The following is a 115343-nucleotide window of genomic DNA, read 5'->3' on the forward strand; positions in this document are numbered from 1 at the left end:
GGCGAATAGGGCGGGAGGCCAATCTACAGCACAGGCTCTGGTTAAAAACCAGTCCTCAGGAGCGGACGGCCTTCCCGGTGAAGCGTGTAATCTTACTTAACCTCCTCAACAACATTTTCATTAAAATCGATCATACAAGGAGCGGCGTATGACAACCGCGCACGCCTTGGAACAACATCTACTGGAACAGATCGTCACCCGCGACAACCTTACCCGTGCATGGAAGCGCGTGAAGGCGAACAAGGGTGCGGCCGGTGCAGACGCGATCACCGTGAAGGATTTTCCGACATGGGCCCGTGAGCATTGGCCGAACATCAAAGCCCAGTTATTGGCCGGTGACTATCAACCGACCGCGGTCCGCCGCGTATGGATACCCAAGCCCAACGGCGACAAACGCCCGTTGGGCATTCCATGCATTGCGGATCGTGTCATCCAACAAGCCATCGCGCAAGTGCTAACACCGATCTACGAGCCGCTGTTCAGCGACCACAGTTACGGTTTTCGACCCGGTCGAAACGCGCATCAAGCCGTCAGGCAAGTGCGCGAAGACATCCGCTCAGGGAATCGCATCGTGGTCGACATTGACCTGGCGGCATTCTTCGACAGCGTCAACCATGACGTGCTGATGCGGTTGCTTGCAAAGCGCGTACGGGATAAACGTGTGTTGAAGCTGATCGGACGGTACTTGCGTGCAGGCATCGTTATCGAAGGTGTGAAACATCCCACGCCACTCGGAGTCCCCCAGGGCGGACCACTTTCACCGTTGCTCGCCAACATTATGCTGCACGAACTGGACGTTTACCTGCAACAGCAGAACCGTTCGTTCGCACGCTACGCCGATGACTTTGTCATCTGCGTCAGAAGCGTGTCGGCAGCGCGGCGCGTGAAAGCCAACGTCACGCGGTTCCTCGAGAAGCGTCTAAAGTTGCGCATCAACGATGACAAGAGCCGAATCGTACCGAGCAAGCAGTTGGAGTTTCTCGGGTTTTGTTTCCGGGGAACAAAGATTGCGTGGTGCGATAAGGCGCTTCTGCGTTTCAAGCATCGTGTTCGCCAACTCACCGGACGTTCGTGGGGCGTAAGCCTAAATTATCGCCACCGCGAACTTCGGCAATACATCACGGGTTGGATGAACTATTTTTCGCTATCGGAATACTACCGGCCGATCCCAGAACTCGATGAATGGTTACGGCGGCGCATGCGGATCAGCCATCTGGTGAGTCTTGGTGTCAGCCTGAAGGAAGCGATCAAAACTGGCGTCAGCTCGAAAGGGCCCTACGCCATGTCGCGCACACCGATCACGCAAATGGCGATGAACAATGAGTGGTTAAAAGCACAGGGCTTGGTGTCGATCAAAGACCAGTGGGTACGTTTTCATTATCCTATTTCAACCGCCTAGTGCGGACCCGCATGCTAGGTGGTGTGGGGAGCGCCGGAGAAATACCGGCGCTTACCCGATTAGACCTCACAGGTCCTCCACCTCAACGCGACCGAACTTACCCGTGAGCGCCTCAACGAACAAGCCCAGAAACGCAAAGTATTCGCCAGCGCGCTCAGAGCGGACTCCCTCAGCGACTAACTCGCAGTCGAACGTGAACGGTGGTTGATCAGGCAAGTGGGAGAAGACGAAGAAATCGCCGCGGTCCTCCAGGACGGCGACGGTCGAAAGCTCGCGGAGGAAGGCGCGCACCTCGTCGGCGGACTGGTGTTTGAAGCGGAAGGACTGATGCAACCCCATGTTTTCGTGAGGTCTAACTTAAAGTAGACATCCTAAAAGACGTATTGCAATACGTCAACGCGCATCCTAAACTGTATTCTTGGATTAATCGCATATTTGAAATCAATCAATTACTCTTTTTTAGTACATCCTAATGCCAAAAATAAATACTTCTTCCCCGGCGCCGCGCTTGTTGGATCAGGTGACCGCCAAAATCCGTCTAAAACACTACAGTATTCGTACTGAGCAGGCGTATGTAGATTGGATTAGACGATACATTAAATTTCATGGGGTACGCCACCCTTCTGAGATGGGGGCGCAGGAAGTGGAGCGGTTTCTGACGCATTTGGCGGTGGAGGGCAAGGTGGCGGCTTCGACACAGAATCAGGCGAAGTCGGCGATATTGTTTTTGTACCGTGAGGTGCTGGGGCAAGAGTTGCCGTGGCTGGATAATGTAGAACAGGCTAAGGCGCCGAAGCGTTTGCCGGTGGTGTTGACGCGGGAGGAAGTGCATGGCGTGTTGTCGCGGCTGTCGGGCCATTATTGGCTGATGGGCAGTCTGCTTTACGGCGCGGGTTTGCGCTTGATGGAATGTGTGCGTTTGCGGGTGAAGGATGTTGATTTCGGCCAGCGGCAGATTCTGATTCGTGATGGCAAGGGTTTCAAGGATCGGGTGACGATGTTGCCGGAGGCGTTGAAGGTGCCGTTGCGTCAGCATCTTGAACAAGTGAAAGCGCAGCACGCGCAGGATTTGGCCAAGGGCGGTGGTGGCATCTATTTGCCATACGCGCTGGAAAAGAAGTATCCGAACGCGGCGCGGGAATGGGCCTGGCAGTATATGTTTCCAGCGAGCGATGTTTCAGAAGATCCGCGTAGCGGTATTGTGCGGCGTCATCACATCAATGAACAAAATTTGCAGCGAGCGATGAAGCAGGCGGTGCGCGACGCAGGTTTGAGTAAGCCAGCGACCCCGCATACCTTGCGGCATTCATTTGCGACGCATTTGCTGCAAGGCGGTTATGATATTCGCACCGTTCAAGAGTTGTTGGGTCACGCAGATGTTTCAACGACGATGATTTATACCCATGTGCTGAATCGCGGTGGCAAGGGAGTGTTGAGCCCGTTGGACGGATTGTGATCAGGGCGTTGCCATGTCGTTAGTGATCGATACCATCGCTGCCATTGCAACGCCGCCCGGCCGTGGCGGGGTCGGCATCGTGCGAGTCTCTGGCCCGCGCGCAAAAGTGATTGCGGAAGAAATGCTCGGCACTTGCCCGCCGCCACGAGAAGCGAAATTATTACCCTTTAAAGATGCCGATGACAGCGCCATTGATTACGGCATTGCACTCTATTTTAAAGCGCCCCACTCCTACACCGGCGAAGATGTGTTGGAATTGCAAGGCCACGGCGGGCCGGTGGTGATGGATTTGTTATTGCAGCGCACGCTGGTGCTGGGTGCGCGTCTGGCGCGGCCTGGCGAATTTTCAGAGCGCGCGTTTCTGAATGACAAGCTTGATCTGGCGCAGGCGGAAGCAATTGCCGATTTGATCGATGCGAGTTCAACGCAAGCGGCGCGTTCTGCGCTGCGTTCGTTGGAAGGTGAATTTTCGGCGCGAATTCATTCGCTGGTGGAGCAGCTGACGGAGGCGCGGATTTACGTTGAGGCGGCGATTGATTTCCCCGAAGAAGAAATCGATTTTCTGCAAGACAGTGATCTCTCGCAACGCATTGATGGCATCGTTAACGAAATGAATGCCGTGACGGCCGCGGCGCGACAGGGAAGTTTATTGCGCGAAGGCATGCATGTGGTGATTGCCGGGCAACCGAATGCGGGCAAGTCGTCATTGCTCAATTGCCTGGCTGGGCGTGAGGCGGCGATTGTGACTGATATTCCCGGGACGACGCGTGATGTGTTGCGCCAGGAAATTGTGATCGACGGTTTGCCGTTACACATTATCGACACCGCAGGCTTGCGTGAATCCGAAGATGTGGTCGAGAAAATCGGTATCGCCCGCGCCTGGGACGAAATCAATCGCGCCGATCGCGTGTTGTTGGTGGTGGATGCGCGCCAGGGCGTAACGTCTGCCGACCGCGACATCCTCGCCCGCTTGCCGGAGCGGTTGCCGCTGACGGTGATTTATAACAAGGTGGATCTTGCGGGTACAGCGCCGAGTGAACGGCGCGGTGAGCTTGGCACTGAAATTTTGCTTTCAGCGTTAAGCGGTGCCGGCATTGAATTATTGCGCCAGCATTTAAAAGAAAGCATCGGCTATCAGGCCAGTGAAGGCAGCTTCATCGCCCGCCGCCGCCATCTGGATGCTTTGCAGCGGGCGCATACACATATCGAAACCGCCCGTACCCAACTACAACAGCGTGCCGGTGAACTGCTGGCCGAAGAATTACGCCAGGCGCAGCAGGCGTTGAGCGAGATTACGGGGGAATTTAGTTCCGACGACCTCTTGGGGCGAATTTTTAGCAGTTTTTGTATTGGGAAGTGATAGTTTGCGGCCATTAGCAGCTTATTGGCAGAAATTAGCGTCAAATTCGACGAAATTCGCTAGCGATAAGTTTTAATCAATATTTATCAATTTTAAAGAAGTTGATAAATGGCGCTCAAGTCTTGCAAATTGTAAATTCAATTGCCAATTTGCAAGGCAAGGAAAAAACAGAAAATTGATCATAGTGATGTAGGGGCGGGTTTAAAACCCGCCCCTACCGGAAAATCATCATTTGTGCTTCATTGTGTCTTTACATCCTTGAGATAGATCGTCTTCATGGTCTTTCATGCACTTGAGCATGCGCCCCTCGCCCGGATCTACATCCTTGCATAATTTGGCGGCGTCATCTTTACAGGCCTCTTTTGCTTTTTCCATGTGTTCGTGCATTTTCTTGCCCTTTTCTTTGCACGCAGGCGATAAATCGGCCTCATGTTCTTTCATGCATTTCATCATGCGGCCGTCACCGGGTTTGATATCGGCGCAGAGTTTTTTGGCATCTGCCTGGCAGGGCTTGTCTTCCTCGGCAAAGGTCATTTGTGACGTGCCAAAACCCAGCAATGCGATTGCCGATAAAAGGGCTAGTTTGTGCTTGAGCATTTGTAGTTTTCCTAGTTGGTTGTGGGCAAAAGAGGTCGGTGTTCACGCCTAAGCTTGCCAGTATTGGGATGTTGTTGGCTAGGGGCCGCAAATTTCCTCGCATTTCATTATAATGCGCCTATGAAATTCACAACGTTGGCCATTCAATCACCAAAACGCCGCGCAGGGCTGGTGCTGGTGCTGACCCTGCTTGCCGGTTGTGGCATCCTGCCTCCGTCGGAAGAGATGAGTCTGGATGAGCCGATGCCAGATGCGATGATCTCGGCCCCCTCTTCGATCTTGGTGCCGGAGCCAGTTATTTTGGCAATGGGGATGCTCGATGTACCGTATCGCAGGGGTGGTAATACACCAAAGGGCTTTGACTGCAGCGGCTTGGTGTATTACGTCTATCGTCAATTGGGTGTGCAGGTGGGGCGTAGCGCGCAGGAACAATTCCGACAGGCGCAGCCGGTGACGGCGGATAATTTAAGACCGGGTGACCTGGTGTTTTATCGTTTGCGAACGAAGGCGGTGTCGCATGTTGGGATTTATGCCGGTGAAGGGCGCTTCATTCACGCGCCATCACATGGTAAGCGTGTAAGTTATGCGTTGATGGCGGAGCCGTATTGGCAAAAGCGTTTTGCCGGCGCGGGCCGCTACTCTTCAGCGGTGGCGTTTAATCACATGCTGCGACAGTGGCAGCCACTGTAAATTCCAATGAAAGTTAAATGACCACCGGCAAAGCCGGTGGCTTATTGGGTGAGCGCCTCAAAGGCGCGTTAACACCGTGAGCCATCTAACGATGGCCCGCAACATAACGCTTTATCCCCTCCTCATGGTCATGAGGAGGGGTGCCCGCAGGGCGGGGCGGGGTGGTGTGCGTGACGAACCACACACCCGTGAACTTTTCACCCACCACCCCGTCGCTACGCGCCACCCCTCCTCCTAAAAAGGAGGAGGGGATAAACCAATACGTCGACCGCCGCACCGGTCAAACTTTTATGAGCCCTCCGGCAAAGCCGAGGTTTACCTTTAGTTAATTAATCCGTAAGGGTGATTTCATGAATCACCCCGGTTTATTCATCCTCTTCTTCAAGATCATCCTCGGCATATTTGCGCATTGCTGCCAGTTCCGCAGGATTTAAATGTTTGCGTTGGCAGGCGGCGAGCTGCTCCGGATCGCGAATAATGCTGCCGACCTTGTGAATCCAGGCTTCGAGCTGGGCATCGCGATAGCTGTAGTCATTGAACGTGAAATTCAGCCAGCCATAACCATCGCGGGCGGCAAAAATTTCGGGGGCCATGTCGATGGGAAACACCTTTCGCACATGGTTTTCCATGGCTTCGGTGGCCAACGGGCGCTGCGGTTTGTCGCTCATGCTGAGTTCCTTGAACTTTAAAGACAGTAATCGTTATAGTTAGCGGACTCTAATATCTAATAATTAGGCCTGCTCTCGTCTTTATGTCAATGAAAATCGGCATTATCAGTGATACCCATGGGCTGATCCGGCCGGAGGCGAAGCAGGCATTGGCCGGCTGCGCCGCGATTTTGCATGCCGGCGATATTGGTGAAGAGTCGGTGCTGGCGGAGCTTGAGGCCATCGCGCCCATGCATGCCGTGCGCGGCAACATCGATAGCGGCGCATGGGCGCGAAAATACCCGGCCACAGACCTGATCACCCTGGAAGGCCATCACTTCTATTTAATTCACGATCTGGAAGAGCTGGATCTGGATCCTGTGGCGGCCGGCGTGGACGTGGTGATTAGCGGCCACTCCCATCGCCCGAAAATCGAGCTGCGCGCCGGCGTGTTGTATTGCAACCCGGGGAGTGCCGGACCGAGACGATGTTCATTACCGATCGGCGTGGCGCATATCTATCTGGCCGGGGGCAAGATGCGCGCTGAGTATATTGAGCTGGACGTTAGCTGAAGCGATATTTCAAGCGCGCTTGAGAACCGTTTCGCCATTCTCGTTCGGCTTGCCTTCGGTCTGGGTGTGGCGTTTTTCCAGGCGGCGCAAAAATTCGCCGAGAATAATCTGGTAAAGCTGATCTTTGATAATAAGATCTTCTACCCCGCCATCGATATTCGGGTTATCGTTAACTTCAATAACATAAACGCCCTTGTCGTTTTGCTTGATATCGACGCCATAGAGGCCATCGCCAATCAGGCTCGTGGCCTTAAGTGCAGTTTTAATTACGTCTTTCGGCACGTCTTCAACAGCGATAGTTTTGTATTGGCCTTCATAACGCTTGCCGCTCTCGGAATAACGCACGATTTGCCAATGCTTGCGCGACATAAAATATTTGCAGGCGAAAATGATTTTCTTGTTGAGCACGCCGATGCGCCAGTCAAATTCCGTGTACAGAAATTCCTGAGCTAAAATCAATTCCGATTCTTTAAACAGCCTCTGTGCAATCTGGTGGAATTGTTCTGAGTTCTCGACCTTGAACACACCTTGGGAAAAAGAACCGTCGGGCATTTTCAATACTAGCGGATAACCCAGCATTTGCTCTGCGGCGGGGATATCGTTTTTACCGACGATGGCGGTTTTGGGCGCAGGGATGCGGTTTGCCTCCAGCAATTCCGCAAGATAAACCTTATTGGTGCAACGGAGGATGGACTGCGGATCGTCGATGACGACCATGCCTTCATTCTCGGCCTTTTTCGCGAAGCGATAGGTGTAGTGATTGATGCGCGTGGTGTCGCGAATAAACAAGGCATCATATTCGGCCAGTCGTGCATAATCCTTTTTCTCGATCAGATCGATGTCGATGCCCATGGTGCGGCCAACACGAACCAGCGCGTTAAGCGCACGCTTGTTGGAGGGTGGCTGCGGGTCTTCAGGGTTGACGAGAATCGCCATGTCGAAACGATATTGCTTTGGATTTTTCGGTCCGCGCCAGCGGCGCTTAAGGTAGCCGTTGATCGCGTCAATAAACTGCGGCCATTCTGTTTCGCTGAGTTTGTCGATGGAATCCGGTTTAATTTCGGAGATGAGCCACTTCTTCTGGTGGCTGAATGTGATGCGCAAAATCGGGTACGGAAACATTTCAAAGATCTGGCGCGTCAATTCACTCAAGGCCGGATAATGACAAACGCCAAAAAAAACCGTGATCTCGAATTCCTTGATCGTGACGTGAGCGGTAATTTTTTTAAATCCCTTTTGCACGGCTTCATCAAGATAAGGCGCCGCCAGGCTGTACATGGCCTTGCTGCTCAGATCGAGCATGGTTTTGACCGAGGGGATCACCTTGTGGTTACGCGCCTCGGCAAGCAGTGAGCTGTAATAAGCGACCGATAAATATTTGTAGCTGCGGCACAGGTTGATGACCTGCACGTTCTTGAGCTTGAAGTATTCTTCATTGGTGAGGTAATCGTCGGCATCGACGACGGGGCACGGCGCATCCGGGAAAGACCATTTCTTTTTATTTTCAACGACAATTAACTGCGATGTCATGGTCTGGATTCAGCCTCATTTCCGGTTGCGGGCCTTGCTCTTTTTCCGTGCATAAATGATCACGGCGGCGCGCTGGCCACTTTTGCCATAGCGTACCATACGTTCGAAGTCTTTGATGGGAATTGGCATGTTGATGCAATCGATCACGGCCTTGCCCTCGGGCTGATCGACGAAGGGGTCATGGACGTAAATAAAGCGGTCGTCGATGCCGGTGACCACTACCCAATGCGGGGACTTTTCGCCGCAGAAGCGATAGGAGCTGATCAGGATCAGCGGAATCCCCCCAGCGTTAAATTTTTTGCGCAGATCGGCCAATGCCAGCGGGTGGTACTGGATCGGCAGCCGATGATGATGCGCTTCCTGGATAAAATCTTCGTTGACCAGGCGGATGACTTCTTTCTTTTCCTCGCTGCGTACCGAGTCGACGAGCAGGAATTCGGCCTCATTGACGTAGATTTCGGCATCGAAACCGCGATGATACGCAGCCAGGGCCAGCCCAAACGGGCCGCAGCCGCCGAGGCCGGAGGTCATGAAAATGGTGGTCGATTCGCGCCAGACGCGCAATTCGAGCTGGCGGTTGATCTCCATTTTCGGGTCGAGGGTCACCATGGCCATTAATAACGCCGCCGGACCGCAGGTGAAGTAGAGCGTCTGCTGATAATAAGGTACGCGGGTGACGGCGGGCTGCACGCCCGCAGCCAGCGTTTTTTCAAAGCGCAGGGCATCGGCGTGGTCTTCGTAATAATCCTGATAGGTGCCGATCTGGCGGTAACCCAGCTTGCGGAACAGTGACAGCGAGCTGGTATTGTCGACGCGGACTTCCAGCCGCAAGTAGGCGCAATCGTTATCCAGCGCCACCTTCTCGGCGGCGGCAACCAGCACCTTGCCCAGTCCGCGCCGCGCATGTTCGAACAAGACGGCGATCGAGTACAGTCGCGCTAAAGACGTACCGCCATGGAACAGCACCATGACGTAAGCGATCAGCTTGCCATTTTCTTCCGCCACCAGCGTTGCTGCGTGACCCTTGGTCAGCATGTAACGAAAACTGCGGCGTGACATGCGGTCCGTGGTAAAGCAACGATCTTCAATCTCGACCAGCGCCGAAATGTCGTCAAGTGTCGCGGGGCGGATCATTGAGGCTCCGAAAGGGCGATAGAAACGAGTAACTTAGCATATTAAGTGCCGGATACAGCCGGTCGGGAAACAAAAAATCATTCACCACAGAGGCACAGAAGGCACAGAGGTTTTGAAGGGGGCTTGAATGGTTGGCGCTTTCGCTGTGTACTCCGTGTCTCTGTGGTAAATAATCGAAAAAATCTTGCTGCTGCCTCACGCTACAGCGCACAATAATCAAATGATTACGTCCACCCCCAATCTCAAAACCATGCTCCAGCAGCTGATTGCCACGCCGTCGATGAGCAGCGTGAGTCCCGAGTTCGATACCAGTAACCGCGCCGTCATCGACCTGCTCGCCGGGTGGCTGGAAGATGCCGGATTCGCAGTCGAAGTCACGCCCCTGCCCCGCCAGCCACACAAGGCCAATCTCCTTGCCCGCTATGGCCGGGTGGATGAGCGCAGTCAGGGCCTGATGTTCGCCGGCCACACCGATACCGTGCCCTACGATGCTCATAGCTGGCATCACGATCCGTTCGTGCTCACCGAGGCCAACAACCGGCTTTATGGTTTGGGCGCGGCGGATATGAAGAGTTTTTTTGCGCTGGCGATTGAGGCGGCGCGCCGCTTTCGGCCGGAGCAACTTAAACAACCGCTGTTTATACTCGCCACTGCCGACGAAGAAAGCTCGATGGACGGCGCGCAATTGCTGGTCGAGCGCGGTTGTCCGCATGTGCGTTATGCCGTCATCGGCGAGCCCACCGGCCTGCGCCCCGTCAACGCCCACAAAGGCATCATGATGGAAGCGATCCGCCTCACCGGTCGCAGCGGTCATTCCAGCAATCCCGCGCTTGGCGTCAACGCCATCGAGGCAATGCATAAAGTCATGGCTGATCTCATGCAGTGGCGCGGTGAACTGCAAGCCAAACACCGCGATCCGCGTTTTGCCGTGCCGGTGCCCACGCTCAATCTCGGCTACATCCATGGCGGCGATAATCCGAACCGGATTTGCGAACAGGCGGAATTGCATTTCGATCTGCGGCCGATTCCGGGCATGGATCTCGACGACTTGCGCAAAGTGATTCAAGGCCGCATGCACACCTTGTTCAAAAATAGCGCGGTGCGCTGGGAAATGTTTTCACTGTGCCAAGGCACGCAACCGATGCACACCAGCGAACAATCGCCCATCGTCACCGCCGCCGAACATCACTGTCATCACAAAGCCGAAGCCGTCGCCTTCTGCACCGAAGGCCCCTACCTCACCCAAGTTGGCATCGACACTATCATCCTCGGTCCCGGCGATATCGCGCAGGCGCATCAGCCGGATGAGTTTCTGGCGCTGGATAAAATCGAACCGGCGGTGGAGTTGTTGGCAAGATTGGTTAGGAAGTTTTGTTTGTGAAAAAATCGAAAATCCAACGCAAAGGCGCGGAGAAGAACAAACAATTAGGAAAGATTCCCTTTTTTTCTCCGGAATCACTCCACGGTGTTACCGTCTTATAATTATGCTTATTGCCTAGAGGAGAGCAACTGGGCCATAATCAATCTCATGAATTCAATGTCAAAATTGGCCTTTAATATAGATGAACCGTTTGAGCATCTTCCACATGCTCCGATCGTGGAAGCTGTCATTGACATCCGGTCTCGAGCGGCAGTGGTACTGGAAGAAACCGCTTTAAGAACCCAGCTGGAAACCAAACTTGGCGGCTACCAGTTTCTTGATTCGATTCAGAACATTCAACACCAAGTAAATTTTCAAAACGGTGCGCCAGTTAATCAGGAGATTCAGCTAGCGTAGCCTGGGTTTCGCTCTCGCTCAACCCAGGCTACATGCTACATTTATTTAAATCATGGAGCCGGGGCAAAGCTCAGCAAGGTCGCCCGCAATTCGCGTTGAAGCGTTTCGTTAATAGTATCCGTTAAACGTTGGCGGGCGCGCTCTTCAGTAGTCGAAGAAACTTTAAACGGCCAGCGTTGCACGCCCAGGCTTTTACCGTTTTTATCCAATAAATTCACTTCTACGGTGCCGCGTTGCCAGTTCCAGCCGCTTTCGCGCAGCGGTGGATCGAGTTTGGCGGCGGCGGTTAAACGATAGTCCGCTTTATCCGCATCGCTGACGGTAAAACCGGCGGCGGCAGTGGCCCCGCCCAAGATTTTTGGTAATTCAACAATGCTGTTGTCGGTTGTGCTGGTGGCGATAGTGACTTTGCTGAGCAACGCATCGCGGGTACGCACCAATTCTGCAAGCGATAAACGTGGTGGTATACCTTGACCGCTCGGATCGGCAACGCGCAACGAGGCTTGCACTGCAATACGATTCTGTTGAGCCTCTATCGCTTGTTGCACGCGGGCCGCTTTATAAAGCGGCTGCGACTCAACATTTGCCTGCTCCAGATGGTGGTTGGCAGAGTCATCGAGCGCCGCGATCTCTTGCTCGAACTGGCGTCGCGCTTTGTCGCGTTGCAATACGGCCAGCGCATGCTCTTGATTGCGTGCCGCATCGTGCCACAGTTCGGCGATCTCTACGCCCTGCAAGCTGCGCGAAGTATGCGCCAGCAGGCTGCGCGAAACCTGTTGCTCTAAAGATTGTGTGATGAGATCGCCTTGCGTAGTTTGTTCAAAGTGTTGGCTTTGCTGCGCCTGCTCCTGAATGGCGACCTCGAATTGTTTGGCGAGGTCAGCGCGGGCGCGATCCTGGGCATCGGTGACGGCGGGTGCGGTGCCGCGGCCAGTCAGATAACGATCGTTGGGGTACTTCACGCTAACACCGTTAATCCAATCGGGAGCCGTGTCACGATCCGGCATGCCACTACATGCAGTAAGCGTTGCGCCCATAACAATCACAGCAAATAAACGATGGTTCATTGCGATGCCCTCCGTATCAAGGATCGCGAAGCTGGCCAGTGCCAGGAGACAAAACGCTTTTTACCGGCAGCGATCTCGATATCATGCCATGTATGTTCGCCGCTAGTACCTTCCAGAGTTACGGTTAAGTCCTGTTTGCCGGGCGCGAGACGCATGCGGCCAATCAGAATTTGTTGCGGCAGCGTATACCAGGCGCGGGTGTCGGCCTGTTCGCTGACAAATCCGGCAATGTTCGCCACCATGCCGACGAGAGCGTTGTTCTTGCCCAGTTCATCCACGGTTTTACTTTTGACAGCAACGCGGGCGATGGTGCGAGCGATGATTTTCGGCATTTCAGCATCAAGTGCTGCCTTGGCATGACGGTCGAGCTGATCACTTAATTCCGTGTTAGCCGTTGTTGTGCCAACCGCAAGCTGTGCACCATGGGCGGCAGGTTCGCGCTCTTCATAAAAAGGGATCGCAATGCGATATAACTTGCCGCTCATCGGATCTTGCACGTTAAGCGAGGTTTCGTGTTTGCGCGGTACTAGACCATTAAAAATGATTAAGATCAGCTCGCCTTGTTCTTTAACCTGTTTCTGTGTTGGCCACTCAGTCAACGAGAATTCTTCTTGCAGCTTTTTATTCTCATCCGTAAGTTTCAAGTATTGGGTGAGGCGTAACAAATCCAGTTGCAGCGCCAACGGTACGGTAAATCCATTGGCCTTATACGCCTCATAAGATTTGCGATAGGATATCAACGCATCGTCATATTCATTCCGCGCTTCAAAAACCAAGCCAGCGAGATAACGGGCAAACGGAACTTCTTTATCGGGCATCTTATCCTTGAGCAAGACATCCAGTTGCAGGGCTTCAACGCGGGCGTCATCCAGCTTACCCAGCTCAAGATAGTTAAGGATCTTGACGCAATGCAGCATTACCAGTTCGAACGGCGGCGGTGAATAACTGCGCATGATGTCATTGATCGACGAAGCGGCGGCTTGTTCGCGGAGGCTGATGGCGTCCAGTTGCTCAGCAATCCCTTTCGCCTCTTCCAGCGTTGTGTTACTGCTTTCGAATTGGCCCTGCATGCGTAATAACATGCCCTTATCCAATAGTTGCAAACCGCGATTGCGATCACTGACCTGCCGCTGTTCCAATACCGATAACGCCTGTTCCGGTTGTTGCGCCAGCAATAATTTCTCCACCGGGTCTTCGGTGAAGCGCACAGCAGCGCACCCGCTCAGCAACAAGCTGGCGGCGACGCCCAGCGCAATCGCACGAACTACAGCCACAAACTACCAGCGGAACTTGGGCTTCGTTACAAATTTCTTGATCTTCTTCTGACCAACCCACACCTTGCGGTTATCAGCCATGCTGATGAGTGTCAGATCAATCTGGTAATAACGGACTTGCTCGCGGCCTTCGGTGTCGAGGATGGTGTTGATCGTACCCTTGAGCATGAAATCGGCGCCGATCTCTTGACCCATGGCTTTGCGCGTAACATCGCTGGCATGTAGTTCCTGATCCTTGCGTTCTTCACGTACTTCTCCGCGTTCGGTCTTGGAGGCGACAAATTCAACTTTTCCTGAATTAATAAGTTCACGCTCCATGTCGCCGACAAAGGTATTAACGTTAATATGTTCGTGGCTCAGATTGCTCACCTCACCGACGATGACGGCGGGCTGCTTATGCTTCGCACCCGTGTATTCGCCGAGCCAGGCACGCGATAACACATCGCGAATCATTTCTTCAGAGACCAGGCGCGAATCGGTATCGTTCCATTCGCCGCTCAGATCTTTGGCTTCTGACACGTCCATGCGCTCGACGCTGGTGGAACAGCCGGTCAATATGCCGCCAATGATTAATGCGCTGCTGATAGTGATTACGGAAAAAACCTTATTCATTTCTTGTCTCCTGCCAAGCGGTCAAAAATAGTGTCACCTTCACGCGTCAAATGGTCGCGCAGCCCCTGGTTCATTTCCTGTACCTTCTCCAACGTGTCTTTTACCTGTTTCATATCCAGTTCGGCGATGGAATACACAATATTGGTTTTTTTGTCGCGCCAGCGGCCGATGACCTTGGCGCCAGTAAGATTAACGCGACTCAGATTTGCGATATCACGCGAAACGGATTGCTGGGTGATGGTTGCGCCGCCGCTGGTGGCCGCTGTCGTATAGTCCTTGGACGCGACATCAAGGTACGAACTTAAAATCCGTGCCAGCTCGGCACGTGCGCGGTCATCCGCGGTCGAGAGTTGCAAAGCATCATCGCCCATGGCTGGCGCCTGACCGACGCCATGAAACAGTCGTCCGCCCTTGTCATTAAGCATTTGGGTGCCTTCATTGACCCAGTCCGGCGCGCCTTTGATATGCAAATCACTTTCGACTTTGGTTTTGCCAGCGCAGCCGGCCAAAGCCAGTACCACTACCGTCATCGCCAAAACAGTTTTGCTCAGGAACTTTGTCATGATCGTATCCTCATCCGGATGTTAAATGGTAGGGACGATTCATGAATCGCCCCTACGATGCATCGTTGTGTTATCAATAACTATACAATAATTTCAGGAAGGTTGTGGTCTATGCTATTCAAATATAATGAGCCCTTATTCTAAGGATAGACCGTGAAACTCCATCAGCTCAGTGTTGCTGAAGCGATTACCACGCTGCACAGTGATGCCAATGGTTTGGCGAGCACCACGGCCGCTGCCCGGCTGACGGAATTTGGCGCGAACACCATCCAGCATGCCCCGACGGCGTCGCCTGTGTTGCGTCTTCTGCGTTCCTTCACCCACTTTTTTGCCTTGGTATTATGGCTGGCGGTGCTGCTGGCGTTTGTCGCGGATGGGTTACAGCCAGGTCAAGGCATGGGGCTGCTGGGCTATGCCATCCTGGGGGTGATTCTTATCAATGGCTTGTTTTCCTTCTGGCAGGAATATCGCGCCGATCAGGCGATCTCGGCGCTGGAAAAATTGTTGCCCAAACACGTCAAGGTTTTCCGTGATGGCGCAATGACGGAAATGGCAGTCGCCGAGCTGGTGCCGGGGGATGTGGTGGCCTTGGAGGAAGGCGATGAAATTCCTGCCGATTGCCGGGTCATTGAATGTTTTGGTTTGCGCAGCAATGAGGCGACGGTGACCGGCGAGTCTGCCGCGAAAAACAAACAAGCTACGTCCAGCAACGAAGAAGACCTGATGCAAAGCCCCAATATCTTGTTGGCAGGGACGACCGTGTTATCGGGTCAGGCCAAGGCCATTGTGTTTGCCACTGGCATGCATACGGAGTTCGGCAAGATTGCGCATCTGACTCAAGGTGTACGACAGCGGCCTTCACCCTTGCAGCGAGAAATTATCCGCGTCAGTCGCTGGGTGGCGGGTCTGGCGCTGGCGTTGGGTGTGCTGTTTTTCATCATCGGTGAGGCGATCGGCTTGTCCTTCTGGGCCAATTTCATGTTTGCCATCGGCATCATCGTCGCCAATGTGCCGGAAGGATTATTACCAACAGTGACATTGGCGCTGGCGATGGCCACCCAGCGCATGGCCAAACGTAACGCATTGATTCGTCATTTGCCATCGGTGGAAACCCTTGGCTCAACGTCGGTGATTTGTACCGATAAAACGGGAACGCTGACTCAAAACCGGATGACGGTAAGACAAGTATATGTCGGTAATGAATTTATCGACGTTGCGCAAACGGCATCACGGCCATTGCAGGCCTATCAGCATTTGTTTGAGGTGGCGAATTACTGCAATGAACTTAAATTGACGCGTAATCACGGCGAGATTCAGCCATGGGGCGACCCGATGGAAATTGCGCTGATGCAGTTTGGGAAAAGCATGCTCGGAGACCAAGCGTCGCCAGCACGTGTCGATGAAATTCCCTTTGATACAGATCGCAAGCGGCAAACAACAGTACATCAAAGTGCAGAGGGGTTGATTGTTTACGTAAAGGGCGCGCCAGAAACCGTGTTGCCGCGCTGTAATCAAATACAACAAGATAGCGATATAACACCAATAGCGACGGATTCACAGCAACAACTTACCGAAGCACAGGAACAGATGGCGGGGAAAGGCTTGCGCGTGCTGGCCTGCGCCTATCGCCGTATTCAACCAGGCTATGCGCGAGAAACGCTAGAGCAGGAGTTGATATTGGTCGGTCTCATCGGGCTTGAAGATCCGCCACGGCCCGAGGTGCCGGCGGCCCTGGAAAAATGCCGCCAGGCCGGGATCAGAACAATTATGGTTACCGGCGATCATCCGCATACCGCATTAGCCATTGCCCGTGAAATCGGATTAGTGCGTACGGTAACGCCAGTGGTGATCACCGGCGCGCAACTGCGCCGCTTTTCGCCCACGGAACTGCAATTGGCGCTGGATGCTGAAGAGATAATATTTGCCCGTGTCGGGGCCGATCAGAAATTGCGTATCGTCACGGCGCTACAAGCAAAAAAAGAGGTCGTGGCCGTGACCGGCGATGGTGTCAATGATGCGCCGGCACTGAAAAAAGCGGATATCGGCATTGCGATGGGCGTTTCCGGTACCGATGTTGCTAAGGAAGCGGCGGACATGATTTTGCTTGATGACAATTTTGCCAGCATCGTCAGTGCCATCGAAGAAGGCCGCGCTGTATTCGATAACATTCGCAAGTTTCTCACCTATATTCTGACCTCTAACGTTCCTGAGATTATTCCCTATCTTGCCTTCGTCTTATTCAAGATCCCGTTGCCGCTGACAATCATTCAGATTCTGGCGGTCGATCTTGGTACTGATATGTTGCCCGCGTTGGCGCTGGGTGCAGAACCACCACATCCTAGTGTGATGCAAAGACCGCCACGCCCCAGGCAAGAACCTTTGTTGCGCTGGTCATTATTATCACGTGCTTACCTGTTTCTCGGAATCATGGAAGCGATTGCGGCGATGAGTGCCTTTTTTTATGTATTGAATCAAGGGGGCTGGAATTATGGGGATTCACTCGCAACCACGACACCCTTGTATTTGCAGGCAACCGCCGCCTGTCTCGGCGCCATTATTGTGATGCAAGTCGCCAATGTCTTTTTGTGCCGTGATGAGCGCGAAAGTTTCATGCGTTTTGGGTTATTTAGCAATCATCTGATTGTGGCCGGGATCGCGGTGGAGATCGGCCTTTTGCTGTTTATTATGTACACCCCTTGGGGCAACCAATTGTTTGGCACGGCGCCACTATCGATGGATGTGTGGTGGTTTATTGCGCCATTTGCCTTCGGTATGTTGGTTCTGGAAGAGTCGCGCAAGGCTTGGGCGCGACGCTCCCGTTGACATCATATTATTTAGAACCGCTTTTTCACGCCACCATGGCCGAGGTCAGCTTGGCTGACACAGAGTTGTAACTACAAGTTGGCTTGGTGTGTTAGGGGTGGCTAGATGGGCCATCGGGTGCATACGTCGGCAGTTGTGATGGAATCATATGTTTAATCGTTGGCGCCTGGATCAAAATTGAAAATACTACGACGGCATAGGTAGCCGCCACTATTAGATCACGGTACGGACCGGTGGGAAGTGATAATGCTAATGCGATTGATACTGCCCCGCGCAGGCCGGCCCAAGTCAGAATTTTTACTTCATAGGCCGTGTAGCCACGTTTGGATCCGACGAGAAGGGTCGGCAGCGACACGCTTGTGAATCGTGCCAGTAACACGATCGGAATCGCCACCAATCCAGCCAGTAAATGATCGTGAGTGAAGGTGAGGGCGAGCACCTCCATGCCAATCAAGACAAACAGAACCGCGCCCAGAATTTCGTCGATCAATTCCCAAAATGCCTCCAGGCGTTCCCGCGATACCGGCGACATTGCCCGCTGGCGGCCATGATTGCCGATCACAAGACCGGCCGTTGCAATGGCAATCGGCGCCGAAACATGTAACGCATCCGCCAGGGCGTAACCGCCCATCACCAGCGCCAGAGTGATCAGCACATCGATCTGATAATTATCGTTGGACTTGAGCATTACATAGCCCAACCACCCTGCGGCCCAGCCGAAGATCAAGCCGCCTATGGCTTCGAGCGCGAATAACTTCAGCAGTTCATGCGGACTGGCGTCAGTGCGTCCGGTGGCCAGACCGAGCAAGGCAAGAAATACTACCAGCGCCACACCATCATTAAACAGACTTTCACCAGCTATTCGGGTCTCCAGACGCTTGGAGATTCGCATGCTGCGCAACACTGACAGCACTACGACCGCATCGGTGGGCGAAATGAGGGCGCCAAACAGCAGGCAATAGATCAGGGGCAAATCGATATTGAGTAACTGCATTGCGCTCCATAGCAACAGGCCCACAATCAAGGTTGAGCTCAGAATGCCAATGGTCGCCAATTGCGATATGCCCCATTTTTCTTTGACCAAATCTTTAGAGCTGATATTGAGCGCCCCAGCAAAAAGCATGAAGCTAAGTAGTCCATGGAGGACTGTGCGGTTGAAATCAATGTGCTGAAGCAGGGTACGAGCCTGTTCCTCATAATCCAGTCCCAGGCCATCCAGCGCCACTATCCCTAATGACATCAACAAGGCGATCAACATTACCCCGACTGCATTCGGCAAGCCGATATAACGGTGGTTAAGGAAGCTAAACACGGCTGCCAGCGTGATCAGCAGGGCTAGGATATTGAAGGTGGTCATGCATGAAAACTCAGGTTAAGGGGGCGAGCGTACTCGTGATTAGTAGACCGTACATCCGTTGCCTGAGTTCATTAGCAAATCACGCCCTATTCCCTTAAATATCCTCATATTTGGCTAGGACATTAATCTGAAGTAAAATAGCCGGTTCTTTCGGCAGCTTAAGTCAGGCCCATGTTCCATCCAGATCAATTTGATGTGATTGTCATCGGCGGTGGCCATGCCGGCACCGAAGCCGCATTGGCGTCCGCGCGCATGGGCGCCAAGACCCTGCTGCTGACCCATAACATCGAAACCCTGGGCCAGATGAGCTGTAACCCGGCCATCGGCGGCATCGGCAAAGGCCACCTGGTCAAGGAAGTGGATGCCCTCGGTGGCCTGATGGCCCGCGCTACCGATCAGGCAGGCATACAATTCCGGATCCTCAATGCCAGCAAAGGCCCGGCAGTGCGTGCGACCCGCGCCCAGGCTGATCGCGCTCTATATAAAGCTGCCGTGCGGGCAGTGCTGGAAAATCAGCCGAATCTAACCCTGTTCCAGCAGGCGGTGGACGATCTGATCGTCGAAGGCGAGCGTGTCAGCGGCGTGGTGACGAAGATGGGCCTCAAATTCCGTGCTCGCACGGTAGTGCTGACCGTCGGCACCTTCCTCGGTGGCCGCATTCATATTGGCTTGCAGAATTACGAAGGCGGCCGTGCCGGAGATCCGCCCTCCAACGCCCTCGCCGCCCGTTTGCGCGAATTGCCGTTCCGCGTTGGCCGTTTAAAAACCGGCACCCCGCCGCGCATCGATGGCCGCAGCCTGGATTACAGCCAAATGGCCGAACAGCCGGGCGACAAGCCGGCACCGGTATTTTCCTTCCTCGGCAACGCCAGCGAGCATCCGCGCCAGGTATCATGCTGGATGACGTATACCAACAGCCGCACGCATGACATCATTCGCAGCGGCCTGGATCGCTCGCCGATGTATACCGGCGTGATCGAAGGCGTCGGGCCGCGCTATTGCCCATCGATTGAAGACAAGATCATGCGTTTCGCCGACAAGGACGCGCATCAGATTTTTGTCGAGCCGGAAGGTTTGAGCACGCACGAGATTTATCCCAACGGCATCTCCACCAGCTTGCCTTATGACGTGCAATTCGCGCTGGTGCGCTCGATGAAAGGGTTTGAAAACGCACATATCACGCGTCCCGGTTATGCGATTGAATACGACTACTTCGATCCGCGCGATATTAAGCCTTCGCTCGAAACCAAATATATTCACGGCCTGTTTTTTGCAGGTCAGATCAACGGCACTACCGGTTATGAAGAAGCGGCGGCGCAAGGTTTAATCGCCGGCATGAACGCCGCGCTGCAAATACAGGAACGGGAAGCCTGGTGTCCGCGCCGTGACGAGGCCTACATCGGTGTGCTGATCGATGACCTCAACACTCGCGGCACGCAAGAACCGTATCGCATGTTCACCAGCCGTGCCGAATATCGTTTGTTGCTGCGCGAAGACAATGCCGATCTGCGGCTCACCGCGAAAGGTCGCGAACTTGGTTTGGTCGATGACGTACGCTGGGCGGCGTTCGAAACCAAGCGTGAAGCGATTGAGCAAGAACAACAGCGTTTGCGCGATACCTGGTTGCGACCGGGGCAGATTACCGAAGAAGAATCGACGCGCGTCTTCAATGGCCCGCTGGCACGCGAATATCGTCTCGCCGAATTGTTGCGCCGGCCCGAGGTCAGCTATGCCAGCTTGATGAGCTTGCTGTCTGCCGCCGGTCCGGGCGTGGCCGATGCCACCGTCGCCGAACAGGTCGAGATCCAGGCCAAATATGCGGGCTACATCGATCGTCAGCATGAAGAGATTGAGCGCCAACGCCGTCACGAAGAGACCGCGCTGCCCACCGATCTGGATTACCAGGCTGTGTCTGGACTTTCCAATGAGGTTCGTCAAAAACTGGCAAAGCAGCGGCCCGTCACTGTCGGTCAGGCGGCGCGTATCCCCGGCATCACCCCGGCCGCCATTTCGCTGTTGCTGGTGCATTTGAAAAAACGCGGTGTAACGCAGGCGCGATCAGCCTACAACGGATAAACCTTCCTTTTTCACCACAGAGGCACAGAGTGCACAGAGTATTTGAATTTTCAAGAAGTTATGACCAGGAATCGATTTCTCTGCATGATGAAAATCAGTCCTGGAATAACGCCATGAATCTTCTCTGTGTGCTCCGTGTCTCTGTGGTGCAGCACTGGATTTCAGAATAAATCCATGGATCGTCAACAACTTAAAGAAGGCATCAAGCGTCTCAACCTCGATCTAAGCGAGGCCCGGCAGGAGACTCTGCTCGCCTATCTGGCGCTAATGGCCAAGTGGAATCAGGTCTATAATCTCACCTCGCGCCGCGATGAGAGCGACTGGGTACCGCGGCATCTGCTCGACAGTCTGGCGGCGTTGCCTTACATTAATGGATCGCGCATTGTGGATGTGGGCAGCGGTGCCGGTGTGCCGGGGATCGTACTGGCGGTAGCCAGCCCCGATCGGCAGTTCACCTTGCTCGACAGCAATGCCAAGAAGGCGCGTTTTATGACCCAGGTCGCGATCGAGCTCAAACTCGACAACGTCACCGTGATTAGCGGCCGGGCCGAGGCATTCATGCCGCAAACCGGGTTTGATAGCGTGATTTCGCGCGCCTTCGCCGCCGTGGGCGATTTTCTGCGTGTGGCAGGCCACTTGGTGGCGCCAATGGGCAAGCTGCTGGCAATGAAGGGCGTATATCCCGCCGAAGAACTGACCCAGCTGCCCGCCGGATTTGAACTCGAGACGACGGAGCGCCTCGACGTGCCGTTCCTGGAGGGGGAGCGCCATCTGCTGATTTTTCAGCGGGTGAACAACTAATAAATGTAGGGTGGGTTCGCTGCGATTTTGCGGCGTAATCTGCCAAGTATAATGTAGGGTGGGTTAGCCCGTAGAGCGTAACCCGCCAAGCCGTCGCCAGAGGTGACACAATCAAAATGCAGAGCTCATAGACTTGACCCAAATTATTTTTAATTTCTTTGCGTCTCCGCGCCTTTGCGTTTTTGCGTTGCAAGATTAAATGTGAGTAACAGCCTATGGCCAAAATCATCGCAATCACCAATCAAAAAGGCGGCGTCGGCAAGACCACCACCAGCATCAATCTCGCCGCCTCGCTGGCCGCCACCAAGCGCCGCGTATTATTGATCGATCTCGATCCGCAAGGCAACGCCACCATGGGCAGCGGCGTGAATAAAGCCGCGGTTGAATTGACGAGTTGTGAAGTCTTGTTGGGCGAATGTTCAGCCGCACAAGCCAGCGTGCCCGCAGGCAACGCCGGATACATGGTGATCCCCGGTAATGCCGACGTCACTGCGGCCGAAGTGCGTTTGAAAGATCTGCCCGAAGCTCCACAACGGCTGCGTCAGGCGCTGGCCGAAGTGACTGCGAATTACGATTACATCCTGATTGATTGTCCGCCGTCGCTGAATATGTTGACGGTGAATGCCCTGGTCGCTGCGAATTCAGTGTTGATCCCAATGCAATGCGAATATTACGCGCTCGAAGGGTTGAGTTCCTTGCTTGAAACTGTCGAGCAGATCCGCGACAACTTCAATCCTGGATTGCACATCGAAGGTCTGTTGCGCACCATGTTCGATAATCGCAATAACCTGACGACCGATGTTTCGAATCAACTGAGCGAGCATTTCGGCGATAAAGTCTATCGCACCGTGATTCCTCGCAATGTACGCCTGGCGGAAGCGCCAAGTCATGGTCTGCCGGTGATGCAATATGACAAGGCAAGCACCGGTGCCGTCGCATACTTGGCATTGGCCGGTGAAATTTTGCGTAAGGAACAGGCGGCCGCATCCGCGCCAATGCGTATCGCCGAGCCGGCCTAATTTAGAAACTAAACAAATCACCACAGAGGCACAGAGTGCACAGAGAAAATCATAAATGAGACCCATAATTTGGGATCGGTACGACTATTCGCGCCAATTGCCCAAAGCTTTGCGTTCCGTGCCTCTGTGGTAAATAGATAAATTAAATTTTGGAATTAAAAACATGGTCGTAAAAAAACGTGGATTGGGCCGGGGATTGAATGAATTGCTGGCAGCGGCACGCCCCGCCGCCGCAACGGCTGAAGTTGTAACAACGGTATTGCCAGCAACAGCGCCCGTTGCCGAGCGTGAGTTACACACCTTGCCCGTCGATTTAATGCAGCGCGGCAAATATCAGCCGCGCGTCGACATGCACCCCGAAAGCCTGGAAGAACTCGCCAGCTCCATCCGCGCCCAAGGACTGGTGCAACCGATCGTCGTGCGCCCGATCGGTGGTGGCCGCTATGAAATCATCGCCGGCGAGCGCCGTTGGCGCGCGTCACAAATGGCCGGTTTGCAAGAAATTCCGGTGGTTGTGCGTGATGTGCCGGACCAAGCCGCGATGGCGATGGCCCTGATCGAAAACATTCAACGCGAAGATCTCAACCCCATCGAAGAAGCGCGCGCCCTGCAACGCTTGATCCTCGAATTCAGTCTCACGCATCAGGAAACCGCTGACGCGGTTGGCCGTTCACGCGCCGCAGTGAGTAATCTGCTGCGTTTGCTGGAACTGCACGACGAAGTCAGAACCATGCTTGAGCACGGCGACATTGAAATGGGTCACGCCCGCGCCCTGCTCGCGTTGACTGGCGAAGACCAGCGCGCGGCCGCACGCAAAGTTGTCGCGCAAGGGTTATCGGTGCGCGAAACCGAACGCCTGGTCAAGCAACTGCAGGCCGAAACGGCCGTTGTCGCCAAAGCCGCAAAAGTCAGCGTCGATCCCGATATTCAACGTCTCGAACAATTCCTGTCGGAAAGTTTGGCTACGCAAGTGCAAATCAAGCACGGTCCCAAAGGCAAAGGCCAGTTAGTGATTAGTTACACCTCTCTGGATGAGTTGGATGGTGTGCTGGTGCGGTTGGGAAAGCCCGAGTTTTAAATTTTTCTGAATATAGGCCACAGCAAAAATAGTGATGCGGGCTATCTATTTATTGGGCATGCTGACACTGTTTGTTGTTCGTCAACATGGTTGTGCTACGCTGAAATATGTTCGTAGTCCTGAGCTGCTAATTACCAGTAGTACGAAATCGCGAGCTGTGACTCTCGTGCGATTTTCTCTTCAAAATTGAGCCGCACATCCCAGTTACGCGCAGTTCCAAAACGATTTTCCCATCTTGCCAGGCGGTAATTGGATCGAGAACCATTTAGGTAGGCTTGCTGGCCAAGAGAGATGTGGGATTTCCATCCAGGGATTGGTGAAGCAATCATCCCGATATGAGCGGCGATGCCAAAAGTATCGGAGTCCTGACGTTTTGTTCGTGCATTGGCTTCTAACATCACAAACGTAACCATGTGGTTCATTAGGGTGGCGCTTTTTCCAATGCCACCCGTAATATTGGACACAAGGCAGTTCTCGCAAGAAAGATCTCGATTTTCTAGGCCAGCTTTTACTTTCCAAGCAATCCCTCCATCACCAGGAAGCGAAGTCCGGGAAGGGTTTAGTGTTTCTATGTTGATGATATCCAGGCTGCGTACGCTTAAACTTTGGTCAGAATATATTAGCCGAAGGTCAAGCATGCTCAACTGTGAATTCGGGTAACGGCCGGCATCGAGATTGAGCATGTCATAATACGCAGGACGCCATCGTAGTTCGAACCCCGAGCCTAGTTGGTTGTTGTGATAAAATCCAGCACGAGTCATGCCGGGTCTTGGGTCAATGTGAGGAGGTTTGATGTCGGATTCGGGGTCAATTGTTACAGAGGTTTGTGGCGGTAATCCGGATCGCTCAAGTAATAAAGTATGCTTCGCTGCTTTGAATGAGGGATCGCTCTTGTTTGTGACTAAACGGAACTCGTAGTAGTCAATCAAGGTGTCGATGATTCTAACTTTGTCATCGTTAGAATTTTGTTGATAGCTCGGTGTAGTGAAGTTTAAGTTGTTGGCAACTAGAAATCTTACTTGAGTCTGAGACGATTCGGAAAGTTCAAAATACCGGTCAGAATAAAGGTTCTGACGCGATGGGATGCGGTGCACGTTGCTGACTAAGGGAGTTCCATTTCTCTCAATGGAAGCGAGTTTATCGAATATTACGGCGGGGACCTCCCATGGCCTATCATAGGGAACTAGTGGCGGCTCGATGACGAGATTAAGCAGTTCAGCCATTCGATAGGCGCAGTTTTCCTTTAAAAAATAATATGTAAATTTATTGCCGAGCAGCTCCCAGGCATGGGCAACGATTGCATCAACTTCGGCAGGAGATAATGAAAGCTCATATTCCCATAAGTCACGCATTTCGTTTTCAACATATATGTGATTGAGGCGATAAAAACGTTCATGTGAAAAACTGCCGTCATATCCGCCAAATACCCCTTTGAAAGCATATGCCAGACCATTCTCATGTTCGGGAACGGTAGCGCCGTAGTTCACGCTTTCATCAAGGAGGTTGGTAGGTGCGATATTATTGTCAGTATTAAATTTTAAAAGAATGTGACCATAGAAAGAGGCCGGGTTGCTTAGGTAGCCGCTAGCAAAGACCAGACTTAAAGAATTTATGTTGCTGTGCAGTGCCCAATCTTCAAATTGATGACACGTTACCGAAGGTGGGTCAGCTGAGCTCCAGTCAAGCGACCGGCGTAACCACTGGTAGCGCGCGACAAACCGACATTGAGCATGTTTGTCAGGTTCGTCACCTGGAGAGGCAAAGAATGCCGCAATTGTTGCTTTTATTTCAGCGCTGGGATTTATCGTTCCTTCGGGGGATAAAAAGAAATCAGAAGATATGATTTCGCTGCGAACAGAATCGTGGCCTGATCCGGGATATTTATAGTGCAATAATTTTCGCCAATAGGGGTGTTCAGCCAGTTTTTTATCCTCAGCTTGCAGGATAAGTGTCGCAACCTGAGGAGCGAACCCCGATTCTTCCGAAGCCAAAGAAAGTGGAGTTACAAAGAATAATAAAGAAAAGCTTATTAGAGCTAGGCAGTAACGTTGCGGCAGATAAAACATTGCGTGACCCTACGAAAAAACAAGAGCCTGTTGATGACATCAACAGGCTCTTGAACATACTAGGTTTCGCGAATTAGAGGGCTTTACAGGCTTGGGTATATTCGCCTGAAACTTTGTTGCTGACCAGATTGTAATAGGCTTCTGCCTTATCTAAAGTGGTTTGCGAAGCGTATGACGGTTCGCGCATAGATGTGCTGAAATCTGTGCGGATGGAGTTGGCAATGGCAGGTTGTGCGGTTTTGTCACAGTCCATCATGCTAAGCATGGCGCGTATGTGCTTGCCATAACCTTTGGCAGTGTCTTCTTCAAGGCTGGCGTAGTTTTCATACACAAAACGAGCAGCCACAACTTGTTTGCCGCTACACTAATTGGGGGTTGATGCCCCTGAGGTTACGGCGGTAGTGCCCAGGTCCCAGATTACGTTCGAAGTTACGGCGGCCCATTTGGTCTCAGTAAAAATCATTGCGCCAATGCCACAATCCAGCCACGGGTTTTTCATCTGACTTGGGGGGATGACGCCGCCCTCAGCGTGGCCAGCTACTGGTAGGCTCAACATCAATACCGAAATGGCAAACAATTTTTTTAAAGCTTTCATGCAAGTGACTCCCTCAGTAAATAAAAGTTAGTTTTTATATATAAATTGACAGTGCGACGGCATGTTAATTCACGCAAGTTTACTAAGTCAATCATTGCTTGAGCGGAGTTTGAGATTCAGATATCAAGAAGCCTCGATAGCAGACTGAGAAGGCAGATCACGTTTGCGTGATTTTAATTGACCACCCCGCCCTATTTTTTTATACTGCGCCGCGCTAAGTGAGGGTTGCAGTGGCCGTTGGTCGCGGGCTATACTCACGCGCCTTCTTCGTGCGGGCCTCGGAATGGAAAAGAAACAGGGTGCCGGTTTGCTCCTGATCGGAGTCGGAACCCACATGACGGCGATGGTCGTCACCGGGTTCGCGCTGGGATACGGGGTCGACACGTATTTTGAAACCAAGCCTTTGTTTATGTTGATATTCGGGGCGCTGGGTTTTGTCGGCGGGACACTGAAGGCGCACAAAATGTTAGTCAGGTTTTAAATTGGACGTCGCCATCGCACAAGTGCAGGCCAATGCCCGCAAGGTATTGATTCTGCAAGTGAGTATCGCCGCCATTGTGGCCTTGGTGTTTGCCGTGATGACGGGTGGCTGGCAGGCGTTGTCCGCCTTGATCGGCGGTGGAATTGGTGCAGGTTCATCGTTGTTGTTGCGGCGCGGTGTATTGCGCGCTACCGAGATCGCCAAGAGCGATCCCAGGAAGAGCATGTTGACGCTTTATCTTGGTGCGGTGCAGCGGTTTTTCCTGGTACTGGGTTTGTTTGTGGTGGCACTGACCCTGTTTAAGTTCGATGCGCTGGCAACAGTGGTTGGATTTGGGTGTGCGCAACTGGCTTATGCGGTGGTGATGCGGACGAGTAGTCATCCGCAGCAACGCGCGAAATAAAAGAACGTTTTAAGGGAGATTAGCCTTGAGTGCAGCAGAGAATTCAGGTGGCGGTGGCTCGGTTGAGTACATCCAGCACCATTTGACCAATCTGTGTGCCGGTAACTGCGATCCGGTCACCCATCAGTCTGCTGGTTTTTGGTCTTACAATCTAGATAGCTTATTCTTCAGCTTCATGCTGGCGGCGCTGATCATTGTGGTGTCGATGCGCATCGGTCGTAACCTGGTCGCCGGTACTCCAGGCCGCTTCCAGAATTTCATCGAATCGATAGTTGAGTTTGTTGCTGGTCAGGTGCGCGATACCTTTCCCGGTCACAATCCCCTGATTGCGCCGTTGGCGCTGACCATCTTCGTCTGGGTCTGGCTGATGAACTTCATGGACTTGATCCCCGTAGATTTGCTGCCGATGGTGGCAAGCTGGTTCGGCTTCCATTATTTGAAAGTTGTGCCGACCACCGATCTCAACACCACGATGGCGATGTCGCTGACGGTGTTCGCGCTGATCATTTTCTATAACCTCAAGGTCAAGGGCCCGGTGGGCTACTTGAAAATGTTCCTGTTCCACCCCTTCGGCAAGTTCTTTGTACCGGTGAACGTGGTCATGACCTTGATCGAGGAGCTGGCCAAGCCGTTGTCGCTGGCACTGCGACTCTTCGGTAACTTGTTCGCAGGCGAGCTGGTGTTCCTGTTGATCGCATTGATCGGTGGTTCCATGGCTGCGGGCGGCATTCTGGCCGCGCTGCCCTGGATCTCGTTACAAGCATTGCTGGATCTGGGCTGGTTGATATTCCACTTGCTGGTCATCACCCTCCAGGCCTTCATCTTCATGGTGTTGACCATCGTCTATCTGGGCATGGCACACACCAGTGTGGATGATCATTAATCCAGCAATAGAGTTTGCGATAGTAATAACGGTTTTTTGGTTTTGATTTTAGTTTTTTTGTTTAAAGGAGAGTTGCAATGACACCTGAAATGATCGCGATGATTTACGCCTACACCGCCGTTGGCGTTGGTGTAATTCTGGCCGCTGCCGGTCTGGGCTCAGCCATTGGCTGGGGATTGATCTGCGCCAAGACTTTGGAAGGCATCGCTCGCCAACCAGAAATGCGTCCTGCCCTGATGACCAACATGTTCATCTTCGCGGGCTTGATGGAGTCTTTCCCGTTCATCATCCTGGCCTTCGCTATGTGGTTCCTGTTCGCTAACCCATTTGTTGGCGCCCTGGAAGCTGCTCTGAAGACCGTGGGTGCTTAAGCCCCATCAACTGACTGACTAAAGCCGAGAGGACCAAGTCGTGAATATTACTGCGTCCCTGTTCGGACAGATCATCGCCTTCGTGCTGTTGATCTGGTTCGTGAACAAGTTCCTGTGGGGGCCCGTGAATGGCTTGCTCAGCGATCGCCAAAAGCGCATCGCTGATGGCCTGGCTGCCGCAGAAAAAGGCAAGCATGAGCTGGAATTGGCCGAGAAGCGCGCACATGAAGCGCTGAACGAAGCCAAGGCCCGTGCCAGCGAAATCCTGGCTCAAGCTGAAAAGCGTGCCAGCGAAATTGTGGAAGAGTCTAAAGGTAAGGCTAAAGAAGAAGGTGACCGGATCAAGACCGCCGCTGTTGCTGAAATCGAACAAGAAGCCAATCGCGCCAAGGAACAAATCCGGGCGCAAGTGGGTTCGATTGCAGTGATCGCCGCTAGCAAGATTTTGAGTCGCGAAGTCGATGCCAAGGCTCATGAACAACTGATCAAAGATCTGGCCGCCCAAATCTAAGCTTATATGGCAGAGAAAACCACAATTGCACGTCCCTATGCGCAAGCGATGTTCGACATCGCACGCGCAAAAGGCATATTGAGTAAAGTCGATCAGGCGTTGCAGCTCGCTGCAATCGGTGTGACTGACCCGTCGGTTGCCGCGTTGGTGGGTAATCCTAAGGTATCCAAGTCGAAGCTCGCGGAATTGATCACGAGCATCGGCGGTGCGGATGCCGGCGGCGAATTCAGTAACTTCATTCACTTGCTGGCCGAAAATAGCCGTCTGGCGGTGTTGCCTGAAATCGCGCAGCTGTTTGCTCAATATCGCGCCGAGCAGGAAAGCACGATCGAAGCCGAGGTTGTATCGGCAAGCGCGCTCAACGATTCGCAGAAGCAGGCGATCATCGCCAGCCTCAAAAAGCGACTCGGCCGTGAGGTGACGTTGCAGTGTTCCACCGACGCAAGTCTGATCGGTGGCGCCGTGATACGGGCAGGAGATTTAGTTATTGACGGGTCGATCACGACGCAGCTGAATAAGCTGGCGCTCGCGGTTGCCCGCTAACGTTTTTTAGAGGATACGCCAATGCAATTGAACGCTGCTGAGATTAGCGAACTGATTAAAAAGCGCATCGAAAGCTTCGAAGTCAAGACCGAAGCGCGCACCGAAGGTACCGTGGTAAGTCTTAGCGACGGTATCGCCCGCATTCACGGTCTGGCCGACGTCATGTCCGGTGAAATGCTGGAGTTCCCAGGCAACACGTTCGGGATGGCGCTCAATCTTGAGCGTGACTCCGTCGGTGCGGTAATTCTGGGTTCATACCAGCACATCTCCGAAGGCGCCAAGGTCAAGTGCACCGGCCGCATTCTTGAAGTGCCGGTTGGCGAAGCCCTGCTCGGCCGCGTTGTTGATTCGCTGGGTACCCCGATCGATGGCAAAGGCCCGATCGACACCAAAAAATCCGCTCCAATTGAGCAGATTGCGCCTGGCGTATTGTGGCGTAAATCGGTTGACCAGCCGTTGCAAACCGGCCTCAAGGCCATCGATGCCATGGTGCCTGTCGGTCGCGGTCAGCGTGAATTGATCATCGGTGACCGTCAGACGGGTAAAACCGCTGTCGCCATCGACGCTATCATTAATCAAAAAGGTACGGGCATTAAGTGTATCTACGTTGCTATCGGCCAGAAGGCATCTTCTGTCGCCAACGTAGTACGCAAGCTGGAAGAGCACGATGCGCTGGCGCACACCATCATTGTCGCTGCGACCGCCTCTGATCCTGCGGCTATGCAGTTCATTGCGCCTTACGCCGGTTGTGCCATGGGTGAGTATTTCCGTGACAAGGGCGAAGACGCGTTGATCGTCTATGATGACTTGACCAAGCAAGCTTGGGCTTATCGCCAAGTATCCTTGTTGCTGCGTCGTCCGCCAGGTCGTGAAGCGTATCCGGGTGACGTTTTCTACCTGCACTCGCGTCTGCTGGAGCGTGCGGCACGTGTTAACGCCGATTACGTTGAGCGTCACACCAATGGCGCTGTGAAAGGCAAAACCGGTTCCTTGACCGCGCTGCCGATCATCGAAACCCAGGCCGGTGACGTATCTGCCTTCGTTCCGACCAACGTCATCTCGATCACCGATGGTCAGATCTTCCTCGAGTCCGATCTGTTCAACTCGGGCATCCGTCCTGCGATCAACGCCGGTCTGTCGGTATCGCGCGTCGGTGGCGCGGCTCAGACCAAGATCATCAAGAAACTCGGTGGCGGTGTTCGTCTCGACTTGGCCCAGTATCGTGAATTGGCGGCATTTGCCCAGTTCGCGTCTGACCTGGACGAAGCGACCCGCAAGCAGATCGAGCGCGGCCAACGCGTTACCGAACTGATGAAGCAGAAGCAATATTCACCGCTGTCGGTTGCCGAAATGGCCTTCTCATTGTTTGCTGCCAATCAGGGTTTCCTGGATGACGTCGAAGTGAAGAAAGTCGTTAACTTCGAAGCTGCGATGCACTCGTACCTGCGTTCGAACAACGCTGACCTGTTGGCGCTGATCAACGAGAAGGGCGACTTCAACGACGATATCGCCGCCAAGATGACAGACGCTCTGAAGAAATTCAAAGCAACCAGCACCTGGTAATCGGGGACCTTAGGCATGGCAGTCGGTAAAGAGATTCGCGTCAAGATCAAGAGTATCAAGAATACTCAGAAGATCACCCGCGCCATGGAAATGGTCGCGGCGAGCAAGATGCGTAAGGCTCAGGAGCGGATGCGATCATCGCGTCCTTATGCGCAAAAGATTCGCAACGTGATTAATCACCTGGCGTATGCTCATCCTGAGTATCACCATCCTTACTTGCAAAAGAAGGATACGATCAAGCGTGTCGGACTGATCATTGTGTCTACGGATCGCGGTCTGTGCGGTGGCCTGAACACAAATTCGTTCAAGACCGCTGTCGTGGAGATGCGTAAGTGGCGTGATCAAGGTGTTGAGGTGGATCTTTGTCTGCTGGGGAAAAAGGCCAATGCCTTCTTCAAGCGTGTCAGCAAGAACATCCGCGCCCAGGCCACCGATTTTGGCGACGCGCCGACGGTAAGCCAGATCATCGGCAGCATCAAGGTCATGCTTGATGCGTTTGATTCTGGTGAAATCGATCGTATCGATCTGGTGTACAACGAGTTCGTCAACACCATGACTCAGCAGCCGACGGCGGTACAGTTGTTGCCGATCCAGGCCGCCAAGCCGGAAAAGGAACTTGAGCACCACTGGGACTATTTGTACGAGCCTGAGGCCAAGGAAGTGTTGACTGAGCTGTTGGTGCGCTTTATTGAGTCACAGGTGTATCAAGGTCTGGTTGAGAACGTGGCCTGTGAGCAGGCGGCGCGCATGGTGGCGATGAAGGCAGCAACCGACAACGCCGGCGACCTGATCCACGAATTGCAGTTGGTGTACAACAAGGCGCGTCAGGCAGCTATTACGCAGGAAATTTCGGAAATCGTCAGCGGCGCGGCGGCGGTGTAAAAAACCAGCTCGGCGTATTGACCCCAGGTTTAACAGTAAAAGAGGAACTGAATCATGAGTTCAGGAAAAGTTATCCAAATCATCGGTGCCGTTGTCGACGTGGAGTTTCCGCGCACAGCAATGCCAAAAATCTATGACGCTCTGAAAATCGACAGCGCGGGCTTGACCCTGGAAGTGCAGCAACAGTTGGGTGATGGCGTGGTGCGTACCATCGCCATGGGCTCCACCGACGGTTTGCAGCGCGGTGCTGCCGCCAATAACACAGGCGCAGCGATTATGGTGCCAGTGGGCAAAGGTACTCTCGGCCGTATCATGGATGTGTTGGGTAAACCGATCGATGAGGCCGGTCCGGTCCAGGCTGAGAAATTGATGCCAATCCATCGCAAACCGCCTATCTATGCCGATCAGGCCGCTTCGGTTGAGATTCTCGAAACCGGTATCAAAGTTATCGACTTGATCATGCCGATCGCCAAAGGTGGTAAGGTCGGTCTGTTCGGGGGCGCCGGTGTAGGTAAGACCGTTACCCTGATGGAATTGATTCGTAACATCGCCGTTGAGCACAGTGGTTACTCTGTATTCGCAGGTGTCGGTGAGCGTACTCGTGAAGGTAACGACTTCTATCACGAAATGAGTGAAGGTGGCGTTCTGGATAAAGTTGCGCTGGTTTACGGCCAGATGAACGAGCCACCAGGCAACCGTCTGCGCGTCGCATTGACCGGTCTGACCATGGCCGAGCACTTCCGTGACGAAGGTCGCGACGTTCTGATGTTCATCGACAACATCTACCGTTACACCTTGGCCGGTACCGAAGTGTCCGCGTTGTTGGGACGTATGCCGTCGGCGGTAGGGTATCAGCCGACACTGGCTGAAGAAATGGGCGTGCTGCAAGAGCGCATCACTTCCACCAAGACCGGTTCTATCACTTCCTTCCAGGCCGTTTACGTGCCTGCGGATGACTTGACTGACCCGTCACCAGCCACCACCTTCGCGCACTTGGACGCTACCTTGGTATTGTCGCGTCAGATCGCCGAGCTGGGTATCTATCCTGCTGTTGATCCGCTCGACTCCACCTCGCGTCTGCTTGATCCGCTGGTTATCGGTGACGAGCATTACAACACGGCGCGCGGTGTGCAGGGTACGCTGCAACGCTACAAGGAACTGAAGGACATCATCGCGATTCTGGGTATGGACGAACTGTCTGAAGAGGACAAGCTGACCGTATCCCGCGCGCGTAAGATCCAGCGCTTCCTGTCACAGCCATTCTTCGTTGCTGAAGTATTCACCGGTGCGCCTGGTAAATACGTCTCCCTGAAAGATACCATTCGTGCTTTCAAGGGCATTGTTGACGGTGAGTATGACCACATGCCTGAACAGGCTTTCTACATGGTCGGCACCATTGACGAAGCCGTGGAAAAAGCCAAGAAGATCGCTGGCAAGTAATTAGCCGTAGGAGATCGTTATGGCAATGACTGTACATGTCGACATCGTTAGCGCCGAGGCCGAGATTTTTTCCGGCCCGGCCGAGATGGTATTTGCCTCGGGCGTGATGGGCGAGCTGGGCATTTTGCCTCGCCATGCCCCGTTGCTGACCAAGCTCAAACCGGGCGAAGTGCGTGTCGTGCGGCCGGAAGGCGAAGAAGAGTTTTACTACGTCTCCGGCGGTATGCTCGAAATTCAGCCCCACGGCATCACCGTGCTGGCCGATACCGCTGTCCGTGCCAAGGATCTTGACGAGGCCTCGGCAATGGAAGCCAAGCAACGTGCCGAACAGGCGCTGCGCGATCAGCAAGGCGAAATGGAATTGGCCCAAGCCGAGCAGGAATTGGCCCAGGCCATGGCCCAGTTGCAGGCAATCCAGAAGCTGCGCAAAAAAGCTGGCCGTTAATTAAGTTGTAAAATTAAGATGTTACAAGGGGAAAGGTCGAGAGGCCTTTCCCCTTTTTAGTTTCGGCCGTTATAAGTAATTGGACAAACATATAAGAGTTTTAGCGTATGACGCATAAATACGAAGCCGAAAATTCGTTGATGTTGCCAAAGGAAGTGGCCTTGGTTCGTAATGATTGGCAGGTAGTACTGGGACGTGAAGAGGACTTTGGGGAACGCTTTTATCGTCACCTGTTTGAGTATGATCCGAACCTGGAAGCATTGTTTCACCGCAGTTTGGAGATGCAGGCCCATAAAGCGGTGAATATGTTCACTACCGCCATTGAAAGCTTGGACTCTCCCTCCCATTTGTTTCCCCCGTTATATGCCGCAGGTCGTCGCCATGACCAGAATTATGGGGTGACCTGGGAATCCTATGCCGTGATGCAGCGAGCCTTCATCGAGACGATGAAAGAAATACAGGTGTCAGATTGGAATGAAGCGCACGAAATGGCCTGGAATCGCGCTTTTATGCTAATCGCCGATGTGATGGCCGGCGCGATGCCGGATTTGGATTGACGCAGCATGTCGAATCGATAAAGATAGCGGCCTTGCCATCGACGGTAGAATCGAGCGTAATTCCTCACAATCCTATAAAATACCTCACCTATGTTAAGTGTCGTCATACTTGCCGCTGGTCAAGGTACCCGCATGCGTTCGGCGTTACCGAAGGTGCTGCATGTGGTCGGTGACCGTCCCCTCCTGGAACACGTGATCAGCACCGCCCGTGAACTGGGTGCGGGAGAGATCCATGTCGTTTATGGCCATGGCGGTGACGCCGTGCCCAAGGCCCTCGCCCATCTCAATGTGAACTGGGTATTGCAGGAGCAGCAGCTGGGGACCGGCCATGCCGTGGCCCAGGCGATTTCCCACGTTAAAGGCGAGCGGGTGCTGGTGTTGTATGGCGACGTGCCCCTGATCAGCGCCGCAACATTGAAGCGATTAATCGAGGCGGCGGGTAGCGAAGTCGGCCTGCTCACCGTTGAGTTGGACGACCCGACGGGTTACGGCCGCATCATCCGCGATGGCAGCGGCAAGGTGCTGCGCAATGTCGAACAGAAGGATGCCAATGCCAGTGAGCTATGGGTTCGCGAAGTGAATACCGGTTTTCTGACCGCCCCTGCCGCCAAGCTGTCTGACTGGTTGGGTCGCCTGCGTAACGATAATGCCCAAGGCGAATACTACTTGACCGATGTGCTGGCGATGGCCGTCGGGGATGGCGTGGCAGTGAATACCGCTGCTCCGGCCGATGTGCATGAGGTGCTGGGAATTAACAATAAGCGCCAGCTGGCGGAGATCGAACGTCACTATCAACGTATTCAGGCCACAGCCTTGATGGACGCGGGCGTCACCCTGCGCGACCCGGCGCGGCTGGATGTGCGTGGCCAGGTAAGCTGTGGTCGGGACGTTGAAATTGACACCAATGTAATTTTACATGGCAAAGTAAATATAGGGTCAAATACAAAGATTGGCCCTAACTGCCTGATTATTAATAGTGTGATCGGTGATGGCGTGGAAATCCTGGCCAACACCGTGATCGAAGAGGCCGAGATCGGCGCCGGGAGTCGCGTCGGGCCTTTCGCCCGGATACGCCCGGGTACGGTGCTGGCGGGTGACGCGCACATCGGCAATTTTGTCGAAATCAAGAAGTCGACGGTGGGTCTTGGCTCCAAGATTAACCACCTAAGTTATGTCGGCGATGCGACCATTGGCAACCAGGTCAACATCGGCGCCGGGACGATTACCTGCAATTATGATGGCGCCAATAAACACCAGACGATTATTGAGGACGAGGTTTTTGTTGGCTCGGACTCGCAATTGGTTGCGCCGGTGACCATCGGCAAAGGGGCAACGATCGGAGCAGGTGCGACCATTACCAAGAACGTAGCACCGGGTGCGCTGGCGCTCAGCCGCACACCGCAGGCATCAAGGGAAGGCTGGAAACGGCCGACCAAAAAGAAAAGCTGAAGGGCAGTTTTTCGCGACGCGAAATTTAGAGTCCCTTCTCCCAAAGGGAGAAGGTTAGGATGAGGGGATTAATGCTGTAGGGCCGATTCATGAATCGCCCACCTACCTGCACCCTCACCAACCCCAACCCTCTCTCCCTTAGGGAGAGGGGTTGATCACGAATTTAAGGAGTACTACAGCATGTGCGGCATTATCGGAGCAGTGGCAGAACGCGATGTAGTCCCGATCCTGATCGAAGGGCTGCGGCGCCTCGAATATCGCGGTTATGATTCCGCCGGGGCGGTGGTGATAGACGCGGAAAACCGTCTGAGTCGCGCCCGTGCCGTGGGCAAAGTCGCCGAACTGGCGGCCAGCATTCAGAAAAATCCAATCGTCGGTCGTACTGGTATCGCCCATACCCGTTGGGCCACCCACGGCAAGCCGAGTGAGAAAAATGCTCATCCTCATATCTGCCGCAAGACGGTGGCCGTGGTGCATAACGGCATTATCGAAAATCACGAGTTGCTGCGCCATCAGCAATTGCAAAAAGGCCATAGCTTTACCTCAGAAACCGACACCGAAGTTGTAGTCCATCAAATTTATGATTATGTAAGTACAGGCAAAGATTTGCTGGCAGCGGTGCGCGCCACGGTGGATGAGCTGGAAGGTGCTTATGCCTTGGGCGTCATTGTTAACAGTGAGGCGGGGCGAATCGTGGCGACTCGCCGGGGTAGCCCGCTGGTGGTGGGTATCGGCATCGGTGAACACTTCATCGCCTCCGATGTGGCGGCGCTATTGCCGGTGACGCAACGTTTTATCTTCCTCGAGGAAGGCGATATTGCCGATATTCGCCGCGATAGTCTCACTATTTATAACGCTGCCGGTGAAGTCGTCGAGCGTCCGATCAAGGTTAGCGAATTAACGGCTGATGCCGTCGAGCGTGGCCAATACCGCCATTACATGCTCAAAGAAATTTTTGAACAACCACGCGCCGTGGCGGAAACGCTGGAAGGCCGCTTGGCGGGCGATAGAATTCTGGAAGCAGCCTTTGGCCCGAACGCCGCCGAAATTTTCGATAAGGTACAGGGCGTCCATATTATCGCCTGCGGCACCAGTTACCACGCCGGGATGGTGGCGCGTTACTGGCTGGAATCGCTGGCGGGGATTCCATGCAGCGTCGAAGTCGCGAGCGAATTCCGTTATCGCCATCCTGTTGCGCGGCGTAATTCGTTAGTGGTTGCAATCTCGCAGTCAGGTGAAACGGCGGATACGTTGGCCGCATTGAATGAAGCCAAGAAGCTGGATTACGGCTGGTCACTGGCGATTTGCAATGTGCCGGAAAGCTCCATTGTCCGCGCTGCCGATCTGGTGCTGATGACCCGCGCAGGCCCGGAAATCGGCGTTGCCTCCACCAAGGCATTTACTACACAACTTGTTGCCTTGATGCTGCTGGTGATCGTGCTTGGGCGTCGCCACGGTATGTCGGCGCAGACTGAAATCAGTCTCGTGTCGCAATTGCGCAGCTTGCCGTCGAAGATTGAAAAGGTTCTGGAAATGAACGAACCGATTCAACATCTTGCTGAATTCTTCGCCAACAAGAATCACGCGCTATTCCTCGGCCGCGGCACGCAATATCCGGTGGCGATGGAAGGCGCGCTTAAATTAAAAGAAATTTCCTATATCCACGCCGAAGCCTATCCCGCCGGTGAATTGAAACATGGCCCGCTGGCGCTGATCGATGCCGAAATGCCGGTGATCGCCGTTGCGCCGAATAATGAGTTACTGGAAAAACTCAAATCCAATCTGCAAGAAGTTCGCGCTCGTGGCGGTGAATTGATCGTGTTTGCCGATGAAGCATCGGGCGTTAAACCCGAAGACAATGTTCGCGTCATGTCGGTAGTCAGTACCGAAGACCCGATCGCACCGATTGTTTACACTGTGCCGCTGCAATTGCTGGCGTATCACGTCGCGGTGCTTAAAGGAACGGATGTTGATCAGCCGCGTAATTTGGCGAAGTCTGTCACTGTGGAATGAGTGATTACGCTGATAAAAATGATGTGTAGTGATAAAAAAGTTTGTAATTAAGATATAAAGTTTGTAATTAGTTTTATAAAGTTTGTAATTTTGCCCTCATCGACTATCCTTCAATAATAATGCGTGGGGGGTGTCGATGGGACGTCGTAGCCTTAGCAGCATGGATGATTATTCGCGCGCCCTAAAGGATGGGCGAGGAATTGGTGTCGGTACTGATTACTTGCCGTGGCTCCGGGTTAATGACGTTTCATCCCACGGAAAATCAACAAAAATTCAAGGAATTAAGGTAGAACGGACGCATCAACTTCTATCTGGAATTGAACTGAATTTTTTCTTGTACGCTGAGTTCAATCCGCGGGTCATCGACATCAGGGAACAGTTCCCTCTTTTTCCGCTTGATTTGGTGGTGCGCGTGGCCGCCGAGGCTGGCATTCAATACCCCATCAACGCAAATTCAAAAACCCCCTCTGTCCTGTCGACCGATTTCCTGCTCACCTTAAAAGACGAAGACCATATCTCCTACCTGGCAGTTGCCGTAAAGCCCGAAGAGGCGCTCCAGGAGGAAAAAGTTCTGGAGCGTCTCGAGATCGAGCGGGTGTGGTGGGAAACGTTGGGAATACCTTGGCGGTTAGTTACAGAAAAGCAATTGAACCGGCAGGTTGCCGAGAACATTGATTGGATTTCGGATCCGCTGCGAGGCCGTAAGCGGCTCGCTCTTGGCGATGATATGGAGCAGATATTAGGACGTCTTGTCGCGCAAATGGAAACGGGTATCTACGAGTGGTTGGGTTTGGTAGACCGATTAGCGGTTGGCATTGGACAGGATTCGAAACTGACCTCTTCCCTATTAAGGGCGGCACTTTGGCTTCGGCATGTAACCGTAAACCTCGACACGCCAATACAGAAGCAAGGGCTAATCGAAATCCTGAGCGTATCCAGCGACTGGACGGAGAACGAAAAAAATGGCGCAGTTAATTCGTAACTCGACCTGGGACGTGATTGGCGAATATGGGAAGTTGGCCGTGGGCCAATATCGGGTTCTGGAGATAACTCCGACTTTGGATTTGCTGATTGTGTTTAGACTTGATAACGAACAGCGAATGAAGCGCCCATCCAACGTTAGCCTAATCGAATTCGAAATGGGCATAAAGCACGAGCAGATAATTGAAAAAAACTATCCGATCCCGCGTGCAAAATTACTAGGTGACGCGGAGCTCCCAGATACATGGAAGCATCGTCGTGACGACAAATATGCACTCATAGCTCCACTTGTCGAAGATGATGAATTTTTGCGGTGCTTAGCCAATAGCGGTCGCTCACAGGCTATTAAGCCTCGCGCACTTGAGGTAGGCGTGGATGAAGTGGCAGTGTATCGCGCGCTGTCAGAGTATTGGCGTTACGGACAAACAACGAATGCATTAATACCTAAATACGCGAGTTGTGGCGGGCCAGGGAAGGCCAGAAAATCAGAAAAGCCGTCGCGTGGACGGCCAAGGAAGCAACCAATTTTTGGCTTCAATGTGCGCATAGATCGAGCGGTTACAGAGGAAGATAAAAAACAGATTCGCAGGGCGATTGAAATCTTTTACATAAAACGAAATATCAAAAGCCTCAACAAGGTTTATGTTAAATACCTTGGCAAGTATCACAAATCAGAAGTTGAAAAAGCTGCTCTTGAAAGCCGGCCTCCGAATGTGCCAACAATAACTCAATTTCGCTACTGGCATAAAAAACAGTTCAATGCAGTGGATGATGAGCGTAAGCGCGTTGGGAAAGTATCATGGGATATGAACAGCCGTGCGTTGCTAAGTGGTGTAAGTGAGCATGTCAGCGGGCCGGGTGATTGCTATGAGATAGATGCTACAGTCGCCGATGTCTACGTAGTTTCGAAATACAATCGCAGTTGGGTGCTGGGGCGGCCAGTAATATACGTTATTGTTGACGAAGCGAGCCGTATGGTGGTTGGGGTTTTTGTGGATCTCGTCTATGCAAGCTGGAGTGCGGCTAAACAAGCATTGCTGAATGCCTTCCTTCCCAAAAAAGAGTTTTGCGCTCGCTACGGTATTTTGATCGAGGATGAAGATTGGCCTTGCCATCATCTTCCTCGTGGCCTTTTATGCGATCGAGGTGAAATGATTGGAAACATGCCAGAGCAACATTTGGCGCCTATGGGGATTAAGTTAAATTTCGCGGCACCAAAGCGGGCGGATTGGAAAGCTGTAGTCGAACGGCGGTTCGGGATAGTGAATAAAGAGGCATTGCATGACCTAAATGGTACAACAAGAGGGAGGCCGAAAGGTCGAATGGATCCGGATCCAAAGAAGGAGGCCCTCCATACGCTCGACGAAGTGACAAAAATAATTGTCAAAGATTTTATTGGATTCAATAAGACACGGTTTATTGATGATTTGATAACGCCCGGATTATTAGCAGAAGATATGGAGCCAACTCCACTCAACTTCTGGCGTTATCATGTCTCAAAACACCTGGATTCGTTGTCGATAGTGGATGAAGACCAGGCACGTGCGGAACTCATGCGGGCGGAACGAGCAAGTATAACCGCGAGGGGCATTAGGGTTGGCGATCTTTACTATTCGTGCGCAGAAGCGGAGCGAGAGAATTGGTTCGCACTAACCCGCCTCCACGGGGAATATAGTGTGGACGCCCGTATTGATGACAGCAATTCGAGCCAAATATATATTCGAAGAGACATTCGCAGTCCTCTCGTGCGCTGTACCATTTTGCCTAGGGAAAAGCTATATGCCGATCTGCATCGAGCTGATGTTATTTGGATGGCCGAATGGAAAAGAGATAAGGCAGAAGTAGGCTCAAGCTTGCTCGGGCGCGTTAGGCAGGCCGATGAAGTGGAAAAGCTGCGCGAAGTAGCTTTAGCAGATCGCAAGAACAGTATTGGTTCCCACAGTAAAACACCGAACAATATAACAAATTTACGTGAAACGAGATGTGAGGAGAAAAGATTGGCAGAAGTTGCGACCGCTGTTGAAGTACGGTGCATCTCAGAAGAAAACCGGAGTGAAGCTGATGTGGCTACTATGTCTAAATTGGCGTTAATTGAGCAGATTCTGAGTGAAAATGAACGTTGACGCAGAATTTGTAGAGGCGATATATAGACCAAACCCAATAGAAGCATTTGTGGGTAATCCACTCATCGAGGCATTGCCGCCAATTCGTTCAAATGATGAATGGGTAAAGGCACTGTTTGTGATGCCAGCGTTGAAAAATGAAGTAAGGCGGCTTTCACCGGAACAGCGGCTGGTGGCGCTGGTAGACCTTGAGCGATTTAATTATCCCCTGCCGGAATATATTGAACTTGCCAGGCGCATAGAATCTGCAATTTACAGAGGCTATTCAACGAAGAATCCATGTTTGCCTACGTCGAATCATTTTCTGCACTATCTCGATCCTGACGAAACTATGGTGCAACCACTATCAGGGCGGTTTGAGGCGCGGCCAACCGGACTTACTCTTGTCGGCCCTAGTGGGTCGGGCAAGACCCGCATGTTTGAGAGCATTTTGGCTCAATTTCCACAAATCATTCAACATAAAATCTATCAGGGACGCACCATGCCTATCACGCAAGTGGTATGGCTAAAGGTGGACTGCCCGGAAGATCAAAGTTTAGTCACATTTGCCGGACGTTTTCTTTCGGCGCTTGACAATGCGGTGGGTACGAATCTTTTTGAAGAAGCATTTAATGCACGCAACAATAAAGGGGTCGTCATTGAGAAGGTGATAAGACAGGCGAGGAATTATCGCGTAGGTCTGATTATATTGGATGAATTTTCCAACTTGAAACTCCCGAAGAAAGCGACCTCAGAAAATGTCCCGCTGTTGCTCAAACTGATTCTTAACCTGATGAATGGATCAGGGGTACCCAGCATTTTTTGCGGAAACCCGGAGATGCTCGACGCTATTCAGTTGACATTAAAGACGGCACGACGGGCCGAAAATGGTGGTGTCATTGTGATGGGCCCTATGCTCCATGCGGTTTGGAATGCTCTATCAAAGTGGCTGTGGCCGCTGCAAGTAACTAGTCATGTGACACCATGGAATGAAGATCTGGCCATGGTCCTTTATGAGGCAAGCCGTGGGCTAGTTGAGATAGCAGTACGTGGATTTTTTGAAGCGCAACGACTTGTGATAGGTTCTGGGGATGAGCGTTTGACAAGTGTTGCCATTCAAACTGGCGTTATGAATGCCATTCAATTATCGAACAAGACTCTCGATTGGAGTGTTAAGTAGAATGTCATTAGCAGAAGATGGGCTCCAGTGACAACAGCGAAGGCCGCCGCAGAAAATCCACCGATGAGTGAAGGCGCATCTGATCGAAGAATACATGAAGGTCGGGGCAAACGAGTAGTGAGTGGATTACATGATCCTTTGCGTGTGCAGCATTCTGAGTTCTCCAATATTTTGGAACGACTCCGTTATGCGACAAGCCTAATTCCGGCTAAGACTCAGCTAAATATACTGCGTGACACGGGTGGCGAAACGGGCGTGATGCAGAAACTCATTGAGCGAGGTATTGTTCTCGAAGATGCGATCAATCTGAATCCTAGTGAGATGTCTCGTGACAGGGCTGGATCGACATGGCTACCCCAGTAACGCCAATATGGGGAGAGAGCGTATATTCGGTGCTCACCAGAATTCACGTGCTAGAAGGTAATGCATCACCGCTAGCGACGCTCAAGGCTTGGACAGGTGTTCGTGGATACAAGCCGTTATCTGGGTTGCCAACCCATCTTGAGGTATTGGCAAAAGAACTATCTTTGCCAGAAGGACCAATGCGCCTTATTCGCGCGCACACTCATTTTCCCTTGTATGCGCACTTTCTAAGTGTGGAGCGACAAAAATTGCTAATAGCAGGGATGCTTCATGCTGGTGCGCCCAAGTCCCGTGTTGGTTTGTTGCGTAACTATATGGGGGCGTGTGATCGGCGACGATATTGTCCAACATGCAATGAGTTAGACATTGAACGGCATGGGGTTGCACTATGGCGTAGAGAACATACGCTATCTGGAATCATGGTTTGTCCTGAACATAAATCCCCACTGCTTGAGCTCAGTTCGTCAGGTCGATATGGAGAACGACACCTTGCGCTGCCGGGTTTAGGTGGCCGGGTGTCGATTCCCAACGATGATGGCGTAAAGAACCGGCTTAGCTACATAGCTAGAGAAGTTAAGATATTGATGGAGCGGCCAGTAACGGCTTTGATTAATGGATCAGTGTATCGCCGATTGTTTCGGGAGGTTGGCCTTGTAACAAAGAATGGCAGAGTACGACAAAGACGGCTGGAAAGATTGGTGGCTGAATGGATGCGACCTCTTGAAAATGCCGTTGGATTTGACAGGCTCGTAGCAGGCTTAAAATTGGAGAGAAGCTGGGTAGCGGAATTGGTCGATAGCAATGATGAGCTTCACCATCCGGTCAAACACATTATTCTCTGGGGTACGCTTGGGATCAATTCCAATGATGTTCTGAATACAGCTTCCGCCCTTGGCGAGCAATTGGAGCTAGCACTTGGAGCTTATAAGCCTATAGAGCTTACACGAGATCTTATTGAGGAAATTCTCACAGTGACAAAGTCATTTCGAGGAGCGGCAAAACTGCTTGATGTTGATGTTACGACATTAATGGTTGCAGCGGAGTCGAGCGGAATGAATGTCTCTCGACGTCCCAAAAAAATTACCTGTGAGCTACGTTCGGTTATCGCCGATGAACCACATTCCGTGCCAAGCCGCATACTGGCGAGTCGATATAATGTATCAGTAGGCACCATAAACAGGATACGTCGAGCTTCAGGCTCGCGGAGCAAGCAGATTACGCTGGCAGGCCTTGAATCAATATAGTAACCACAGGAGCGTTATTTTGCGTATCTATCCTGCTGATAGTAATTAAGAAAACAATGGCACCATTGGAACTATTGATGTCATGCCTCGACAAATCAATTTTATAAGGCCCAACGAGCAGAAATGGTCGAAATCCGTAAATGCCTAGTTGCGAGAGACTAGTGTGGCAAGCCTAGAAGAATTCGCCCCACTTCCAGACGAACATATATTTAGCATTGCTGCACGTTATCAACGACGCACTGGTTGCATTGGTGCTCGTCACACATCCGACAAGCTCTTCGGCAATCTAGATGATCATCGAAAAGAGAAGAGTCATATCTGGGATAATTTCTTCTCATGCCTAGGCGTTCACTCGCTAACAGAAAAACTCGATTACATGTATAAGACAACTCTTCTTCCATTGGACTGTCTGTGGCGACATAAAGAATCCGTAGTCAGAGTTAACAAGGATTCGTTGTATCGGAATGATAATCCTTTAGGTAAATTCGGGTATCGATTCTGCACTGATTGTGTATCGTCTGACATCGAGACATATGGTGTTGCATATTGGCATCGTACACACCAAGCCGAAGGAGTTGTCGCCTGTCCAATTCATCGAACGACTCTTAGAGCAAAGTCATGTTGTGCTAACAACAAGCTCGGGGGGGCTACTAAATTCGAATTGCCAAGTGACATGGTTCACAATCCAGGTGATTCGGTTGCGGTTGTCAGTGATGAGACAAGGTCAGAGTTGTCATGGATTATCGAGCGCCACGCAGACTTTTCCTCAGTCCTGCTGAATATTGACAGGCGCCTTGTTGAGCAAGGGTGCTGGAAAGTGATCAAGGACGAGCTAGCTAACCGTCACTATAACTGTCTTGTAGCACTGGAACAAGGCGTATTCTACGAAGCCTGGCAGCCATATGTAGAAGGGCTGAAGCGATTAGGCTCAGGATGCACGCTTGATATCTGCTCTCAACAGCAGGCCCATGGCATATTGGTGGGGAGCCATTCATTCTCAAATGGCGCGACACTGCTAGCATTTCTCTTCGAGAAACCGGAGCGATTTTGTGATGCATTAAGTTCGATGGATCCCCAGTTAGGTCGCCTAAATGAAATAGACCGCTTTACCCTTCAAAAAATATCCTCTTGGATTGAGGCCGGTAAGTCAACGTATGAGATAGCACGCAGAATGTCGATTGAAGCAATTGATGCATGGGCAATCATTCGATTAAATCACTTAGTGCCCAATGAAGTAACACATTGGCTTACTGATTCTAGAGTCGATAATATCGAGGCGCTGATTCTGGACAATTATGAGCTTGAGACGGTGGCGTGCCAATTAAGTATAGGAGATAAAGATCTATCGAGATTGATAATAAAAACAGTTCGATTGCGTAAGGCATATCGTCGGGCAAAAAAGACCGGGTTAATGGCTAGGTATAAAATACGTATCTTGGATATTGCTATCTCAGAGGGGCCTTGTAAATATGAATATATTAGAACGCTAGAACCAGATCTTTGTGAATGGGTTGAGCATCGCGATAAATCTTGGGTTCAGAGTTTTAAATTAACACTCAAATACCTGTATAACATGAGGTATAAAGATTACTTTAAAGCCAAATTCATTGGTAGATGTAAAGCTCTCAGAGAACTCGAGGAGCAGCCAGAACAATTGTGTTAGCCAGGAAACCCAAATGTTCAAACTCACGCCAGTGAGACACCTTAGAAGTGCATTTGGTGTATGCAATAAGAAATAAATGCCATATAAATCATTAACATTTGCAGTGTTTAGGGATATGATCTTGGTAAACGAAAATAGAAAAAAGGAAGCACTCCTTGCCATCTATGGGGAATTTGGAACAAGAGGCCAACTTTCTCATTGACCAGCTGCTCTTGCGGGCGGGGTGATATGCTGACTCCCTTAATTGAACTGGCGTGCCATAAAGATTGCTTGCAGTATGACAAACACTGAAGCCCAAACCCGCAAAGAACTAATAGACAAGCAGCTTCAGTCGGCGGGCTGGGATGTCGGCGACCACACCCAAGTCGTTGCAGAGTTCGATATCAAAGTTGGCCTTCCCGAGGGCATACAAGAGCCGCGTACAAAATATGAAGGTCACCAGTTCAGCGATTATGTGTTGCTAGGAAAAGACGGTAAACCTCTGGCAGTGGTAGAAGCAAAAAAAACCAGCAAAGATGCAGCGCTGGGCCGAGAGCAGGCAAAACAATATTGCTACAACATTCAAAAAGGGCGGGATAGTGAACTCCCATTCTGCTTTTATACAAATGGTCTCGAAACCTATTTCTGGGATCTGGATAACTATCCACCGCGCAAAGTGGTCGGATTTCCAACCCGTGATGATCTCGAGCGCTTCCAATACATTCGCCGCAACCGCAAGCCGCTAACCCAAGAGCTCATCAACACGTCTATTGCAGGTCGTGATTACCAGATCCGCGCTATCCGCGCGGTACTGGAAGGCATTGAACAAAAGAAACGTGACTTCCTACTGGTGATGGCAACAGGCACCGGCAAGACCCGCACCTGCATAGCCATGGTTGATGCGCTGATGCGCGCCGGCCACGCCGAAAAAGTGCTCTTCCTGGTCGACCGCATAGCGCTCAGGGAACAAGCACTGGCAGCGTTCAAAGAGCATCTACCCAATGAGCCACGCTGGCCCAACGTCGGTGAAAAACTCATCGCCAAAGATCGTCGTATCTACGTGTCAACGTATCCCACGATGCTCAACATTATTCGCGATGAGTCACAGCACCTGTCACCGCATTATTTTGATTTCATTGTCATCGACGAGAGCCACCGCTCGATTTACAACACTTACGGCGAAGTCATCAGCTATTTCAAAACCACCACCTTGGGACTGACGGCGACGCCCACCGACATCATCGATCACAACACTTTTAAGCTCTTTCACTGCGAAGACGGCATCCCGACCTTTGCCTACACTTTTGGGGAAGCAGTCAACAATGTGCCGCCATACCTGAGCAGCTTTCAGGTAATGAAGATTCAAACCAAGTTCCAGATGGAAGGCATCAGCAAACGCACCATCTCGCTCGATGATCAGAAGAAGCTGCTGCTGGAAGGTAAGGAAATCGAAGAGATCAACTTCGAAGGTTCGCAGCTGGAAAAACAGGTTATCAACAAAGGGACCAACACCCTCATCGTTAAGGAATTCATGGAAGAGTCCATCAAGGACTCCAATGGCGTGCTGCCCGGCAAAACCATCTTCTTCTGTTCGACCAAGGCCCATGCCCGGCGTATGGAAGAGATTTTCGACGCACTCTATCCGCAATACAAAGGCGAGCTCGCCAAGGTATTGGTCTCGGATGATCCGCGTGTCTATGGCAAAGGTGGCTTGCTCGATCAGTTCACCAACAACGACATGCCCCGCGTCGCCATCAGTGTCGACATGCTTGATACAGGCATCGACGTGCGCGAGATCGTCAATCTCGTTTTTGCCAAACCGGTTTACTCCTACACCAAGTTCTGGCAGATGGTCGGGCGTGGCACTCGCTTACTGGAAACCAATAAACCCAAACCTTGGTGCACTGAAAAAGACGTGTTCCTGATTTTGGACTGCTGGGACAACTTCGAGTACTTTAAGCTCCAACCCAAGGGCAAGGAATTAAAACCACAGCTGCCTCTGCCGGTGCGATTGGTTGGCCTGCGCCTCGATAAAATAGAAAGAGCCATTGATAGCGGTCATCAAGACATTGCTGATCGTGAGATCACCAAACTCCGCAATCAGATTGCCGAACTGCCGCAAAACTCAGTCGTGATCAAAGAAGCTGCAACCGCACTCAATAAACTTAAAGAAGAAAACTTCTGGATTAGCCTTAACCACCAGAAGCTGGAATTCCTGCGCGCCGAGATCAAACCTCTGTTCCGCACCGTATCAGAGGCCGACTTCAAGGCCATGCGATTTGAGCGCGACCTGCTGGAGTATTCATTGGCCAAGCTCAGCGAAGAAAAGGAACGGGCAGACACCCTTAAAGAGGGCATTGTCGAGCAGATCAGCGAACTGCCGCTCAGTATCAATTTTGTTAAAGCCGAAGAACAGCTGATCCGCGCCGTCCAAAGCAACCACTACTGGGCCAACATCACAGAAGACGCCCTGGACGAGATGAATAACAAACTCGGCCCACTGATGAAGTTCCGCGAGCAAGATAGCGGCGGCACCGGCCCGGTTCACCTCGACCTGACCGACATCCTGCATCACAAGGATTGGGTGGAGTTCGGCCCCCAGCACGAAGCCGTCAGCATCAGCCGTTATCGCGAAATGGTTGAAGCCCTGATCGCCGAACTCACTGAGCGCAATCCGATACTGGCGAAAATCAAAAACGGCAAAGAGATTAACGCCGCTGAAGCTAATGAGCTGGCCGAACTGCTGCATGCCGAACACCCGCACATCACTGAAGACCTGTTGCGTCAGGTCTACAAAAACCGTAAGGCCCGCTTCATCCAGTTCATCCGCCACATCCTCGGCATCGAAATATTGAAAAGCTTCCCCGAAACCGTTAGTGAAGCCTTCGATCAGTTCATCCGGCAGCACACCAACCTCAGTAGCCGGCAACTGGCGTTTCTCAATCTATTGAAAAACTTTATTGTTGAACGTGAAAAAGTAGGAAAGAAAGACTTGATCAACGCGCCTTTTACGGTTATACACCCGCAAGGCATACGGGGCGTGTTTAGCCCGAGCGAGATAAACGAAATACTCCAGCTCACCGAAAGTTTGGCTGCGTAAAATGACCGAAAATCATCGCATCGAATACAAGCGCGAACTGACGGACGACCTGGAAAAACAAGTCGTCGCTTTTCTCAATGCACGTGACGGTGGCGTCATTTACCTTGGCATTGACGATGAAGGCAACGCGACGGGGGTAGACGAGTGCGATCAGCTCCAATTGGTAATCAAAGACCGGCTCAAAAACAACATCCAGCCCTCCATCATGGGGTTGTTTGAAATCATCCACGAACAAATGCAGGGTAAGGATGTCATTCGCCTCACCCTGGCAGGCGGATTGGAAAAGCCCTACTACCTGAAAAAATACGGCATGACCGAAAAAGGGTGCTATCTGCGCGTCGGCAGTGCCGCAGAACCCATGCCTCAGGCGATGATTGAAACACTTTTCAGCAAGCGGGTGCGTAACACCATTGGCCGCATGGAATCACCACGTCGCGATCTTAGCTTTGAACAGCTCAACATTTACTATCAGGCCCGCGGCCTCCACCTCAATGACGCATTCATGAAAAGCCTGGAGCTGCTCACGCCCGATGAAAAGCCCAACTATGCTGCCTATTTGCTGGCCGATGAAAACGGCGTCTCTTTACAGATAGCCAAATACGCAGGCACTGACCGGGTCGATCTGATCGAAAACCGCGACTATGGCCGCTGCTCACTGGTCAAGGCGCTCAAAGCGGTGCTGGAACGTATCGAAGTGGAGAACACTGTCTACACCAAAATCGGCTACCCCTTACGGCAGGAGCGGGCGATGATCGACGCCATCGCCATGCGCGAGGCCGTGATCAATGCCGTGGTCCACAACGATTACTCCTATGGCGCCAGCCCCAAAGTGGAGTTTTTCTCCGACCGGGTCGAGATCACCTCCATGGGCGGTCTGCCTTATGGTGTGACCGAAGAGGACTTTTTCAGCGGTTGCTCCATTCCCCGCAACAAAGAGATCATGCGCGTGTTTCGTGACCTGGAGATTGTCGAGCACCTCGGCTCCGGCATACCGCGCATTCTGGAAAAATACGCACGCAACGCCTTTGAGATCCGCAGCAGCTTTGTGCGGGTGATATTCCCCTACAACAAACCCTTTGAAGAAACCGCCCCCGGAACCGAGGCCCAGGCAGGGGTAGAGTCAGGGGTAGAGTCAGGGGTAGAGTCAGGGGTAGAGTCAGGGGTAGAGTCAGAAATGGCTTTGCAGATCATGACATTGCTTATGTCTGCCGCGCTATCCAAAACCGAAATAGCCAACGCCCTTGGTAAACAAAAACCAACCCGCTATCTCAATGATTTGATGAAAAAACTACTGGAAGCGGGCCAAGTGGCCTACACCCTGCCCGGCAAACCCAACAGCCGCCTGCAAAAATACCGGCTGACCGATGCAGGCCATGCCCTGCTGAAAACATTAAAAGACGAGAAATAACCATGCTGCAAAATAACCCCGAACTAAAAGCAAAAATCGACCAGCTCTGGAATAAATTCTGGAGCGGCGGTATCTCCAATCCACTCACCGCCATCGAGCAGATTACCTACCTATTGTTCATGAAGCGGCTCGATGAAATCGACCAAAAAAAACAGGCCGATGCCGAATGGACAGGTGAGTTATATCTTTCCAAATTCGAAGGAACCTGGATGCCGCCGCAATATCGCGGGCAAAAGGATGAGAAAAAATACGCCATTGAAAAATACAAACTTCGCTGGGGTGAATTCAAAAACTATCATGCCGAAGAGATGCTGGCTCATGTACAAACCAATGTCTTTCCTTTCCTGAAAGACCTTAACGGTGGCGAGTCAAAATTCACGCACCACATGAAAAATGCCGTCTTCATCATCCCCAAACCAGCGCTACTGGTAGAGGCAGTGAAGACCATCGACGAAATCTTCGGCATCATGGAGAAAGACTCCCAGGAAACCGGCTGCGCCTTTCAGGATATCCAGGGGGACGTCTATGAATTCCTGCTCTCTGAGATCGCCAGTGCCGGAAAAAATGGCCAATTCCGCACCCCGCGCCATATCATCAAGATGATGACTGAACTGGTGCAACCGCAACTGGGCCAGAACATCATCGACCCAGCCTGTGGTTCCGGCGGATTTTTATTGGGGGCCTATCAATACATCATCACCCAATTAGCCATTAACGCCGGAGCTACCATCAAAATAACGCCCGACGAAGATGGCTTTAGGCGTACCTCCATCGCCGCAGGGAACACTGAAAATGCCCAAAGCATCCTGCAACGCACACTGCATGGCTATGACATCGACAGTACCATGGTACGCCTTGGTCTCATGAACCTGATGATGCACGGCATCAACGATCCGCAGATCGACTACAAAGACACCCTCAGCAAGAGCTTTAACGCCGAAGGCGAATATAACATTGTCATGGCCAACCCGCCCTTCACCGGCAGCATCGACAAGGGCGATATCAACGAACACTTGCAACTGGCCACCACCAAAACCGAACTGCTGTTTGTCGAGAACATCTACCGCCTGCTGAAAAAAGGCGGCACCGGCTGTGTCATCGTGCTGCAAGGCGTGTTGTTCGGTTCCGGCAAGGCCTTCAAGGATCTACGCGAAACCCTGGTGACGCGCTGCGACCTCAAGGCCGTTATCACCATGCCCAGCGGCGTCTTCAAACCCTATGCCGGGGTCAGTACCGCGATTCTCCTCTTCACCAAGGTGTGGGGACCAAAAGAGAATGTCATCAAACCAGCCACCGAACACGTCTGGTTCTACGAAATGGCCGCCGATGGTTATTCGCTGGACGACAAACGCACGAAGCTCGAAGGCCATGGCGACTTGCAGGACATCATCGCCAAATATCACGCACGTAATGCAGAGACAGACACCGACCGTACCCAGAAATATTTCATGGTGCCGCGCACTGACATCGAGGCCGAAGGTTATGACCTGAGCTTAAGTCGTTACAAGGAAGATGTATTTGAAGAGGTGGAGTACGAAGCCCCGGCGGTAATACTGGATAAGTTGCTCAAGGCGGAAGTGGGTAATGCCAGTGACAAGGAGCTGACCAAGGTACAGAGTGGCATTGTGCGCGAGTTGTTGGAGTTACGGGAGATGATTGGATGAGAACCGTTGCTCTCGGTGAAATTTGCAAAATTGTATCGGGCTCAACCCCTAAAAGGAATAAACCAGAATATTGGGGAGGAGAAATCCCATGGGTTACGCCTAAAGAACTTAGCAAGATGGGATCTCCATATTTGGAAGATTCCATGGAAAAAATTACTGAACTTGGCTTCAAGTCATGTTCAACAACAATGTTGCCACCTAGGTCATTGCTGCTTAGCTCTAGAGCTCCTATTGGTTTACTGGCTATAAACAAAAAGAGTGTTTGCACGAATCAAGGTTTCAAAAGCTTGGTGCCATCAGAAGAGGCTCATGTTGAATATCTCTACTACTTCTTGAAAAACAATATTGGGGCATTACAAGCAAAGGGTAACGGCGCAACTTTTAAAGAATTATCAAGGTCTTCTGTAGAAGAGTTCAAAATCCGCCTCCCACCACTTGACGACCAAATCCGCATTGCCCATCTGCTCGGCAAAGTGGAAGGGCTGATCGCCCAGCGCAAACAACACCTGCAACAACTCGACGACCTGCTCAAAAGCGTCTTTCTGGAGATGTTTGGCGATCCGGTGCGGAATGAGAAGGGGTGGGACATTCAACCTTGCCAAAAAGCCGTATTGGATATTTCTTCAGGCACAAGTTACGGCGGTGAAGACAGGGCGTTTGTAGGTTCTGACGAAGTTGGAGTGCTGAAGATAAGTGCAGTAACAAAAGGCACATTTGATCCAGCAGAGTTTAAGGTTGTTAATCCAGCGCAGATAACGAAGACACTTCGCTTTGTTAAGCGTGGCGATTTTCTGTTTAGTCGTGCAAATACGGTCGAGCTTGTTGCTGCATGCTGCGTTGTTCCACAGGACTACGCACGGTTATTTCTGCCCGATAAGTTATGGGTTTTGACTCTCAATGCTGAGTTAGTAAATTCGCAATTCTTCAATCGCTTGCTGAAGAATGAACGCTTTCGAGATGTCGTAAGAAGCCTGGCGAGCGGCGGCCACGATTCGATGCTGAATATTTCGATGAAGAAATTTATGACTCTCGATATTCCATGCCCGCCGATCAATCTCCAAAATCAATTCGCCGCAATCGTTGAAAAGATCGAAGGTATCAAATCCCACTACCAACAAAGCCTCACAGAACTAGAAAACCTCTATGGTGCATTAAGCCAAAAGGCCTTCAAAGGGGAGCTAGATTTGTCGCGTGCCCCTCTGTTAGTGAAGCTGGATGTCGCCGACAACCTAACAATGCAACTGGAAGAGAAGGCGGGCCAGAGACATGTAACTACATCCATTGATGTGGTTGATGAGTACCCCATGTCAAACCCGGCTGCCCGCGAGAGGCTGCTTCGTAGGCTGTTTGATGAGTTTATACAAGACCTGAAAAAAGGTGCCGTCTTGTCGTTAGATTACTTCTGGCAATCAGTGCACTGGAAAGCCGTGGATTTTACGCACGAAGGGGAGCAGCCCTTTGGCTCGGCGGAGTATGAGCTGGTAAAACGCTGGTTGTTTGAATCTATTAAGTCGGGGCAGTTGGAACAGGCTTTTGATGAGGATAACAACAAAATTGCGCTGAAGTTGACAGGCTGATCCTGGTGAAACTGTTGCGGCTAAAGATCACCGATCCTGCTGGTTTCCGCAGCCTGCAGCCGGGTTTCGAGTATCTCTTCCGTACGCCCTGGGAAATCGAAAGCGAGTTGCAGGAGGGGCAGGGCTTTGCGCCTTTTGTTTGTGCTGGACCAAATGGCAGCGGTAAGTCCAATCTGCTCGAAGTTCTGGCGGCAATATTTTTTAGCATTGAAAGCCGTTATTTGGATTTTTTACCAGATCAATTTGCCGAAAACGGTGAGGAAGTCGATGTATTTACATCGACAAATACCAAGCCCGACAGCTTCGAGCTGGAATACTTGATACCTCATGAGACTAATACCAGTCCCGTCGAATTTAAGGACGCTCATGTTGTCATATCAAAAACAGCGGGAAATAGTCCAGAATTGAATTGTTTAAATAAAAGCGAGTTCGGCATTGATGAAAAGGACTCTATTTCTCGACAACAAGCCAAAAAACTATTACCGCAGTATGTTCTTGGTTGCTCTTCGGGGGAAAACGAGATATTGAGCCTGCCTTTTTTCAAGCTGCGTTTTGTCCAGTTCGATGAATATTGGAATGCGCTAAGCAACCAATTGCCTTATCCAGGTAGACCAGAAACTAGGCTTGCCTATCTCGATAGTTCCTTTAGTCAGGCGATTTTGCTCTGCAATCTGCTCTTTCAGGATGCAGAAACGCTAATGCCATTTCGCGAAGACGTTGGCGTGGAGGAACTGAGAGAGTTTCGTATTATTATCAAGCGCAGCATCGATGTTTCCGCTGAGATTGCTGCGAAATTTGAAAGAGGAGGTTTTGCTGAAGAGGGTTATGCGCAGGGTGGATATTATGCCAGTAATCCAGCGCTTACCTTGGACGGCGAGACCGGTCGTCACACCATTAATCTCATGCGCCTGCTTGAGGCCGGTAAAGATTCCGCAGAGAATTTTGATCCAATCGTTACACGTCTAAAACGATGTGCGACTTGCTCCTTCGTGGATGAAACAACCGATACGCTTTATCTCGATTATTACGTCAATGAAGCAACTAAAGAGGCGTTCAAAGAAAATTTCGATTATTCGCCAATAGCATTGTTTCAGGCGTTTCAGGTCTTGCTCTCACTTAATCTCTATTCCGTTAGCGATACATTGAAAAGTAACCTGTACAAATCCGATAGCCTTTATGTTGGGGAAACCGTGCCAATCTTAGCCTCTGATGAGCGCATTATGAGATTTAAGCATTTTCTGTTAAAGAAAAGGGGCGCTGAAGAATCTGTGCTTCTTAAAAGCCTATCTGATGGCGAGCATCAGCTTTTGCACATCCTTGGCCTATGTTTGTTGTTCAGAAATACCAACAGTCTATTTCTGCTCGATGAGCCGGAAACCCACTTCAACCCGGACTGGCGTTCGAACTTTATCACGCGCCTGCGCCAGTGTTTTCGCGAGTCCACAGATACCCATGAAATGCTTGTTACGACCCATGCCCCCTTCTTAATCTCCGACAGTAAACCAGAAAAGGTACTGGTCTTTAAGAAAGACGAGGGGCTCGGAACGGTCAACATCAGCAAACCGGATTACAACACCCTGGGCGCATCGATTAACAAGATCACTATGAATACCTTCGGCAAACGGGAAACTATTGGCGGCTATGCACAGTCGATTCTTGAGGGTCTGCGTAACCGGTTTGAAGGTGGCGAGGACAAGGATCAGCTCATTAATGAGATTAATCAGCAACTGGGCGACTCGGTTGAAAAGGTACTGCTGATCAAGACTATCCTTGATGGCATGGAGGGTGAGGGTAATGCTGTTCCCGTATAAATACGTTCCGCACCAGATGGAGAAGATGCAAGAGTTTATCGACTTTATCTTTTTTGAGGTGTGGTGCAAGGCTCTTTGGGAAGAGTACGATATTTCCCTCTTCAACAGTTGCCCAGAGCTGAAAACCATGATCGAAGGTCTGTACCACACGGAGCCCAAGGGGGCAGATTTTTTCATAAAAGGCATTCAACAGATTTTCGATCAATTCAAAGTTCTGAATTATTTTGACTTGATGCGAATGCAAAGGTGGTACGAGGCAAATAACAATATAGAAGCAGCTTGTAGTCGAAAAGGAAAGGTTAATCCTGTTAGGTATGGCTCTTTAGGAAAAAGCTTCAATGAGCGGTACCAAGGGCTGAGTAAATCGCTTCACGCGTTCTTCAAGGACCTCTATTCACCAAACTTCTTAACGCTGAAAATTATTGAAAATGCGATTGGTAATATCGACGACCATTATCAGCACTTCGTGCAGGTAAACACTGCGGGAAAATGCCCGTTTTGCGGAATCGGTGACGTGAAGGGCGTGCATCACACCAAGCGCGAAGCCTACGACCACTATCTCCCCAAGGCGCTCTACCCGTTTAGCTCAATCAATTTCCGCAACCTTGCTCCGGCCTGCCACGAGTGCAACAGCACCTATAAGCTCAGCAAGGACCCGGTGAATACTGCCGCAGGTCGTCGCAAGGCCTTTTACCCCTACGCTGATCCTGGTTCCAATATCGAAGTGACGATTGAACTCAGCAAGCCGGATGTTGATGATCTCACTCCTGCTGATATTCAGCTTGCCTTCGGTCCGTCGGAGTTAAATGAAGAAATTGAAACATGGAAAGATGTATACGGTATCGAGGAGCGGTATCGAGGAAAGTTGTTGGAAGGAGATGGAAAAGCGTGGCTCACAGAAATTTTGGACGAATGGAAATGGAAGGAAGTGAGCAATGGCAACGAAGGGCGCTCTCCCGCTGAATACCTTCGGGCCCTAAACCGTCACGTAACAAATTCACCATTTACAGGGGCTAATTTTCTCAAAAAGGCATTTCTTGAAGCATGTGAAAGACAAAAATTGTTTGGCTAAGAAATGATTAAATGAGCCGGGCTCGATTTGGTCATTTGCCCATTATGCAAAATCAAAGATCATTGGTGAAGAATGGCGCTCAGACAATCAATTTTTGAGGTGATCAATTAGCCTGCTTAAGAGGCGCGTTGTGGGTAAGCGCCGTTATGAATTAGACTAAGCAAAGATTCAGAGATTTTTCAGGGGTGGGATCAGGAAGACCCGTGCTACAAACCCTGACTCAGGTTTCGCGACCTATCGTCTCAAGGTCTATCCCATTAGGCTGGGGTCCACCCTTTTCAACTTTATAATTGTACAGCTGATGGGGGTGGGTCAGATGAGCAGAGAAAATAGAATCCGTTGCAACAACATTGACTACCGGAAAGGCTTTGTCGAAGTTGAGTCTGGTGTCCACGTGGGTTGCATAACCTTAGAAACATGGAATGTTAAAATGGACCTGGATATTTCGAATCTAGACCTTTCGGATGAAGCCATACCAGAAGATAGCGTTACAGGAAACACAGAAATAGAAATGAGTGTTACTGAAGCCGAACAGCTAATTCAATTACTACAAAACGCAATTGATCTGGTCAGAAAAGGAAACGTATAGCCACGTCCAGTGGATTGCTCTACGAAGTGGGTGCTTCAAATCCAGTGGTTCGGGCTTGATCTGATTGGCTCATATCATTTTATCGAATGGCCGGGTTCGGCCTAGAGCTGTAGTTCATAGTTTGTTAGCTGAACGTCTGCTTTAATGGTAAGTGCTTGTTATAGCATGCTTTGGATTTCCTTTGATTGAATGGAGGATTCGGTGCGCAAACTTCATGCCTTCACTACATAGTGCCTGGAATAAAGGAAGACTAGTTGGGCAAAAGCTACCGCTGATGCAGCTATCTGAGAATATCAGGGATCTAGCGCTCTTCAATCTAGCCATCGATAGCACAAGCTTAGAGGTTGTGACTTAGTGAGGCTAATAGTCAGTGACCTCACACATGGCTCATCAATACTTAAGTGCGCAATGATCATGCAACAGAAAACCAAGCAACCTGTTCAGTTCGAGATTACAGATCAAATCAGGAAGGCCGTATTAGGCTTGATAGCCCTTCAGTATCTGAAATACAATGACACTCTCTTCCAAAGTCGTTTTCATCAATCACCTCATATCTATACCCGACAATCCGCCAGGATGGTCGGGTAATGGGTAAATGATATCGGACTAGACCCTGCGGATTACGGCGCTCACTCTATAAGAAGAACCAAGGTCTCGTTGATCTATCGGCAAACCCACAACTTGAGAGCATCCAGCTACTCCTCGGTCACACCAGATTGGAAAGTACTGTTAGGTATCTTTAGATATCTTGGTATAGAGGTAGATGATACCCTGGAAATATCAGAACGGATGGAAATATAGCCATCCATCCCCCACACCTAGAAGCATTTTACACTTAAAAGTAAGGGAGCAGGACAGCCTGCTCCCTTTTATACTATTCGCCAGTGTAATTGGCAGCGATGTAGTTGCCATCCGGAGTATAGAATAGATATAAAGTTTGCTTGGAGGCGTCACTCACTTTCTCATTCTTGAATATCACCACCCATTCAGGGCCGTCTGCAAAGGTCTTTTGTTCTACCGAAGCGGGTTGAATTCCAGACCAGGACGCATCAATTTTTCCGGCCGTTGCCAGTTGTTCAACTTTTTGCATTGCCTTGCCAGAGGTCACATCCGCAGAAACGGGCCCATGAGAATGGCCGTGATCGTGCCCTGATCCTGCATATATTGGGTTTGCAAAAAACAAGAACAGTGAAACTAGTGTAGAAATTAGATAACGCATAAATCCTCCAGGTCTATTAATTGATGGTGTCATGTTGATTTGTTTGATCATGTGAGTGCCCATTACCATGGGCATGGCCGTCTTCTGATGAGCATGCAGAAAATAGCGTTAAACTTGAACAGGTGAATATTATCAAAACTAACTTGTGCATTATTTACCTCCTATCGTTAATCAATGCTTTCATGTCTTGCCTGGAGTTTTGGAGCTGGTTCGTTAATTACCTTATTTTTATCCACTAGCTGATATTCGCCATTTACTTTTAGCGAAATGGTGATAGGTGTGTGGGTGTTGTTTTTCCAATACCAACCATGTGTACCTGCAAATGTAGAGGTTAAAGAGCCGCTTGACTGGCTTTCCGTACTCTTGTGGAAGCTTTTGAAATAGCCGGTGGTATCGCCTGCGGGTTCACCATGAAAATCATAAAACAGTGGCTCGCCATCTGTTCGCCATGAATAGTTAAACGTCGCACCTTTGGCTAGAAAGAGTTTGTACTCCTTATCACCTCTGGCAGGTATCGTGACAGCGATGGAATCTTTCCACTCTGTAGACTCCATGCTTGCAAGGCCTCCTTGCACGGCAGTAGATTGCGCGGAGGCTTCTTTACTTGCGCCTAGCTCTTTATTGATGGTGTGCTCATAACCATGCATTTGCATGAAAAATAGGTAAATTCCCATGGCTATCAAGGCATAGTTTGCAATCAGGCTGAACGCTTTGAAACCATGGGTTTTACGCCATGCCGCAATCAGCAATAACATCAGGAACAGCGCGCTGATTTGTCCCAGTTCGATGCCTATGTTGAACGAAATAATATTCAGTAACAGTCCGTCTTCGCTTAGCGGCAGTTCCTGCAAACGCGTGGATAAGCCAAAACCATGGATCAGCCCAAGCCCAATGATCATCAGCATCATGTTAGGTGGGTTAATACCAAGATATTTACGAAAGCCGTCAATGTTAGCGAAAGCGATATAACACACACTGAGCGCAATCACTGCATCAATGAGGAAGTAGTTAAGCTGAATCGCGTTAAATGTGGCGAAAATCAGCGTGACACTGTGCCCCAGTGTAAACGCGGTCACGTATTTGGCAATATCCCGAAAGGTGGTTAGGAAGAAGATGATCCCGAAGACAAACGCAAGATGGTCGTAGCCGGAAAGCATGTGTGTAGCGCCTAGCCACAAATACTGCACGTTACCACCGTCGATGATTGCCTGTTTTTCCGCTCCAGACATACCATGAGCAAAGGCAAGATTGGAAAACAATGCAAACAGCACGAGCCCGGTGATTAGAATAAACAGATTTCGTTTGACTAACATGGCTTGATTATTCTGGGGTAATGAGATTGCTTTGCTGCTAATCACAGGCGACCTCCTTTTTCGGCAGCTGTTACCCAGTAAACGCCATGTCCCGTGAGATTGGCTTGCGCCTCACTAAGCTTTGCCAATACAGCATTTACATCAGTATCCTCAAGTAAAATATCTGTCCGTATACGTGGGGCATAGCCAACCACGTTATCGTGTGCAGTTATAAAAGGGTCGCTTTCCACTTCTACACCATGACCTTCGACGTGGCTAAAGGTAAAGCCTGAGACCTGATCAATAGTGCGTAATAAATCAGCCAGTTGTTGCTGAACGTTCGTATGAACAATAAGCGTTAATACTTTCATGCGTATTCCTCTGCAATGAATCGAATCTTTAGGGTTGCCAGTGCACCAGAAATCGGCTGCATTACTGGCTTAAATTTATGTCGCATGGATACGGTCGGCTCGAGTCTAAGTCGAGCGAGCATCAATACATTGATAGAGAAACGCTTAAAGTGGTGGTGCGCGAAGCGGTGGGATTAGATGAAATCGACGGGGAAGGCTAACGTTGCCACGATTTATAGGAAATTTATTTCGATATAGCCCAGGTACGGGCAGGAACAGCACGATGCCTATTAAGGCTGCCATCAGTAGATTGCTAGCTACCTGTTTTAAGCAGTCCGGGCATGCATCAATCACTGTTGTTGTTTCATCATGGTGATCCTGATGGGAGCTGTCTAAAGAAAGGTGAGCCCCACCAATGTGAGAGTGTCCATTGATATTGTCGATTGAGTGATGACCTTGATGCGAGTCATGATCAAAGCTGTGGACATGTAGAGTTACGCCTTGAGCTGACAGCATTAGCAATGAAAGCAATACTGTCCACGCAATCAATATTCTCTTATCTATTTTACGAAAAAAATCCATCGTGGCAGTCTAGCAACTTAAGTGTCCAAGTGTAAATCGGATATTATTTGATCCAATTCGACAATAAGGAAAAATTCTTTATTTTGACAAGCCTTATTCATGTGTACTTATTTGAGATAGGAGCGTAACACTGCCACAACCTGCTCCAGATCCTCATTGCGCTGCTGAGGCGTCACACCCTCAGCGCCTAGATGCTCCCTGAGATGCCCCTCCAGCACTTCAGTCATGAGGCCATTTACCGCACCACGAATCGCCGCAATCTGCTGAAGAATCGCCACACATTCTTTATCTTGTTCCAGGGCCTTTTCTAAGGCCTCTGTCTGCCCTTTGATGCGGCGTAATCGGGTCAGCAGTTGTTTCTTACCTTCAATCGTATGCGACATGGTTTCTCTTTCTAAGAGAGGTATACTGAGGTATAGTATATGCCAATATGAATCAAGTAGACAAATTTCGATGATCCCCCCCAAAACAGACAACGACTGGAATCACTCTCACGTATTTGATGAGGGCAATCCACTGGCGGAAAGAAATACCCGCTGGGCGGTGATTCTGACGGCAATCATGATGGTGGTCGAAATCGCTGGCGGCTGGGTATTTAACTCAATGGCATTATTGGCCGACGGTTGGCACATGAGTTCACACGCTCTGGCACTGGGTCTCTCTGTGGCAGCCTATGTCGCCGCCCGGCGCTTTGCCCATGATGGCCGATTTGCGTTTGGCACCTGGAAAATTGAGGTTCTGGGCAGCTATACCAGCGCAATCCTGCTCATTGGTGTTGCCGGACTGATGCTTTACCAGTCGGTAGAACGACTCATGGCGCCGTCCCCTATCCACTACGATCAAGCGATTTTCGTTGCCATCCTAGGCTTATTGGTCAATCTCGCCTGTGCTTGGCTACTCAATGACGGACATGCGCATCATGATCATGACCTTGATCACGGACACCATCATGACCTGAACCTGCGCGCTGCCTATCTCCACGTACTTGCCGATGCAGCAACCTCCGTCCTGGCTATTTTGGCGTTGATCGGTGGTAAATTATGGGGAGCTAGCTGGCTTGATCCCGCAATGGGCATCGTTGGTGCGGTGTTGGTTACGGTATGGGCTTATGGGCTGTTACACGACGCAGGGCGAGTGCTGCTCGATGCAGAAATGAATGCCCCCGTGGTCAATGAAATTCGTGACGTGATCGACGCCTGCCCCTCCGATGCACATATCTGCGACCTTCATGTGTGGCGTGTCGGCAAGGGTAAATACGCCTGCATCCTATCGCTTATCGTTAATGCCGATTCTAACGATGATGCGGAATATTACCAAAAGCAGTTGGGCATTCACGAGGAGCTTGTTCATATCACTGTGGAAATAAAGAACCAACAAAAACCTGTTGATCTTGAAGCTGAAATTGCACCAGCTTAAACACATAAGTGGCGCAATATAGCTTGGACAAGAGCCCGAAGAGGAATAAGGGAATGTCTGCTATCGCGATTCCTGCCGTTCGCTCCATAGTAGACATTCGCTAACTCCACTTTCAAAGGCAGCAAAGGGTCGTTCTGAGTCATTAAAAATTCAAGCGAATCCGACGTTCTCTGTTATATCAAGCACCATATCTTCCTGTCACCAAATGCGGATACCTGGGGAAGGGTGAATTACGCAAAATTACCTGTGTCATGCGTAATTATGCAAATCGCGCGTAATTATGCGTAATCTGGCGGGGCAACTTATTGGCGTAGGGACTATTTAGGGGCGTGATCTCCACGGTCAACGAAGAGACAATGTATCCTGAGATCGCTTTTATCAAGCCACAAACCGCACCTTATGCCTCGCCAACGCAATCGTTACCGTCGCCCCGACATTAAATTCCAGATAATCGCCTTCAATCCCGTCGCTGAAAATCACACCATTGCCCGTCATCTGTGAGTGAATAATGAGTGGCAGTTCGTTGGTGACCACGCCGAAGATGTGTGAGGTCTGCGTGGGCTTGCTCGGAAACGGTTCCCGTACCGCAAACATGTACCCTTATGGAAGAGGGGTTAGCGGTGACGCCCCCTCGCCCATAAGCCGACGAGGGGTAATGTCAGCGATTTTAGTGTTTCCGATCCATTGGAGGACTTGGATCTTTACCGTAGCTGTCGCTGTCGCGTATCTGGCCATTTTGGCGATGAATGACAACTTCTGCGTGCTCCCGTTTAGCCTGATCACGGGCGCGATCAATAGCTTCGCGCTGCGTATCGTGCTTTGACCCAGCCCGGTCGGCCCCTTCTTTTTTGGTCGCCCATCCGCCGTCTTTATGCGGTACAACATGTATGTCACGTTTCTTGCTCATATCAGACCTCTTTTCATTTAGCAGTTAGCCAAGTCATCCAGATTGTTGCGGGACGTGTTGTCCTTGTCCGTGCGCAGATATTTCCCCCTTGGTCCGTTAACCACGCGGATCGGAGTCTTTGTGCCATCGCTCCATGGGACATGGTACTGATGTGCCCTGGTTTCAATATCCCGGATCGCATCCGCCTTGTCACGGGGAGACCAAAATTCGCCGTGATTACACAGACCGGTAATGTCGCCATCGCGATCCTTCCTGCTTCGGGTTACAGCTCTTATTGCCATGTGAGCACCTCATTTCAGTTGATTAAAAATAAATGTAATGTAAAATACTACGATTCCGTATAGACCATGGGTCTAAAAAACGCCTAGCGCGTATATACGAAGGCGTATTTTATTAATATACTCTAACGTATAGAGGTTGTGCAATGGTAAATGATGATGTTTTTCCGCAAAGACTCGTGGCTGCCCGCAAGAAGCGGGAACTCAGCCAGGATGATCTGGCCCAGAGGTCAGGGCTACAACCCGCTGCGGTATCTCACTTTGAAACGGGAGCACGCAAGCCCTCTTTTGATAATCTGCGTCGGTTGGCAGATGCACTCAACGTAACCGCCGATTACTTACTCGGCCGTACAGACGATCCCGAAGGGTTTGCCGAAGCGGACGTGGCTTTTCGGCACGGCTTTGAAAAGCTATCTTCAGACCAGAGGGAGATAGCTCTGGACTTTATTCAGGTGTTGGCCAAGAGAAACAAGAAAGAATAGGAGCCACCTGAGATGGATCCCTTTGCCACGAGAGAAGCTGAGCGGCTCCTGAAGGAGTGGGGAGTTACATCTCTTCCGGTCAATCCGGTTGCCATTGCTGTGCAGCATGACATTGTTTGTCAGGCCATGCCATCGCAGAATGGCGGGGTGTCGGGAATGTTGATAAAAAACAAGCGGGCGTTTGGTATTCTTTACGCCACCCATATAGAAAACGAGGGCTTCCAGCGTTTCAGTGTCGCGCACGAGCTGGGGCATTATTTTTTACCCGGCCATCCCGAAGCGGTGTTCGCAGGCGGCGTTATCCACGAATCACGGGCTGGATTTGTCTCTGACGATACATATGAAAGTGAGGCTGATCATTTTGCCAGCGGCTTGCTTATGCCGAATTTTTTGTTCGATCCCGTATTAGATCGTGCCGGGGAAGGGATGGAAGTGGTTAAAACGCTGAAGCAGCTCTGTGGTACGTCTCTGGTGGCCACGGCTATCCGTTATGCTCAGAGAACGCCGGCGCCCGCCGCGATTGTAGTGAGCATAGGTGATAAGGTGGATTACTGCTTCATGTCGGATGATCTGAAGGAATATCCGGGACTGGCCTGGCTCAAAAAAGGGATGGGCGTTCCGCGCGGCACAAAAACGCACACTTTCAACAGAGATGTGGATAATGTGCGTCTTGCCAGAGAAGATGCAGATTCCATCAGCTTGGCGACATGGTTTGGTAGTAGAATAAAAGGTGAGCTGTATGAAGAAGTCATCGGTCTTGGCAGATATGGCAAGACATTGACTGTACTTTCCGCATCCGATCTGCCTGATCTTGAGGAGATCGAAGAGGATGAAGAACTTGAGGATTCATGGGCGATTCGCTTCAGATAATGCCGATTTTTTGAATGTGGTAAATAAGTTAATTCCATTGATGCTGGTAATGCGGACAAGCTATTGTTTAATGCGTATGGAGACGTGGAAGCCGCACAAAATAACTTCATTCATATGATAAGGATCTCTAATTACAAACTTTATATCTTAATTACAAACTTTTTTATCAATGTACAAATGAAATATCGCTATTCTCTCTGATACAAGCGGCGACTAATTTCCTGAGCTGTATTATGCCTGTAAGCGCGCCACCAGTTGACGCAACTCCTTTGCCTGCTGGTTGAGATGGCCGCTTATTTCGGCGGTGGACTGAGCATTATCCCTGCTGTTGCTGGCACCTGAGCTGATGGCAGTGATACTTCGATTGATTTCTTCGGCTACCGCGGTTTGCTCCTCGGTGGCTGTGGCAATCTGGGTGTTTATATCGGTGATGGAAGCGATGGCATTGTCGATGGCATCCAGCGCTTCGTTGGACTTATGTGACTGATTGATTGTGCTGTCACTCTCGTTCTTTGCACGTTCCATTTCCTTGGCGGCTGCATTGGTGCCGGATTGCAGGCGTTCGATCAGGCCGCGTATTTCCTGGGTTGCTTTTTGTGTGCGCATGGCCAGAGTTCTGACTTCATCGGCGACGACGGCAAAACCCCTGCCCTGTTCGCCGGCGCGTGCAGCCTCAATGGCGGCATTTAGGGCAAGCAGGTTGGTCTGTTCGGCGATTTCCTGAATCAACTGTACGACGGCATTGATATTGCGACTTTCATTTTCCAGAGCTTTGATAGTTTCTGCGACGCGCCCAACTTCAGCAACAAAGCGCACCATGGATTCCATGTTGTTCTGGATCAGTCGTTTACTCGTCCCTACTTCCTGGCGGGTTTCGCTGGCTGAGCGCGCGCCGTGATTGGCATTCCGAGCGACCTCTTGAAAGCTGGCTACCATTTCATTCATGGCGGTGGCGAGTTGCTCAAGCTCGGCCTGTAGAGTTTGTGCGCCTTGATTTGCATTTTCTGAATTGGCGGCAACGTTCTGAGCGGAAGATACAATTGTATTTGATACATCGGCGACACGCCCCATCGAAGATCTGATTTGTGCCCTGAGTATCTGCAAGGCAACCCGAAGTTGACCGATCTCATCATTCCTGCCGGTATACATGAACTGGGTAAGCGGATTGTCGATAATAGATTTGGTTTCGGCAACGAAGGTGCTTAACGGACTGAGACACCACTTCACCATCCCATAAGCAAGTGCCGAGACGATGGCTGCGGTAATGAATGTCGATGTCCAGCTAATGACATCAAAAAATTTTGCTGACCACAGCATGGCGACAAACAAAAACATAAAACCAGTATAAACACGGCTCACTAGGCCGAAACTAGAACTCCACGAGGTAAACGCTTTGCCAGAATTGATCGCTTTATACATAGTATCGGCACGTTCAACCAAGTCACGGTTTGGTTTGACGCGTACCGACTCATAACCGATGACATCTTTGCCCTCGATGATGGGGCTGACGTAGGCATCGACCCAATAGAAATCGCCATTTTTACAGCGATTTTTGACAATCCCCATCCATGCTTTGCCGGACTTAAGTGAGTTCCATAAATCGGCAAAAGCAGCGGGGGGTACGTCAGGATGCCGCACCATGTTGTGATTTTTGCCGATGATTTCATCAAGGCTAAAGCCGGCCACATCACAAAAATCTTTGTTTGCGCTGGTGAGGGCGCCCTTCTTGTCGGTAGTGGAAACGATCTGGATGCTGGCATCGTAACTGCGTTCATTATTGGTAACAGGTAGATTAGACTTCACAAATACCTCGTATCGCTGAATGTAATAGTTATAATTAAATGCTAAAGCGCAATCATGTATCGGTAATGGTGCATATAACTTTACCCTGATAAGTCTATTTAAAAGGGAGGCTTTCTATATGATTTCTAAAATAATTTTGAGCGCACTTATGACTACGCTTGGTTTTAAGTGTAAATTCATATTAGAATTTATAACGTTAATTTCGCCGGTGTTTCATGCGCATAATTCACGGAACTGAAATAAAGAACCATATCGAAACACTCGGCAGATTCCGCATCGAAATTTTCAGGGAGTACCCATATCTCTATGAAGGAAGTCTGGAATATGAACGAAAGTATTTGAGCCGTTATTCCAGAAATCCAAACAGTATTCTGGTTATGATTCCTGATGAGAAAGGGTTGGTCGGTGCTTGCACTGGCGTGCCCTTGCTGGAGGAGAGCCAGGAATTCAAGGCGCTATTTGCCGGGGAATCGCTTCACGAAATCTACTACATCGGTGAAGTGATGGTGCGGGCAAATGCTCGTGGCAAGGGCATCGGCACAAAACTGCTGGCAACGGCTTTGTCGGCGATTGATCCTGAAAAGTATAAAACGATATGCCTCGCCGCAGTGGATCGCGGCAACAATCATCCTTCGTGCCCTAAGCAATATGCCGCGCCCGATTCATTGTGGCGTAAATTCGGCTTTGAGAAACATGAACATCTTGTGGTGACGTTTACGTGGAAGGATGTCGGCGACGTGGTGGAAACCGAGAAGCCGATGCAGGTATGGGTTAAAAAATTTTGAAATGGGAATACTTTTAACTCGGTCAGCGAGTAAATGCCTTGCCATGCTGGCAATAAAACCAGCGCTTAACAACTTCGACGGCTATCAGATAACACACTACCATGGCAATAAGGAAGGCAAAAAACTCGAGTGGTAGCGGTACAAAACCAAACCAATGGCCGAGCGGTAAATAGGGGAGTATGATTGCGCACGCGATAACAGCGAGCGATGCGAGAATCAGGAGTCGGCTGGGTTGGCTCTGCAATGGGTTGTGGCGGGTACGGATGATGAAGATCACCAGCACCTGTGAGGCGATGGATTCGATAAACCATCCGGTACGAAATAGTGCTTCGCCTGCGCTGAATACGCTGAGCATAATGTAGAACGTTAGGAAGTCGAATACGGAACTCACTGGGCCGATGGTGAGCATGAAGTTGCGGATGAAATTCATGTTCCATTGCCGCGGCGTGGCAAGATAGTCGTCATCGACCTTATCCATGGGAATCGCCACTTCCGAGAGATCATACATAAGATTATTGAGCAGAATTTGCACTGGCAACATGGGCAGGAATGGTAGTAGCACGGTAGCGCCGGCCATGCTGAACATGTTACCGAAACTGGAGCTGGTGCCCATCATGATGTATTTCATGATGTTGCCGAAAGTGCGGCGGCCTTCGCGTACGCCGTCGTGCAATACCTGGAGATCGGATTTGAGCATGATCATGTCGGCGGCGTCTTTGGCCACATCCACTGCGCTGTCAACTGAGATGCCGATGTCGGCGGATTTCAGTGCCGGCGCGTCATTGATGCCGTCGCCGAGGTAGCCCACGACATGGCGGCGCGCCTGTAATGCCTGAATGATCCGATTTTTCTGCGCCGGGTTGACACGGCAGAAGAGATTCACATTATCCAATTTTGCCCACAGTGCCTCATCGTTTAGCAGCTGTAGGTCGTTTCCGGTAAGTACGCCCGTGATCTCTACACCTAGCTGAGTGCAAATATGGCGCGTGACCAGTTCATTGTCACCGGTAACGATCTTGACTGCGATGCCGCTGGCCGTCAGTGCTTGTAATGCTGGCCCGGCGCTGGCTTTGGGTGGATCGAGAAAGGCGGCGAAGCCAGCAAACACCAGTTCAGTTTCGTCATCTACCACGGCATGCGGATGGTCAGCCGCTACCTTGCGCCACGCAATCCCAAGCACGCGAAAGCCTTCGCGGGCGAGGTCGTCGTTGAGGGTTTGTACGCGGGTGAGCGCGTCGCCATCAAGCGGGCGTAGATCTTCGGCGGAGTCGCCTTCGTAGTGTGTCGACAACCGCAGAATATCTTCTGGTGCTCCTTTGACCACTAACAGTCGTTGCCCATCACTCTCTACAAGCACAGAGATCCTGCGCCGCTCAAAATCGAATTGAACTTCATCGATCTTATGCCACGCACTGATATCGATTTCCTGATGCGCGAGAATGGCATCATCCAGCGGACTGCGCAGGCCCGATTCGAAAAAACTGTTCAGATAGGCGAGCTGCAGCACACGCTCACTTTCAACACCGGAAGGATTGACATGGCGTTCGAGACGGATGCGCGCCTCTGTCAGCGTGCCGGTCTTGTCGGTACACAACACGTCCATGCTGCCCAGATCTTGAATGGAGGACAGGCGTTTGACGATGACCTGCTGTCGTGACATGCGTATCGCGCCTCGCGACAGCGTGACCGAGACCACCATCGGCAAAAGTTCTGGCGTCAGCCCGACGGCGAGTGCGACAGCGAACAAGAAAGTCTCCAGCCAGGGGCGATGAAACAGCGAGTTGACCAGTAGCACGAACAACACCAGCAAGATAGTCAAACGCATAATGAGCAAGCCGAATTGCCGAGTGCCGCGTTCAAATGAGGTCGGTGTACCGTTGGTAGTGAGACTGTCGGCAATTTCCCCCAGGGCGGTGGCCGGGCCCGTTCGGCAAACCAGTACTCGCGCATTGCCACTGATGACCGAGGTGCCCATGAATACGGCGTGAGTGGCTGAACTCATATCACTCGCCGGTACAACGCCAGTGCGCTTTTCCACAGGATAAGGTTCGCCAGTCAACAACGCTTGATTGATGAAAAAATCTTTGGCCTCCAGCACTACGCAGTCGGCAGGCACTAGATCGCCGGCGACCAGCGCCACGACATCTCCTGGCACAATTTTGGCAACGGGAGTTTCTTGAGGTTTTCCGTCGCGCAACACGCTTGCATGCACGGCGACGGATGCCTTTAAACCTTCAGCCGCCTTGCCCGCGCGGTGCTCCTGGATAAAATCGAGCGTTACACTCATCAACACCATAAAGGTGATGATAAAAAAGCTGGTTTGGTCGCCAGTCACCGCCGAAACGGCGCTGGCGGCCAACAGTAACAATACCAGCGGATTGCGAAAGCGTGATAGAAACTGAAGAATCAGCGCTCGCTCATGATGCAGACTGGGTGTGTTGGGGCCATATTGCGCAAAGCGCATATCAGCCTGCGCTGTCGTTAGGCCCGCGGGGGAAGCGTCAAGCGAGCGATATAATTCGCTGATTGATGCTTGCCAAAATGCAGAGGTTGAAGTGGGTTGTGTCATGTGGGCAATCGAATATTTAGGAATTACGTTACCCTTTTGTTAAATCACTCTCCAAAGTCTAGCCCCATCATTTCACGATCTATAGAACTATCTTAATCGCAAATGCAATGAGTATCGAGCGAATACTAAATATACGAATAAAACTTGATTAACCCCCTGCAGCCATCTAGATATTGTTATCCCCGCTCCGTGAATGACGAAAAGGAAATCCACTATGAGACTCATGCAAACTTTCTACTGGGATTGCCCTCAGGCTGAGAATAAAGCTAGCGAGTGGTGGCAGTATGTGCAAACCAAGATCGCTGATCTGGCTCAGATTGGCATTACAGGGCTGTGGTTGCCGCCGTCGGCTAAATCAAGCCATATCGATAGCATGGGATATGCGCCTTATGACTATTATGATCACGGCGAGTTTGATCAAAAGGGGGGTGTCAAAACCTGGTTCGGCTCCAAAGATGAACTTCGCGCACTTATTCAAGCAGCGCACGACGAGGGAATGTCGGTGATTGCCGATGCAGTGCTTAATCACTGTGATGTTGGTGATGCAAAAGAGCTGAATCCGATCACTGGCAAGGAGATGAAGACAAAATTTTCTCCCAAGTCGGGAAAGTTTGCGCGTGACTTTAGTAATTTTCATCCCTGCGAGTATTCGTCACGCGACGCGGGTTCTTTTTATGGTGATCTGGAAGGATATGATCTGCCGGATCTTTGTCACGATAATCCTTATACCTATCTTGGTGTGATGGAGTACATCCGCTTCCTGCACGATAGACAAACCGGAATTGGTTATGATGGCTTTCGTTATGATGCTGTTAAATATTACGATTCCTGGATTGTGCAGAGTATTCAGGAATGGCAAAAATGTTTCGGTGTGGTTGAGTATTGGGATGGTGACAAAGGTGCGGTGAAAGCGTATCTCGATTATGTCAACTGGTCTTGTTCTGCTTTTGATTTTCCACTGTTTTATGCGTTGCGTGAAATGTGCAACAACCAATCTTATGACATGCGCGGCCTATGGGGCAGTGGTCTGATATTCGATGTGCCGCTGAATGCCGTTACCTTTTGTGATAACCATGATACTGATCGCAGTCAGCCGATAGTTAGCGATAAATTACTCGCCTACGCCTTTATCCTGACGCATGAGGGTGTGCCCTGTATTTTCTGGAAAGATTACTACAACTATGGATTGGCATTGCCCGGCAGCGCTAACGGCATCGATAAGCTTAGCCAGATTCATCGTGACTATGCGGGTGGTGGCACAACGCTGCTTTATTGTGATGATCATCTCTATATCGCACAGCGGCACGGTTATCAGGGGCAGAAAGGGCTGATTGTGGTGATCAATACCGATGCAAATGCATGGCGCGGAACCTGGGTGCAGACACAGTGGTCCAATAATCAACTCGATTGTGCCGCGTGGTGGGGCCATGATCAGAGTAAACCCCTTGATCAGCGCGCAGATGGTGGTGGCTGGACGCAGTTATATGCGGCACCAAGGGGTTATGCGATCTATGTGCCTGCATGATTAAAATCATGCTTATGAAGTAGAAGTAGCGGTAGTCTAAAATAAAAATGACACCCTCATTGTAAGAGGTGACGTATGCAATGGAAGCGCTGGGTGTGTTTTTTGCTAATCGCCGGTCTGCTAGGGGCTTGCGCCAGTAATGTCCCGAATGAAATCCGGCAGGCGCCAACAGGTAGTCCGTCGGAGTCGGCCGTGCGTGAGCAATTGCAGCAATACGTGGGCAGCCGGGTGCGATGGGGTGGCACGATTGTCGGTGTTGAAAATCGTGCTAATGAGAGTTGGATCGAAATCGTTTCTCGTCCTCTGCAATCCAATGGCCGGCCTGATGAAGAGCTAGCAGGCAGTGGGCGTTTTCTCGCGCGATATGCCGGTTTTCTGGACCCCGTTGTTCTTGCCGCAGGCCAAGCGGTCACTGTTACAGGTATTGTTGAAGGTGATGAAGAACGAGCGATTGGTGAATATCGCTATAAATTTCCAATCGTGAAGATTGAGGCCTATTATCTGTGGCCACCTGAACCCTTGCCTGTATACCCGCCGCCCTATTGGTATGACCCCTATTGGCGTGATCCCTGGTGGTACGACCCGTGGTGGCCCTACCCCCATCAACGTCATCCGTTAAGATGAGAGGATTGTCATGTCGGCGTTGTTATCGAGACTGATTTCCAGGTGGGCTGCAATAGCATTGCTCATCATTTTGACTGGTTGTGCTGCCGGGCCAAAGTTTGAAACGCAGGGCGTTGATCCGGCGATTACTCCACAATATGCTGCTGCTCATATCGATACCGTTCGTGATCATAATGTGATCTGGGGCGGAATTATCCTGAGCTGCATCAATCTTAAGGATCGCACTGAAATCGAAGTGTTGAGTTATCCGCTAGATTCAGCGCAGCGCCCCGATGTTAATGCCCAGGCGAACGGGCGCTTCCTCATCATCAAGGAGGAATATCTAGAAGCGGCAGACTATGCTCCGGGAAGAATCATCAGTGTCAGCGGTGCTTTACAAAATACGCGTGTTGGCCAAGTCGGCGAAATATCGTACACGTACCCTGTGATTCAGCCGCAAGCCATTTATCTATGGCGACGAGACGGCTTGCCAGCGTCAAGTGTTCATTTTGGGATTGGGGTGAGTATCAGCCGATAACGCGGCTGAATGGAATTGTAAAGCTCCCCGGATTAGTTGCACGCCTATTTGAAGCCGTATACCTTAACCCATTTTTCCGTCAGTAACCGGACCTCGGAGGGCATTCTTTCTGGCGAAATCGGTGATCGAGAAGCCAATGGATCGGCATTTTTGTGTTGATAGTAACAGTCGTTTTGCCGAAGCGTGAGCGGGAGCCTGTGGCCAGGTGTATAACTAAAAGCTTAACTCTAGCGCTTTGCAAAGAAAACACATGTAAGGTGTGGCCTGTTCGAAATGTTCGGTCACAGTGGAGTTGAAATTATCAGACGTGACACTCTTTCCGCCGATTTTAGCGATGGCGATGAAATCCTTGCGTTTCAGATCTTCGATCAGGGGGTGATCTTTGGCATAGCCGCGCGGCGGGTTGGCAAGAACCTCGCCGTCGAGAGTAAAATATTTTCTGAAGGTTTTGTCATCGCGCGCCGTCAGCCAGGCGTTGCTCTTTGCGATGATGGAGCCTCTGATCTTGCCGAGAGCAGCAGCATCCGGCCGCCAGACACCCACGCCGATGAAACAGCCGCCAGGCTCAATATGAACATAGTAGCCGGGAGCGTGAACATCTTTGCCCACTTCATGACGAAACTGAATGCCGATGTTGGTTTTGTAAGGGCGTTTGTCTTTGCCAAAACGAGTATCACGATGAATCCGCATCAACGAGCCCCCCACTTTTCTGGGTAGCGCCAGAAAGCAGGGGGAGATCATCGCCAGTTCAGTGGCCAGATCGGTAATGAACGCCAGTGCAGGTGTACGAACCGCTGCCTCATACGCTTGCTTGTTTTGTTCGAACCACTCGCGGTTGTTGTTGGCCGCCAGGGCGGAAAGAAAAGCGAACGTTTCATGTGTGAAGTAACGGCTTGTCATTGTAACTACATTGTCTCAAGCGAGGTATAAGTGATCAGCGACAACACTGCTCCTTGCGGGTCCTGAATTACCATAAAACGGCCCAGCCCCGGAATCTCCATCGGTGGAGCACAGATCTTGCCGCCCAGTTTTTCCACTCGTGGGATCAGCGCATCCACATTATCTACCGTGACATAGGCGCCCCAGGCCGGCGGCATGCCCTTGGCCTGGGTCGGGATGGCCATGATGCCGCCGACTTGTGTTTCGCCAGCCTTGGCAATGGTGTAATCCATGCCGTTCGACTTGATGTCTTCGAGGGTCCAGCCCAACAGTTCACCATAAAACGCCTTGGCGCGTGTCACGTCCGTGGTCAACAGTTCGTTCCAGCTGAATGCACCGTGTTGTTTCATTGCTTCTTTACTCATCGTGGTCTCCTTCTGCGATATTGTTAGGACAAACATAGGACTCGTAAGGGATTCCTGGCAGCGTTATGTCAGGAAGGTTTGTGTGGACGGCGATTTTGGCGAGTCCATGCTCAAAACATGGAACGATTGATTTTTGAAGCGCCCTTAAAGTTATAGCACGATTGGCTGATCTGGCAATTCATTTACGTTGCCGCCGCCCGTTGGGAAGTGGCGGCTCAGTAATTCGCTAATTGCGCGGATGCCATGGAGTACGCCCGCTTCAAAATGTTGTTGGCGGAATTCCCGTTCCATTTGTTGGCAGATCGTTTCCCAGGCTGCATTGCCAACGCGGTGATGGATACCGCGGTCGGCGATAATTTCCACGTCACGGTCGGCGAGCAGTAAATAGATCAGCACGCCGCTGTTGTGCTCGGTATCCCAGATCCGCAATTGTGAGAAAAGTTCGATGGCACGGTCACGGGCGGTGATGCCGCGAAGTAGCTCGGAAAGGCTCAAATCCGCTTCCACCACAAAACGGATCTCGCCAAAGTGATGCGTTTCGCTGTCACGGATAGCCTTTTCTATGTTGCGCATAACTGCCCGTGGAAACGCGCGGCGGTACCACCAGGCAGGCGTTAACAAGTGTTTAAATATCCGGCTTACCATCGTCCTGATGCCCCGCCACCACCAAAGCCGCCACCGCCGCCACGGAATGTTCCACCGCCAAAACCACCGCCGCCGCCATTGATGCCGCCGTAACGTGAGCCTCGTCCACCGCCGCCGAAAAGCGTAATGATGAAGGCGAAGATGGCGGCGAGCAGCGTAAACGTCATTGAGCCAAACAACCACCACACCGCAATGCCGATTACGGTACTGACCACTGAGGCGCCGAGCAGTTGGCCGAAAATCGCGCGCAGGAATCCACCCAGCGCAATCACGGCGAAGAACAATAAGGGCAAGCTATTTCCCCCGGACCATTCACTGTCCTGTTGGCTTGGAGCAGGTAATGGCTCGCCATCAATCAAGCGCGACAAACGATCCACGCCTGCTACCAGTCCGCCGTAATAGTCACCCTGGCGAAAATACGGCACCATAATTTCGCTAATAATACGCTTGGCGATGGCATCGGGGACCACGCCTTCGAGGCCGTAGCCTACTTCCAGTCGCAGCGTGTGATCTTGCAACGCAGCGAGAATCAACAAGCCGTCATCGACGCCCTTGCGACCAAGTTTCCAGTTTTCGGCTACGCGTAGCGCGTATTGTTCGATGGTCTCAGGCTCTGTGCTGGGCACCAGCAGAATCGCGATCTGACTGCCTTTTCGGTTTTCAAGACTGCGCAGTTCTTCTTCAAGCTGCGTGCGTTGTTGCGCGGTGAGTGTGCCGGTGAGGTCGGTGATGCGTGCTTCAAGTGGCGGTACGGCGAGTTCTGCCTGAGCGAAGGTGCTCGCTAGTAACGCCAGACACAACAACACCCAGCGCCAGGGCGATATCACCGTCTGAAAATAGTTCATGCCGGCAAGAGGCTGGGCTACTTGGCCGGCACTGTGCCGAAATCAACCTTGGGCGCAGTTGAGATCGCTTTTTCATTTTCCACCGTGAAATTAGGTTTCACCTTAAAGCTGAACAACATGGCCGTGAGATTGCTGGGAAATGATCGTACGGTAACGTTGTACTCTTCTACCGCCTTGATATAACGATTACGGGCAACGGTGATACGGTTTTCCGTGCCCTCCAATTGCGCCTGCAAATCGCGGAACAAACCATCCGCCTTCAATTGCGGATAGTTCTCCGCCACCACTAGCAGCCGCGAAAGTGCGGAAGAGAGTTCACCCTGTGCTGCCTGGAATTGGGCAAAGGCCTGCTGATTGTTGATCAGCTCCGGCGTCACTTGCATCGATCCCACTTTGGCGCGAGCTTCCGTTACTTTGGTCAGCACTTCTTCTTCATGTGCCGCATATCCCTTCACCACATTGACCAGATTCGGCACCAGATCGGCACGGCGTTGATATTGATTGATGACCTCCGACCATGAAGCTTTAATTTGTTCATCCGTGGCTTGCAAGGTGTTATAGCCACAGCCGCTCAGGAACAGGCTGATGATCAGGGTCAAGCTAGCTGCCAGATAGCGCATGATGTTCATCTCCTTAGGGGTGCTATGGATAAAGTATAGGACTCTCTGAGGCGCCTGGATAGCGCGTCGTCAACTGACGACATATTACACAAAGGCCCCTGCGATGGCTTGTAGTCATTGCCAGCATCGGCTAATTTCTAACACAAATACAGGGAAGAAGTTAATAAGCCCTGGTAAAGTGCAGGAAGAGAGACGAAAGCAGCAAAATAGGGTTTAAGCCCAAACTTCGCCTCACAGGGCCCGCCTCGAGCGGGCCTTGTTTTTGGTATGTGCCGGCATTGACTGGTAAACTCCCGCCCCATGCTGGTTTTCAATGATGTCACCCTGCGCCGTGGCGGCCGCGTGCTGTTTGCGGGCGCAACTTTTAAAATCCATCCCGGTCAGCGTGTCGGTCTGACGGGCGCCAATGGTACCGGTAAATCCAGTCTCTTTGCCTTGCTGCGTGGGCAGCTGCATCACGACCAGGGGGATGTTGCGATTCCTAAGCAGTGGGTGATCGCGCATGTGGCGCAAGAGACGCCGGCGGTTGAGCACAGTGCCATTGACTATGTGATGGATGGCGATAGCGAGTTGCGACAGATCGCGCTAGCGCTGGAACAGGCAGAGGCTGCGCATGATGGCAACGCAATCGCGCATCTCCACACCCGGCTCGAAAACATCGATGGCTACAATGCTCGCGTCCGCGCTGCGAAACTGATGAGCGGTTTGGGCTTCATGCCGGACCAGGAACAGACGCCGGTGTGCGCTTTTTCCGGCGGCTGGCGGATGCGGCTGAATCTGGCACAAGCCTTGATGTGCCGTTCCGATTTATTGTTGCTCGATGAGCCGACCAATCATCTCGATCTGGATGCGGTGCTGTGGCTGGAAGACTGGCTGCGCAATTATCCCGGCACTTTGATCCTGATTTCGCACGATCGCGAATTTCTCGATCAGGTGGTGAATCATATTGCGCATCTCGAACATGAACAAATAACGCTCTATAGCGGTAATTACACCGCCTTTGAGGTGCGGCGTGCGGAGCGGTTGGCGCAACAGCAGTCGGCCTATGAGCAGCAGCAGCGCAAAATCGCGCATATGCACAGTTTTGTCGAACGCTTCCGGGCCAAGGCAAGCAAGGCGCGGCAGGCGCAGAGTCGCTTAAAGGCGCTGCAACGCATGGAGTTGATCACGGCGGCGCATGTCGATTCCCCCTTTCATTTCAGCTTTCGCCCGCCGCTGAAAATACCACATCCGTTGTTGAGCCTGGAAAAGATTGCGCTGGGTTATGGCGGCAATGTCATTCTGGACAATATCGGCCTGAGTCTGGTACCCGGCGATCGGATTGGCTTGCTGGGACCGAACGGTGCGGGCAAGTCCACATTCATCAAAATGCTCGCGGGTGAGCTGGCGCCGTTGCAAGGCAAGCAAACGCTCGCGCCAGAGTTACGGATTGGTTATTTTGCGCAGCATCAACTTGAGCAATTGCACGCACAAGAGAGTGCGCTGTTGCATTTGCAGCGACTTGATTCCAAGGCGATGGAACAATCGTTACGCGATTTTCTCGGTGGTTTTGGGTTTCAGGGGGATCGCGTAACCGATGCGATCGCCCCCTTCTCTGGCGGTGAAAAGGCGCGGCTGGTGCTGGCGATGCTGGTGTATCAGCGACCGAATTTATTGTTGCTCGATGAGCCGACCAATCATCTCGACCTCGATATGCGCGATGCGCTGAGTGTGGCATTGCAGGGATTTGAAGGCGCGATGGTGATCGTGTCGCATGATCGCAGTCTGCTCAGCAGTGTGACCGATAAATGGTTGCTGGTGGCCGATGGCCGTGTCAGCGAATTCGATGGCGACATGGATGATTATGCGCGCTGGTTATCGCAACGCCGGAATGCGATAGGTAATACCAATGCAGAGCGTGCGCCCAGCCGCAAGGATCAGCGCCGCAACGAGGCCGAACAGCGGCAGAAACTTCAGCCGCTGAAAAAAGAGCTGCAAAAAATCGAGGTGCGAATGGAAAAGCTTGGCCAGGAAAAGGCCGGTTTACAGCAGCAACTTGCCGATTCTGGGATCTATGAGGCTACCAAAAAGGATCAACTCAAAACCCTGCTCCAGCGTCAGGCCGAGGTGGAGAAAATGCTGGCAGAGACAGAAGCCGTCTGGTTGGAAATTAGCGAGCAATTAGAGCGCGTCCAAGGCTGAATGTATCTACCGTATTATCTGGCCACGCGTTTATCAACAGCGGGTGAAAAATGAGTCCAGAGGAAAGATACATCCTTAGATGCAGGCGGAGAAGATGTAACAAAATTTTACAATTTAAAGTTATTTTGGGGCTGTTATCACGCTACTTGTGTTCCCTTTTGCGGGTATGTCGCTATATTTGAGGTGCTTAGTTCACAAAGGGTTGGCGGTATGAAATGCATTCCCTATTTCAACGTTGTTACGGAGCTTCGCCGATATCATTTTTATTCAGGTGCGCGGTTTGGCTCAATTCTGGGTTTTGTGTTCAGTTTCTGTATCCTGCCCCAAGCGTATGCAAGCATGGAAAAGCTCGTCTTGACTGAGCAACAGATTGATGTTGCAGGCGAGCATCTGAAAGTAAATGTGCCCAAAGGTTATCGCCTCGAGCTGCTCACGGCTGCGCTGGATGGGCCGCGCTTGATGACTTTTGCCGCCAACGGCGATCTTTTGATTGGTTCTAAATCCGGTAAGGTCTATCGGTTGCCGCCACCCTATGTTCGTCCTGAAGTGTTGTTAACCGTCGGCGGTTATCCGCACAGTGTTGCGTTGCGCAACGACGAGATCTTGATTGCGAAGACAAGTGGCTTGTACCGCGCGTCGTATCGACCCGGTCAGGCACGCATTGTGCCGGATTCAGTTTCTCTGCTCGCAGCGTTGCCGGGCGGTGGCGGGCACAATAGTCGCACAGTTGCCATCGGTCCCGATGGACGCATTTATCTGAGTCTAGGTATCAGTAGTAATTGCAGCGATCAATATCTGGGTGCAGGGTATCCATTCGACGATCAACGCGGCGGCGTGATGGTATTGCGCGAAGACGGTGACAAACCAAGGTGGAAACCCTTCGCTTCCGGTCTGCGTAACCCAGTCGGTTTTGCCTGGCATCCAAAAACGGGGGATATGTATGCCAGCAACAATGGCCCCGATCATCATGGCTACGAGCAGCCGCCGGAATACTTCAGTCGCCTGACTGCGGGATCATTTCACGGCATGCCATGGTTTCAATACGATGGTGCGCACATTCGGCGTGACGACTGTATCAAGCGCCCACCGCCCCACCCAATCGCTGAAGTTCAACCACCGGCCGTGACCTTCCCTGCCCGCAGCGCGCCAATGGGCGTGGCATTTGTACCGCAAGGGGCGATGGACCCAAATCTGGAGTTTAATGCCATTGTCGCGTTGCGAGGTTCTTGGGGGACCAAGCCGAGCGGCGGCTTTTTTGGTGATGAGGCATCGCGCCGGCCGCCGATGCTGGTGGCGGTACGCTTTGATCAGGGCACGGCGAAGCGGGTCGATGAGCTGGTCACCGGTTTTCAACTGTCCAATGGGGATCGCTGGGCGCGGCCGGTCGGGGTCGCCGTCGGCCCGGATGGCGCGCTCTATTTTACCAGCGACAGCGGAACCGAAGGCTTGTTTCGCCTGCGGCGTGAGGAGTAGAACGCCAGTTTCGAGTACAATCACCCGTTAAGTGTGACCGGTTTTCTCTTTCATGATGAGGCGGCGATATGGTGATTGGTAAAGACAAGGTGGTGGCCATCCATTACAAGCTCAGTGAGCAAGGACATGAAGTGCTGGAGGATTCACATGAAGATGGCCCCATGGTCTATCTGCATGGTCATGGCCAGTTGATCAAGGGCCTGGAACAGGCGCTGGAAGGCAAGCAGGCCGGTGAACGGCTGTCAGTTACATTCTCCCCCGACGATGCCTTTGGTCAGCGTACGGAAAATGCACTGCAACGGGTGTCGATCAATCATGTCATCAATCCTTCCAAAGCAAAAATCAAATTTAAACCGGGAATGATCGTGCAGCTGAATACCAAGGCGGGCGCAGTTCCGGCGACCATCATCAAAGTGGGATTAAAGACGTTGGATGTGGATGCCAATCACCCTTATGCGGGCAAAACTGTGACCTTCGATGTGGAAGTAATCAATGTGCGTGAGGCTGAGGAAGAAGAGCTTGCGCATGGCCATGTGCATGGTGATGGTGGCGTTCACCACTGATTACAGAGGCTCCGTCGGCACGCCCGCACAAGGAATGTGATGACGCGCGACTACTCCGTTGCACAGCGACCCTCACCGCTGTCCTGGTAGTTACCGCCTTCTATGGGGACAAACTCCCAGCGGTAACGGCCGGGGAAGAGTGTCAGTTTCAGCGCGCCCCAGGTGTTGCCATTCCAGGCTTCACTAATCGACGAACGCATGCTGAAATTGTAGAGCCTGGCACCGCCAGTGCCGACAACAAACGACCGTATGCCGTGCGGCACATCAATCTGGCCGGCACCATCCATCGGCGCCAAGCGTTCATAGTCGTGGTCGTGGCCGGAAATGACGATACTGGCGTGATGTTGTGCCAGTATTTCCCAAATCGCCGCCATATGGTTGTTGTTGCCATGGGGTCCGGAGCTATAACGGGGATGGTGCCAAAAGGCGAGAATGCACGATGCCTGGGTAGTGGCAAGATCGTGTTGTAACCATGCCACCTGCTCGGAGTCGGCGCGCGCGTCTATGTTGCTGTTGAGCGCAACGATGTGCCAGCCCGGACGATCAACGCTGTAATAGCCCTTGCCAATTTCACCGGCTTGAGTGCCAAAATAGCCAAAATATCCCGCTGCGTCTCGAGTTCCATAGTCATGATTACCAGGGGTAGGTAAGGTGCGTGCCTTGAATCGGCCCCAGGTCGGTTCATAGCATTTAATGTAGTCCTTGGGCGCGCCTTCGGGGTAAACCAAATCGCCGACCGCCAGGATATCACCTTCCATTTTCTCAATCAGATTCGCGGTAAGACTCGCGCCTGGAAGTCTGCACTCGCCGATGTCGCCGGCGGCGATGACCGTGACCGGAGAGTCATCGCCGTAGACGGATAAGCAATGCAACCCTAGTACCGCAAAACCGAAATGGAACAATAATCTAACAAGTGCAGATTTTCGCATTGGATATCCAGGTTCAGTCTGTGTGCCCAGGTTTATTAGACCTTAGAATAGGAGGTGCCTACGGATGCAGTAATCTCTATAATATAATTAAAATGTGTATGTCATGTAATATAGGGTAATCGCTGTTGATTAACTGAGGAGACTTGTTATGTCACGGGTGTTTTCTGAATATCGTCTTGGAGCTATTACATTAAAAAATCGCCTGGTAATGTCCCCAATGACGCGCAACCGGGCCATCAACAATATTCCCAATGAATTGATGGTGCGTTATTACCAACAACGTGCCAGCGCAGGATTGATTATTACAGAGGGCGTGTCACCCTCCCCTAACGGTTTGGGTTATGCGCGGATTCCGGGGATTTTTTCTGACGCTCAAATAGAAGGCTGGAAAAAAATTACCGACGCTGTTCATAAGCAGGGTGGCCATATGTTTATGCAATTGATGCATACCGGCAGGATCTCGCACCCATTAAATATGCCTGCGGGTGCCCGAGTGCTGGCGCCGTCAGCGGTCCCCGCCGCCGGTGAGATGTATACCGATGCCGAGGGCATGAAGCCGTTACCGATCCCGGAGGCCATGACCGAGGCAGATATTCGCAACGCCATAAATGAATACGCGCGGGCGGCGCGGAATGCAGTCGCAGCTGGATTTGATGGCGTGGAGCTCCATGCTGCCAATGGTTATTTGTTGGAGCAGTTCATTCGTCCCAATTCGAATCAACGACAAGACAAGTATGGCGGCACGATAGAAAATCGTGCGCGGTTTCTGCGGGAGGTGGTTGAGGCAACCACTGATGCGATAGGGCATCAGCGAGTGGGGGTCCGTTTATCACCCTATGGTGTGTTCAACGATATGCCGCTCTATGATGCGATGGAGAAAGATTATTCATATCTCGCAGACCTGCTGGATGTTTTGAATGTAATGTATGTGCACTTGGTGGATCATTCTCCCATGGGTGCACCAGCTGTGCCTGTCTCGATCAAAGAAGTTTTTCGTGATCAATTCTGCGATACGTTGATACTGTCAGGCGGCTACGATGCAGAGCGGGCAGAAAAAGACCTGGCCGCAGGCCGGGCTGATTTGATTGCAGTGGGCCGACTGTTTCTCGCCAATCCGGATTTGCCAGAGCGCTGGAAGAAAAATGCACCGCTGAATACGCCGGACCCGAATACTTTTTATAGCACCGGTGAGAAGGGCTATACCGATTATCCGGCGCTCACGTAAATAACATGACGATACCCACGAGCGCGGCTAGCAGCCCCAATGCCAAAATCAACCAGTCACCCGCCACGCTCGGTTCGAGCGTGGCGATCTGTGGCGTAGTTGGGTTATAAAAGACGTGTACCTTGCTGCCGGAGCGATATTTATTTAAATAACTCGTACTTAGTTCAGGTGTCGGTGTGGTGCCGCCGGGAAATTCATAATGACACCGATAGGAATTATTGCCGACTTGGTAACTAAACACGATCTCCGGCAATAAATCATCACTGTCCGAGGCGCGCTTTGCGCTTTCAATAATCCCTTCCGTCTGCGGCCAGCGACGTCGTTGCCGGGCCTTGGCGAGAATCGTCCAGCCCCAAATTGTGGTGGCGGCTCCTCCAAGGATAAATAGTACGATGATGATGGCGTAGGCATTGGGCATAAAGCCATTTTCGAAGATTCTGCGCGTGCATGCTAGTGCCGAGACAGAAAAGTTAACAATTGGCTTGGGATGGTTGGGATGGGGTGCTGATAACCTGCTACCATCGGTCTCGACCAAATTCCAGGGAATCTAAATGGCCATGGGAGGTGCTATGGCGGAGCTGGGGCATGTGGTGCTGTATGTGCGCAATCTCGAGAAGTCGGTGAGTTTTTATCACCGGGTGGTCGGCTTGCAGGTCACCGGCAAGATCTTTGGTGGCCGAGCAGCGATTTTGACTGGCGGCCGCACCCACCATGAGTTGTTGCTGATCGAGGTCGGCGAGGCGCCTGGCCCACTGACCGGGCGGCGACTAGGTTTGTACCACATCGGCTGGAAAGTGGGTGATTCCATTGAAGCGCTCAAGGCAGCACGGCAGCGCGCGCAGGAGGCTGGTTATCAGATCGATGGCGCGGCTGATCATACGATTAGCAAAAGTCTGTACTTGCGCGATCCCGATGGCAACGAAGCAGAACTCTACATCGATAACCCGGAGATTGACTGGCGGCAGGATGATCGCTGGATGGAAGCCCCGGTAAAGCCGTTGCCGGAACTGTAATGTTAAAATGGAGCAATGATATATAACCCCCCTCGCCCCTGGGTTGCTGATCTTGCGCGTCGCTCCCCGCTGTATGCTCCGGTGTCACCTTTGCTGGCGCGATTCGAACATTTCACTGCCTGGCCGACGTTGGCCGATTATCAACGGCTGCTGGACGAATGGCCGCAAGCGGTGCGCACGCTGGCCGGCAAGCAATTAAAGATCGTCGCTCAGAATGGCAAGCCCGATTGTTTTGAAGCTCACTATGCACCGCGCATTTATCAAACCGGAGAGATACAGACCCGCGCCGAAAACTGGCACGACTTCTTTCAATTTCTGACTTGGCTTGTCTTCCCCAAGACCAAGGCTCTGATCAATTCATTGCACTTGCCTTCCGCCAAAATGCGATTTGAGTACGGCGAGCATGGCCGCCGCTCGCCGCTGGAGAATATGCTGTCTTTATTCGATGAGGGTGGCGTGGTGATTATTTCCTGTGATGAATCACTGCTGCAATTGATTCGCGATTTTCAGTGGCAGGAATTATTCTGGCAGCGACGCGTAGAGCTGGAAACCAAATTGCGCTGCGTAGTGTTTGGCCACGCCTTGTATGAGAAGGGATTGGCGCCTTATATCGGAATGACAGCTAACTGCATTTTACTGCCAGTGGTGAAAGATTTTTTTGTCTTGTCTCAGGACGCGCAACGGCAATGGTTGGACGAACAGTTGATGCAAACGCTTGCTTGCGGTGAGTTATTGCAGCCGCGAGATTTGGCGCCCTTCCCTATTCTGGGCTTGCCTGGGTACGATGTGGCCAATGAATGCGCCGAATACTACGCCAATACCCGCTATTTTCGGCCAGGACGTAGCCGTAACGAGGTTCAGGATCGCGGCAATTCGTGCGGCCTCAGATCAAACACCAGTACCTCGGCATTTTCACCTTGAGCCAGACTCAAGCGTCGTGCATGACGTGCCCGCGCGCCATCACCTGCATGCAGCTTGACGCCATTGAGTGAGATGCTGCCGCGCGCCACATGTACATAGGCATTGCGACCTGAACCGAGCAACAAATCGGCCGATTCATCGCCATCAAAACAACCGGCATAAACTCTTACGTCCTGATAGACGCTAAGAGAGCCATGTTCGCCATTCGGCGAAATGATTAATTTTAATCGCCCGCGTTTATCGGGTACGGAAAAATACCGTTGCTGATAACGTGGCTCGACATTCTTGCGATCAGGGACGACCCAGATTTGCAGGAAATGGACTTCCTCATCGACAGAGTGATTAAACTCGCTGTGAGTAATGCCCGTCCCGGCGCTCATTATTTGCACATCACCGGGGCGAATGACAGAACCATTGCCCATGGAATCTTTATGTTCCAGCGCCCCTTCCAGCACATAGGAAAAAATTTCCATGTCACGGTGCGGGTGTGGGCTGAAACCACGGCCGGGTTTTACACGGTCATCGTTGATCACTAACAGATCAGAAAATCCAATTTGTAATGGATCGTGATAATGGCCAAAGGAAAACGTGTGGCGCGAATCAAGCCAGTCAAAATTGGCGATACCGCGTTCGGTCGCAGGGCGAAGCTCTAGTGTGTCGTTGCTCATGGCATGATCCTGGGTGGAATATGTATTATCGGTAGCCAACGCTAAAAAACGTGTTCACGTAATATAAGCTAAACGATCAAGCTTTTGGTCGGCCTGGAAGCATCGTCAGCAAGGTGAGGCGCTGAAGTAGTGGTGCAAGCGGCTGGATAGGTAATTATTGCCAGCATTGTTGGGGCAATGATCAATCGCCGACTTGTTGCATGATCTGATCGGTCCAGCTAACGGCATCCAGATAGGCCTTGCTGATGTCGCTGGAATCAAGTTTGGCAAACGTTACCTCATCCCAGTTGCCGCGCTCGTAGTTGATGGTGCATTGCAGCGCATCTCGTTCCTGGCAGGGCTGGCCAAGTAATGCGTGTTTGATTTCCTGAATCAATGGCAGTGTCGACAGGGCTTCGCCCATCGGCATGTCCATCAAGGCATCAAGGGCGGAAAATAAACCGATGGTGAAATAAGTTTCACGCGATCCGCCACTCATGGCGCCGAGCTGCTCGCACATCTTGGCGCGAATAATGGCGGTGGCAATCAATTCACTGGGTTTGTCATCAATCTTCGACATCGCAATCAACGACGCCAGATTAGTCACATTTTTGATGCCAAGATAAATAACCGCTTGATGAATGGATTCGATTTTTTTCGGCAAGCCAACGGCGGCGGAATTGATAAACCTCAGGATTTTATAGCTGATGGCAACATCATTGCTGACCAGCTCGGCGATTTTCTTCAGATCGGCGTTGGGAGTATGCAGTTGCGCCAACAGGTTCATGATCACCAATCGATTGGTCGGAACCGAGGTTTTTTGCAGGATGTTCGGGCGGCAGAAAAAATAGCCCTGAAAATAATCGAAGCCCAATTGTTTGGTAAATTCGAATTCCTCCTGCGTCTCAACCTTTTCTGCCAGCAACTTTACGCCAAAGGACCGTAGTTTGTCGTAATTGTATTTAATGGTGTCGCGATCCATGCCCAGAATGTCGACCTTGACGATCTTGGCCAAGGCAATCAGCGGCTTTAATTCATCGTGGTAACGAAAATCATCGAGGGCGATGGTAAAGCCATCGTCACCGAGTTTTTTAACGGCCGCCAGCACCTGATCGTCGACAGCGATATCTTCCAGTACTTCGAGTACGGATTGGGTTTTCGATAACGGAATCGGATAGTCGCCGACAATAAAGCTCCTGGGCAGATTAATGAAGGCCAAGGTGTCGCCAATCAGTTTTTCGAGGCCAAACTCGGTCAATGTGTTCATGATAACGTGCGAAGTGGCATGATCGTCGTCCACGACGTTGGCGTCATCGCCGATGTTGGCGCGATATAAAAGTTCATACGCGTAAACGACCAGATCGCGGTCATAAATGGGTTGGCGCCCGATGAAGATTTCGCTCATGGGCTAGTGGAGATGCGAGGGCACCGCCGGTGTGCGCAAGGGCTGAAGCAGGTATTCCAGCCCATTGAGTTTGATTTCATAGAGCATGCCCAGCATGCGGCCGAGTTCGCCCGGGGGGAGGCCTTTGCGGGCAAACCAGGTGACATAGGTGTCCGGCAGGTCAATCAACAGTCGATCTTTGTATTTGCCAAAAGGCATGCGATAGCGGGCCAGTTTGAGCAGTTCGGCGGGGTCGGCATACAGCGAGGTCTGGTCGGCCATGGGTGTTACTATAGCCCGTTTCCTCGCGATTTCCCAAGAGGCAAACTATCTGGCGCGGGGATTTTGGTGTATTTTGCCGCATTACCTGCCACGAACCCCCAAGGATAAATGATGACGACCACGGCCAATCCCCCGCTTTCCGATGACGAGCTGCAAGTGCTTGATGCCTTTTTGCTGGGCGAGACTGAAGCAGGCGAACGGTTGCCCTTGGAAGAGGTGCATGGTTATTTAACGGCCTTGATCGTGAGCCAAACCCTGTTGCCGGTGGAGGATTGGCTGACAGCGGTGTGGGGCGCGCCCCGCTTTGCCGATGCCGCTGAAGAGCAGTATCTGACCGGTCTGATGCAACGATTGCGGCAGAATATTGAGGCGGGTTTGGCGGCAGGCCAGCGCTTTGAACCCCTGGTGATCGAGGAAGAGGAGGATGGCGAGATCTTTGATTCCTACGAGGGCTGGTGTGTGGGCTTCATGCTGGCGGTGGCCGAACACTCTGAGGTGTGGGAAAAATTGCCTAAGCCTATGCGCGAATTGTTGCAGCCGATCGCCGCCCTGACTTTGACGGGCAGCGAGGAAGAGGCGGATCTTGATGAAGAAGAATACACACTCTGTGTCGAACTGTTGCCAGGGTCAGTGGCGGGGTTGTACGACTATTTTCGTCAGTAATTAAAATTACTTTATCAGATTGATTTCAGAAGAGTTATTCTTGCTGCTTGCGCTCGTCGCCGCAGTTGCCCTGTGGTGGGACGGGCAGCGTGCGCGGGAACGGGCCAGTGATTACGCCCGTCGGCGTTGCCAAGAGGTGGGCGTGATTTTTCTTGATGATACGGTAGCGCTTACCCGCTTCCGAACGCGGCGCAGCACCGATGGCCGGGTCAGGCTTTATCGCGAATACCGCTTCGAGTTTAGTGGCGATGGCAATCGGCGAGCACATGGCGTGGTGACGGTTTTTGGCGGACGGGTGACCCATTGTGAGATGGATGCCTACCCGGTTTAGTCGCCCATTCCCTGTCTCTAGGGGTGGTGCAGCATTTTCACTTCATTATTACCCTCAAGCTCGCCGCCACCACCGAGGGTGGCACACCCGAGGCGAAGAGCAGGGGACCCGATGAATATCGGGGATGCGACCGCCGGTGGGGGTGCGATCCCCACTGACGTGGGGCCCCTCCTCCGCCTCTCGGAGCGGCTAGTTGTTTGATTTTAGGTAAAAAGTTATAATGTACAGTCTGTTTTATCCCTTCCTTCCCTGTTGGGGGCGGGAACTTACAACGTCGAATTGTTGTTGTGCCGTGGTTGGATTGATTCGGTCGGGGCTGAATGCATACATTGAAGGGCGAGCGCCCATAGCAGTGCAAGGCATCGTACATAGTGGTGATGCTGAAAATCAATCGAGGGCAATTATGGATAAGAATCGGATCTTCTACTGCCAACCGCAGCGGGCGTACATGAGCGTCGGCAATTGCAACGAATTGCGGAGTCGCCCTACTGGTAAAGCGGCCATTGGTGCGCAACCGCGGTTGATGGCGTGTGAACGCTGCTCCATGTATCCGATGGTGGACAAGAACAAAGTGCCTACCGTTACGCTGACAGAATATCTGGGCGGCGCCAAGCCGGCCGGTCTCAGCGGGTAACCGAAGAATTCTGCTCGAACCGCCAAGGACGCCAAGGCGTTCGAGCACTAAAATTTTCTTTGCTGCGTCTGACGAATGAGCGAGTTACTTCCGTTAGCTACAAAAATTAATTTCGCGTTTATTTGCGTTTTTTGCGGATAATCACCGTTTTTAGGTTAAGGGTCGCAGTTCCTCATGTCTCAACTCAATCCCCGTCAGCGCCAGGCCGTGCGACACTTGGATGGCCCGTTGTTGGTGCTGGCCGGTGCCGGCAGCGGTAAAACGCGCGTCATCACCCAAAAGATCGCCCACCTGATTAAGGAATGTGGCATCCCACCGAAAAATATTGCGGCCGTCACCTTTACCAACAAGGCGGCGCGCGAGATGAAGAGCCGTGTCGGCGAATTGCTCAAGGGCAAAGAGGCGCATGGCTTGCAGGTGTCGACGTTTCATACGCTGGGGCTGAACATTATCCGCGCCGAGTTAAAGGCGCTGGGCTATAAACCAGGCTTTACCATTTTTGATTCGCAGGATAGCGCGACATTAATTAAAGAAATGCTGCGTCGCGACTATGGTGAAGACGGCGGTGTGGTGGATCAAACGCGGTGGCAGATCTCGCGCTGGAAAAGCAATCTGTTGATGCCGGAAGAAGCGCTGGTTGAGGCCAATAACGATGCGGCATTGAACGGTATGGCGCAGCTCTACGCCCAGTATCAACGGTCATTGAAGGCTTACAATGCCGTCGATTTCGATGACTTGATTCTGTTGCCGGTGCGACTGTTTCAGCAGGATGCGGCGGCCAAAGAGCGCTGGCAAAACAAGATCCGTTATTTGCTGGTCGATGAATATCAGGATACCAATTCCACGCAATATCAATTGGTGAGGCTGCTCACGGGCGTGCGTGGCGCACTCACTGTGGTCGGCGATGACGATCAATCGATTTATGCCTGGCGTGGCGCGCAGCCGGAGAATCTGTTGCTGCTGAAAAACGATTTTCCGAATCTGGAAGTGATCAAGCTGGAACAGAATTACCGCTCTACCGGCCGTATCCTCAAGGCTGCCAACCAGTTGATCAGCAACAATCAACATGTGTTTGAAAAAACGCTGTGGAGCGAGTTGGGATATGGCGATCCCATTCGCGTGATTACCTTGCGCAACGATGAACATGAATCGGAGCAGGTAGTGTCTGAAATCATCAGCCACAAATTCAAGCATCGCACCGAATATCGCGACTATGCGATTCTTTATCGCGGCAACCATCAATCGCGCTTGTTTGAACGTGCCTTGCGTGAACAGAAAATTCCGTATTACCTAAGCGGCGGCGCATCGTTTTTTAGTCAACCCGAAGTCAAGGATATCCTTTCCTATTTGCGTTTGTTGGTGAATCCCGATGACGACGCCGCGTTTCTGCGGGTGGTGAATACGCCGCGGCGTGAGATCGGTACCACGACCTTGGAAAAATTGGGCACCTATGCCTCGGAACGAGGCAATAGTCTGTTTGCGGCCAGCTTCGAATTGGGAGTCGAGCAGCATTTGAGTGAGCGCGCGCTGCAGCGCTTGCGGCAGTTCACGCAATGGCTGGTAGAGGTGAGCGATCGCGCCGAGCGCGGCGATCCCATCGCTACGGTTAAAGACATGTTGCGTGAAATCAATTACGAGGCCTGGCTCAATGACACCTGCAAGGATCTGAAGCAGGCCGAGAAAAAAATGGCCAATGTTTACGAATTGGTCGCCTGGATGCAGCGCTTATACGAACAGGATACTGAGGAAAAAACCATTGCTGATCTGGTGGCACATATGAGCCTGATGGATATCCTGGAGCGGCAAGAGGATGACAAGTCCGGCGATCAGGTGCACCTGATGACCCTGCACGCCGCCAAAGGCTTGGAGTTTCCTCATGTTTACCTGGTGGGCATGGAGGAAGAGCTGCTGCCGCATCGTACCAGTATCGTGGAAAACAGCCTCGAAGAAGAGCGGCGACTGGCCTACGTCGGCATCACCCGCGCCCAGAAGACACTTACCTTTACTCTTTGCGCCCGCCGCAAACGTGGCGGTGAGCTGGCTGCCGTCGAGCCGAGCCGGTTTTTACAGGAGCTGCCCGAAGACGATCTCGAGTGGCGGGGTATCGGGCAAGTGGTAAGTGTCGAAGAGCGGCAAGAGCGCGGTCAGGCGCATCTGGCCAATTTGCGGGGCATGCTCAAAATCTAGCCGATAGACCTTTTATCAGCAAACCGGTATCCTAGCCGGCCATTCTGGGGAGGGCTCCCCGTAAATGGGTTGCTGAAGGCAGCCATCAAAAATGTCATAATGTCACATCACGCGCCCGTAGCTCAGCTGGATAGAGCGCAGCCCTCCGGAGGCTGAGGTCAGGGGTTCGAATCCCTTCGGGCGCGCCATCTCTTTAAAATTCCAGCTACTTATATCCCTCTTCCACTTGTCGCCAATCATGGCAAATAAAGCAGCAGCGTTGCTGCGTATAAATTGATCGCCAAGACAAATTAGTCTGCGTGTTGTTGAAAAGCAAAAGATATAAACAGCATAATCGATTCAGTTAATCATTATGGATGGCACATGGCACATGGCACCTGCGCGTACACCAATGGGATTTTGGCGTTATCTGGCGATCACGGCAGTGCCGATGAGCATTTTGTTGGCAATGGGGTTTCATAGTGTTGCCAATCTTCGCGATGCTATCGACGAGACCAAACGGGAGCTTGAGGGGGTGCATCAGGAAGGAGCTCTCTTTGATGTCGCCATTTTATTACAGCAAATACGAATTCAATGGGCGTTACCGCAGGCAGAGTCTGAGCGCACAAAAAAAGTTAATGAACTTATGCGGCAGACGCTTGCCATTATCGATGCAGCTGTTGCTGAGGGGCATTCTGAAAAGCTACGCGTGCGCGATGGCCAGGAGATGATAAAGAAAAAGGCATTTGAATTGGCGCAAAATTCTGAAGGGGCGGCGGGTGCGAAAGAAAAACTAGACGCATATTCCGAGCTTATTGTTGAGTTGCATTTGTTGATGCGTGAGGTGGCAAACGGCTCGCAGCTAGTGTTGGATCCCGAAATGAAAAGCCATTACCTGATGGATTTGGTGGTGGTGCGTTTCCCGGGATTGGTGGAGTCTCTCGAAAGATTGCAGATATTACATGTGCGCGCACATCAAATTTCAGGAGAGGATCAAGAAATATTAGGTCGCAAGTTGTATGGTGTGATTAAGGAGTATGAGAGACAAGCGAGAGTGATCAGAAGTAATTTACAAATTCTTGACGATCGGGGGGTTGGTGGGTGGGGCAGTGAGCTCAAATCATTGCGCCAGATGTTAACGACCACAGACAAATATGTTGCCATGATCGGCAAGGGGGTTGACAAGACGCGGCACGAAACCATTTTTAAGATGGGCGAAGATGCGATCAGTGGTGCAAGAAAAGCTTATCGAGAAGTAGCGCAGGATCTCAACATTTCATTGCAGTCCAGGGTTTCGGATCAGAATGAAGAATTGATATTGATTCTGGTGGGAGCTGGGATCGCATTTCCTTTGCTATTGGTGGGGGCGGTAAGCATGTACCGGCGCACCGGAAATGAGTTTGAGGCCGCTGAACAGGCATTGCAGCGATTAAAAAGCTCAGAGACGAGGCAGCGGATCGTGGTTGAAAACATGGTTGATGGTTTGATTGCCATTGATGAGTATGGCTTGATACAGGAATTTAATCCGGCTGCAGAGCGCATATTTGGCTATAAGTCGGATGAAGTGATCGGGAAGAATGTCAATATGCTGATGCCGGAGCCATATACGGCGGAGCATGATCAATATCTGGATAATTATCAACAAACAGGCAAAGCGAAAATCATTGGTATTGGGCGTGAGGTTGAGGGGAAGCGTAAGGATGGTAGTACCTTTCCTATCGATCTGGCGGTCAGCGCCATGAATCTTGATGGCAAGAAATTCTATAGTGGCATTGTGCGCGACATTACTGAACGCAAGCGCATCGATAAGATGAAAAATGAATTCGTATCAACAGTGAGCCATGAGTTGCGCACGCCATTAACCTCCATACGTGGCGCTTTGGGTTTGATGGCGGGTGGGGCCGCTGGCGAAATTCCGCCTAAAATGAATGAGATGCTTAAGATTGCCACAAGTAATACGGAGCGCCTGTTGCTACTGATTAACGACATCCTCGATTTGCAGAAAATTGAATCGGGAAAAATGGCGTTTAAATTCGATGAAATCGAGTTGGCAACATTGCTCAAACAAGCCGTGGAGGAGCATCAGGCCTATGCTACGCAGCGTGGAGTGAGTTTTGTGATTACACGTATGATAGAAGGCGCTCACCTTTACGCGGATCGCAATCGTATGATGCAGGTGATGGGGAATCTGATGTCCAATGCCGCCAAGTTCTCAGAAGAAGGCGCAAAGATAGAGATTAGCGCGGTAAGACAGGGTAAAGATGCAGCGCGGATAACGGTTACCGATTATGGGACTGGTATTCCGGATGAATTCCAGGGCCAGGTGTTTGAGCGCTTCACGCAGTCTGATTCGTCGGATACTCGCAAAAAAGGCGGGACAGGCCTGGGGTTGGCGATCGCTAAAGTGATTGTTGAAAAGCATGGCGGCCGTATCAGTTTCATCAGTCGTGTTGGTGTGGGGACGAGTTTTATGATTGATTTGCCGGTCATGTTGGGGGCGAGTAAATCAATTAAAACAAAGAATCTGGAAGAGATATGGAACGAGAAAACGCCGCGAGTCTTGATTGTTGAAGATGATCCGGATGTGGCGGTATTGATTCAAAGAATGCTGGCTGAGGCAGGCTACGATAGCGATATTGCTTATGATGCAGTGCAGGCGCGGGAGTTGATTCGCAAGCGAGGGCATGCCTACAGGCTGATAACATTGGATATCATGCTGCCAGGTGAGGATGGGGTGTCATTTCTGGTGAGTTTGCGGAATGATGCTTCGGCGCGTGACATCCCTGTGGTCGTGGTGTCGGCAAAAGCGGATGAGGCGAAGCGCGAGCTCAACGGTGGGGCCATTGGCGTATTGGACTGGATGGATAAGCCCTTCGATCAGCAGCGTCTGATCGCTGTGGTCAGGCAGGCCTCAAAAAATGGGCGGCGGCCACGTGTGCTGCATGTGGAAGATGAGCTGGATATTTTCAGGATTGTGAGTAACGTCCTGGGGGATAGTTGTGAGCTGGTGAGTGCCCCGACCTTGGAGGAGGGAAGGAAACTGCTTGAGTCTGAGCGTTTTGATCTTGTGTTGCTGGATGTGGGGCTGCCGGACGGTTCGGGATTGGATCTGCTTGACATCATCGAGCGCCGGGTTGTGCCGCCACGGGTGATCATATTTTCAGCGCACGATGTCAGTCATGAATACGCAGCGAAGGTGGCCGGGGTGTTGGTGAAGTCGAAAACAACCAATAGCGAGTTGCGTGATTTGATTGCAGCGACAATTGAAGCGCAACAATGAAGAATTAAATATTGCTGTTCCAGAGAATCTGTTTCAGGAGGTTGTCGGATTCATTGAGGCGGCTGGCGATCTGGCGTGCAATGCGGCGCATGATGCGGAAACCTTCTGGTTTGCGCTCCAGAAACGACATAAAACGCGGGCCATTGACGCGGATAACTTCGACTTCGCCCACTGCTTTTACAGTAGCCGTCCGGCGGACATTGAGCAGCCAGCTGACTTCCCCTAATAACTCCTTATCTTCTCGCGATAAAACGGCCTCGCCACTCGCTAAAGGAGTGGTGTTGGAAGTGATTTCAACATTGCCACGGATCAGAAAAAAAAGATCGAAGGACTCGTTCACCTTCTCCGCGATGATGGTTTCTCCATTTTCTAGGACAATGGATTGACACAGCAGGGATATATCGACCAGGACAGCGTGATCCAGTCCCTTGAAAATAGAAACCTTTTCTAATTTATCGATCATGTAGGCAGGTTTTAAGCGGCACGCCCAGGCGGCGATTATTTTTGTTATCGGCTCAGCGGCGGCAGTCTTAAGGACAGCCGCCGCCAAAAGTGGTGGGGTTGCGGGTTACCAGGTCCAGCGGCCGTGACCGGGGACATCGACAGTGTCGTCGTCAAAATTGCCCTTGGCGGCTTCGGTGTGGCACTTGTCGCAGAAGCTGAGTGATTTGACCTTGGGACCTTTGATCAGATTCTCAGGAATATCATGGTGTTTACGCTTGATGTAAGGCGTTTCGATAATGCGTAGCGGGGCATCGCCGTCCTTGAGCGAGGCCATGATCTTCTTGGAACGTTTGTAAGCAGATTTTTCTGCTGAACCTGCGACCAAGAGGTTGAGTAGTTTTGTGCGAGTGTCTTCAGGAAGTTCGGCATTCTCGCCGAAGTGATCTGAAAGCGCATCTGCGGCCATTAATTTGCGCCAGGATTGCTCAGGTAACAGGCCGGGCTGATAGGCAAAGTGACAGGAACCACATTCTTCGTTGTAAGTGGCGTCAGTGATGGGGGCAACTTCCTTTTTGCGCGACAGCGAAAGAAAATCAGACCAGGAACCTTCCGCCAGGGCAGTGCCAGTGCTGCTGATCAGTAATGCCGCAGTGACTGCCAGAATAGTCGATTTGCTTTTCATAGGTCCTCAATCCTTGGTTAGAAACTGGAGAGATAAGTGAGAAGATCACCTTTCTCCTGGTTGGTGCATTCCTGACCGTACGTCCATTTGCAATTGCGGGTAAACCACTTTTCAATCTTTTTGGGATCGTTGAAGCGATCTTTGTTGACGGTCATCGCCATCGGGTCAATTACCTTGCCGCTCTTGGCATGTTTGCCGGATTTGGTCATGTCCTTGTTGTGGCAGGTGGTGCATTCACGCTCTTTGCCATCTTCGCTGCTGACTGTTTTTTTGGTCCACAACTCTTTACCTCTGTCGGCGCTAAATGTCAGCTTGCCGCCGGGATTGTAGTTTTGGATCATATCATTGATGCCAGCCTGACCAGCAAAAGGGAACAACAAACATAATGCAACAGCCCACATCTTGATCTTCATAAAATCCTCTGCTCGTTGTGTTACCACGTCATCTTGATGCCGATCGCCATGCTTATCGCACCACCTGCCCCCAGGCCGGCATGGCCGCTGGCGGGAGCCTCACTCACTGCCCCGAGAAAACCCAAAGTACCGAGGGTGGTCAACAGGGCATGAAGATTGTCGGGATTGTCGAAACCTTGGTTGAGTTCGATGTCATCCCAATGAAACACTAAACCAGTGATAACTGCGCCCACGCCGAGTGCGGCTGCACCTTTAGCTAAATATTCGTGTGCACCGTCTTCCTCTTTCGGGGCTAACAAGGTTAGACCGGCCAAGCCAAGAGAACCGATACCCAGGTATTTGTGGATCTTGCTGGCGGTGACCAGATGCTCCTTGAATTTTGGTTTTGTGACAGCGGTATTCACACCAGCATGTTCAGTCGCCTCATCTTCGTTGGCTTCATCAGCGCTGGCCAGCTGCAGCCATTCGGCGCGGGGCGAGGTGTCCAGCGTCCAGCGAACGGGTTGTTCCAGTGCTTCTTCTGCAAGCACCGGCAGGCAACTGAGTACTAGTGCGCCTCCTAGTAGCCAATGTTTGTACATGTTTGGTCTCCCTTAAAATAATTTTTAGTGCCCAAAATGTTGTTTGTAGCCGGTCAGCATTGCTTTGACCAGATTTTCTTTGTGTTGCACGCTGGCGAGTATCACGCCAACCACATGAAATGCTATTAGTGCCAACATCACATTGACACAGACCTCATGAATTTCGCGGAAGGCGTATACAGTTTCATCACCAAGGTTATGTAATACACCCACCAGCGGGCCATCGAATTCAATGGTGCCGAGGATGACCAGGCCCGAAACAGTAATGATCGTTAATGCGGTGAGCAAGGCGAGTACCATCATACCGCCTGCCGGGTTGTGGCCAAGATAATGCGCAGGCTGTCCGGAGTAGATGGATTTGATGTAGTCGATTACCGTTTTTGGGCGGTAAATAAAATTGCTGAAGCGGGCGTATTGGGAACCGGCAAAGCCCCAGATGATTCGAAATATGATGAGGCCAGTGATGAAGTAACCGAGGATGGCATGGGTTTCTTGCATCCCGAACTGAAAGGTCAAATAGGCGGCAATGAACGAGAGCACCAGGCTCCAGTGAAAGAAGCGGACAAAGCCATCCCACACTTTTACTTGTTGGCCGGTAGCTTGTAGTGACATAGTGCTAGCCCCTTTCGTGCGACGGCGTCGCCGTGATCTTAGATACCATTAGATATAAGCAGAATTAATTAGAGCTTAAAAAATTACAAACTAAGACCCAGTCTGTTAAATTAAGTTCACAATAACTGACTGAATTAAAAGTTAATTTGACTATACTAACGACCGCCAGGTTGGAAAAATTGAGGGGATAATGACACCAGTTTTGATAGAAGTAGGCATTTTGCTCGCCGTGCTTGGATTTTTAGGGTTTTTGGCGATGGATGATATTCGCAACCGGCGTCGGCGTGCCGAGGAAGATCGGGCCAAGGCGGAACAAGAGAGCGAAGACGAGCGCCAGGATTAACAGACTGTTAGGCGGTCAGATGCACTTCTGCGGGCAGAGTCAGTTCCATCGCGATCGGGAGATGATCCGAAAGCGCATGATTGACGACGTGCACGTTGTTGACCTTGACACTGCTCGAGGTCAGGATGTGATCGATGTTGCGCCATGGCCGCCAGCTGGGGAAGGTATGCAGTTCTTCTTCCGGTAAAACTAAATGGGTGTTGCGAAACAGGCGTTGCATCTCCGGACTGTCGGGTGGACAGTTGAAATCCCCCATCACACAAATATGCCGGTGTTCATTCACCAGCTCGCTGATAAAGTCGAGTTGGTTTTGGCGCGCGCGCTTGCCCAGGGCCAGATGCACTAACAGCAAGTTAAATGCGCTGTCATGGCGGCCATAACGCACCAGTAGTGCACCGCGCCCCGGAATTAATCCCGGCAAGCGATATTCAATCGCGCCCGTCGGTTTAAAGCGGCTGAGCAGGCCATTACTGTGTTGGGCAAATCGGCCGAGGTTGCGATTGGTCTGGCAATGCCAGAACGGAAAGCGGCCACGCTCGGCGAGATATTCGATCTGATTGACGAAATGGCTGCGCAGACTGCCGGCATCAACCTCTTGCAAGCCAACGATGTCATAGTCGCTGATCAAGTGGCCGATACGGTCGAGATTTTCAAAGGCCTTGGAATGAGGCAGCAGGTGTTTCCAGCTATGGGTCAGATAATGACGGGTGCGGGTCGAGGCCATGCCGATCTGAATATTGAAACTCAGCAGCCGCAGTTTGCTACCGGTAGCCGGGACGATAGATTCGGCGACTGGAGCATGTTTAACATGGGTGTTATGCGTGTTCACTTGTTCCATCACAATTGAAAGACCATCTCTCCCAGTTTAGACGTAAGTTTCAGGTTTTCCGAATAATCTACGGGGCAATCGATGATGCTGACGGTGTTATCGGCCAGCGCCTTATTTAGTATCGGCAGCAAGTCGCCAGTTCTTTCGACCCGGTAGCCTTTGGCGCCAAAGGCCGCGGCGTATTTGACGAAGTCCGGGTTGCCGAAACTGACATGGCTGGGGCGGCCATAGGCCTTCATCTGTTTCCATTCGATCAAGCCATAACCCCCATCGTTCCAGATCAGGATCACCAGCGGCAGCTTGAGCCGCATCGCAGTCTCGATCTCCTGGCTATTCATTAAAAACCCCGCATCGCCGGTCACGGCCACGATATTGCGATCGGGATAGGCGAGCTTGGCAGCGATAGCGCCCGGGACGGCAATGCCCATGCTGGCAAAGCCGTTGGAAATGATGCAGGTGTTGGGATGTTCGCAGCGGAACATGCGTGCCATCCACATTTTGTGCGCACCCACGTCGCAGATGGCAATGTCTTCCAGTGCCATCGCCGTGCGCAAATCCCAGATCAGTTTTTGCGGTTTTACCGGCCAGGCATCGCTCTGCGCATGCTCGTTCATGTCCTTGATCAGCGCATCGCGCAGCGGGCGCAGTGCAGTGCCTTGATGTGGCGTCGCGGTTTCGGCGATGCGTTGCAGGCTCTGTTTGATATCGCCGACCACGCCGACCCTCACGCCGTAGTGAGAATCCACTTCCGCGGGCTGAAAGTCGATGTGAATAATGAAGCGGTCGCGCGTCGGATGCCAAAGATAAGGGTGATATTCTACCAGATCATAACCCACGCAGATAATGACATCGGCCTTATCAAAGCCAAAACCGACATGATCTTTCGCCTGCAACCCGGCGCTGCCCAGCGCCAACGGATGCTTGAATGGCAGCACACCCTTGGCCATGAAAGTGTTGGCGACAGGGATGTTGAGTTTGGTGGCGAACTCGGCCAATTGGTGTGCTGCATTGGCGCGAACCACGCCGTGTCCCGCGAGTACGATCGGATTTTTAGCGGCAGAAATCGCTGCGGCGGCAGCCTCGATACGATCTTGCGCCGGCGCTGGAATCACGGCTTGGCGTGACCACAAGGGTTCGGTGTGACCGGTCATTTCCATGTCGGCGATGTTTTCCGGAAACTCGATAAACGCCGCGCCGGTTTTTTCGGTTTGCGCCAGTTTGAAGGCCTTGCGCACGACTTCGGGAATGATGTCCGGCATCAGCAGGCGTGCCGAGTATTTAGTGATCGGCCGGAACATTTCCTCCAGATCGAGCACCTGATGTGATTCTTTGTGTAAGCGTGCGGTAGAGGCCTGACCGGCAATCGCCACTAATGGCGCATGATCCATATTGGCGTCGGCCACGCCGGTAATGAGATTGGTGGCACCCGGGCCGAGGGTGGAAAGACACACCCCCGCCCGGCCCGTCAGTCTGCCATAGACATCGGCCATAAAGGCCGCGCCTTGTTCATGACGGACGGTGACGAACTTGATCGATGAATCAAGCAGCGCATCCATCATCGCCAGGTTTTCTTCGCCCGGAATACCGAAGATGTATTCCACACCTTCGTTCTCCAAACATTTGACGAATACCTGTGCCGCTTTCATGGGCGGAGTTAGGGCCTATTTACCTTTTGTTTCTTTAGCGACGAGATAATCGACCACGTTCATCATGCCATTGGCGCCAACGTTGTTCATGCCGGGATCAAGGCGGTATTTGCCGTTAACCACCATGCTCGGTGTTGCTTGAATACCATACCGTTTGCCCAATTCAGAAGCACGGCGCACCTTGGCATCGACGCTGAACGAGCGGAATGCCTTGTTGAAATCGGCGCGACTGACACCATTTTTCTCGAACAGATCGGCAATCGCCGCTTCATCATTCAGCGGCAGTTTTTGCAGGTGGATGGCATCAAAAAATGGTTTATGGATTTTATCGATAGCACCCAAAACCTCTGCGGCATAGAAGGCGCGGGCATAAAGTTCAAGCTGGGTATTGAAAATTGCCGGGATGCGTATGAATTCAACATTTTTGGGTTTCGCTTTTAGCCAGCGTTCGAGGGTCGGTTCAAAGCGATAGCAATGTGAACAGCCGTAAGAAAATATTTCCGCGACTTCAATCTTGCCCTCGGTAGTGGTGGGTTGTGCCGGCACGATCAATTGATAGGCAACACCTTCCTGGTATTCAACCGCGGTTGCTGCTGTGGCGACGAATAGTGATGCCAGTAGATATAATGCAAGTTTGAGGGATTTCATGGTGGTTATCCTCGTGAGCTGTGAATCAAGAATTTCATTATTTGTCCCCTGCGATGAAGCAGGGCTGAATGTGGGCTGACGCCGGTGGCCCGATTGTCAACCACTTTGGCGGGAGAAACAAGAGCAGAGGAAAGGGAAAAGGGAAAAGATAAAAGGGGTTGTGTGCGCCTTTGGCGCACATTTAAAATCAATGCCGGCCTATGGCTGGTACATTCCCTTTACCCTTTTATCTTTTTCCTTTTCTCTCGTGCCCAATGTAATTTGCTATGATGGCGCCATCACCAGCTTAATGAGGAATGAACCATGTCTGCCGCCAAAGGAATTGATCTCAAGGCCTTCATGAACCAGCAATATTTGTGTGAGTCATTGACCCTGAAAGAGGTCGAGACTTTGCTGGATTATACCGAACTGGTTACCTACAAGCAGCGTGACATTATCGCCAAGCGTGGCGAGGTCGGCGAGGCGCTCTATTTTGTGGTCAAGGGCGAAGCGGCGTTGATCTATGACGACAATGGCCGCGAGATGGAGGTTGGCAGGATGAAGGAAGGCGAGCTGATGGGCGAGATGTCGTTTTTCGACCGCGAACCACGGATGCTGGAAATGCGCTCGATCAGCCCTGAGACCCAGTTGTTGCGATTGCCTCGCGCTAAGTATAAGCGGTTGCGGGTTGAGCACCCTTATATTGCGGTAAATCTGCTTGAGCATGCGATTATCAGTCTCGATCATCTGGTGCGGCGATTGAGCGCCGAGGAAGTGAGCCTGTCGCGTTATATCTTCGGCCCTGGCAAGCGGTGAACCATCTCTATCGCAAGGCTACGTTCCTCAAGGGGGTGGCTGAACTTTCGCAGCTGCCGCCAGACACAGGGATGGAGGTGGCCTTTGCCGGTCGTTCCAACGCCGGTAAATCTTCCGCCCTCAATTGCATCACCGATCAAAAATCGCTGGCGCGCACCAGTAAAACTCCGGGTCGCACCCAGCAGATCAATTTTTTCCGCCTCGATTTGCAGCGTGCCCTGGTCGATCTGCCGGGTTACGGCTACGCCAAAGTTGCAATAAATGTCAAACGCCATTGGCAACAGACGCTGGAAGGATACATTCGTCAGCGTCATGCGTTGGTGGGCGTGGTGGTGGTGATGGACATTCGCCATCCGCTCACTGATTTCGATCGCGAGATGGTGGGCTGGTGTCAGCACCTGGGGCGTCCGGTGCATATCCTGCTGACCAAGGCCGACAAGCTGAGTCGCAGCGCAGGCATGAACGTTCTCCAGCAAGTTGGGCGTGATCTGGAGCGGGAATATCGTGGTGGCCCGGGGGTGACGGTGCAACTTTTTTCTGCGCACGATAAAAGCGGTGTCGATGAAGTGCGGGCGGTGCTCGACGGCTGGCTGGACGTGGCGGCTGGTTAGCTGTTAGCGATAACCGTTATTTACCTTTTGATTTTTAATAAAAAAGAAGCCCCGAGTTTCTTTAGGGAGAAAATCGGGGCTCAACAAACCACCAGGGGAATGGTGGGTGTCCCGCGTGAGGGAGGAGATGCGGGACTGAACTGTCACGTTCATATCTATTGACAGGCCTCTGAGAAAAAAGTTCAATGCAGGTACGCCTTGTTGTGGGTATGGCAGACCAGGGGGAATGTCAGTGCCGCAGCATCCCTCCGCAGGGCGGGTGGTAGAGAGGGAAACTCAAGTACCAATAGCAGGATCGTTGCCGTTCTATCGTTAGGAAATGGACAAAAAAAAGCCCCGGATTTCATTGGAGGGAACCGGGGCCAAGAACCTATCCCGGCTTGGGGTTACCGGGTAGAGGGGTTCCGCTCAGGGAGGGAGAGCGGAACTGAGCACATTGGGGTGTACTCACATACATAGATCGGCACAAACTGGAAAAGTTCAAGGGCCAAAGTGAAATATTTTCACTTTGGCTTATTTTTTAATGACTTACGGGATGTTAAAGAAAGGGCTGGGTTTCAGTCTCTTCTGCAAAAACCAAGCGGCAAGGATACCCCCTAACGAAAAGCAATGCCGGTAGCGATCTAAGAGCCTGTTCACGATCTCGCTGAAGGGCGCATCGCGGCGTTGGAAACGGGCTCAAAATGCTCATGTACTGCGTGTACACTCCGCTTTTTCGCCCCTTTCCGCCTTGCGCTGCATCCCTTGATCGAGATCGTGAACAGGCTCTAAGTATTGGGTTATGATGGACTGCTAATCCCCGTAGACCTTTTTCGATGATCGCAATCCATGAAGCATGGCGGGCCGGGCTGCTCAAACGCGAGCATTGGGCCTCGAATATCATTTCCGGCATTATCGTCGGCGTGGTGGCGTTGCCGCTGGCAATGGCCTTTGCCATTGCTTCCGGCGCCAAACCCGAGCAGGGGCTGTATACCGCCATCATTGCCGGGCTGTTCGTGTCCGCCTTTGGCGGCAGCCGACTGCAGATCGCAGGGCCGACGGGCGCTTTTATTGTGATCCTCGCCAGCATTACAGCCCACTACGGTATTGATGGCCTGCAAATAGCGACGCTGATGGCCGGTATCATGCTGGTGTTGCTGGGTGTGGCGCGCCTGGGCGCCATCATCAAGTTTATTCCCCATCCCGTTATCGTCGGGTTCACCGCCGGCATCGGTGTCATTATCTGGGTGGGGCAGTGGCAAGCCTTCTTTGGCTTGAACGTCAGTCCTGACGGCCATTTTCACGAAAAGGTCTGGCGTCTGTTTCAGGCCTTGCCGGATTTTCATCTGGCGACGACCGCGCTGGCGTTAGGCAGTTTGGCGTTGCTGATTTTTACATCGCATATACCACTGTTGCGGCGGGTGCCGGGGCCGCTGGTGGCGATGGTGGTGGCGACGGCGCTCCAGGCCGTGTTTCACTTCGAGGGTGTGGTCACCATCGGCAGCGCCTTTGGCGGTATTCCGCAAGGACTACCGAGTTTCGGTCTGCCCGAGATTACGTTGCCACGCATTATTGAGTTGATTGGTCCTGCGTTCACCATCGCCATGCTTGGTGCTATTGAGTCGTTGCTCTCGGCAGTGGTGGCTGATGGCATGGCGGGTACCAAGCACGACTCCAATCAGGAGCTGATCGGTCAGGGTCTGGCCAATATCGCGGCGCCGATGTTCGGCGGTTTTGCCGCCACCGGCGCGATTGCCCGCACCGCCACCAACGTACGCAATGGTGGCACCAGCCCGCTGGCGGGCATCACTCACGCGCTGACGCTGGTGCTTATCATTTTGTTTCTGGCGCCGCTGGCGGCGAGCATACCGCTGTGCGCCCTGGCGGCAATTTTGTTCGTTGTCGCCTGGAACATGAGCGAGGTTAAACATTTCGTCCGCATGCTGACGCGCGCGCCGCGGGCCGACGTGGTGATCTTGCTCATCACCTTTATACTTACGGTATTCGCCGATCTGGTAGTGGCCGTCAATATCGGTGTGATTCTGGCCACACTGCACTTCCTGCGCCGCATGGCGTCGTCGGTCGAGGTGCAGCAACTGACCGAAAAAGAGATAGAGGCGGAGCTGACGTATCGCGGTGGCGTGCAGTTCCCGCATGGCGTGCTGGTTTACGCTATCGAGGGACCATTTTTCTTCGGCGCGGTGGAAAATTTCGAACGTGCGCTGGCGCAAACAAGTACAGATCCGCGTATTCTTATTCTTCGTCTGCGACGAGTGCCATTTATGGACATTACCGGTCTCAAGGCGCTGGAGGATGTAATCCGGCAGCTGGAAAGACGTCATATCAGCGTATTGTTAAGTGAGGCCAATCCGCGCGTCAGGGCGAAGATGGAGCGGGCCGGCATCATTGAACAGATCGGTGTCGAACATTACTTCGACGATTTTTCCGCCGCGCTGGCATATTGCGATGCCGTGACAGGCGTGAGTGAAATCAATCAATCGTAGGGGCGATTCATGAATCGCCCCGTGGCTTGGTTAATGCGCCTGATCCCAGTTATCCCCTACCCCGGCATCCACCACCAACGGCACTGAGAGCTCAGCCGCCTGACTCATGAGGTGTGGCAGTTGTTGTCGGCATTCGTCTAAACAATCCTGGTGGATTTCAAACACCAATTCATCGTGGACTTGCATGATCATGCGGGCCTCGACCTTGGTTTGCTGTAGCCAATGATCAGTAGTAATCATCGCCAGTTTGATAATGTCGGCGGCGGTGCCTTGCATCGGCGCGTTGATGGCGGCGCGCTCGGCATATTGGCGGCGCTGGCCGTTGCGTGAGTTGATTTCGGGCAGATATAAACGACGACCCAATAAGGTTTCGACATAACCGCGATCATGGGCCTCGCTGCGCATTCGGTCCATGAAATCTTTGACGCCGGGATAACGCGAGAAATAAAGATCGATATATTGTTGCGCCGCGTAGCGGTCGACATCGAGTTGCTTGGCGAGGCCAAAGGCAGACATGCCGTAAATTAAGCCGAAGTTGATGGCCTTGGCGCTGCGGCGTTGGTTGGCATCGACTTGATCGAGCGGCACGCCAAAGACCTCGGCTGCTGTGGCGGAGTGAATATCCAGGCCCTGCTGAAATGCACGTTTCAGGCTGTTGTCATTCGACAAATGCGCCATGATGCGCAATTCGATTTGCGAATAATCCGCTGCCAGCAGTTGATAACCCGGCGCGGCGATAAATGCCTGGCGGATACGTCTGCCCTCCTCGCTGCGAATCGGAATGTTTTGCAGATTCGGATCACTCGATGACAAGCGGCCGGTGGCGGTGACGGCTTGATGATATGACGTATGCACCCGGCCGGTGCGCGGATTGATCTGTTCCGGCAGTTTGTCGGTGTAGGTCGATTTCAATTTGCTCAGGCTGCGGTGTTCGAGCAGCAAGCGCGGCAATTCGTATTCGAGCGCCAATTCCTGTAACACGGATTCGGCGGTAGATGGTTGGCCAGTGGGTGTCTTTTCCAACACCGGCAGGCCCTGCTTATCGAATAGGATTGCCTGAATTTGTTTCGGCGACGCGAGATTGAAGGGTTCGCCTGCCGCATCATGGGCTTGTTGTTCGAGCTCGATCATCCGTTCGGCCAGCAGCTTGCTTTGGCGCTTGAGCATGTCACTGTCGATCAATACGCCATTGCGTTCCATGCGTGACAACACCGGTACCAGCGGCATCTCAACTTCGCTGAACACGCGCTTGAGACTGGGTTCTGCTGCAACCTTGGGCCACAAGTGCTGATGCAGGCGCAGCGTGACGTCGGCATCTTCGGCAGCGTAAGGCGCGGCGATCTCAATGGCAATTTGATTGAAGGTAATCTGCTTGCTGCCCTTGCCGGCGATGTCCTCGAAGTGAATGGTTTCGTGTTGCAGGTAAGCCAGTGCCAGCGAATCCATGTCGTGGCGCGAGGCAGTGCTGTTGAGGACGTAGGATTCAAGCATGGTGTCGTAGGCGATGCCGTCGAGCGTGATACCGTGATTGGCAAGCACGCTCATGTCGTATTTAAGATTCTGGCCGATCTTGGCGCGGCGCGGATCTTCCAATAATGGTTTAAGTTGCGCCAGAACCTGTTCACGATTGAGTTGTGCAGGTGCGCCGGGATAATCGTGGGCCAACGGTACATAAGCCGCCTTGTTTGCTTCAATCGCGAATGAAACACCAACAATCTCGGCCTGAATGTAATCCAGGCTGGTGGTTTCGGTATCAAAGGCAAAGGCTTCGGCGGATTGTAGTTGTTGTAACCAATGTTGAAACTGTTCTGCGCTGAGTATGGTTTCATAATCAGCGGCGGTTTTTTCTGTGGCGGGCTTTTCTGCTGCGGCAAATGACTTTTCTTCATCAGCCGTTTCATTCAATTGCGCCAGCCAGGTCTTGAATTCAAGTTGCTGATACAGACCGCGTAGCGCGGCGGTGTCCGGCGCCTGTAAATGCAGCTCATCAGGGGCTAACGCCAAATCAACATCGCACTTGATGGTGGCCAGCCGCCGCGACAACTCCAGTTGCGCCAGATTCTCACGCAGGCTGTCGCCCACCTTGCCGCTGATTTCATCAGCGCGGGCGATGATCTGATCGAGGCTGCCATATTCCTGTAACCATTTGACGGCAGTTTTGGGGCCGACCTTGGGCACGCCGGGGATGTTGTCGGAGGTGTCGCCGACCAGTGCCAGGTAATCGACGATGCGTTCCGGCGGGATGCCGAATTTTTCGATCACACCCTCACGGTTGAGGCGCGAGTCGGTCATGGTGTTGACCAGGGTGATATGATCGTCCACCAGTTGCGCCATGTCCTTGTCACCGGTGGAGATCACAGTATTGAGTTTCTGACGGCGGGCCTGAACGGCCAGCGTGCCGATCACGTCATCGGCCTCGACGCCTTCAATCACCAACAGCGGAATGCCCATCGCCTTGACCAGCGCGTGCAGCGGTTCGATCTGAGTGCGAAGATCGTCAGGCATCGGCGGCCGGTGCGCCTTGTACTGGGCGAACAGCTCATCGCGGAAGGTTTTGCCCTTGGCGTCGAAGACCACCACTATCAATGTTGGCTGGTAATCCTTGATCAGGCGCCGCAGCATATTGGCGACGCCGTAGACCGCGCCGGTTGGCTGGCCTTTAGAGTTAGTCAGCGGCGGCAGGGCGTAAAAGGCCCGATACAGGTAAGATGAGCCATCGACCAGAATAAGCGGTGTTTTTGCAGTAGTAGACATGGATTATTGAGTGTGGGCACGAAGAATCGATTATTATGCAACACTTTGCACGACTGGTGCCGAGACAACTTATGCCGATATAAGAAATATTAAGCTCAGGCATACTCATAGAAGGATCTTAAATCTTATGAACGATCAGCAAAAATCCAGTCATCCCAGCATGTGGCCAGTCAACGACTCCACCCTGACGCGCGAGTCATGGAAAATCTTCCAGATCATGGCCGAATTCGTCGAAGGCTTTGAGCGCCTGGCGCAGATCAAGCCCTCGGTCAGCATCTTTGGTTCGGCGCGGACGCCGGAAAATCACCCCTATTACAAGCTGACCGAAGAGATCGCCCTGTTATTGTCAGACGCCGGCTTTTCCGTAGTCAGCGGCGGCGGACCGGGCATTATGGAGGCAGCCAACCGCGGCGCCTTTGCCGGTAAATCACCGAGCATTGGCCTGAATATTTCGCTGCCGCATGAGCAAAACACCAATCCGTATCAGGACATCTCGCTGCATTTCCGCCATTTCTTCTCGCGCAAGGTGATGTTTGTGAAATACGCCTCGGCCTATGTCGTATTACCGGGTGGTTTCGGTACCCTGGACGAACTGGCCGAGATTCTGACCCTGGTGCAGACCCAAAAGACGCGGCGGATTCCCATTATTTTGGTACACAAGCCTTTCTGGGACGGTTTGTTAAAATGGTTTGAAGAAACCCTGGTCATGGAAAAGACCATCGACCCTGACGACATGCAATTGATGCAGGTCGTCGACACACCCAAGGAAGTGGTAGATGCTATCTTTAGTCATTATGAGAAACGTGGCTTTGAACCGTCGGCAGAAGAACGTGAGATCCTCATGGATCTGTAACCGGATGGCCGGGGCGGCGCTGTGCGCTGCCCTGCTGCCGTCGTTCGTTGCGGCTGAAGGAAACAACAATGAGCCCCTGCCGCCGCCAGCCTTGGTCAATAGTGACCAGGTTCAGGAGGAAGAGGTCGTGATCACGCCGCGCTCGAATGAGCGGGTGCGTGAGTACCGCATGCACGGCCAGCTATTCATGATCGAAATCATCCCTACCAAGGGGCCGCGCTACTACCTGCTGGATACCGATGGCGACGGGGTGTTAGAGACGCGGCGTTATAATGTCGAGCCCGATGTCACGATTCCACGCTGGGTGATACTGCGCTGGAAGTAAAGGCAAGTTTCAAACCCGCCCCATGGTTATCAATAACGATTATCAACAAAAACTGTGGATAACTCTGTGCACAGTCTGCGCGTGGCTGACGCCAGGGCCAACATCAGTACATTGGGTAAAATCTGGTTTAAAAAGTAACCAGGCGAATCGGCCAATAATAATCAATAGGTTACAAGATAATCTTGCGTGAAACTTCAAAACATTGGTCTAACCCTGTTATTCTGTTATAAGAAAATCTTGGTGTGAATAACTTCCCGAGCTACAGTTCGGGGTAGAATAGGCCGTTATTGCGTTAAGATTCCAGGGAAGAAACAAAGACATGAGGCATCAGCAGCGGGCGTGATGAATCCAGCGGGATTGAAAAACGCGCTACACCTCCTGTATTCCCCTCCGTCGCGGTTGGTGACGGGGGTGAATCTTCTGTTTTTATTAATGTTGACCTATGCCCTGGCGCAGCTGACGTGGCGGTTGTTGCCTGCGCCGGAACCGATGCCGTTCCCCCCCGTTTCGGTGCAAGCCGTGGCGGCGCCGACCTCGGGTTTGATTGCCGCTGCGGCGGAAGTGGCGAACTGGCATTTGTTTGGACGCAAGGATCCGACAGCTGCCGGCCCAGTGCCGGATGCGTTGCCGGATACCCGTCTCGGCTTGATGTTGCGGGGATTGCTCGCCTCAACCGAGCCCAAGTATTCGCTGGCGATTGTGGCGGATCCGGCGGGTCAGGAGAACTATTACAAGGTAGGCGATAGCCTGCCGGGTGGGGCCGAACTCCACGAAATCCATGCCGATCGCATAGTATTGCGCCGTGCGGGCCAGTATGAGACTCTGCGGCTGCCCAAAGAGGGAGTGGACTTGCAATCGAATTCAGCCGGGGGGATCTCACCTCCGACATCGTCTTCGGCACTGCCAGCAAGCACTGCGCCGCTGGCGAGTTATCGTCAGGCATTGGTCAATAATCCGCAGCAAGTCGCCGATTTAATTCATATTGAAGCGGCGCAGGATGGCAATCGCTTCCGCGGCTATCGTCTGCAACCGGGGCGCGATCCGAGTTTTCTGGCACGATATGGCTTGCGGCCAGGGGATGTCGTAACCCGGATCAACGGCGTGACGCTGGATAATCCCGCCAAGGGTGTCGAGGCGATGCGTCAATTGTCGGAGGCGCCGATGATCGATCTGGAAGTCGAGCGCAATGGGGTGCGGGAACAATTTATGTTGCCGGTGGAATAATCAGTTGCAGGAATAGCACGGACAAAGAATGAAGTTGGGATGGATGATGTCAGGTTCGGTTCAGCGCCGTTGTTGGGGTGTGGTGTTTGCGCTCGCGTTGGCAGCGCCCGGCCCGGTGTGGGCCGAGGCCAAAATCACCTTCAATCTGAAAGAGGCCGATATCGGCACAGTCGTGGCGACGGTGTCGGATTTCACGGGCAAGAATTTTATCGTCGATCCACGGGTCAAGGGCAAGGTCACTATCATCTCCGCGCGCCCGATGAACAAGGATGAGGTATATCAAACATTCTTGTCGTTATTGGAAGTACACAATTTCGCTGCGGTACGCACTGGCAATATCATCAAAATCGTGCCCGATGTGAATGCCAAGCAATCGGCGGGCAACGTTTCTGGCGTGGATAATCCTGGCGAGGGCGACGAGATTGTGACTCAGGTGATCGAGGTCAAGCACGTTTCGGCCGCGCAGTTGGTGCCGATCCTGCGGCCGCTGGTGCCACAACAAGGCCATATGGCGGCGTATGCGCCGACTAACGTGTTGATCGTTTCCGATCGGGCGGCGAATCTGAAACGGTTGTTGCAGATCATTGAGCGGATCGACATTGCTTCCGCCACCGATATCGAAGTTTACCGGCTCAAATATGCCTCAGCCGCGGAAGTGGTACGAATTATCGAGATGCTGAATCGTCAGGGACAACGCCCTGGTGATCCCGGCGCGCCGAGCGAAGTGCCGGTGCTGGTGGCGGATGAGCGTACCAACAGTATCCTGATGGGCGGTGATAAATCGTCGCGCCTGTCAGCGCGGGCCTTGATCACTCACCTTGATACGCCAATGGAAAGCAGCGGCAATACGCACGTTGTGTATTTACATTACGCCAAGGCCAAGGAACTGACGCCGGTGTTGACAGGATTGGGCGATACCTACGAGAAAGAGAAAAAAGGTGGTGCCGTCGGCGCCGCGCCTTCGCCAGGTGCCGGTGCGCCCGGCGCACGGGCGCCGATAACCATTCAACCCCACGAAGCGACCAATGCCTTGGTGATCACTGCCCCGCCGGATTTGTTCCGCGAGCTTGAGAGTGTCATCAAGAAACTTGATGTGCGGCGGGCGCAGGTGCTGGTCGAGGCCGTGATCGCTGAGATTTCAAATAATCGTATGAAGGAATTGGGTGTGCAGTGGATTGCCGATGGCACGCCGGGGGGGAACGGGCCAGTGGGCGGCACAAACTTCGGTAGCAACAATATCCTCAAGTTGGGGGCGGCGGTGCGTGGCAATACCGTGCCCGAAATCACTCCGGGCGCGCTGTTGGGTATCGGCCGATTTAACAGCAAGAATGTGAATTTCGGCGTTTTGATTAATGCGCTGGAGAGTGATGGTGATTCAAATGTCTTGTCCAAGCCGACCATCGTCACGCTCGATAACGAAGAGGCGGAGATTATCGTTGGTCAGAATGTACCGTTTATAACAGGTTCATATAGCGGTACCGGAAATTCAACAACGCCGCAGAATCCATTTCAGACCATCAAGCGTGAAAATGTCGGTATCACGCTCAAGGTCAAGCCGCAGATCAATGAAGGTGATGCCATCAAGCTTGATATCGAGCAAAAGGTCGATGCCCTAGTGCAAAGTTCTCTGCCAGCTTCCGATTTGATTACCAGTACCCGTTCAATCAAGACTTCGGTTCTGGTCGATGACGGTGGCGCGATTGTGTTGGGTGGCCTGACGACCGACGATTTGAAAGAGAGTGTGCAGAAGGTGCCGATCCTGGGTGATATTCCGTTGATTGGCGCGCTGTTTCGCTATAAAAAAACCACCAAGGAAAAAACCAATCTAATGGTATTTATCCGGCCGGTGATCATGCGTGATGCAGCGGTGACTACGCGCATGACCGCAGGTAAATACAACTATATTCGTGGCCAGCAGGTCACTGCCCGCGAGCGCGGCGTTGGTTTGATGGATGACAAAGAAGCGCCGGTAATGCCGGAGTTACAGGAGTTTGTCGAACTGCCACCACCCTTTGAGCTGGTGAATCCGATTCCGCGCCGCAAGCCGCAACCGGAAACCACGCCGGCACCCTTACCAGAACCAGCACCTGCGGGGGATGATTCACCATCCGAACCCGAAGCGGTATTCCAAGAATTCAATGGACAGTGAGATCTCTGTCAAACCTCCGCTGTTGCGTCTCAAGCGCCTGCCCTTTGGTTTTGCCAAGCGGCATGGTGTGCTGTTTCAGGAATTTGCTGACGGCCACGTCAAATTAACCTGCCGTCGCGGCGCCAGTGCCCGCAGTCTGGCGGAGGCGCGGCGTCATTTTGGTTTGCCATTGCAGCTGGAATGGTTGGATACCGCAGCTTTTGAGCGTCTGCTGCAGCAAAGTTATCAAGGCGATTCCACCGAGGCGATGGAAATGATCGACGGTCTCGGCGAGGAAAACGATCTGACGCGTATCGCCGCTGAATTGCAGGAACCCGAGGATTTGCTCGAGAGCGAGGATGACGCGCCGATCATTCGCTTGCTTAATGCCTTGTTGTCGCAGGCGATCAAGGAAAATGCTTCCGATATTCACATCGATGCCTACGAAGGGCGGATGGTGGTGCGCTACCGTGTCGATGGAGTGTTGCGTGAGGTGCTGGAGCCGAAGCGTGCGCTGGCGCCATTGCTGGTGTCGCGCATCAAGGTGATGGCTAAGCTTGATATCGCTGAAAAACGTTTACCACAGGATGGCCGCATCTCATTGCGTATTGCTGGGCGGCCAGTGGATGTGCGTGTTTCGACGCTGCCGGTAGGGCATGGCGGCGAGCGCGTAGTGTTGCGTCTGCTGGATAAGCAGGCGGGCAAACTCAATCTTGAACATCTGGGAATGGAGGCGAAGTCGCGGGAGTTGCTTGACCGTCTGATTCATCGTCCGCATGGCATCATTCTGGTTACAGGCCCGACGGGTTCGGGTAAAACGACGACGCTTTATGCCGCGTTGTCACGGCTCAATGACCACAAACGTAATATCATGACCGTCGAAGATCCGATCGAATATTACATCGATGGTATCAGCCAAACAGCGGTCAATACCAAAGTCGAAATGACCTTTGCCCGCGGGCTGCGCGCTATTTTGCGGCAGGATCCGGATGTGGTGCTGGTCGGCGAAATCCGCGATCTGGAAACAGCCGAGATTGCGGTGCAGGCTTCGCTCACCGGCCACTTGGTGTTGTCGACCTTGCATACCAATACCGCCGTCGGCGCGGTGACGCGCCTGCGTGACATGGGGATTGAGCCGTATTTATTGTCATCGAGTTTGATTGGCGTGCTGGCGCAACGCCTGGTGCGCTTGTTGTGCCCGCATTGCAAGCAGGCGCAGCCAGCAACCAGTGCTGAATGTGAAGCGTTCGGCTGGGATGCCAAGCAACCACCAACAATTTATTCGCCGAAGGGCTGTCCGCAATGTAAGCAAAGCGGTTACGTCGGGCGCACCGGTATTTACGAATTGGTGATGCTTGATGAGCATCTTCAGGAAATGGTGCATGTCGGGCGTAGCGAGCAGGAAATGGAGCATTATGCGCGCGGCATGACGCAGGGCATTCGCGATGACGGCTTGCGACGGGTGTTGCAGGGCGATACTTCGTTGGAAGAAATTCTACGGGTAACACGCGAGAACTAAGAATCGTTATGGGTGCCTTTGAATACACCGCACTTGATACCACTGGCCGCCAACGCAAGGGCGTGCTGGAAGCGGACACCGCGCGCCAGATCCGGCAGCAGTTGCGGGAGCAGGGGCTGGCGCCGCTGACGGTAGTGGAAGTGCAGCAGCGCGAGTCAAAACAAAAAACAACGGGGTTCTCCCTGCGGCGCGGTGTCAGTCCGGCGGATATGGCGCTGATGACACGCCAGCTTGCGACATTGGTGCGCGCCGGCACGCCTGTCGACGAGGCCTTGCAGGCGGTATCGAAGCAAACCGAAAAGCCGCGTGTTGCCAATATCCTGCTCGGAGTGCGCAGCAAAATAAAAGAAGGCCATTCCTTGGCGGCGGCGATGGCGGATTTTCCGGGAGTGTTTTCCGATCTTTATCGGGCCACGGTGTCTGCCGGCGAACAATCGGGGCATCTTGAAGGTGTATTGGAGCGATTGGCCGATTACACCGAAACGCGGCATGCCATGCAACAGAAATTTCAGCTGGCATTGATTTATCCCGCCTTGATTGCGTTGGTGTCGGTGGCGGTAGTGATTGGGTTGCTCGGTTTTGTGGTGCCGAAGGTGGTCGGGGTGTTTGAAAACCTCGGTCAGGAATTGCCACTGTTGACGCGCATGTTGATTGCGCTCAGCGAATTTATTCAGGTGGCCTGGCCGTATTTGCTGATACTGTTGCTGGCCGCAATCGGCGGCATGGTTTATACCTTGCGCCATGAAGGTCCGAAACGACGCTTACATCTATTTTTATTGCGCGTGCCGCTGGTCTCGCGCCTGGTGCGCGGCATGAATGCCGCGCGCTTTGCGCGCACCTTCAGCATTCTGGTGGGTAGCGGCGTGCCTGCGCTACAGGCGATGAGCATTTCGGCGGAAGTAGTGTCTAATTTGCCGATGCGCTCTGCAGTGGAAGAGGCGGCGCAACGCGTGCGTGAAGGCGGTGCGATTCATCGCGCGCTGGATGCCAGTGGATTTTTTCCGCCGATGACGGTGCATCTGATCGCCAGCGGCGAAGCCAGTGGCAAGCTCGATCAAATGCTGGAACGTGCCGCGACGGCACAGGAACGGGAGATGGAAACATTGCTGGCAATGCTGCTTGGCATCTTCGAACCGTTCATGATTTTGTTTATGGGAGGGATGGTGTTAGTCATTGTGCTTGCCATCCTGTTGCCAATTTTTGATCTTAATCAACTTGTGAAATAGGAATATGTATATGCGTCAGCGTCGTAGACAGGCAGGTTTTACTTTGATTGAAATCATGGTGGTGGTCGTGATACTCGGCATACTTGCCGCCATTATCGTGCCCCGATTGATGGACAGACCAGATGCTGCCCGTGTCACCAAGGCGAAATCGGATATTCGTGCCATCGAAAGCGCGTTATCGCTTTATCGACTCGATAATCATAGCTATCCCACTACGGATCAGGGCCTGCAAGCATTGGTAGAGAAACCAGCGAATGCTGCGGCGTGGAAGGAAGGCGGTTATATCGAGCGCATGCCGAAAGACCCGTGGAACAATCCCTACCAATATCTGAATCCTGGCGTGCATGGCACCATCGATGTCTTTAGCTATGGAGCGGATAAGCAGGAAGGTGGCGATGGCATCAATGCCGATATTGGCAACTGGAATCTCGAATAGCGAGTCATGAAATCGTGCCGCCAGCAAAGCCGTGGATTTACGCTGCTCGAATTGCTGGTGGTGGTCGTGATTATCGGCATTCTGGCAACACTTGTTACGTTGTCGATCGGTGGCCGCGATCGTAAGGCGGATCTGGAGTTGGAGGCGCAGCGGCTGGCGGCGTTGGTTGATCTTGCCTCGCAAGAAGCGACATTGCGGGGAAAAGAGTTGGCATTGGAGTTTGAGTCCACCGGTTATCGTTTTCTGTCTCTCGAAAAGGAAAACAAGTGGCAGGATTTTGCGGATGAAGCCTTGCGCCCGCGGGAATTGCCTACAGGCATGGGGCTGAAGGTGGAAGTCGATGGTACGGCATTGCCGACCTCGGATCGGTTTGGAAAAGTGGCGTTACCGCGGATCTATATCCTGTCCAGCGGTGAATTGCAGCCTTTCACAATTACTTTACGCTTTGAAGAAGGCCCGGCCTACAAGGTTGAAGGCAAGCTCACGGGCGTAGTCAGCGTCAGCGGACCGCAGGAGATGCTGTGATGCGCCGCATGCGCGGCTTCACGCTGTTGGAAGTGGTAGTGGCACTGGCGATTCTGTCGATCGCGATGCTGGCGGCAGTGAAGGGAATCAGCGAGCACGTCGGCAATACCGCGTATCTCAAGGAGCGTAGTTTTGCCCATTGGGTGGCGATGAATAAAGTGGCTGAATTGCAGCTGGCGGCTGATTGGCCTGGCGTTGGCATGCTGAAGGGCTCGGAGGCCATGGGCGGAGCGGAGTGGCATTGGGAAGTTTCAGTATCAGAAACTCCCAATCCCGAAATCCGGCGGTTAGATGTCAAGGTGATGCCTGAGGCGCATCATGATCAGACACTGGATACGTTGATTGCGTATGTGGGTAAACCGGGATGAGAGCGCAGCGCGGATTTACCTTGCTGGAGTTGCTGGTGGCGATCATGATCTTCGCCATCATGTCGGCCATGGCCTACAGCGCATTGCGGCAGGCGCTGGATACGCGTGAATATGCGGATAAGCAGGCGCAGCGCCTGGCCGAGTTGCAAAAGGCGATGACGATATTGAGTCGCGACATCGAACAGTCAATTTCGCGGCCGGTGCGCGATCCCTATTCTGCCGAGTTGCCGGCGATGCAGGGTGGCGGGCTAAGCAGTAGTTTACTGGAATTGACACGTACCGGCTGGCGCAATCCGGCGGCCTTTACCCGCAGCAATTTGCAGCGTGTTTCGTATCAGTTGAGCGAGAATAAATTATTGCGCCACAGCTATGCGCAACTGGATCGCGCCTTTGAATCGGTGCCAGAAGAAACGCCATTATTAAGCGGTGTGAAGAGTGTAAGTGTGCGGTTTCTCAATGTGGATAATCAATGGTTGCAATACTGGCCGCCGGCGGGTGATGAGGACAAGATGCGGTGGCAATTGCCCAAGGCGCTGGAGCTGGTGGTTGAGCTTGAAGACTGGGGCTCGCTCAAGCGTATATTGCGAGTGGTGGGCAGTTGAGCATGAAGTTTAAACAGCAGCGGGGAGTTGCCTTAATTACCGCAGTATTGATTGCCGCCTTGGTGGCGGCAACAGCAGTGGCCATGGCATCGCGGCAGCAACTGGATATCCGGCGCACGGCAAATCTGTTTGATACCGATCGCGCATACTTGTTTGCGCTGGGCGGTGAATCCTTCGCCCGCATGATCTTGGCGGATGATCGAC

112 protein-coding genes and 1 tRNA gene (1 of these 113 running past the window's edge) are annotated in these 115343 nt (G+C 52.1%); 72 read left to right on the forward strand and 41 right to left on the reverse strand.

Annotation, left to right across the window (positions count from 1 at the left end; translation table 11 throughout):
• The first annotated feature begins 148 nt into the window (after positions 1 to 148).
• The gene (gene ltrA / locus HY272_03470) at positions 149 to 1399 is read left to right on the forward strand and encodes a group II intron reverse transcriptase/maturase (GenBank protein ID MBI3771741.1); all 1251 of its coding nucleotides are present in this window, start codon (positions 149 to 151) and stop codon (positions 1397 to 1399) included.
• Between the two features lie 66 nt (positions 1400 to 1465).
• On the opposite strand, the gene HY272_03475 is transcribed toward ltrA, so the two are convergent.
• A complete protein-coding gene (locus HY272_03475) occupies positions 1466 to 1738 on the reverse strand; it encodes a hypothetical protein (protein ID MBI3771742.1) in 273 nt (90 codons plus the stop codon).
• A 133-nt stretch (positions 1739 to 1871) separates the two neighbouring features.
• Between HY272_03475 and HY272_03480 the strand changes: the two genes are divergently transcribed.
• A complete protein-coding gene (locus HY272_03480) occupies positions 1872 to 2855 on the forward strand; it encodes an integron integrase (protein MBI3771743.1) in 984 nt (327 codons plus the stop codon).
• Positions 2856 to 2868: 13 nt separating this feature from the next.
• On the forward strand, positions 2869 to 4215 hold the full coding sequence (gene mnmE / locus HY272_03485) for a tRNA uridine-5-carboxymethylaminomethyl(34) synthesis GTPase MnmE (protein ID MBI3771744.1): 1347 nt from the start codon (positions 2869 to 2871) through the stop codon (positions 4213 to 4215).
• A gap of 228 nt (positions 4216 to 4443) precedes the next feature.
• On the opposite strand, the gene HY272_03490 is transcribed toward mnmE, so the two are convergent.
• Positions 4444 to 4812, reverse strand: a complete 369-nt coding sequence (locus tag HY272_03490; GenBank protein MBI3771745.1) for a hypothetical protein — start codon at positions 4810 to 4812, stop codon at positions 4444 to 4446.
• A 120-nt stretch (positions 4813 to 4932) separates the two neighbouring features.
• Between HY272_03490 and HY272_03495 the strand changes: the two genes are divergently transcribed.
• Positions 4933 to 5502 (forward strand): C40 family peptidase, encoded by a 570-nt coding sequence (locus HY272_03495; GenBank protein MBI3771746.1) that lies wholly within the window; start codon positions 4933 to 4935, stop codon positions 5500 to 5502.
• 365 nt (positions 5503 to 5867) lie between these two features.
• Here the strand turns inward: HY272_03495 and HY272_03500 are convergent, their stop codons facing one another.
• Positions 5868 to 6170 carry a hypothetical protein gene (locus HY272_03500; GenBank protein ID MBI3771747.1) on the reverse strand — a complete coding sequence of 101 codons (303 nt, stop codon included), beginning with the start codon at positions 6168 to 6170 and terminating at the stop codon, positions 5868 to 5870.
• An 89-nt stretch (positions 6171 to 6259) separates the two neighbouring features.
• Here HY272_03500 and HY272_03505 point away from each other — a divergent pair, with 89 nt between their 5' ends.
• Complete coding sequence (locus HY272_03505) at positions 6260 to 6721, forward strand: metallophosphoesterase family protein (protein MBI3771748.1); 462 nt, start codon at positions 6260 to 6262, stop codon at positions 6719 to 6721.
• 9 nt (positions 6722 to 6730) lie between these two features.
• On the opposite strand, the gene HY272_03510 is transcribed toward HY272_03505, so the two are convergent.
• Together HY272_03510 and HY272_03515 are read right to left on the reverse strand one after the other, a co-directional pair.
• The gene (locus HY272_03510) at positions 6731 to 8251 is read right to left on the reverse strand and encodes a RimK family protein (GenBank protein MBI3771749.1); all 1521 of its coding nucleotides are present in this window, start codon (positions 8249 to 8251) and stop codon (positions 6731 to 6733) included.
• 15 nt (positions 8252 to 8266) lie between these two features.
• Positions 8267 to 9385, reverse strand: coding sequence for a peptidase C39 family protein (locus HY272_03515; protein ID MBI3771750.1), 1119 nt, complete (start codon positions 9383 to 9385; stop codon positions 8267 to 8269).
• A gap of 220 nt (positions 9386 to 9605) precedes the next feature.
• Here HY272_03515 and argE point away from each other — a divergent pair, with 220 nt between their 5' ends.
• Together argE and HY272_03525 are read left to right on the forward strand one after the other, a co-directional pair.
• Positions 9606 to 10766 carry an acetylornithine deacetylase gene (gene argE, locus HY272_03520; protein MBI3771751.1) on the forward strand — a complete coding sequence of 387 codons (1161 nt, stop codon included), beginning with the start codon at positions 9606 to 9608 and terminating at the stop codon, positions 10764 to 10766.
• Positions 10767 to 10922: 156 nt separating this feature from the next.
• Positions 10923 to 11162: a hypothetical protein gene (locus HY272_03525; protein ID MBI3771752.1), complete on the forward strand. Its 240-nt coding sequence runs from the start codon at positions 10923 to 10925 to the stop codon at positions 11160 to 11162.
• Positions 11163 to 11212: 50 nt separating this feature from the next.
• Here HY272_03525 and HY272_03530 read toward each other — a convergent pair whose 3' ends face one another.
• Genes HY272_03530 through HY272_03545 form a run of 4 tightly spaced genes read right to left on the reverse strand, consistent with a single transcriptional unit; the run spans position 11213 to position 14678 of the window.
• The gene (locus HY272_03530) at positions 11213 to 12229 is read right to left on the reverse strand and encodes an LPP20 family lipoprotein (GenBank protein MBI3771753.1); all 1017 of its coding nucleotides are present in this window, start codon (positions 12227 to 12229) and stop codon (positions 11213 to 11215) included.
• A complete protein-coding gene (locus HY272_03535) occupies positions 12226 to 13503 on the reverse strand; it encodes a hypothetical protein (GenBank protein ID MBI3771754.1) in 1278 nt (425 codons plus the stop codon). The genes HY272_03530 and HY272_03535 overlap by 4 nt, the downstream gene beginning before the upstream one ends.
• Positions 13504 to 13506: 3 nt before the next feature.
• Positions 13507 to 14115 carry a penicillin-binding protein activator LpoB gene (locus tag HY272_03540; GenBank protein ID MBI3771755.1) on the reverse strand — a complete coding sequence of 203 codons (609 nt, stop codon included), beginning with the start codon at positions 14113 to 14115 and terminating at the stop codon, positions 13507 to 13509.
• On the reverse strand, positions 14112 to 14678 hold the full coding sequence (locus HY272_03545) for a hypothetical protein (protein ID MBI3771756.1): 567 nt from the start codon (positions 14676 to 14678) through the stop codon (positions 14112 to 14114). The genes HY272_03540 and HY272_03545 overlap by 4 nt, the downstream gene beginning before the upstream one ends.
• A 153-nt stretch (positions 14679 to 14831) precedes the next feature.
• On the opposite strand from HY272_03545, the gene HY272_03550 reads away from it, so the two are divergent.
• A complete protein-coding gene (locus HY272_03550) occupies positions 14832 to 17501 on the forward strand; it encodes a cation-transporting P-type ATPase (GenBank protein ID MBI3771757.1) in 2670 nt (889 codons plus the stop codon).
• A 91-nt stretch (positions 17502 to 17592) separates the two neighbouring features.
• Here the strand turns inward: HY272_03550 and HY272_03555 are convergent, their stop codons facing one another.
• Complete coding sequence (locus tag HY272_03555) at positions 17593 to 18858, reverse strand: sodium:proton antiporter (GenBank protein ID MBI3771758.1); 1266 nt, start codon at positions 18856 to 18858, stop codon at positions 17593 to 17595.
• 171 nt (positions 18859 to 19029) lie between these two features.
• Here HY272_03555 and mnmG point away from each other — a divergent pair, with 171 nt between their 5' ends.
• The 4 genes from mnmG (at position 19030) to HY272_03575 (ending at position 23832) form a co-directional block, all read left to right on the forward strand.
• Entirely contained in the window at positions 19030 to 20934 is a 1905-nt protein-coding gene (gene mnmG, locus HY272_03560) for a tRNA uridine-5-carboxymethylaminomethyl(34) synthesis enzyme MnmG (GenBank protein ID MBI3771759.1), read from the forward strand.
• Between the two features lie 174 nt (positions 20935 to 21108).
• Positions 21109 to 21735, forward strand: coding sequence for a 16S rRNA (guanine(527)-N(7))-methyltransferase RsmG (gene rsmG / locus HY272_03565; protein ID MBI3771760.1), 627 nt, complete (start codon positions 21109 to 21111; stop codon positions 21733 to 21735).
• A gap of 215 nt (positions 21736 to 21950) precedes the next feature.
• On the forward strand, positions 21951 to 22754 hold the full coding sequence (locus HY272_03570; GenBank protein ID MBI3771761.1) for a ParA family protein: 804 nt from the start codon (positions 21951 to 21953) through the stop codon (positions 22752 to 22754).
• Between the two features lie 163 nt (positions 22755 to 22917).
• Complete coding sequence (locus tag HY272_03575; GenBank protein MBI3771762.1) at positions 22918 to 23832, forward strand: ParB/RepB/Spo0J family partition protein; 915 nt, start codon at positions 22918 to 22920, stop codon at positions 23830 to 23832.
• Between the two features lie 131 nt (positions 23833 to 23963).
• On the opposite strand, the gene HY272_03580 is transcribed toward HY272_03575, so the two are convergent.
• From HY272_03580 to HY272_03590, 3 genes are all read right to left on the reverse strand, one after another.
• Positions 23964 to 25898, reverse strand: a complete 1935-nt coding sequence (locus tag HY272_03580) for a DUF4105 domain-containing protein (protein ID MBI3771763.1) — start codon at positions 25896 to 25898, stop codon at positions 23964 to 23966.
• 73 nt (positions 25899 to 25971) lie between these two features.
• Positions 25972 to 26244: a DUF3015 family protein gene (locus HY272_03585; protein MBI3771764.1), complete on the reverse strand. Its 273-nt coding sequence runs from the start codon at positions 26242 to 26244 to the stop codon at positions 25972 to 25974.
• An 18-nt stretch (positions 26245 to 26262) separates the two neighbouring features.
• Entirely contained in the window at positions 26263 to 26493 is a 231-nt protein-coding gene (locus HY272_03590) for a hypothetical protein (GenBank protein ID MBI3771765.1), read from the reverse strand.
• A gap of 283 nt (positions 26494 to 26776) precedes the next feature.
• Between HY272_03590 and HY272_03595 the strand changes: the two genes are divergently transcribed.
• From HY272_03595 to HY272_03720, 26 genes are all read left to right on the forward strand, one after another.
• The gene (locus HY272_03595; GenBank protein MBI3771766.1) at positions 26777 to 26974 is read left to right on the forward strand and encodes an AtpZ/AtpI family protein; all 198 of its coding nucleotides are present in this window, start codon (positions 26777 to 26779) and stop codon (positions 26972 to 26974) included.
• Position 26975: 1 nt separating this feature from the next.
• Complete coding sequence (locus HY272_03600) at positions 26976 to 27377, forward strand: ATP synthase subunit I (protein ID MBI3771767.1); 402 nt, start codon at positions 26976 to 26978, stop codon at positions 27375 to 27377.
• A gap of 25 nt (positions 27378 to 27402) precedes the next feature.
• Entirely contained in the window at positions 27403 to 28260 is an 858-nt protein-coding gene (gene atpB, locus HY272_03605; GenBank protein MBI3771768.1) for a F0F1 ATP synthase subunit A, read from the forward strand.
• Between the two features lie 77 nt (positions 28261 to 28337).
• Positions 28338 to 28631, forward strand: coding sequence for a F0F1 ATP synthase subunit C (gene atpE, locus HY272_03610; protein ID MBI3771769.1), 294 nt, complete (start codon positions 28338 to 28340; stop codon positions 28629 to 28631).
• A gap of 40 nt (positions 28632 to 28671) precedes the next feature.
• Positions 28672 to 29142, forward strand: coding sequence for a F0F1 ATP synthase subunit B (locus HY272_03615; GenBank protein MBI3771770.1), 471 nt, complete (start codon positions 28672 to 28674; stop codon positions 29140 to 29142).
• Between the two features lie 6 nt (positions 29143 to 29148).
• Positions 29149 to 29685, forward strand: coding sequence for a F0F1 ATP synthase subunit delta (locus HY272_03620; protein MBI3771771.1), 537 nt, complete (start codon positions 29149 to 29151; stop codon positions 29683 to 29685).
• 21 nt (positions 29686 to 29706) lie between these two features.
• Positions 29707 to 31248: a F0F1 ATP synthase subunit alpha gene (locus tag HY272_03625; protein ID MBI3771772.1), complete on the forward strand. Its 1542-nt coding sequence runs from the start codon at positions 29707 to 29709 to the stop codon at positions 31246 to 31248.
• A gap of 15 nt (positions 31249 to 31263) precedes the next feature.
• A complete protein-coding gene (gene atpG / locus HY272_03630) occupies positions 31264 to 32130 on the forward strand; it encodes a F0F1 ATP synthase subunit gamma (protein ID MBI3771773.1) in 867 nt (288 codons plus the stop codon).
• A 54-nt stretch (positions 32131 to 32184) separates the two neighbouring features.
• Positions 32185 to 33570, forward strand: coding sequence for a F0F1 ATP synthase subunit beta (gene atpD, locus HY272_03635; GenBank protein MBI3771774.1), 1386 nt, complete (start codon positions 32185 to 32187; stop codon positions 33568 to 33570).
• A gap of 19 nt (positions 33571 to 33589) precedes the next feature.
• Complete coding sequence (locus HY272_03640) at positions 33590 to 34015, forward strand: F0F1 ATP synthase subunit epsilon (protein ID MBI3771775.1); 426 nt, start codon at positions 33590 to 33592, stop codon at positions 34013 to 34015.
• A gap of 107 nt (positions 34016 to 34122) precedes the next feature.
• The gene (locus HY272_03645) at positions 34123 to 34572 is read left to right on the forward strand and encodes a hypothetical protein (protein ID MBI3771776.1); all 450 of its coding nucleotides are present in this window, start codon (positions 34123 to 34125) and stop codon (positions 34570 to 34572) included.
• Positions 34573 to 34662: 90 nt separating this feature from the next.
• Positions 34663 to 36021 carry a bifunctional UDP-N-acetylglucosamine diphosphorylase/glucosamine-1-phosphate N-acetyltransferase GlmU gene (gene glmU / locus HY272_03650; GenBank protein MBI3771777.1) on the forward strand — a complete coding sequence of 453 codons (1359 nt, stop codon included), beginning with the start codon at positions 34663 to 34665 and terminating at the stop codon, positions 36019 to 36021.
• A 180-nt stretch (positions 36022 to 36201) separates the two neighbouring features.
• The gene (glmS, locus tag HY272_03655; protein ID MBI3771778.1) at positions 36202 to 38034 is read left to right on the forward strand and encodes a glutamine--fructose-6-phosphate transaminase (isomerizing); all 1833 of its coding nucleotides are present in this window, start codon (positions 36202 to 36204) and stop codon (positions 38032 to 38034) included.
• Between the two features lie 136 nt (positions 38035 to 38170).
• Positions 38171 to 39016 carry a Tn7 transposase TnsA N-terminal domain-containing protein gene (locus HY272_03660; GenBank protein MBI3771779.1) on the forward strand — a complete coding sequence of 282 codons (846 nt, stop codon included), beginning with the start codon at positions 38171 to 38173 and terminating at the stop codon, positions 39014 to 39016.
• Positions 38997 to 41138, forward strand: a complete 2142-nt coding sequence (locus HY272_03665) for a DDE-type integrase/transposase/recombinase (protein MBI3771780.1) — start codon at positions 38997 to 38999, stop codon at positions 41136 to 41138. Before HY272_03660 ends, HY272_03665 begins: the two co-directional genes overlap by 20 nt.
• A complete protein-coding gene (locus HY272_03670) occupies positions 41122 to 42297 on the forward strand; it encodes an ATP-binding protein (protein ID MBI3771781.1) in 1176 nt (391 codons plus the stop codon). The genes HY272_03665 and HY272_03670 overlap by 17 nt, the downstream gene beginning before the upstream one ends.
• A 27-nt stretch (positions 42298 to 42324) precedes the next feature.
• Entirely contained in the window at positions 42325 to 42660 is a 336-nt protein-coding gene (locus tag HY272_03675; GenBank protein MBI3771782.1) for a hypothetical protein, read from the forward strand.
• Positions 42645 to 43904 (forward strand): TniQ family protein, encoded by a 1260-nt coding sequence (locus HY272_03680; GenBank protein ID MBI3771783.1) that lies wholly within the window; start codon positions 42645 to 42647, stop codon positions 43902 to 43904. Before HY272_03675 ends, HY272_03680 begins: the two co-directional genes overlap by 16 nt.
• A 163-nt stretch (positions 43905 to 44067) precedes the next feature.
• The gene (locus tag HY272_03685) at positions 44068 to 45567 is read left to right on the forward strand and encodes a TniQ family protein (protein ID MBI3771784.1); all 1500 of its coding nucleotides are present in this window, start codon (positions 44068 to 44070) and stop codon (positions 45565 to 45567) included.
• A gap of 277 nt (positions 45568 to 45844) precedes the next feature.
• Entirely contained in the window at positions 45845 to 48646 is a 2802-nt protein-coding gene (locus HY272_03690) for a DEAD/DEAH box helicase family protein (GenBank protein MBI3771785.1), read from the forward strand.
• Position 48647: 1 nt separating this feature from the next.
• Positions 48648 to 50054, forward strand: coding sequence for a putative DNA binding domain-containing protein (locus tag HY272_03695; GenBank protein MBI3771786.1), 1407 nt, complete (start codon positions 48648 to 48650; stop codon positions 50052 to 50054).
• A 2-nt stretch (positions 50055 to 50056) separates the two neighbouring features.
• Positions 50057 to 51718 carry an N-6 DNA methylase gene (locus HY272_03700; GenBank protein MBI3771787.1) on the forward strand — a complete coding sequence of 554 codons (1662 nt, stop codon included), beginning with the start codon at positions 50057 to 50059 and terminating at the stop codon, positions 51716 to 51718.
• Positions 51715 to 53295, forward strand: a complete 1581-nt coding sequence (locus tag HY272_03705; protein MBI3771788.1) for a restriction endonuclease subunit S — start codon at positions 51715 to 51717, stop codon at positions 53293 to 53295. Before HY272_03700 ends, HY272_03705 begins: the two co-directional genes overlap by 4 nt.
• Positions 53296 to 53300: 5 nt before the next feature.
• Positions 53301 to 55106 (forward strand): restriction system-associated AAA family ATPase, encoded by a 1806-nt coding sequence (locus HY272_03710; protein ID MBI3771789.1) that lies wholly within the window; start codon positions 53301 to 53303, stop codon positions 55104 to 55106.
• Positions 55090 to 56178 (forward strand): hypothetical protein, encoded by a 1089-nt coding sequence (locus HY272_03715; protein ID MBI3771790.1) that lies wholly within the window; start codon positions 55090 to 55092, stop codon positions 56176 to 56178. Before HY272_03710 ends, HY272_03715 begins: the two co-directional genes overlap by 17 nt.
• 316 nt (positions 56179 to 56494) lie before the next feature.
• A complete protein-coding gene (locus tag HY272_03720; protein ID MBI3771791.1) occupies positions 56495 to 56767 on the forward strand; it encodes a hypothetical protein in 273 nt (90 codons plus the stop codon).
• Between the two features lie 874 nt (positions 56768 to 57641).
• Here HY272_03720 and HY272_03725 read toward each other — a convergent pair.
• The 4 genes from HY272_03725 to HY272_03740 all read right to left on the reverse strand — a co-directional run bounded on the left by HY272_03725 (position 57642) and on the right by HY272_03740 (position 60593).
• Complete coding sequence (locus HY272_03725; GenBank protein MBI3771792.1) at positions 57642 to 57986, reverse strand: hypothetical protein; 345 nt, start codon at positions 57984 to 57986, stop codon at positions 57642 to 57644.
• Between the two features lie 167 nt (positions 57987 to 58153).
• Positions 58154 to 59299, reverse strand: coding sequence for a HupE/UreJ family protein (locus HY272_03730; GenBank protein MBI3771793.1), 1146 nt, complete (start codon positions 59297 to 59299; stop codon positions 58154 to 58156).
• 41 nt (positions 59300 to 59340) lie between these two features.
• Positions 59341 to 59649 (reverse strand): DUF3240 family protein, encoded by a 309-nt coding sequence (locus HY272_03735; GenBank protein MBI3771794.1) that lies wholly within the window; start codon positions 59647 to 59649, stop codon positions 59341 to 59343.
• A 668-nt stretch (positions 59650 to 60317) separates the two neighbouring features.
• A complete protein-coding gene (locus HY272_03740; GenBank protein MBI3771795.1) occupies positions 60318 to 60593 on the reverse strand; it encodes a metal/formaldehyde-sensitive transcriptional repressor in 276 nt (91 codons plus the stop codon).
• Positions 60594 to 60663: 70 nt separating this feature from the next.
• On the opposite strand from HY272_03740, the gene dmeF reads away from it, so the two are divergent.
• A complete protein-coding gene (gene dmeF / locus HY272_03745; protein ID MBI3771796.1) occupies positions 60664 to 61626 on the forward strand; it encodes a CDF family Co(II)/Ni(II) efflux transporter DmeF in 963 nt (320 codons plus the stop codon).
• 378 nt (positions 61627 to 62004) lie between these two features.
• On the opposite strand, the gene HY272_03750 is transcribed toward dmeF, so the two are convergent.
• The 3 genes from HY272_03750 to HY272_03760 all read right to left on the reverse strand — a co-directional run bounded on the left by HY272_03750 (position 62005) and on the right by HY272_03760 (position 62814).
• Positions 62005 to 62220, reverse strand: coding sequence for a hypothetical protein (locus tag HY272_03750; GenBank protein MBI3771797.1), 216 nt, complete (start codon positions 62218 to 62220; stop codon positions 62005 to 62007).
• 73 nt (positions 62221 to 62293) lie between these two features.
• On the reverse strand, positions 62294 to 62533 hold the full coding sequence (locus tag HY272_03755) for a DUF2188 domain-containing protein (protein MBI3771798.1): 240 nt from the start codon (positions 62531 to 62533) through the stop codon (positions 62294 to 62296).
• Positions 62534 to 62550: 17 nt separating this feature from the next.
• Positions 62551 to 62814, reverse strand: a complete 264-nt coding sequence (locus HY272_03760; GenBank protein ID MBI3771799.1) for a DUF3892 domain-containing protein — start codon at positions 62812 to 62814, stop codon at positions 62551 to 62553.
• A 143-nt stretch (positions 62815 to 62957) separates the two neighbouring features.
• Here HY272_03760 and HY272_03765 point away from each other — a divergent pair, with 143 nt between their 5' ends.
• Positions 62958 to 63293 (forward strand): helix-turn-helix transcriptional regulator, encoded by a 336-nt coding sequence (locus tag HY272_03765; GenBank protein ID MBI3771800.1) that lies wholly within the window; start codon positions 62958 to 62960, stop codon positions 63291 to 63293.
• A 12-nt stretch (positions 63294 to 63305) separates the two neighbouring features.
• Positions 63306 to 64163: an ImmA/IrrE family metallo-endopeptidase gene (locus HY272_03770; GenBank protein ID MBI3771801.1), complete on the forward strand. Its 858-nt coding sequence runs from the start codon at positions 63306 to 63308 to the stop codon at positions 64161 to 64163.
• Positions 64164 to 64394: 231 nt separating this feature from the next.
• On the opposite strand, the gene HY272_03775 is transcribed toward HY272_03770, so the two are convergent.
• A complete protein-coding gene (locus tag HY272_03775; GenBank protein MBI3771802.1) occupies positions 64395 to 65966 on the reverse strand; it encodes a methyl-accepting chemotaxis protein in 1572 nt (523 codons plus the stop codon).
• A 215-nt stretch (positions 65967 to 66181) separates the two neighbouring features.
• On the opposite strand from HY272_03775, the gene HY272_03780 reads away from it, so the two are divergent.
• Complete coding sequence (locus HY272_03780) at positions 66182 to 66751, forward strand: GNAT family N-acetyltransferase (GenBank protein ID MBI3771803.1); 570 nt, start codon at positions 66182 to 66184, stop codon at positions 66749 to 66751.
• 22 nt (positions 66752 to 66773) lie between these two features.
• On the opposite strand, the gene mgtA is transcribed toward HY272_03780, so the two are convergent.
• Complete coding sequence (gene mgtA, locus HY272_03785; GenBank protein ID MBI3771804.1) at positions 66774 to 69320, reverse strand: magnesium-translocating P-type ATPase; 2547 nt, start codon at positions 69318 to 69320, stop codon at positions 66774 to 66776.
• A gap of 214 nt (positions 69321 to 69534) precedes the next feature.
• Between mgtA and HY272_03790 the strand changes: the two genes are divergently transcribed.
• The 3 genes from HY272_03790 (at position 69535) to HY272_03800 (ending at position 71986) form a co-directional block, all read left to right on the forward strand.
• On the forward strand, positions 69535 to 70845 hold the full coding sequence (locus HY272_03790; protein MBI3771805.1) for a DUF1939 domain-containing protein: 1311 nt from the start codon (positions 69535 to 69537) through the stop codon (positions 70843 to 70845).
• 75 nt (positions 70846 to 70920) lie between these two features.
• Positions 70921 to 71469 carry a Slp family lipoprotein gene (locus tag HY272_03795; GenBank protein ID MBI3771806.1) on the forward strand — a complete coding sequence of 183 codons (549 nt, stop codon included), beginning with the start codon at positions 70921 to 70923 and terminating at the stop codon, positions 71467 to 71469.
• A gap of 10 nt (positions 71470 to 71479) precedes the next feature.
• A complete protein-coding gene (locus HY272_03800; GenBank protein ID MBI3771807.1) occupies positions 71480 to 71986 on the forward strand; it encodes a Slp family lipoprotein in 507 nt (168 codons plus the stop codon).
• Positions 71987 to 72199: 213 nt separating this feature from the next.
• Here HY272_03800 and HY272_03805 read toward each other — a convergent pair whose 3' ends face one another.
• From HY272_03805 to HY272_03825, 5 genes are all read right to left on the reverse strand, one after another.
• Positions 72200 to 72886, reverse strand: coding sequence for a DUF2461 domain-containing protein (locus tag HY272_03805; GenBank protein MBI3771808.1), 687 nt, complete (start codon positions 72884 to 72886; stop codon positions 72200 to 72202).
• Between the two features lie 5 nt (positions 72887 to 72891).
• Positions 72892 to 73290, reverse strand: a complete 399-nt coding sequence (locus tag HY272_03810; protein MBI3771809.1) for a VOC family protein — start codon at positions 73288 to 73290, stop codon at positions 72892 to 72894.
• A gap of 150 nt (positions 73291 to 73440) precedes the next feature.
• Positions 73441 to 73935, reverse strand: coding sequence for a TPM domain-containing protein (locus tag HY272_03815; protein ID MBI3771810.1), 495 nt, complete (start codon positions 73933 to 73935; stop codon positions 73441 to 73443).
• Positions 73929 to 74780, reverse strand: a complete 852-nt coding sequence (locus HY272_03820; protein MBI3771811.1) for a YgcG family protein — start codon at positions 74778 to 74780, stop codon at positions 73929 to 73931. The genes HY272_03815 and HY272_03820 overlap by 7 nt, the downstream gene beginning before the upstream one ends.
• A gap of 17 nt (positions 74781 to 74797) precedes the next feature.
• Entirely contained in the window at positions 74798 to 75400 is a 603-nt protein-coding gene (locus tag HY272_03825; GenBank protein ID MBI3771812.1) for a LemA family protein, read from the reverse strand.
• 300 nt (positions 75401 to 75700) lie between these two features.
• Here HY272_03825 and HY272_03830 point away from each other — a divergent pair, with 300 nt between their 5' ends.
• The 3 genes from HY272_03830 to HY272_03840 all read left to right on the forward strand — a co-directional run bounded on the left by HY272_03830 (position 75701) and on the right by HY272_03840 (position 79617).
• Positions 75701 to 77581 carry an ATP-binding cassette domain-containing protein gene (locus HY272_03830; GenBank protein ID MBI3771813.1) on the forward strand — a complete coding sequence of 627 codons (1881 nt, stop codon included), beginning with the start codon at positions 75701 to 75703 and terminating at the stop codon, positions 77579 to 77581.
• A 339-nt stretch (positions 77582 to 77920) separates the two neighbouring features.
• Entirely contained in the window at positions 77921 to 79054 is a 1134-nt protein-coding gene (locus tag HY272_03835) for a PQQ-dependent sugar dehydrogenase (protein MBI3771814.1), read from the forward strand.
• A 68-nt stretch (positions 79055 to 79122) separates the two neighbouring features.
• Positions 79123 to 79617 carry a peptidylprolyl isomerase gene (locus tag HY272_03840; GenBank protein MBI3771815.1) on the forward strand — a complete coding sequence of 165 codons (495 nt, stop codon included), beginning with the start codon at positions 79123 to 79125 and terminating at the stop codon, positions 79615 to 79617.
• Between the two features lie 50 nt (positions 79618 to 79667).
• On the opposite strand, the gene HY272_03845 is transcribed toward HY272_03840, so the two are convergent.
• On the reverse strand, positions 79668 to 80546 hold the full coding sequence (locus tag HY272_03845; protein MBI3771816.1) for a metallophosphoesterase: 879 nt from the start codon (positions 80544 to 80546) through the stop codon (positions 79668 to 79670).
• A 148-nt stretch (positions 80547 to 80694) separates the two neighbouring features.
• Between HY272_03845 and HY272_03850 the strand changes: the two genes are divergently transcribed.
• Positions 80695 to 81771 (forward strand): alkene reductase, encoded by a 1077-nt coding sequence (locus HY272_03850; GenBank protein MBI3771817.1) that lies wholly within the window; start codon positions 80695 to 80697, stop codon positions 81769 to 81771.
• Here HY272_03850 and HY272_03855 read toward each other — a convergent pair.
• The gene (locus HY272_03855; GenBank protein MBI3771818.1) at positions 81764 to 82189 is read right to left on the reverse strand and encodes a DUF3592 domain-containing protein; all 426 of its coding nucleotides are present in this window, start codon (positions 82187 to 82189) and stop codon (positions 81764 to 81766) included. The genes HY272_03850 and HY272_03855 overlap by 8 nt on opposite strands.
• 151 nt (positions 82190 to 82340) lie before the next feature.
• On the opposite strand from HY272_03855, the gene HY272_03860 reads away from it, so the two are divergent.
• On the forward strand, positions 82341 to 82784 hold the full coding sequence (locus tag HY272_03860) for a VOC family protein (protein ID MBI3771819.1): 444 nt from the start codon (positions 82341 to 82343) through the stop codon (positions 82782 to 82784).
• 15 nt (positions 82785 to 82799) lie between these two features.
• On the forward strand, positions 82800 to 83705 hold the full coding sequence (locus HY272_03865) for a DUF3025 domain-containing protein (protein ID MBI3771820.1): 906 nt from the start codon (positions 82800 to 82802) through the stop codon (positions 83703 to 83705).
• Here the strand turns inward: HY272_03865 and HY272_03870 are convergent.
• The 3 genes from HY272_03870 to HY272_03880 form a co-directional block, all read right to left on the reverse strand.
• Positions 83642 to 84373: a pirin family protein gene (locus HY272_03870; GenBank protein ID MBI3771821.1), complete on the reverse strand. Its 732-nt coding sequence runs from the start codon at positions 84371 to 84373 to the stop codon at positions 83642 to 83644. The genes HY272_03865 and HY272_03870 overlap by 64 nt on opposite strands.
• Before the next feature lie 181 nt (positions 84374 to 84554).
• Positions 84555 to 85757 carry an HDOD domain-containing protein gene (locus HY272_03875; GenBank protein MBI3771822.1) on the reverse strand — a complete coding sequence of 401 codons (1203 nt, stop codon included), beginning with the start codon at positions 85755 to 85757 and terminating at the stop codon, positions 84555 to 84557.
• A gap of 3 nt (positions 85758 to 85760) precedes the next feature.
• Positions 85761 to 86018, reverse strand: a complete 258-nt coding sequence (locus HY272_03880; protein MBI3771823.1) for a DUF3820 family protein — start codon at positions 86016 to 86018, stop codon at positions 85761 to 85763.
• A gap of 111 nt (positions 86019 to 86129) precedes the next feature.
• On the opposite strand from HY272_03880, the gene HY272_03885 reads away from it, so the two are divergent.
• The 6 genes from HY272_03885 to HY272_03910 all read left to right on the forward strand — a co-directional run bounded on the left by HY272_03885 (position 86130) and on the right by HY272_03910 (position 93092).
• Positions 86130 to 86681 carry a YecA family protein gene (locus HY272_03885; protein MBI3771824.1) on the forward strand — a complete coding sequence of 184 codons (552 nt, stop codon included), beginning with the start codon at positions 86130 to 86132 and terminating at the stop codon, positions 86679 to 86681.
• 40 nt (positions 86682 to 86721) lie between these two features.
• Entirely contained in the window at positions 86722 to 87012 is a 291-nt protein-coding gene (locus HY272_03890) for a DUF3301 domain-containing protein (GenBank protein MBI3771825.1), read from the forward strand.
• 403 nt (positions 87013 to 87415) lie between these two features.
• Complete coding sequence (locus HY272_03895; protein ID MBI3771826.1) at positions 87416 to 87646, forward strand: hypothetical protein; 231 nt, start codon at positions 87416 to 87418, stop codon at positions 87644 to 87646.
• A gap of 174 nt (positions 87647 to 87820) precedes the next feature.
• Positions 87821 to 89833 (forward strand): DNA helicase Rep, encoded by a 2013-nt coding sequence (gene rep / locus HY272_03900; GenBank protein ID MBI3771827.1) that lies wholly within the window; start codon positions 87821 to 87823, stop codon positions 89831 to 89833.
• 111 nt (positions 89834 to 89944) lie between these two features.
• Positions 89945 to 90021, forward strand: a tRNA-Arg gene (locus HY272_03905).
• 182 nt (positions 90022 to 90203) lie between these two features.
• Positions 90204 to 93092 carry a PAS domain S-box protein gene (locus HY272_03910; GenBank protein ID MBI3771828.1) on the forward strand — a complete coding sequence of 963 codons (2889 nt, stop codon included), beginning with the start codon at positions 90204 to 90206 and terminating at the stop codon, positions 93090 to 93092.
• A gap of 4 nt (positions 93093 to 93096) precedes the next feature.
• Here HY272_03910 and HY272_03915 read toward each other — a convergent pair whose 3' ends face one another.
• From HY272_03915 to HY272_03935, 5 genes are read right to left on the reverse strand one after another with little or no spacing between them, the layout of a single operon-like run.
• Positions 93097 to 93642 (reverse strand): cyclic nucleotide-binding domain-containing protein, encoded by a 546-nt coding sequence (locus tag HY272_03915; GenBank protein ID MBI3771829.1) that lies wholly within the window; start codon positions 93640 to 93642, stop codon positions 93097 to 93099.
• Between the two features lie 18 nt (positions 93643 to 93660).
• Positions 93661 to 94218: a diheme cytochrome c gene (locus HY272_03920; GenBank protein ID MBI3771830.1), complete on the reverse strand. Its 558-nt coding sequence runs from the start codon at positions 94216 to 94218 to the stop codon at positions 93661 to 93663.
• Between the two features lie 17 nt (positions 94219 to 94235).
• Complete coding sequence (locus tag HY272_03925; protein ID MBI3771831.1) at positions 94236 to 94631, reverse strand: DUF1924 domain-containing protein; 396 nt, start codon at positions 94629 to 94631, stop codon at positions 94236 to 94238.
• Positions 94632 to 94651: 20 nt separating this feature from the next.
• Positions 94652 to 95212, reverse strand: a complete 561-nt coding sequence (locus HY272_03930; GenBank protein ID MBI3771832.1) for a hypothetical protein — start codon at positions 95210 to 95212, stop codon at positions 94652 to 94654.
• Between the two features lie 24 nt (positions 95213 to 95236).
• Positions 95237 to 95824, reverse strand: a complete 588-nt coding sequence (locus HY272_03935) for a cytochrome b/b6 domain-containing protein (protein MBI3771833.1) — start codon at positions 95822 to 95824, stop codon at positions 95237 to 95239.
• 190 nt (positions 95825 to 96014) lie between these two features.
• Here HY272_03935 and HY272_03940 point away from each other — a divergent pair, with 190 nt between their 5' ends.
• Positions 96015 to 96167 carry a hypothetical protein gene (locus HY272_03940; GenBank protein ID MBI3771834.1) on the forward strand — a complete coding sequence of 51 codons (153 nt, stop codon included), beginning with the start codon at positions 96015 to 96017 and terminating at the stop codon, positions 96165 to 96167.
• 7 nt (positions 96168 to 96174) lie between these two features.
• Here the strand turns inward: HY272_03940 and HY272_03945 are convergent, their stop codons facing one another.
• The 3 genes from HY272_03945 to HY272_03955 form a co-directional block, all read right to left on the reverse strand.
• Positions 96175 to 96915 (reverse strand): endonuclease/exonuclease/phosphatase family protein, encoded by a 741-nt coding sequence (locus tag HY272_03945; protein MBI3771835.1) that lies wholly within the window; start codon positions 96913 to 96915, stop codon positions 96175 to 96177.
• Between the two features lie 89 nt (positions 96916 to 97004).
• Positions 97005 to 98642 (reverse strand): acetolactate synthase large subunit, encoded by a 1638-nt coding sequence (locus tag HY272_03950; protein MBI3771836.1) that lies wholly within the window; start codon positions 98640 to 98642, stop codon positions 97005 to 97007.
• Positions 98643 to 98657: 15 nt separating this feature from the next.
• Complete coding sequence (locus tag HY272_03955) at positions 98658 to 99290, reverse strand: thiol:disulfide interchange protein DsbA/DsbL (protein MBI3771837.1); 633 nt, start codon at positions 99288 to 99290, stop codon at positions 98658 to 98660.
• 303 nt (positions 99291 to 99593) lie between these two features.
• Here HY272_03955 and HY272_03960 point away from each other — a divergent pair, with 303 nt between their 5' ends.
• The 3 genes from HY272_03960 (at position 99594) to sulP (ending at position 103179) form a co-directional block, all read left to right on the forward strand.
• On the forward strand, positions 99594 to 100085 hold the full coding sequence (locus tag HY272_03960) for a cyclic nucleotide-binding domain-containing protein (protein MBI3771838.1): 492 nt from the start codon (positions 99594 to 99596) through the stop codon (positions 100083 to 100085).
• On the forward strand, positions 100082 to 100696 hold the full coding sequence (locus HY272_03965) for a YihA family ribosome biogenesis GTP-binding protein (protein MBI3771839.1): 615 nt from the start codon (positions 100082 to 100084) through the stop codon (positions 100694 to 100696). The genes HY272_03960 and HY272_03965 overlap by 4 nt, the downstream gene beginning before the upstream one ends.
• Before the next feature lie 815 nt (positions 100697 to 101511).
• Complete coding sequence (gene sulP, locus HY272_03970) at positions 101512 to 103179, forward strand: sulfate permease (GenBank protein ID MBI3771840.1); 1668 nt, start codon at positions 101512 to 101514, stop codon at positions 103177 to 103179.
• A 30-nt stretch (positions 103180 to 103209) separates the two neighbouring features.
• On the opposite strand, the gene polA is transcribed toward sulP, so the two are convergent.
• Positions 103210 to 105933: a DNA polymerase I gene (gene polA / locus HY272_03975; GenBank protein MBI3771841.1), complete on the reverse strand. Its 2724-nt coding sequence runs from the start codon at positions 105931 to 105933 to the stop codon at positions 103210 to 103212.
• A 127-nt stretch (positions 105934 to 106060) separates the two neighbouring features.
• Between polA and HY272_03980 the strand changes: the two genes are divergently transcribed.
• The 11 genes from HY272_03980 to gspK all read left to right on the forward strand — a co-directional run.
• The gene (locus HY272_03980; protein ID MBI3771842.1) at positions 106061 to 106786 is read left to right on the forward strand and encodes a TIGR00730 family Rossman fold protein; all 726 of its coding nucleotides are present in this window, start codon (positions 106061 to 106063) and stop codon (positions 106784 to 106786) included.
• Entirely contained in the window at positions 106728 to 107111 is a 384-nt protein-coding gene (locus tag HY272_03985; protein MBI3771843.1) for a DUF2782 domain-containing protein, read from the forward strand. Before HY272_03980 ends, HY272_03985 begins: the two co-directional genes overlap by 59 nt.
• Before the next feature lie 411 nt (positions 107112 to 107522).
• The gene (gene gspC, locus HY272_03990; protein ID MBI3771844.1) at positions 107523 to 108335 is read left to right on the forward strand and encodes a type II secretion system protein GspC; all 813 of its coding nucleotides are present in this window, start codon (positions 107523 to 107525) and stop codon (positions 108333 to 108335) included.
• A 28-nt stretch (positions 108336 to 108363) separates the two neighbouring features.
• Positions 108364 to 110484 (forward strand): type II secretion system secretin GspD, encoded by a 2121-nt coding sequence (gene gspD, locus HY272_03995; GenBank protein ID MBI3771845.1) that lies wholly within the window; start codon positions 108364 to 108366, stop codon positions 110482 to 110484.
• Positions 110474 to 111982: a type II secretion system ATPase GspE gene (gspE, locus tag HY272_04000; protein MBI3771846.1), complete on the forward strand. Its 1509-nt coding sequence runs from the start codon at positions 110474 to 110476 to the stop codon at positions 111980 to 111982. Before gspD ends, gspE begins: the two co-directional genes overlap by 11 nt.
• Before the next feature lie 8 nt (positions 111983 to 111990).
• Positions 111991 to 113208 (forward strand): type II secretion system inner membrane protein GspF, encoded by a 1218-nt coding sequence (gene gspF / locus HY272_04005; GenBank protein MBI3771847.1) that lies wholly within the window; start codon positions 111991 to 111993, stop codon positions 113206 to 113208.
• Between the two features lie 10 nt (positions 113209 to 113218).
• The gene (gspG, locus tag HY272_04010; GenBank protein ID MBI3771848.1) at positions 113219 to 113644 is read left to right on the forward strand and encodes a type II secretion system major pseudopilin GspG; all 426 of its coding nucleotides are present in this window, start codon (positions 113219 to 113221) and stop codon (positions 113642 to 113644) included.
• A 6-nt stretch (positions 113645 to 113650) separates the two neighbouring features.
• Positions 113651 to 114169 (forward strand): type II secretion system minor pseudopilin GspH, encoded by a 519-nt coding sequence (gspH, locus tag HY272_04015; GenBank protein MBI3771849.1) that lies wholly within the window; start codon positions 113651 to 113653, stop codon positions 114167 to 114169.
• On the forward strand, positions 114169 to 114537 hold the full coding sequence (gene gspI, locus HY272_04020) for a type II secretion system minor pseudopilin GspI (protein MBI3771850.1): 369 nt from the start codon (positions 114169 to 114171) through the stop codon (positions 114535 to 114537). The genes gspH and gspI overlap by 1 nt, the downstream gene beginning before the upstream one ends.
• The gene (gene gspJ / locus HY272_04025) at positions 114534 to 115139 is read left to right on the forward strand and encodes a type II secretion system minor pseudopilin GspJ (protein MBI3771851.1); all 606 of its coding nucleotides are present in this window, start codon (positions 114534 to 114536) and stop codon (positions 115137 to 115139) included. Before gspI ends, gspJ begins: the two co-directional genes overlap by 4 nt.
• A gap of 2 nt (positions 115140 to 115141) precedes the next feature.
• On the forward strand, positions 115142 to 115343 hold the start of the coding sequence (gene gspK / locus HY272_04030; protein ID MBI3771852.1) for a type II secretion system minor pseudopilin GspK. 725 nt of this gene lie beyond the right edge of the window; 202 of the gene's 927 nt are visible here — the first part of the coding sequence; it begins with the start codon at positions 115142 to 115144; its stop codon lies off the right edge, out of view.

The organism is Gammaproteobacteria bacterium, assembly GCA_016200485.1.
Classification (GTDB): Bacteria; Pseudomonadota; Gammaproteobacteria; order Tenderiales; family Tenderiaceae; genus JACQEP01.

What these genes read in the sequence shown, in the direction of transcription:
- HY272_03845 (MBI3771816.1), bottom strand. Translation starts at nt 80,546, where the DNA reads ATGCGAAAATCTGCACTTGTTAGATTATTGTTCCATTTCGGTTTTGCG.
- HY272_03580 (MBI3771763.1), bottom strand. Translation starts at nt 25,898, where the DNA reads ATGTTTTATCTGCCGCAACGTTACTGCCTAGCTCTAATAAGCTTTTCT.
- HY272_03500 (MBI3771747.1), bottom strand. Translation starts at nt 6,170, where the DNA reads ATGAGCGACAAACCGCAGCGCCCGTTGGCCACCGAAGCCATGGAAAAC.
- HY272_03935 (MBI3771833.1), bottom strand. Translation starts at nt 95,824, where the DNA reads ATGTCACTACAAGCTACCGGCCAACAAGTAAAAGTGTGGGATGGCTTT.
- HY272_03770 (MBI3771801.1), top strand. Translation starts at nt 63,306, where the DNA reads ATGGATCCCTTTGCCACGAGAGAAGCTGAGCGGCTCCTGAAGGAGTGG.
- HY272_03730 (MBI3771793.1), bottom strand. Translation starts at nt 59,299, where the DNA reads ATGTTAGTCAAACGAAATCTGTTTATTCTAATCACCGGGCTCGTGCTG.
- HY272_03505 (MBI3771748.1), top strand. Translation starts at nt 6,260, where the DNA reads ATGAAAATCGGCATTATCAGTGATACCCATGGGCTGATCCGGCCGGAG.
- HY272_03695 (MBI3771786.1), top strand. Translation starts at nt 48,648, where the DNA reads ATGACCGAAAATCATCGCATCGAATACAAGCGCGAACTGACGGACGAC.
- HY272_03620 (MBI3771771.1), top strand. Translation starts at nt 29,149, where the DNA reads ATGGCAGAGAAAACCACAATTGCACGTCCCTATGCGCAAGCGATGTTC.
- HY272_03740 (MBI3771795.1), bottom strand. Translation starts at nt 60,593, where the DNA reads ATGTCGCATACGATTGAAGGTAAGAAACAACTGCTGACCCGATTACGC.
- polA (MBI3771841.1), bottom strand. Translation starts at nt 105,933, where the DNA reads ATGTCTACTACTGCAAAAACACCGCTTATTCTGGTCGATGGCTCATCT.
- HY272_03680 (MBI3771783.1), top strand. Translation starts at nt 42,645, where the DNA reads ATGGCTACCCCAGTAACGCCAATATGGGGAGAGAGCGTATATTCGGTG.
- gspD (MBI3771845.1), top strand. Translation starts at nt 108,364, where the DNA reads ATGAAGTTGGGATGGATGATGTCAGGTTCGGTTCAGCGCCGTTGTTGG.
- gspG (MBI3771848.1), top strand. Translation starts at nt 113,219, where the DNA reads ATGCGTCAGCGTCGTAGACAGGCAGGTTTTACTTTGATTGAAATCATG.
- HY272_03625 (MBI3771772.1), top strand. Translation starts at nt 29,707, where the DNA reads ATGCAATTGAACGCTGCTGAGATTAGCGAACTGATTAAAAAGCGCATC.
- gspH (MBI3771849.1), top strand. Translation starts at nt 113,651, where the DNA reads ATGAAATCGTGCCGCCAGCAAAGCCGTGGATTTACGCTGCTCGAATTG.
- HY272_03725 (MBI3771792.1), bottom strand. Translation starts at nt 57,986, where the DNA reads ATGCGTTATCTAATTTCTACACTAGTTTCACTGTTCTTGTTTTTTGCA.
- glmU (MBI3771777.1), top strand. Translation starts at nt 34,663, where the DNA reads ATGTTAAGTGTCGTCATACTTGCCGCTGGTCAAGGTACCCGCATGCGT.
- HY272_03865 (MBI3771820.1), top strand. Translation starts at nt 82,800, where the DNA reads ATGATATATAACCCCCCTCGCCCCTGGGTTGCTGATCTTGCGCGTCGC.
- HY272_03825 (MBI3771812.1), bottom strand. Translation starts at nt 75,400, where the DNA reads ATGCGCTATCTGGCAGCTAGCTTGACCCTGATCATCAGCCTGTTCCTG.
- HY272_03940 (MBI3771834.1), top strand. Translation starts at nt 96,015, where the DNA reads ATGACACCAGTTTTGATAGAAGTAGGCATTTTGCTCGCCGTGCTTGGA.
- HY272_03930 (MBI3771832.1), bottom strand. Translation starts at nt 95,212, where the DNA reads ATGTACAAACATTGGCTACTAGGAGGCGCACTAGTACTCAGTTGCCTG.
- mgtA (MBI3771804.1), bottom strand. Translation starts at nt 69,320, where the DNA reads ATGACACAACCCACTTCAACCTCTGCATTTTGGCAAGCATCAATCAGC.
- HY272_03790 (MBI3771805.1), top strand. Translation starts at nt 69,535, where the DNA reads ATGAGACTCATGCAAACTTTCTACTGGGATTGCCCTCAGGCTGAGAAT.
- HY272_03955 (MBI3771837.1), bottom strand. Translation starts at nt 99,290, where the DNA reads ATGAAATCCCTCAAACTTGCATTATATCTACTGGCATCACTATTCGTC.
- glmS (MBI3771778.1), top strand. Translation starts at nt 36,202, where the DNA reads ATGTGCGGCATTATCGGAGCAGTGGCAGAACGCGATGTAGTCCCGATC.
- HY272_03525 (MBI3771752.1), top strand. Translation starts at nt 10,923, where the DNA reads ATGTCAAAATTGGCCTTTAATATAGATGAACCGTTTGAGCATCTTCCA.
- atpD (MBI3771774.1), top strand. Translation starts at nt 32,185, where the DNA reads ATGAGTTCAGGAAAAGTTATCCAAATCATCGGTGCCGTTGTCGACGTG.
- atpG (MBI3771773.1), top strand. Translation starts at nt 31,264, where the DNA reads ATGGCAGTCGGTAAAGAGATTCGCGTCAAGATCAAGAGTATCAAGAAT.
- HY272_03640 (MBI3771775.1), top strand. Translation starts at nt 33,590, where the DNA reads ATGGCAATGACTGTACATGTCGACATCGTTAGCGCCGAGGCCGAGATT.
- HY272_03925 (MBI3771831.1), bottom strand. Translation starts at nt 94,631, where the DNA reads ATGAAGATCAAGATGTGGGCTGTTGCATTATGTTTGTTGTTCCCTTTT.
- HY272_03985 (MBI3771843.1), top strand. Translation starts at nt 106,728, where the DNA reads ATGAGAAACGTGGCTTTGAACCGTCGGCAGAAGAACGTGAGATCCTCA.
- HY272_03515 (MBI3771750.1), bottom strand. Translation starts at nt 9,385, where the DNA reads ATGATCCGCCCCGCGACACTTGACGACATTTCGGCGCTGGTCGAGATT.
- HY272_03805 (MBI3771808.1), bottom strand. Translation starts at nt 72,886, where the DNA reads ATGACAAGCCGTTACTTCACACATGAAACGTTCGCTTTTCTTTCCGCC.
- HY272_03510 (MBI3771749.1), bottom strand. Translation starts at nt 8,251, where the DNA reads ATGACATCGCAGTTAATTGTCGTTGAAAATAAAAAGAAATGGTCTTTC.
- HY272_03530 (MBI3771753.1), bottom strand. Translation starts at nt 12,229, where the DNA reads ATGAACCATCGTTTATTTGCTGTGATTGTTATGGGCGCAACGCTTACT.
- HY272_03705 (MBI3771788.1), top strand. Translation starts at nt 51,715, where the DNA reads ATGAGAACCGTTGCTCTCGGTGAAATTTGCAAAATTGTATCGGGCTCA.
- HY272_03590 (MBI3771765.1), bottom strand. Translation starts at nt 26,493, where the DNA reads ATGAAAGCTTTAAAAAAATTGTTTGCCATTTCGGTATTGATGTTGAGC.
- HY272_03835 (MBI3771814.1), top strand. Translation starts at nt 77,921, where the DNA reads ATGGAAAAGCTCGTCTTGACTGAGCAACAGATTGATGTTGCAGGCGAG.
- HY272_03815 (MBI3771810.1), bottom strand. Translation starts at nt 73,935, where the DNA reads ATGGTAAGCCGGATATTTAAACACTTGTTAACGCCTGCCTGGTGGTAC.
- HY272_03720 (MBI3771791.1), top strand. Translation starts at nt 56,495, where the DNA reads ATGAGCAGAGAAAATAGAATCCGTTGCAACAACATTGACTACCGGAAA.
- HY272_03780 (MBI3771803.1), top strand. Translation starts at nt 66,182, where the DNA reads ATGCGCATAATTCACGGAACTGAAATAAAGAACCATATCGAAACACTC.
- mnmG (MBI3771759.1), top strand. Translation starts at nt 19,030, where the DNA reads ATGTTCCATCCAGATCAATTTGATGTGATTGTCATCGGCGGTGGCCAT.
- sulP (MBI3771840.1), top strand. Translation starts at nt 101,512, where the DNA reads ATGATCGCAATCCATGAAGCATGGCGGGCCGGGCTGCTCAAACGCGAG.
- HY272_03760 (MBI3771799.1), bottom strand. Translation starts at nt 62,814, where the DNA reads ATGGCAATAAGAGCTGTAACCCGAAGCAGGAAGGATCGCGATGGCGAC.
- HY272_03545 (MBI3771756.1), bottom strand. Translation starts at nt 14,678, where the DNA reads ATGACAAAGTTCCTGAGCAAAACTGTTTTGGCGATGACGGTAGTGGTA.
- HY272_03980 (MBI3771842.1), top strand. Translation starts at nt 106,061, where the DNA reads ATGAACGATCAGCAAAAATCCAGTCATCCCAGCATGTGGCCAGTCAAC.
- HY272_03750 (MBI3771797.1), bottom strand. Translation starts at nt 62,220, where the DNA reads ATGTTTGCGGTACGGGAACCGTTTCCGAGCAAGCCCACGCAGACCTCA.
- HY272_03855 (MBI3771818.1), bottom strand. Translation starts at nt 82,189, where the DNA reads ATGCCCAATGCCTACGCCATCATCATCGTACTATTTATCCTTGGAGGA.
- HY272_03870 (MBI3771821.1), bottom strand. Translation starts at nt 84,373, where the DNA reads ATGAGCAACGACACACTAGAGCTTCGCCCTGCGACCGAACGCGGTATC.
- HY272_03880 (MBI3771823.1), bottom strand. Translation starts at nt 86,018, where the DNA reads ATGGCCGACCAGACCTCGCTGTATGCCGACCCCGCCGAACTGCTCAAA.
- HY272_03840 (MBI3771815.1), top strand. Translation starts at nt 79,123, where the DNA reads ATGGTGATTGGTAAAGACAAGGTGGTGGCCATCCATTACAAGCTCAGT.
- HY272_03715 (MBI3771790.1), top strand. Translation starts at nt 55,090, where the DNA reads ATGCTGTTCCCGTATAAATACGTTCCGCACCAGATGGAGAAGATGCAA.
- HY272_03490 (MBI3771745.1), bottom strand. Translation starts at nt 4,812, where the DNA reads ATGCTCAAGCACAAACTAGCCCTTTTATCGGCAATCGCATTGCTGGGT.
- HY272_03860 (MBI3771819.1), top strand. Translation starts at nt 82,341, where the DNA reads ATGGCGGAGCTGGGGCATGTGGTGCTGTATGTGCGCAATCTCGAGAAG.
- HY272_03735 (MBI3771794.1), bottom strand. Translation starts at nt 59,649, where the DNA reads ATGAAAGTATTAACGCTTATTGTTCATACGAACGTTCAGCAACAACTG.
- HY272_03595 (MBI3771766.1), top strand. Translation starts at nt 26,777, where the DNA reads ATGGAAAAGAAACAGGGTGCCGGTTTGCTCCTGATCGGAGTCGGAACC.
- atpE (MBI3771769.1), top strand. Translation starts at nt 28,338, where the DNA reads ATGACACCTGAAATGATCGCGATGATTTACGCCTACACCGCCGTTGGC.
- HY272_03555 (MBI3771758.1), bottom strand. Translation starts at nt 18,858, where the DNA reads ATGACCACCTTCAATATCCTAGCCCTGCTGATCACGCTGGCAGCCGTG.
- HY272_03950 (MBI3771836.1), bottom strand. Translation starts at nt 98,642, where the DNA reads ATGAAAGCGGCACAGGTATTCGTCAAATGTTTGGAGAACGAAGGTGTG.
- HY272_03645 (MBI3771776.1), top strand. Translation starts at nt 34,123, where the DNA reads ATGACGCATAAATACGAAGCCGAAAATTCGTTGATGTTGCCAAAGGAA.
- gspI (MBI3771850.1), top strand. Translation starts at nt 114,169, where the DNA reads ATGCGCCGCATGCGCGGCTTCACGCTGTTGGAAGTGGTAGTGGCACTG.
- mnmE (MBI3771744.1), top strand. Translation starts at nt 2,869, where the DNA reads ATGTCGTTAGTGATCGATACCATCGCTGCCATTGCAACGCCGCCCGGC.
- HY272_03960 (MBI3771838.1), top strand. Translation starts at nt 99,594, where the DNA reads ATGTCTGCCGCCAAAGGAATTGATCTCAAGGCCTTCATGAACCAGCAA.
- HY272_03540 (MBI3771755.1), bottom strand. Translation starts at nt 14,115, where the DNA reads ATGAATAAGGTTTTTTCCGTAATCACTATCAGCAGCGCATTAATCATT.
- dmeF (MBI3771796.1), top strand. Translation starts at nt 60,664, where the DNA reads ATGATCCCCCCCAAAACAGACAACGACTGGAATCACTCTCACGTATTT.
- HY272_03810 (MBI3771809.1), bottom strand. Translation starts at nt 73,290, where the DNA reads ATGAGTAAAGAAGCAATGAAACAACACGGTGCATTCAGCTGGAACGAA.
- HY272_03765 (MBI3771800.1), top strand. Translation starts at nt 62,958, where the DNA reads ATGGTAAATGATGATGTTTTTCCGCAAAGACTCGTGGCTGCCCGCAAG.
- HY272_03690 (MBI3771785.1), top strand. Translation starts at nt 45,845, where the DNA reads ATGACAAACACTGAAGCCCAAACCCGCAAAGAACTAATAGACAAGCAG.
- HY272_03700 (MBI3771787.1), top strand. Translation starts at nt 50,057, where the DNA reads ATGCTGCAAAATAACCCCGAACTAAAAGCAAAAATCGACCAGCTCTGG.
- rep (MBI3771827.1), top strand. Translation starts at nt 87,821, where the DNA reads ATGTCTCAACTCAATCCCCGTCAGCGCCAGGCCGTGCGACACTTGGAT.
- HY272_03755 (MBI3771798.1), bottom strand. Translation starts at nt 62,533, where the DNA reads ATGAGCAAGAAACGTGACATACATGTTGTACCGCATAAAGACGGCGGA.
- HY272_03575 (MBI3771762.1), top strand. Translation starts at nt 22,918, where the DNA reads ATGGTCGTAAAAAAACGTGGATTGGGCCGGGGATTGAATGAATTGCTG.
- HY272_03910 (MBI3771828.1), top strand. Translation starts at nt 90,204, where the DNA reads ATGGCACCTGCGCGTACACCAATGGGATTTTGGCGTTATCTGGCGATC.
- HY272_03895 (MBI3771826.1), top strand. Translation starts at nt 87,416, where the DNA reads ATGGATAAGAATCGGATCTTCTACTGCCAACCGCAGCGGGCGTACATG.
- HY272_03480 (MBI3771743.1), top strand. Translation starts at nt 1,872, where the DNA reads ATGCCAAAAATAAATACTTCTTCCCCGGCGCCGCGCTTGTTGGATCAG.
- HY272_03660 (MBI3771779.1), top strand. Translation starts at nt 38,171, where the DNA reads ATGGGACGTCGTAGCCTTAGCAGCATGGATGATTATTCGCGCGCCCTA.
- HY272_03570 (MBI3771761.1), top strand. Translation starts at nt 21,951, where the DNA reads ATGGCCAAAATCATCGCAATCACCAATCAAAAAGGCGGCGTCGGCAAG.
- gspE (MBI3771846.1), top strand. Translation starts at nt 110,474, where the DNA reads ATGGACAGTGAGATCTCTGTCAAACCTCCGCTGTTGCGTCTCAAGCGC.
- HY272_03920 (MBI3771830.1), bottom strand. Translation starts at nt 94,218, where the DNA reads ATGAAAAGCAAATCGACTATTCTGGCAGTCACTGCGGCATTACTGATC.
- rsmG (MBI3771760.1), top strand. Translation starts at nt 21,109, where the DNA reads ATGGATCGTCAACAACTTAAAGAAGGCATCAAGCGTCTCAACCTCGAT.
- HY272_03820 (MBI3771811.1), bottom strand. Translation starts at nt 74,780, where the DNA reads ATGAACTATTTTCAGACGGTGATATCGCCCTGGCGCTGGGTGTTGTTG.
- gspF (MBI3771847.1), top strand. Translation starts at nt 111,991, where the DNA reads ATGGGTGCCTTTGAATACACCGCACTTGATACCACTGGCCGCCAACGC.
- HY272_03665 (MBI3771780.1), top strand. Translation starts at nt 38,997, where the DNA reads ATGGCGCAGTTAATTCGTAACTCGACCTGGGACGTGATTGGCGAATAT.
- gspJ (MBI3771851.1), top strand. Translation starts at nt 114,534, where the DNA reads ATGAGAGCGCAGCGCGGATTTACCTTGCTGGAGTTGCTGGTGGCGATC.
- HY272_03795 (MBI3771806.1), top strand. Translation starts at nt 70,921, where the DNA reads ATGCAATGGAAGCGCTGGGTGTGTTTTTTGCTAATCGCCGGTCTGCTA.
- HY272_03800 (MBI3771807.1), top strand. Translation starts at nt 71,480, where the DNA reads ATGTCGGCGTTGTTATCGAGACTGATTTCCAGGTGGGCTGCAATAGCA.
- HY272_03850 (MBI3771817.1), top strand. Translation starts at nt 80,695, where the DNA reads ATGTCACGGGTGTTTTCTGAATATCGTCTTGGAGCTATTACATTAAAA.
- HY272_03475 (MBI3771742.1), bottom strand. Translation starts at nt 1,738, where the DNA reads ATGGGGTTGCATCAGTCCTTCCGCTTCAAACACCAGTCCGCCGACGAG.
- HY272_03885 (MBI3771824.1), top strand. Translation starts at nt 86,130, where the DNA reads ATGACGACCACGGCCAATCCCCCGCTTTCCGATGACGAGCTGCAAGTG.
- ltrA (MBI3771741.1), top strand. Translation starts at nt 149, where the DNA reads ATGACAACCGCGCACGCCTTGGAACAACATCTACTGGAACAGATCGTC.
- HY272_03830 (MBI3771813.1), top strand. Translation starts at nt 75,701, where the DNA reads ATGCTGGTTTTCAATGATGTCACCCTGCGCCGTGGCGGCCGCGTGCTG.
- HY272_03495 (MBI3771746.1), top strand. Translation starts at nt 4,933, where the DNA reads ATGAAATTCACAACGTTGGCCATTCAATCACCAAAACGCCGCGCAGGG.
- HY272_03875 (MBI3771822.1), bottom strand. Translation starts at nt 85,757, where the DNA reads ATGAGCGAAATCTTCATCGGGCGCCAACCCATTTATGACCGCGATCTG.
- argE (MBI3771751.1), top strand. Translation starts at nt 9,606, where the DNA reads ATGATTACGTCCACCCCCAATCTCAAAACCATGCTCCAGCAGCTGATT.